The sequence below is a fragment of the Paenibacillus sp. J31P13 genome (assembly GCF_056269295.1).
In genome coordinates, this window is record NZ_JBWDNR010000001.1 from 1 (window position 1) to 115,343 (window position 115,343).

At 45.4% G+C, this 115,343-nt stretch carries 78 protein-coding genes and 3 pseudogenes; 73 read left to right on the forward strand and 8 right to left on the reverse strand.

Annotated features, from left to right (window positions below; all coding sequences use genetic code 11):
• The 19 genes and pseudogenes from AC0YOD_RS00005 to AC0YOD_RS00095 all read left to right on the forward strand — a co-directional run.
• Window positions 1-1,335: S-layer homology domain-containing protein (locus AC0YOD_RS00005; RefSeq protein WP_475797217.1), on the forward strand; the 1,335-nt coding region annotated here is incomplete at its 5' end.
• 183 nt (window positions 1,336-1,518) lie between these two features.
• Window positions 1,519-2,790, forward strand: a pseudogene (locus AC0YOD_RS00010) (Gfo/Idh/MocA family protein).
• Window positions 2,791-3,022: 232 nt separating this feature from the next.
• Entirely contained in the window at window positions 3,023-3,553 is a 531-nt protein-coding gene (sigK, locus tag AC0YOD_RS00015; RefSeq protein WP_475798309.1) for an RNA polymerase sporulation sigma factor SigK, read from the forward strand.
• A gap of 591 nt (window positions 3,554-4,144) precedes the next feature.
• Window positions 4,145-4,936, forward strand: coding sequence for a helix-turn-helix domain-containing protein (locus AC0YOD_RS00020; RefSeq protein WP_475797218.1), 792 nt, complete (start codon window positions 4,145-4,147; stop codon window positions 4,934-4,936).
• Window positions 4,937-5,171: 235 nt separating this feature from the next.
• A complete protein-coding gene (locus AC0YOD_RS00025; RefSeq protein ID WP_475797219.1) occupies window positions 5,172-7,115 on the forward strand; it encodes an alpha-glucuronidase in 1,944 nt (647 codons plus the stop codon).
• A 12-nt stretch (window positions 7,116-7,127) separates the two neighbouring features.
• Complete coding sequence (locus AC0YOD_RS00030; protein ID WP_475797220.1) at window positions 7,128-8,057, forward strand: ABC transporter permease; 930 nt, start codon at window positions 7,128-7,130, stop codon at window positions 8,055-8,057.
• 11 nt (window positions 8,058-8,068) lie between these two features.
• The gene (locus tag AC0YOD_RS00035; RefSeq protein WP_475797221.1) at window positions 8,069-8,938 is read left to right on the forward strand and encodes a carbohydrate ABC transporter permease; all 870 of its coding nucleotides are present in this window, start codon (window positions 8,069-8,071) and stop codon (window positions 8,936-8,938) included.
• Between the two features lie 82 nt (window positions 8,939-9,020).
• A complete protein-coding gene (locus tag AC0YOD_RS00040) occupies window positions 9,021-10,739 on the forward strand; it encodes a type 2 periplasmic-binding domain-containing protein (RefSeq protein WP_475797222.1) in 1,719 nt (572 codons plus the stop codon).
• A gap of 198 nt (window positions 10,740-10,937) precedes the next feature.
• Window positions 10,938-11,900: a poly(ethylene terephthalate) hydrolase family protein gene (locus AC0YOD_RS00045; protein ID WP_475797223.1), complete on the forward strand. Its 963-nt coding sequence runs from the start codon at window positions 10,938-10,940 to the stop codon at window positions 11,898-11,900.
• Window positions 11,888-13,093, forward strand: a complete 1,206-nt coding sequence (locus AC0YOD_RS00050) for a pectin acetylesterase-family hydrolase (RefSeq protein WP_475797224.1) — start codon at window positions 11,888-11,890, stop codon at window positions 13,091-13,093. The genes AC0YOD_RS00045 and AC0YOD_RS00050 overlap by 13 nt, the downstream gene beginning before the upstream one ends.
• A gap of 7 nt (window positions 13,094-13,100) precedes the next feature.
• Complete coding sequence (locus AC0YOD_RS00055; RefSeq protein ID WP_475797225.1) at window positions 13,101-13,733, forward strand: TetR/AcrR family transcriptional regulator; 633 nt, start codon at window positions 13,101-13,103, stop codon at window positions 13,731-13,733.
• The gene (locus tag AC0YOD_RS00060; RefSeq protein ID WP_475797226.1) at window positions 13,718-15,496 is read left to right on the forward strand and encodes a sensor histidine kinase; all 1,779 of its coding nucleotides are present in this window, start codon (window positions 13,718-13,720) and stop codon (window positions 15,494-15,496) included. The genes AC0YOD_RS00055 and AC0YOD_RS00060 overlap by 16 nt, the downstream gene beginning before the upstream one ends.
• Window positions 15,497-15,498: 2 nt before the next feature.
• Window positions 15,499-17,097, forward strand: coding sequence for a response regulator transcription factor (locus AC0YOD_RS00065; protein WP_475798310.1), 1,599 nt, complete (start codon window positions 15,499-15,501; stop codon window positions 17,095-17,097).
• A 96-nt stretch (window positions 17,098-17,193) separates the two neighbouring features.
• The gene (locus tag AC0YOD_RS00070; RefSeq protein WP_475797227.1) at window positions 17,194-18,726 is read left to right on the forward strand and encodes an ABC transporter substrate-binding protein; all 1,533 of its coding nucleotides are present in this window, start codon (window positions 17,194-17,196) and stop codon (window positions 18,724-18,726) included.
• Window positions 18,723-21,410 carry a glycosylhydrolase-like jelly roll fold domain-containing protein gene (locus AC0YOD_RS00075; RefSeq protein ID WP_475797228.1) on the forward strand — a complete coding sequence of 896 codons (2,688 nt, stop codon included), beginning with the start codon at window positions 18,723-18,725 and terminating at the stop codon, window positions 21,408-21,410. Before AC0YOD_RS00070 ends, AC0YOD_RS00075 begins: the two co-directional genes overlap by 4 nt.
• Window position 21,411: 1 nt before the next feature.
• Complete coding sequence (locus AC0YOD_RS00080; protein ID WP_475797229.1) at window positions 21,412-22,344, forward strand: ABC transporter permease; 933 nt, start codon at window positions 21,412-21,414, stop codon at window positions 22,342-22,344.
• 24 nt (window positions 22,345-22,368) lie between these two features.
• On the forward strand, window positions 22,369-23,250 hold the full coding sequence (locus AC0YOD_RS00085; RefSeq protein WP_475797230.1) for a carbohydrate ABC transporter permease: 882 nt from the start codon (window positions 22,369-22,371) through the stop codon (window positions 23,248-23,250).
• Window positions 23,251-23,279: 29 nt separating this feature from the next.
• Entirely contained in the window at window positions 23,280-25,556 is a 2,277-nt protein-coding gene (locus AC0YOD_RS00090; protein WP_475797231.1) for a glycoside hydrolase family 3 C-terminal domain-containing protein, read from the forward strand.
• Between the two features lie 502 nt (window positions 25,557-26,058).
• A pseudogene (locus AC0YOD_RS00095) lies at window positions 26,059-26,244 on the forward strand (sigma factor-like helix-turn-helix DNA-binding protein); the annotation flags it as partial.
• A 259-nt stretch (window positions 26,245-26,503) separates the two neighbouring features.
• On the opposite strand, the gene AC0YOD_RS00100 reads toward AC0YOD_RS00095, so the two are convergent.
• Window positions 26,504-27,109, reverse strand: a complete 606-nt coding sequence (locus tag AC0YOD_RS00100) for a hypothetical protein (RefSeq protein ID WP_475797232.1) — start codon at window positions 27,107-27,109, stop codon at window positions 26,504-26,506.
• Between the two features lie 261 nt (window positions 27,110-27,370).
• Here AC0YOD_RS00100 and AC0YOD_RS00105 point away from each other — a divergent pair, with 261 nt between their 5' ends.
• The gene (locus AC0YOD_RS00105) at window positions 27,371-28,006 is read left to right on the forward strand and encodes a DUF6944 family repetitive protein (protein WP_475797233.1); all 636 of its coding nucleotides are present in this window, start codon (window positions 27,371-27,373) and stop codon (window positions 28,004-28,006) included.
• Window positions 28,007-28,215: 209 nt separating this feature from the next.
• Here the strand turns inward: AC0YOD_RS00105 and AC0YOD_RS00110 are convergent, their stop codons facing one another.
• Complete coding sequence (locus tag AC0YOD_RS00110; protein ID WP_475797234.1) at window positions 28,216-29,610, reverse strand: RNA polymerase sigma factor; 1,395 nt, start codon at window positions 29,608-29,610, stop codon at window positions 28,216-28,218.
• 322 nt (window positions 29,611-29,932) lie between these two features.
• Here AC0YOD_RS00110 and AC0YOD_RS00115 point away from each other — a divergent pair, with 322 nt between their 5' ends.
• From AC0YOD_RS00115 to pflA, 3 genes are all read left to right on the forward strand, one after another.
• Complete coding sequence (locus AC0YOD_RS00115; RefSeq protein ID WP_475797235.1) at window positions 29,933-30,133, forward strand: hypothetical protein; 201 nt, start codon at window positions 29,933-29,935, stop codon at window positions 30,131-30,133.
• A 119-nt stretch (window positions 30,134-30,252) separates the two neighbouring features.
• Window positions 30,253-32,523, forward strand: a complete 2,271-nt coding sequence (gene pflB, locus AC0YOD_RS00120) for a formate C-acetyltransferase (RefSeq protein ID WP_475797236.1) — start codon at window positions 30,253-30,255, stop codon at window positions 32,521-32,523.
• 36 nt (window positions 32,524-32,559) lie between these two features.
• Window positions 32,560-33,297 carry a pyruvate formate-lyase-activating protein gene (pflA, locus tag AC0YOD_RS00125; protein ID WP_475797237.1) on the forward strand — a complete coding sequence of 246 codons (738 nt, stop codon included), beginning with the start codon at window positions 32,560-32,562 and terminating at the stop codon, window positions 33,295-33,297.
• A 244-nt stretch (window positions 33,298-33,541) separates the two neighbouring features.
• Here the strand turns inward: pflA and AC0YOD_RS00130 are convergent, their stop codons facing one another.
• The gene (locus AC0YOD_RS00130) at window positions 33,542-33,874 is read right to left on the reverse strand and encodes a ribosomal protein L7/L12 (RefSeq protein WP_475797238.1); all 333 of its coding nucleotides are present in this window, start codon (window positions 33,872-33,874) and stop codon (window positions 33,542-33,544) included.
• A 494-nt stretch (window positions 33,875-34,368) separates the two neighbouring features.
• Between AC0YOD_RS00130 and AC0YOD_RS00135 the strand changes: the two genes are divergently transcribed.
• From AC0YOD_RS00135 to AC0YOD_RS00175, 9 genes and pseudogenes are all read left to right on the forward strand, one after another.
• Window positions 34,369-34,608: a hypothetical protein gene (locus AC0YOD_RS00135; RefSeq protein ID WP_475797239.1), complete on the forward strand. Its 240-nt coding sequence runs from the start codon at window positions 34,369-34,371 to the stop codon at window positions 34,606-34,608.
• Window positions 34,578-34,856: an ABC transporter permease subunit gene (locus AC0YOD_RS00140; RefSeq protein WP_475797240.1), complete on the forward strand. Its 279-nt coding sequence runs from the start codon at window positions 34,578-34,580 to the stop codon at window positions 34,854-34,856. The genes AC0YOD_RS00135 and AC0YOD_RS00140 overlap by 31 nt, the downstream gene beginning before the upstream one ends.
• 81 nt (window positions 34,857-34,937) lie before the next feature.
• Window positions 34,938-35,108, forward strand: a pseudogene (locus AC0YOD_RS00145) (carboxylesterase family protein); the annotation flags it as partial.
• A gap of 511 nt (window positions 35,109-35,619) precedes the next feature.
• Window positions 35,620-36,732 carry a response regulator transcription factor gene (locus tag AC0YOD_RS00150; RefSeq protein WP_475797241.1) on the forward strand — a complete coding sequence of 371 codons (1,113 nt, stop codon included), beginning with the start codon at window positions 35,620-35,622 and terminating at the stop codon, window positions 36,730-36,732.
• An 18-nt stretch (window positions 36,733-36,750) separates the two neighbouring features.
• Window positions 36,751-38,511, forward strand: coding sequence for a cache domain-containing sensor histidine kinase (locus AC0YOD_RS00155; protein ID WP_475797242.1), 1,761 nt, complete (start codon window positions 36,751-36,753; stop codon window positions 38,509-38,511).
• Between the two features lie 19 nt (window positions 38,512-38,530).
• Entirely contained in the window at window positions 38,531-39,592 is a 1,062-nt protein-coding gene (locus AC0YOD_RS00160; RefSeq protein WP_475797243.1) for a response regulator transcription factor, read from the forward strand.
• A gap of 152 nt (window positions 39,593-39,744) precedes the next feature.
• Window positions 39,745-41,460, forward strand: a complete 1,716-nt coding sequence (locus tag AC0YOD_RS00165; protein ID WP_475797244.1) for an ABC transporter substrate-binding protein — start codon at window positions 39,745-39,747, stop codon at window positions 41,458-41,460.
• Between the two features lie 145 nt (window positions 41,461-41,605).
• Window positions 41,606-42,505 carry an ABC transporter permease gene (locus AC0YOD_RS00170; protein WP_475798311.1) on the forward strand — a complete coding sequence of 300 codons (900 nt, stop codon included), beginning with the start codon at window positions 41,606-41,608 and terminating at the stop codon, window positions 42,503-42,505.
• A gap of 12 nt (window positions 42,506-42,517) precedes the next feature.
• Window positions 42,518-43,444, forward strand: coding sequence for a carbohydrate ABC transporter permease (locus tag AC0YOD_RS00175; RefSeq protein WP_475797245.1), 927 nt, complete (start codon window positions 42,518-42,520; stop codon window positions 43,442-43,444).
• 749 nt (window positions 43,445-44,193) lie between these two features.
• On the opposite strand, the gene AC0YOD_RS00180 is transcribed toward AC0YOD_RS00175, so the two are convergent.
• Together AC0YOD_RS00180 and AC0YOD_RS00185 are read right to left on the reverse strand one after the other, a co-directional pair.
• Window positions 44,194-44,616 (reverse strand): transposase, encoded by a 423-nt coding sequence (locus AC0YOD_RS00180; protein WP_475797246.1) that lies wholly within the window; start codon window positions 44,614-44,616, stop codon window positions 44,194-44,196.
• Between the two features lie 260 nt (window positions 44,617-44,876).
• A complete protein-coding gene (locus tag AC0YOD_RS00185; protein ID WP_475797247.1) occupies window positions 44,877-45,578 on the reverse strand; it encodes an alpha/beta fold hydrolase in 702 nt (233 codons plus the stop codon).
• Window positions 45,579-46,136: 558 nt separating this feature from the next.
• Between AC0YOD_RS00185 and AC0YOD_RS00190 the strand changes: the two genes are divergently transcribed.
• The 23 genes from AC0YOD_RS00190 to AC0YOD_RS00300 all read left to right on the forward strand — a co-directional run bounded on the left by AC0YOD_RS00190 (window position 46,137) and on the right by AC0YOD_RS00300 (window position 84,365).
• Window positions 46,137-52,118, forward strand: coding sequence for a X2-like carbohydrate binding domain-containing protein (locus AC0YOD_RS00190; protein ID WP_475797248.1), 5,982 nt, complete (start codon window positions 46,137-46,139; stop codon window positions 52,116-52,118).
• 221 nt (window positions 52,119-52,339) lie between these two features.
• Complete coding sequence (locus tag AC0YOD_RS00195) at window positions 52,340-55,444, forward strand: sensor histidine kinase (RefSeq protein ID WP_475797249.1); 3,105 nt, start codon at window positions 52,340-52,342, stop codon at window positions 55,442-55,444.
• Between the two features lie 3 nt (window positions 55,445-55,447).
• Window positions 55,448-56,569, forward strand: coding sequence for a response regulator (locus AC0YOD_RS00200; RefSeq protein WP_475797250.1), 1,122 nt, complete (start codon window positions 55,448-55,450; stop codon window positions 56,567-56,569).
• Window positions 56,570-56,757: 188 nt separating this feature from the next.
• Entirely contained in the window at window positions 56,758-57,192 is a 435-nt protein-coding gene (locus AC0YOD_RS00205; protein ID WP_475797251.1) for a MarR family winged helix-turn-helix transcriptional regulator, read from the forward strand.
• Window positions 57,193-57,286: 94 nt separating this feature from the next.
• Window positions 57,287-59,050, forward strand: coding sequence for an ABC transporter ATP-binding protein (locus AC0YOD_RS00210; RefSeq protein WP_475797252.1), 1,764 nt, complete (start codon window positions 57,287-57,289; stop codon window positions 59,048-59,050).
• Window positions 59,051-59,093: 43 nt separating this feature from the next.
• A complete protein-coding gene (locus AC0YOD_RS00215) occupies window positions 59,094-60,830 on the forward strand; it encodes an ABC transporter ATP-binding protein (RefSeq protein ID WP_475798312.1) in 1,737 nt (578 codons plus the stop codon).
• Window positions 60,831-61,271: 441 nt separating this feature from the next.
• Window positions 61,272-61,394, forward strand: coding sequence for a hypothetical protein (locus AC0YOD_RS00220; RefSeq protein WP_475797253.1), 123 nt, complete (start codon window positions 61,272-61,274; stop codon window positions 61,392-61,394).
• On the forward strand, window positions 61,387-62,301 hold the full coding sequence (locus AC0YOD_RS00225; protein ID WP_475797254.1) for a metallophosphoesterase family protein: 915 nt from the start codon (window positions 61,387-61,389) through the stop codon (window positions 62,299-62,301). Before AC0YOD_RS00220 ends, AC0YOD_RS00225 begins: the two co-directional genes overlap by 8 nt.
• A gap of 334 nt (window positions 62,302-62,635) precedes the next feature.
• Complete coding sequence (locus AC0YOD_RS00230) at window positions 62,636-63,340, forward strand: ABC transporter ATP-binding protein (protein ID WP_475797255.1); 705 nt, start codon at window positions 62,636-62,638, stop codon at window positions 63,338-63,340.
• Window positions 63,341-63,342: 2 nt separating this feature from the next.
• The gene (locus tag AC0YOD_RS00235) at window positions 63,343-65,667 is read left to right on the forward strand and encodes an ABC transporter permease (protein ID WP_475797256.1); all 2,325 of its coding nucleotides are present in this window, start codon (window positions 63,343-63,345) and stop codon (window positions 65,665-65,667) included.
• 233 nt (window positions 65,668-65,900) lie between these two features.
• Window positions 65,901-68,216 carry a glycoside hydrolase family 95 protein gene (locus AC0YOD_RS00240; protein ID WP_475797257.1) on the forward strand — a complete coding sequence of 772 codons (2,316 nt, stop codon included), beginning with the start codon at window positions 65,901-65,903 and terminating at the stop codon, window positions 68,214-68,216.
• Between the two features lie 240 nt (window positions 68,217-68,456).
• Window positions 68,457-69,584 carry a glycoside hydrolase family 88 protein gene (locus AC0YOD_RS00245; protein ID WP_475797258.1) on the forward strand — a complete coding sequence of 376 codons (1,128 nt, stop codon included), beginning with the start codon at window positions 68,457-68,459 and terminating at the stop codon, window positions 69,582-69,584.
• A complete protein-coding gene (locus AC0YOD_RS00250) occupies window positions 69,571-71,733 on the forward strand; it encodes an alginate lyase family protein (RefSeq protein ID WP_475797259.1) in 2,163 nt (720 codons plus the stop codon). The genes AC0YOD_RS00245 and AC0YOD_RS00250 overlap by 14 nt, the downstream gene beginning before the upstream one ends.
• An 85-nt stretch (window positions 71,734-71,818) precedes the next feature.
• Window positions 71,819-73,534 (forward strand): sensor histidine kinase, encoded by a 1,716-nt coding sequence (locus AC0YOD_RS00255; RefSeq protein WP_475797260.1) that lies wholly within the window; start codon window positions 71,819-71,821, stop codon window positions 73,532-73,534.
• A 7-nt stretch (window positions 73,535-73,541) separates the two neighbouring features.
• Entirely contained in the window at window positions 73,542-75,137 is a 1,596-nt protein-coding gene (locus AC0YOD_RS00260; RefSeq protein ID WP_475798313.1) for a response regulator transcription factor, read from the forward strand.
• Window positions 75,138-75,358: 221 nt separating this feature from the next.
• Entirely contained in the window at window positions 75,359-76,291 is a 933-nt protein-coding gene (locus AC0YOD_RS00265) for a carbohydrate ABC transporter permease (RefSeq protein WP_475797261.1), read from the forward strand.
• A gap of 69 nt (window positions 76,292-76,360) precedes the next feature.
• Complete coding sequence (locus AC0YOD_RS00270; protein WP_475798314.1) at window positions 76,361-77,149, forward strand: carbohydrate ABC transporter permease; 789 nt, start codon at window positions 76,361-76,363, stop codon at window positions 77,147-77,149.
• Window positions 77,150-77,271: 122 nt separating this feature from the next.
• Window positions 77,272-78,657 carry an ABC transporter substrate-binding protein gene (locus tag AC0YOD_RS00275; RefSeq protein ID WP_475797262.1) on the forward strand — a complete coding sequence of 462 codons (1,386 nt, stop codon included), beginning with the start codon at window positions 77,272-77,274 and terminating at the stop codon, window positions 78,655-78,657.
• Window positions 78,658-78,792: 135 nt separating this feature from the next.
• Window positions 78,793-80,034, forward strand: a complete 1,242-nt coding sequence (locus AC0YOD_RS00280; RefSeq protein WP_475797263.1) for an alpha-L-fucosidase — start codon at window positions 78,793-78,795, stop codon at window positions 80,032-80,034.
• A gap of 44 nt (window positions 80,035-80,078) precedes the next feature.
• Window positions 80,079-81,914, forward strand: a complete 1,836-nt coding sequence (locus AC0YOD_RS00285; protein ID WP_475797264.1) for a beta-galactosidase — start codon at window positions 80,079-80,081, stop codon at window positions 81,912-81,914.
• Between the two features lie 13 nt (window positions 81,915-81,927).
• On the forward strand, window positions 81,928-82,941 hold the full coding sequence (locus tag AC0YOD_RS00290; RefSeq protein ID WP_475797265.1) for a glycoside hydrolase family protein: 1,014 nt from the start codon (window positions 81,928-81,930) through the stop codon (window positions 82,939-82,941).
• Window positions 82,942-83,238: 297 nt separating this feature from the next.
• A complete protein-coding gene (locus AC0YOD_RS00295; protein ID WP_475798315.1) occupies window positions 83,239-83,832 on the forward strand; it encodes a YdeI/OmpD-associated family protein in 594 nt (197 codons plus the stop codon).
• A 263-nt stretch (window positions 83,833-84,095) separates the two neighbouring features.
• A complete protein-coding gene (locus AC0YOD_RS00300; protein WP_475798316.1) occupies window positions 84,096-84,365 on the forward strand; it encodes a M56 family metallopeptidase in 270 nt (89 codons plus the stop codon).
• A 984-nt stretch (window positions 84,366-85,349) separates the two neighbouring features.
• Here AC0YOD_RS00300 and AC0YOD_RS00305 read toward each other — a convergent pair.
• Entirely contained in the window at window positions 85,350-85,922 is a 573-nt protein-coding gene (locus tag AC0YOD_RS00305) for a hypothetical protein (RefSeq protein WP_475797266.1), read from the reverse strand.
• Window positions 85,923-86,233: 311 nt separating this feature from the next.
• Here AC0YOD_RS00305 and AC0YOD_RS00310 point away from each other — a divergent pair, with 311 nt between their 5' ends.
• Window positions 86,234-87,082 carry an MBL fold metallo-hydrolase gene (locus tag AC0YOD_RS00310; RefSeq protein WP_475797267.1) on the forward strand — a complete coding sequence of 283 codons (849 nt, stop codon included), beginning with the start codon at window positions 86,234-86,236 and terminating at the stop codon, window positions 87,080-87,082.
• A gap of 150 nt (window positions 87,083-87,232) precedes the next feature.
• Here the strand turns inward: AC0YOD_RS00310 and AC0YOD_RS00315 are convergent, their stop codons facing one another.
• The gene (locus AC0YOD_RS00315; protein ID WP_475797268.1) at window positions 87,233-87,382 is read right to left on the reverse strand and encodes a hypothetical protein; all 150 of its coding nucleotides are present in this window, start codon (window positions 87,380-87,382) and stop codon (window positions 87,233-87,235) included.
• 356 nt (window positions 87,383-87,738) lie between these two features.
• On the opposite strand from AC0YOD_RS00315, the gene AC0YOD_RS00320 reads away from it, so the two are divergent.
• The 5 genes from AC0YOD_RS00320 (at window position 87,739) to AC0YOD_RS00340 (ending at window position 94,516) form a co-directional block, all read left to right on the forward strand.
• Window positions 87,739-88,446 carry a DNA alkylation repair protein gene (locus AC0YOD_RS00320; protein ID WP_475797269.1) on the forward strand — a complete coding sequence of 236 codons (708 nt, stop codon included), beginning with the start codon at window positions 87,739-87,741 and terminating at the stop codon, window positions 88,444-88,446.
• Window positions 88,447-88,727: 281 nt separating this feature from the next.
• On the forward strand, window positions 88,728-90,695 hold the full coding sequence (locus tag AC0YOD_RS00325; protein WP_475797270.1) for an AraC family transcriptional regulator: 1,968 nt from the start codon (window positions 88,728-88,730) through the stop codon (window positions 90,693-90,695).
• Window positions 90,696-90,699: 4 nt separating this feature from the next.
• Window positions 90,700-91,737 carry a FecCD family ABC transporter permease gene (locus tag AC0YOD_RS00330; RefSeq protein ID WP_475797271.1) on the forward strand — a complete coding sequence of 346 codons (1,038 nt, stop codon included), beginning with the start codon at window positions 90,700-90,702 and terminating at the stop codon, window positions 91,735-91,737.
• The gene (locus AC0YOD_RS00335; RefSeq protein ID WP_475797272.1) at window positions 91,734-92,792 is read left to right on the forward strand and encodes a FecCD family ABC transporter permease; all 1,059 of its coding nucleotides are present in this window, start codon (window positions 91,734-91,736) and stop codon (window positions 92,790-92,792) included. The genes AC0YOD_RS00330 and AC0YOD_RS00335 overlap by 4 nt, the downstream gene beginning before the upstream one ends.
• A 20-nt stretch (window positions 92,793-92,812) precedes the next feature.
• The gene (locus AC0YOD_RS00340; RefSeq protein ID WP_475797273.1) at window positions 92,813-94,516 is read left to right on the forward strand and encodes an ABC transporter ATP-binding protein; all 1,704 of its coding nucleotides are present in this window, start codon (window positions 92,813-92,815) and stop codon (window positions 94,514-94,516) included.
• A gap of 312 nt (window positions 94,517-94,828) precedes the next feature.
• Here AC0YOD_RS00340 and AC0YOD_RS00345 read toward each other — a convergent pair whose 3' ends face one another.
• Window positions 94,829-95,737 (reverse strand): AraC family transcriptional regulator, encoded by a 909-nt coding sequence (locus tag AC0YOD_RS00345; RefSeq protein ID WP_475797274.1) that lies wholly within the window; start codon window positions 95,735-95,737, stop codon window positions 94,829-94,831.
• A gap of 171 nt (window positions 95,738-95,908) precedes the next feature.
• Between AC0YOD_RS00345 and AC0YOD_RS00350 the strand changes: the two genes are divergently transcribed.
• From AC0YOD_RS00350 to AC0YOD_RS00405, 12 genes are all read left to right on the forward strand, one after another.
• Window positions 95,909-97,771 carry an ADP-ribosylglycohydrolase family protein gene (locus AC0YOD_RS00350; protein WP_475797275.1) on the forward strand — a complete coding sequence of 621 codons (1,863 nt, stop codon included), beginning with the start codon at window positions 95,909-95,911 and terminating at the stop codon, window positions 97,769-97,771.
• Between the two features lie 64 nt (window positions 97,772-97,835).
• On the forward strand, window positions 97,836-98,633 hold the full coding sequence (locus tag AC0YOD_RS00355; RefSeq protein ID WP_475797276.1) for an alpha/beta hydrolase: 798 nt from the start codon (window positions 97,836-97,838) through the stop codon (window positions 98,631-98,633).
• Window positions 98,634-98,654: 21 nt separating this feature from the next.
• Complete coding sequence (locus AC0YOD_RS00360) at window positions 98,655-99,626, forward strand: ComEC/Rec2 family competence protein (protein ID WP_475797277.1); 972 nt, start codon at window positions 98,655-98,657, stop codon at window positions 99,624-99,626.
• A gap of 23 nt (window positions 99,627-99,649) precedes the next feature.
• Window positions 99,650-100,444 (forward strand): HAD-IIA family hydrolase, encoded by a 795-nt coding sequence (locus AC0YOD_RS00365; protein WP_475798317.1) that lies wholly within the window; start codon window positions 99,650-99,652, stop codon window positions 100,442-100,444.
• Window positions 100,445-100,552: 108 nt separating this feature from the next.
• The gene (locus AC0YOD_RS00370; protein ID WP_475797278.1) at window positions 100,553-102,169 is read left to right on the forward strand and encodes a helix-turn-helix domain-containing protein; all 1,617 of its coding nucleotides are present in this window, start codon (window positions 100,553-100,555) and stop codon (window positions 102,167-102,169) included.
• Window positions 102,166-103,899, forward strand: coding sequence for a sensor histidine kinase (locus AC0YOD_RS00375; RefSeq protein ID WP_475797279.1), 1,734 nt, complete (start codon window positions 102,166-102,168; stop codon window positions 103,897-103,899). The genes AC0YOD_RS00370 and AC0YOD_RS00375 overlap by 4 nt, the downstream gene beginning before the upstream one ends.
• A 261-nt stretch (window positions 103,900-104,160) precedes the next feature.
• Entirely contained in the window at window positions 104,161-105,069 is a 909-nt protein-coding gene (locus AC0YOD_RS00380; RefSeq protein WP_475797280.1) for an ABC transporter permease, read from the forward strand.
• 23 nt (window positions 105,070-105,092) lie between these two features.
• On the forward strand, window positions 105,093-106,052 hold the full coding sequence (locus tag AC0YOD_RS00385; RefSeq protein WP_475797281.1) for a carbohydrate ABC transporter permease: 960 nt from the start codon (window positions 105,093-105,095) through the stop codon (window positions 106,050-106,052).
• A gap of 31 nt (window positions 106,053-106,083) precedes the next feature.
• On the forward strand, window positions 106,084-107,631 hold the full coding sequence (locus tag AC0YOD_RS00390; RefSeq protein WP_475797282.1) for an ABC transporter substrate-binding protein: 1,548 nt from the start codon (window positions 106,084-106,086) through the stop codon (window positions 107,629-107,631).
• Between the two features lie 99 nt (window positions 107,632-107,730).
• Window positions 107,731-110,775: a glycosyl hydrolase family 28 protein gene (locus AC0YOD_RS00395; RefSeq protein ID WP_475797283.1), complete on the forward strand. Its 3,045-nt coding sequence runs from the start codon at window positions 107,731-107,733 to the stop codon at window positions 110,773-110,775.
• 429 nt (window positions 110,776-111,204) lie between these two features.
• Window positions 111,205-114,027: a beta-galactosidase gene (locus AC0YOD_RS00400; protein ID WP_475797284.1), complete on the forward strand. Its 2,823-nt coding sequence runs from the start codon at window positions 111,205-111,207 to the stop codon at window positions 114,025-114,027.
• 142 nt (window positions 114,028-114,169) lie between these two features.
• A complete protein-coding gene (locus AC0YOD_RS00405) occupies window positions 114,170-115,198 on the forward strand; it encodes a LacI family DNA-binding transcriptional regulator (RefSeq protein WP_475797285.1) in 1,029 nt (342 codons plus the stop codon).
• Window positions 115,199-115,343: the final 145 nt, after the last annotated feature.

Here is a 115,343-nt window from a genome sequence, read left to right on the forward strand (position 1 = left end):
CCAGGCCAATATCCACAAGCAGCGATTGATGCGCTAACAGCAGCGATTGATGAAGCAACAGTAGTGAAGGAAAACACTTCAGCGACGCAAGTGGAAGTGGATGCAGCAGAATTAGCTCTTAAGGAAGCCCTTGCGACATTCGAATCAGCTAAAATTCCAACACAAGGCATCGATACAACTGCACTAGAAGCAGTGATTACAGAAACACAAGCGAAAGTAGAAGTAGCGGAACCAGGCACAGAGCCAGGCCAATATCCACAAGCAGCGATTGATGCGCTAACAGCAGCGATTGATGAAGCAACAGTAGTGAAGGAAAACACTTCAGCGACGCAAGTGGAAGTGGATGCAGCAGAAATAGCTCTTAAGGATGCCCTAGCGACATTCGAATCAGCTAAAGTTCCAACACCTGCAGTGGATACAACTGCGCCAGTATGGCCGGATGCACAATTAACTGCATCTAATGTTGGGAAGAATAGCCTGACACTGAAGTGGAACGTAGCAACAGATGATTTTGGAGTAATCGCAGGTTACAAGCTTTACAAGAATGGCACTGAACTGGCGACATTGGGTGGTAATGTTACTAGTTACCAAGTGTCAGGTCTAGCGGCTGGCACAACGTATTCGTTTAATGTTGAAGCGGTAGATGGATCAGACAACTGGAGCGTGAATGGCCCAACGCTATCTGTCAAGACGGTGGCTGGAGGATCAACACCAGAACCAACACCAGTGCCAACACCAACACCAACACCAACACCAACACCAACACCAACACCAACACCAACACCAACACCAGCGCCAGTCGAATTGAAGGATATTACGACGCATTGGGCGAAAGCTTCGATTGAAAGAGCGGTGGAGTTAGGTTTTGTAACAGGTTACGCGGATGAAACGTTCAAACCTGATCGCATTGTAAATCGTGGTGAGTTCGCAGCAATGCTGGCTCGTGCGCTGAAGCTGGAAGAGGGCAGCAACAACGAGATTACTTTCGCGGATCAACTGGAAATACCAGCATGGGCACAACTGTTCATTCAAAGCACTGCTCAAGTCGGTATCATTAAAGGCTACGAAGATGGTACGTTCCGTGCGAATAACGAGATTTCACGTTCAGAGCTGGCGGTTATGATCGTTCGCGCCCTAGATCTTAAAGTGAATCCAACTGCCAAGCTTAAATTTAAGGATGCTGAGCAAGTGCCAGCGTGGGCAATTCCTTACGTAGCAGCAGCTGCAGAAGCAGGTCTAATTAAAGGCTATACAGATGGCAGCTTCAAGCCTGCTGCATCTGCAACGAGAGCCGAAGCCATTACATTGATTTTAGCTATGCTAAATAATAAATAAATAACTTTCTCTGAAGATTTATCAGTTGTTAAAGAAATAAGAGTATAACATATGAGCGATAACCCTTAGTAAGCAGGCAAGCATTGTCATGCTCGCCTGCACAAAGGGTTATTTGCTTCAATAAGGGTAATTACAAGCCAATGAATTTAACATAATAACGTATACATAAGGAGAGAAACTGAAATGAGAAGAATTACAGCGGCACTAATCGGAGCAGGACAAAGAGGGGCAGGAGCGTATGCTCCATACGCGGTTAAGCCATCCGGAAGAGTTGCAATTTATAGCTGTTGCAGACTTGGATACAACTCGGAGGGGAGACTTCCAGCGAGCTCACAATATTGTTGAAGAGAACTGCTACTCAAGCTGGGAGGAGTTGCTTGCAGGGCCTAAAATAGCCGATGCTGTTCTGATTTGCACACAAGATAAAATGCATTACGAGCCTGTGCTTAAGGCATTGGAGAAGGGCTATCATGTTCTTCTGGAAAAACCAATGTCACCGGATCCTTTGGAATGTATCGTGATGGGCGAGTATGCAGAAAAATATAACCGGGTATTTTCGATTTGTCATGTGCTTCGTTATACGGACTTTTTCACGACGATCAAGCAGCTCATTACAGCTGGAAGACTTGGTAAACTCGTCTCGATTCAGCATACTGAGAATGTGGAGCATCGACATCAAGCCCACAGCTTCGTTAGAGGCAATTGGAGAGATTCGGAGGCTTCCAGTCCGATGATTCTTGCCAAGGCTGCCATGATATGGACATTCTACAGTGGCTCGTAGACTCGGAGTGCACCAAAGTGTCTTCATTCGGTTCCTTGACCCATTTCCGCAAAGAAAACGCGCGAGCGGGTGCGACTCTACGTTGTTTGGACGGCTGTCCTGTAAAGGATGAGTGTCCTTATTATGGGCCTAAAATGTATATCGAGCGAGATGATTGGGTGGGTGCGGTGCAACGATCCGTCGTCAGCAATGACCCAAGCGAAGAAGGCGTGCTTCAGGCATTGAAGGATGGGCCTTACGGAAGATGTGTATATCATTGTGATAATAATGTAGTTGATCATCAGGTTGTAAATATCGAATTCGCCAATAAAGTGACCGTTGCTTTCACAATGAGTGCTTTTACATTTGAAAGTGGAAGATCGCTCAAGATTATGGGTACACACGGTCAGATTAGAGGCGATATGGAGAAAAATGTAATTGAAATTACAAGCTTTATTACTCGGGAGACGGAGACCATTCATCTTGATGCGGATGTAGCAGGACATGGTGGTGGAGATGCAGGTATTATACGAGACTTTGTAAACCTTGTACGAAGTGATGGGAAAGAAAAGGGATTAACCGGAGCGGGTATTTCTGTACAAAGCCATCTGGTTGCTTTTGCAGCAGAGAAGTCTCGTTTAGAAAGTCGCGTTATTAACATGTCTGAATATATTAGTGAATTGAAAAAAGATTAATGTAGGTAGATGATGTGGCGCTCATAATTTGATCAATGATTTATTCTACAATTAAAAGTGAGCATTATTTGCTCGTAACCTAAAATTGTGATCTTTTTCTTTAGTTACCTGGCTTGCTATGAAAACATTCTCCGTCTACCGAGATAGAGTAGCGCAGGACGATTGGCATAAAGAAGTTTATCGAAGTATATCCACTTTCTACTATGTGAGTCACATTTCATTTAGGGACTAAATTACATCGGGTTGTGTCCACATTGTCAAAAAGTTTGATAATACTGGTGAGGATCTGGAGGACTTAATTAGTATTGGTACAATCGGCTTGATTAAAGCAATTGAGAGCTTCCAAACCGGGAAAGGCACGAAGCTTGCGACATTTGCAGCTCGTTGTATTGAGAACGAAATACTTATGCACTTGAGATCATTGAAGAAGACACGTAAGGACGTATCGCTTCATGATCCGATCGGCACGGACAAGGAAGGCAATGAAATTACGTTGATCGATATCCTCGGAACTGAAGCGGATGATATTGTGGACCGGGTGCAGCTAAAGATCGAAAAGAGTAAGATTTATAAGAATCTTGATATATTGGATGACCGCGAGAAGGAAGTTGTCATTGGAAGGTTTGGTTTAGAGCATGGCGGGGATGAGCGGACGCAGCGGGAGATCGCGAAGGAGCTTGGGATTAGTCGGAGTTATGTTTCAAGGATAGAGAAAAGGGCGTTGATGAAGCTTTATCATGAGTTTTATAAGGCGAAGAGGTGAGAGTCACCTGAGCTCTTATAGTACATTTGATCTTATCGTATGTAGCGGTCATTTTGGGGATTAATTGTCAAGGTGTTATATCAATAAATGAAACCAAATGGCAGAGATTCCATTTGGTTTTTTTGTTTGTACACTCCACACATGTGGAGTGCGGAATCATAAACATTTTTTTAGGGTCGAGTTGGGATGTGTTGACGTTTGGTGTTTACATCGGGTTGTGTCCATAACTTCAAAACGTTGTAGTCAAAGTCCTACGTCAACAATTTGCGTCGAAGGATAAGAACGGCTTTGCCTAAAAAGTAAATCCAGATCGACTTCACCCAAGACCTTGAACATACCAAGGTCTATTTTATCCTAACCAAAATGGATGAATAGCAGTGTTGATACTTTTCGAGACAGATAATTCTCAGTTTTCTTACATAGGGTACCATTTTTGATAAAGAACTAAAGATCCGTCACGGATTCAGGTCCCTCATATATTGATAATTTTTCTAATTTAATCCTAACGTCGACATTTTTTATTGACAAGGTTGAACTATAGTAATAGGGTTTAAATTAAAGGTATTATTTGGGAGGTAGATCAATTTGTCAGTGGAAATTAATGACTCCTTAGTTCCTGATATCGGCTACTTAATATATAGAAAGTGCACACCAACATGGGAAATTGCAAAAAATGAAATCTCATTTTTTGACATCACTTATGTCATAGAAGGGAAAGGAATCTATATAATTAATGGAGTACAATACGAGGTGAAGCGCGGTGATCTTCTTTGCATTCCACGTGGAAGTATTCGTATGGCCCAATGCATCGTCGATGACCTTATGAACTTGTACTCCGCTAACTTCAAACTCTATGAAATGAACGGACAACTAGCTGACCTTCCTTTTCCTTTGCTGACGCACATTGGGATTAAAAGCGACCTCATCGGCCTTTTTCGTGAGCTATCCAATGCCTGGGTTCGTAAGGAAACCGGGTATCACATAAAAACCAGAGGTTTGCTGCTTGTCATTATTCACAGATTGTTTGAGCTGATTCTCTTAAAAAAAGACCCCACGAGCATAGACTATCGGGTGAAAAAGGCTATCAATTATATATCTGAAAACTACGCGAGCAATGTTTCTGTAAAAGAGATTGCAAATCTGGTAGGGCTCAATACGGTATACTTTGGGGCACTATTTAAAAATGAAATGGGAATACTGGTCAATCAATACTTGACGCAAACGAGAATTAACCATGCAGAGGACATGCTGCAAAATGGCGAATGTAACGTAAGCGAAGCCGCAGAGCGTTGCGGGTATAACGATCTGTCGCATTTTCGAAAGCAATTTAAAATGATCAAAGGATATTCGCCATCACAATGTCTCAGAAATAAACCAGACTAGCGTATGCTAGTCTTTTTTTTTTCAAAAAAAATCATCTTTAATTAGGCATTGTTAACTATATTCAGACTATTGTTGAAAGGTATCTTCAATGCTAAGTTTTATATTAAGGAACAAAAGCGTTTTGGCTATCTTAATAGGTGCTGCACGATGAATTTAATATGAATAAAATGTTAAATTCACACCCTATATTTTTTAGTTTATGAAAACGCTTTAATTTATTTAATAGAGGTGCTTCATGGATCACACAGGACGTATATATTCCGAATATAATGCTTGGCTGCAGCCAAAATCCAGTCTAGAGCCTAAAGCTTTGCAAATCAGATCAGGCTTCGATTTAGATTTTATCCATCAAGAATGTCATCTAGGCCTAATTCGCTTATGGGGAGAAATTCAAGAATGCGCTGAGTACACGCTGCAATTAATAATTGATGACTTGGAGTATGAGGAGTTTTCACTTACTCCACTGCAAAATGGATTCGAGATCGCAGGCGGCAGTAAGAATGGTCTCTTATATGGTGTTTATCGCTTCCTAAACCGTCTTGCCGCTGGAGAGAACATGGAAAACATTCATGAACGATCCGCACCCAAAGTGGACTATCGCATTATTAATCATTGGGACAACATGGATGGGCACATTGAACGCGGATATGCCGGTAATTCTTTCTTCTTCCTTAATAATAAATTTGACTACGATGAAGAAAGAATTAAAAATTATGCCCGAATGATGGCTTCCATCGGAATTAACGGAATTTGCATTAACAATGTGAACGTGAACAAAGTAAGCGCTGGTCTGATTGCTGAACCGTTGCTTTCTGACATGGCAGAACTAGCTGCTCTGTTTAGACCTTTTGGCATCCGATTATTGGTATCCGTACATTTTGATGCACCGATGATCGTCGGCGGGCTTACAACCTCCGATCCGCTGGATGCGGGAGTAAAGGGATTTTGGAACGTTCAATCCGCGGTTGTATACGATAAAATCCCGGACTTTTTAGGTTATCTGGTGAAAGCGGACTCAGAGTTTAGGGGCGGCCCGGAGGCCTTTGGACGAACTCAGGCAGACGGTGCCAATACGATTGCCGCAGCGGTCGCTCCATTTGGAGGGTTGGTTTTTTGGCGCTGCTTCGTGTATAACTGCCAGCAGGACTGGAGAGATGAGCAAACCGACCGTCCAATGGCGGCTTATAAACACTTTCAGCCACTGGATGGTACATTTGATCAGAACGTCATTCTTCAAATCAAAAATGGCCCTGTAGATTTTCAGACGAGAGAGCCAGTATCGCCTCTTTTCTCAAGTCTTAAGAGCACCAGCGAGGCCATTGAGTTTCAAATTGCTCAGGAGTACACAGGCCAGCAAATCGACCTGTTCGGCCTAGCTGTTCAGTGGGAAGAAATTTTGACAACTGAAGTTGATAAAGGGAAACAGTTGAAAAGTTTGTTTGGTCAAGAAATCGTTGCTATGACAGCGGTTACAAACACTGGCAATAACATGAACTGGACAGGCAACACCCTTGCACAGTGCAATCTGTATGCCTTTGGGAGAATGGCGTGGAATCCGGAGCTTACTGCTCAAGAGCTGATCCGTGAGTGGATTCGGATCACGTTTGAAGCAGATGAACATGGATGCCAAACGATGGAGGATATGCTGCTTAAATCAAGAGGGATATACGAGAGCTATACAGCGCCTCTTGGCATTGGCTTTATGGTAAATCCAAGTACTCACTACGGACCTAATGTTGACGGCTATGAGTTTTCAAATTGGGGGACTTATCACAGAGCAAGCTTTGATGCGATTGGTGTCGATCGAACTTCCAAAGGAACGGGATTTACACTTCAGTATCCAGAGTCACTACAACGGATGTATGACCATATAGAAAGTTGTCCGGAGGAACTATTGCTGTTTTTCCATCGAGTTCGGTACGACTACAAAATGAAAGACGGACGAACATTGCTTCAGTACATATATGACAGTCACTTTGAGGGTGCTCAGCAAGCGGAAGCATTGTTACTATCCTGGGATACTCTGGAGAACCGAATTCCACAGGAAGCCCTTAACTCGGTGAAAGAACGACTTAAACTTCAACTGCTCAATGCTCGTGAGTGGCGAGATCAAGTGAATACGTATTTCTATCGCAAAACGGGAATTGACGATGAAAAGGGAAGAAAAATTTATATGTAAGGCGGTACAGATATGGTAATTACAAATAAAAGAAAATCGATCAGCTATATTAAACGTTACTGGATACTCTATTTGATGCTGCTTCTCCCGATGGCCTTCTTTATTATTTTCCGTTATATACCCATGGGCTACATTCAAATTGCATTCAAAAACTATAGCATTGTAAAAAGTCCCTGGGAGATGGAATGGGCAGCAAATCAAGGGTTCGAATATTTCATTAAGGCCTTTTCCAATCGTGACTTTCTTTATGCACTTAGAAACACCATTGTTCTTAACTTTCTTGACTTACTGTTTGGCTTCCCTGCACCTATTATTCTGGCCATTATCTTAAATGAACTCGCATTCAAACGGTTTAAGAAGTTCACCCAAACAGTAGTATATATGCCACATTTTTTATCATGGGTTATCATTTCTGGTATGGCACTTCAGCTTTTTGCACCGTCTACTGGACTTGTCAACATCATGCTAAACAAGATGGGCTTTGCTTCAATTCCGTTTCTGAATGAATCTGCGTATTGGGTTGTCACCTACATTTTTCTGGGCATATGGCAAAGCTGTGGTTGGAATACCATTATCTATCTGGCAGCCATTGCAGGGATTAACCCAGAACTTTACGAGGCTTCATCGGTGGATGGAGCAAGTCGTTTACGAAAAATTTGGCATATTACGATGCCAGGACTTCGTCCTACGATCATTATATTGCTGATTCTAAGCCTAGGGCACATTTTAGGTAGTGAATTTGACAGACCTTACGCACTCAGCAATAAGCTTGTCTCAGATGTTTCTAACGTTATTTCCATATTCGTATACAACAACGGTATTCGTGGATTGCAATTCTCTCTCTCCACTGCCGTCGGTTTATTTCAATCCGTCGTTTGCGTCATATTTTTGTTTGCAGCAAACGCTCTGGCAAAAAAATCTGGCGACCGTGGCATCTGGTAGGAGGTTATAACATGATTAAATCAAAAAGCACTAGAATCGGAGACTGGATTATCGCTTTATTTTGTTTATTGTGTGTTTTAGCTTGTCTCCTGCCGTTGTTGAATATATTGGCACGATCCTTAAGCTCAGCGGATTCCTTGGTGAGAAATGAAGTTTTACTTTTGCCTGTAGGTCTTAATTTCGATGCTTACTCGACTGTGCTTGGAGATTCCAAATACACTTGGGCGTTGTTGTGGACAGCAATACTAACTGTGATCTGCACACTTTGGTCCATGTTTATGACGATTATGTGTGCATACCCTCTTATATATGACAATCTGAAAGGGAAAAAGATTATCATAGCAATTATTATCTTTACGATGTACTTTAGTGCAGGCACAATCCCGACCTATCTGCTTTTGAAAGAGCTGCATTTGCTCAATAATCCGTTGGTACTGATTTTGCCAAACGGCATTAGTGTATTTTATGTAATCATCATGCGCAGCTTCTTATTTGGGATTCCTGAGAGTCTTAGAGAATCCGCTGAGCTCGATGGAGCAGGACCGCTTAGGGTACTCATCAACGTCTATCTACCACTTTCCACTCCTGTGCTGGCAACGTTGGCTCTTTTCTATGCAGTAGGTCGATGGAACGGGTTCTCGGATGCATTGATGTTTATGTCAGATAGAACCTACTTCCCTATACAATTGCTGCTTTACAACATACTTAATAGTATCAGCAGTGTTGAGGTGGCTACACAGGAAGGCTTTTCAAGCCCAGGCCTGTCTGAAACGATTAAATCAGCAACTGTTATGTTTGCCACTGTACCGATTTTGCTCATATATCCGTGGCTGCAGAGATACTTTATCTCCGGTGTCACAATCGGAGCGGTAAAAGGTTAATCTGTAACGCATGATAGAAATTGGCTATGTCAATTTTTATAAATCATTCCAAAATAGTAAATGAAAATGAGGGGGAACAAACATGCGATTTCGTAAAGCGGCGTCCATTCTGGCGATTAGTACTACTCTTGCTTTGGCACTTTCAGGATGTACCAGCGACAAACCAGCGCCATCAGCTTCACCAGCGCCATCAGCTTCTTCAGCACCTACATCAAATACCGATGGAGACAGCAACGATGCAGGACTAGAAAAGCTAGGTCTCGATTCCAATTTAAAATTCAAGGAGACTCGTAAGATTACAGTAGAGATTTATGACCGTGGTAATGACGGGGGAACCAAACCAGAGGACAACTTTTACACACAATATATCAAAGACGGAATGCTTCGTGACCACAATGTAGAAGTTACTTTTGTTCCTGTTCCGCGTTGGACAGAGGGCGAGGTGATTAACAACCTTTTGGCAGGGAATCAAGCGCCGGATATCAGTCTCACCTACTCTTATCCAACAATCCAAACGTATGCCAATATGGGTGGTATTCTTGACCTAGGCCCCATTGTCGAAGAAAATAAAGACCTTTTGCCAGACATGTGGCAGTATCTAACCGAAGCAAATATCTATTGGGACAAGGATCCTAACACAGGAACCTTGTGGGCATTAGAAACTCGTTTGAATGTCCTTAACCGTATTAATACCTTTGTGCGCGAGGATTGGTTAAAGAAGCTCAATCTCCAAGCGCCAACAACGTTACAAGAATTTGAAAGCATGCTCGTAGCATTTAAAGACAACGCTTCTACACTTTTAGGAAAAGATGCTAACAAGATGATTCCTTTTTCGACGAGCTTTGACATCGGCTGGCGTACAGATCATTTGACTTCATCCTACGTGCCTAATGATATAACAGACAAGGACATCTACATACAGGGCTTTGATGATCGACATTTCCTTTTTCCGAATTACAAAGAAGGCATAAAAACGTTGAACAAGTGGTATAACGAAGGTCTGATTTGGAAAGATTTCTCCCTTTATCCTGCCGGAGATGTAACGGAGGATAATCTTATGAAAATGGGCTATGTGGGTGCATTTATGCACAACTGGGATTATCCATACCGTAACGGTGACGACAGCATTCATGCAAGCCTTCAACGGCTTGTTGGCCCAGATGCAGCTTATATTGCTATTGAACCATTTGTCAACGATGCTGGTGTTTATAAGAAATTTTTATCAGGTCCTGTTGACCGTAAAATATTTTTCCCAGCTACAAACAAAGAACCAATTGCTTCTCTGCTCTATGTGAACTGGATTTCCAAGCTTGAAAATCGCGTATTCTTGCAATTTGGAGAAGAAGGCGTTACTCACGAAAAGCTGCCTGATGGTTCCCTGAAGACAATTGCAACTACAGGCGAAAAAATTATGAACTCTCCAGCAAACATCGACTACACAATTACAAGTAATGGTCTTGACCTTGGCGATCCTGCTAAGACAGTCAAATCAATTGCCAACGGTTATGCTGGTGTTGACGCAAAATATATTGAAATAGCAAATCAAATTACAACTCATGACGGACGTGTAGGCAAAAATGCCAATGTGGGTGAAATCAAGGCAGAAGACGGGCAAGGTCAAGCGCTTAAAGAGAAACGTGATACGCTCTTGAACAAGGCTGTTGTGGCACCTGTTGATAAATTTGACGCTGTATATGACGCAGGCATGAAGGATTACCTCGGTTCAAGCGGTCAAGCGATTATCGACGAGCGAAAAGCTGCATGGGAGAAATATTTCGGAAATGAAACAATGCTGAAATAGCATTCTACGAGCAAAAGATTGATAAAGCCTAGAGGCTTGCGCATGCAAGCCTCTAGGCTTTTACTCTTTTCCACCCTTATTTTCATCCCTAGCCATAACAATACGCAACTTCACAAATCCTGCATTGACAGTGGAGGTGTCCTTCATTATACTTTTATTACACACGGTGTGCAGTTAATTATCTTGGTGTAACATGAAATGAAAACGAGAGGATGGCAAGCACGGATGACGACATCAGAGAAGCTGACTTCCCGCCCATGGGTAAAGTGGATTTTAATTCCTGTCTATCTGCTAATGATGTATCCGCTTAAATTACGAAGGTGGCTTTACCGCTATCAGCCAGAACCTATGGAGCAGCGTTATGGCGAACCAGGGCCGCATCGTAGCAGAAGTATGGTAATTAAGAAAGATGATGGGAATCCGCAATACAAAATCTATTGCCCGGAGGAGATGGACGAAGCTTGTCCTATTATTGTTTGGGGCAATGGCTCGGATGCCCAGCCTGAGAATTATGATGCGCTGCTGCTTCATTTGGCGACGTGGGGCTTTGTTGTAATCGACAGTTATTGCCGTCATACGGGTACTGGCCGGGAAGTTGCAGATACGGTCCGTTATGCCCTGCAGGAGAATGCTAATCCTGCGAGCCCTTTTTATCGCAAGCTGCTGATAGACCGCATTGGTGCAGTGGGTCATTCCCAAGGCGCGACAGGGGTCCTGAATGCAGGCAATTATCTGGATGAGCCGCTTCAGACGGTGGTTACGATTGCGCTGCCTGCTCTGATGTGGTGTGAACCCAAGGATGTTTATGAGATCGAAACGCAATCCGCTGCATTATTTTTCATGGCTGGAACGCATGATTTTATGATCTCACCAAAATCCTCCAATCGGAGTGCCTACGCAGCGGTTCGATCAGGCCAAGCAGCTGTTATGGCGATGACGAGGGCGGCAGATCATCTAGAGAGCATGGGGCAGGGCGGCATGCATAGAGGTTATCTGACCGCATGGCTGCGTTATTGGCTGGCTGATGATTCAGATGCAGCGGCAGCTTTTACTGGAGAGCATCCGGAGCTGTACCGCAATAAAGGCTGGGTCGGTGTCCATTCACAAGGACTGAATGCTGTTGATTATGAGAGAAGAGGGGAATTAGCATGCAAAGGTTGAAGCGAACATTCTTTTTTATTGTTGCAGTTGCAGTCCTTTCCATTGTATTTGTCAACCGTAAGGTTTTCAAAAGACCAAGCCAAAAGAATAGCTTCCGTGATACGCAGCCGGGCAAGTGGAACAAGGTTAAGCTTAGCAAGCAAACAATGGCCACGGATGGTTCAACGTTCTTCTTATATACCCGCAAAGGCAGCAGCCGGAATTTGATGGTCTATTTCTGCGGGGGTGGGGCCTGCTGGGATGCAGAGACGGCGAAGATCCCGTTGTCCCTGCGCTCTTATCTCAAGTACGGGCAATTTGGCTATTACTTCGCCCGAATTCCGTTCTACATCCTTAGTATGCACCGAGGGATCTTCGATCAACGTCCAGAGAACCCGTTCTCCGAGTGGAATGTCGTCTTCATTCCTTATGTCTCTGCTGACTTCCATACCGGCAATGCTGCAGTTACGTACAGCGATGATAAGGGAAAGAAGGTGCGGCATATCCGTCATAATGGCAGGAATAATGTGGAGGAAGCGCTGCAATGGGTGTATGCTAATTTCGACACACCGGATAAGCTTCTAATCACAGGTTCCAGTGCTGGTGGATTTGGTTCAGCCTTCTATGCCAGTGACATTGCGAACCATTATGCAGATGCAGAAATCTATCATCTCTCTGACAGCTCCTTCCTTGCTTCCGAGCAATGGCCGAGTATTGTAAACAAGCAGTGGAATACTGATTTCACACGCCAGTTCGCTTTTCCGATGGAGACAGATATGATTGGGGCGGCGTTCCGCCACAATGCGAAGGCCATGCCTGCTAATGCTGTGCTCATGCATGCTTGTACGATTAATGACAAGGTGCTCACCTCGTTCCAGAACCGTCTTAATGGCAAAGGAGACGATATTGACCCGCAAAGTTTGGAGGCATGGAGCCAGCAGTTTCGAGCGGCTACCCGCCAGCTTGACGAACAACTGCCTAATTTTTATTATTTTCTTACAGAATACGGCTATGATAAGGAGAATCACACGACTCCGCATACGCTGCTGCCGATGCAAGCTTTCTATGAGGCAGAGGAGGAGGGGCAGAAATTAGTGGCATGGCTGGATAGCATTATTCACAAGCAAGAACGCAGCTCTCGAGGCACACGCTTCCTGCATAACGATGCTGCAGCGAGCACCAAAGCTGCCGGAGAGCTTAGCACCACAGGATAGGGGATACATGATGAAGCTTAGAGAGAAACAACTGCAGCTTACCAGAGAAATGATAAAAGAGGCGGCGCTGGCGGCCTTTTGCGAGAAGGGGATTGAGGGCGCGGATTTGGTACTCGTTGCTACCCGCTCAGGCGCGTCCAGACGTACCTTGTACCATCACTTTAAGGATAAGGAGGAGCTGGCGACTGAAGTGTACGTAGATAATCTGAAGCGCATGTTCGGACGGCTGCTGGTGGAGTTCGATTTTATATCCCCGCGTGCTTCTATTGAAGCCATACTCGACAAGTATTTGCGGTTAAGAGAGCACCAGCCAGATCTTCTCTATTATGATTCGCTCTTTAGTGTGTATTATGCCAGTATGGGCAAGAATCCAGCGGAACTGGAGGCATTCAAGGAGCTTATCAGCGAGGAGACACGCTTGTCGATGAGTGCTTTTGCCACTGAGCGCGCAGCCGAAATACCTAATGATGAGAAGCTGGCTTGGATCGAACGGACGCGAATGATTACACATTTGTACTTCATTTATTTACAAAAGTCTGTCTTGATTTGCCGGCAGAACGGTGACGCGACCAAGGCAGCTGAGCTGGAGCAGAATGCGCGTTATAAGGATTTTCTGCTTAGCCTATGGGAAAGGCAATGAATACACAGCGCAAAAGCAAGCTTCGAAATACGATGCGCTTCAAACTTATTGTGGGCGTCGCCGCTATTCTGGTTCCGCTCATTGTACTGCTCAATTTCAACCAATATTACGCCGCTCAGGTAGTGCGTAAGCAGGTCGCTGAGAGCAATCAGAGCTTTATCTCCCTCTATATGAATCAAATTGATGGGCTGCTCGATGAAATCGACAGCTTCTTAATTAGCATGGTGGCTTCTGACCCGAACCTGCTGCTGCTGGACCGGAGGCAGCCAGAAGCAGAGACGGCACTGCTAAAAGTACAACTGTCCAAGCAACTATGGAACGAAATCTCCCCTAATGGAGCAGTGGACGGCTTTTGGATTTATAGCACTCTGGATGCAGGCTTCATAGAAGCATTCAGTCCACGCCCATCCTATATGGAAAGAGTAGCGGTATTAGGTGAGGTTACCCGTAAGCTGAATGCGTCCCCTACACAGTCTGAGATTGGGGGGCGTGACTGGCTTGTACGACAGATCGATGGCAGCTATTATATTCTCCGCTTGCTTCAGGCAGCTCCCAACACTTATGTTGGCGCCTGGGTCAAGGCGGACACACTTCTCATTCCGTTTAGCCTGATCAATTTAGGCGAGAGCGGTTTTTCGCTATTTTCAACAGAAGCTGGAGAGCCTATGATGCATGCTGAAGTGGTTCGCGAAAAACAAATTGATTTAAGCTTTGCCTCTGGTGGATATAGCTTATCAGGCGATCCGGACCGTTATCTGACGGTAGGCGAACGATCCCGGCATGGTGGTTTCCGACTGGTTGCACTTATACCGGAGCAAGATATTTTGAAAGGTTTTTTCAATCTTTGGAGCTGGAATAGGTTTGTCTCTGTGGGTTCTATATTGCTGATTCCCTTGAGTTTGGTGCTGCTTCGCAAGATGATTTTGCTCCCGATCAGAAGACTGCTATCTGCCATGAATCGAATCGGGGAAGGGTATATGCAGGGGATTCTGGAATCTAATGCATCAACCGAGGAATTTCGCGTCGTTAACGATCATTTTAACCAAATGCTTTCCCAGATTAGAGAGTTGAAAATCCATGTTTATGAGGAGCAATTAAGCAAACAGCAGGCGGAGCTTAGGCAGCTGCAGACAACGATTAATCCCCATTTTTATTTGAACTCCCTCAATATGCTGCACAGTTTGGCTGCTGTACGCAATTATGAATTAATCCAGGAGATGTCGCGCTGTCTCTCGGACTATTTTCGTTACATTTTCCGCAGTCATGTCTCACTCGTCTCTCTCGGGGATGAAATGATGCATATGCGCAATTATATACGTATTCAGGAGCTGCGGTTTCCAGATCAGCTGAGCAGTGAAATTGAGGTGCCATCTTATTTGCTGAACCTCGCTATACCCCCGCTCGTGATTCAAACCTTTGTGGAGAATGCCATCAAGCACGCATTTACGCTGGAAGCGCCATTCCGGCTGTCGATTCATGGAAAGCTGGAATCTGATGGTCAGCTGCCTCGCATTCTACTTGTTATTGAGGATACAGGAGAAGGATTTACCCTAGAGTTGCTGCAGCTCTTAAATGAGAAGAGGAACTTGGAGCGGGAGGACGGGAGCAGGCATGGAATCTGGAATGCATGGCGCAGACTGGAGCTATTGTATGGCGGAACAGCCGATCTTACCTTTCTTAATTCTCATTCAGGCGGGGCTAGAGTAGAAGTTCGCTTACCCATGAAGTCATTCCCGAAAGGAGAGGAGGGCACCTCTTGCTGAACGTGCTGATCGTAGATGATGAGATTCATTTTGTGGAAGCGCTTAAAAAAATGGTGGACTGGATGCAGCTTGGTATCTCCAACGTTTATGTCGCTTACAATCCGACTGCGGCGGAGCGGATTTTTGAGGTACAGGAGATTCATGTTCTGCTATGCGATATTGAAATGCCGCAGCGGAGCGGACTAGAGCTGCTGAAGTGGTTGCGGGAGAAGGAAATTCGCACCGTCCCCGTGCTGATGACCTGCCATGCGGATTTTCACTACGCCCAAGAAGCCGTGCGCCTGGGCTGCTCCAATTACTTGTTGAAGCCGCTGACCAAGGAAGAGCTGGAAGCCGCACTGCGCAAGGCGGCAGATGCTGTGAAACGCGAGCAAGAACTGGCGGATGCGCAGAGGATTAAGATCTGGTGGTCGCGGCAGCAGGATATAAATCGTGAGCGCTTCTGGCTGGATGTGCTGAATGAAACCATCCCGGCAGTGAGTGAGATTATTGCAGATGAAGCGGTGGCAAGACAGGTATCACTCCCAGCGGACTCCTTGGTTCTACCAGTGTTGATGATCATACGTGGCTGGCAGCAGGACTTCCTGGTCAGAGATCGGAAGCTGCTGGAATATGGGCTCAAGAACGCAAGCAAAGAACTGCTGGGAAGGCTTACGTCAGGCAGTGTTGTTGTTCCTGCCGGGAATGACGCTTGGTTGCTTATTATGACTGTGGAACAGGAACAGCAAGAGAACGGACTTGCCATTATGTGTAGCCGCTTGGTTGCGTTTTGTCGTGTCCATTTATACTGTGAATTGTATTGCTATGGGGGGCGGCCAGTACAAGGACATGAGCTCCCTGCTCTGCTGAATCAATTACACAATTTAGACAGAAATAATGTGACCGGAATCCATTATGTTGCTCTGAATGAGGCAAAGTGTCTTGCAGCAGCGCCTCCGGCTCTGCCAGATATGAGCGGCTGGGCAGCGATGATGAGGCAAGGCGTGAAGGAGAGGCTGCTGGAAGAAGCGAGAGCTTGCATCCACGGACTGCGGGATCATACGGGAATAAATGGCGATTATTTGCGTGCGCTGAAGGAAAATTTTCTGCAAATGGCCCATACAGTCCTGCAGCAGCAAGGGGTTCAGGCACATCTCATGTTCTGTGATGAGGAGAGCCTGCGTCTGGCGGAAGCAGCTTCCCGTTCGCTTACCGATCTGGAGCGCTGGCTTGCCCATGTCATTATGAAGGCTGTGAATACCACACATCCGTCCTCGATTGGCGATGTGATTGGACGGGCGACACGTTATATTGCATCCAATCTGGATCAAGGTCTGTCCAGAGAAACGACAGCGAACCATGTATACTTGCACCCTGACTATTTGACCCGCTTATTTAAGAAAGAGCTGGGCTGTACGATTCCAGAATATATTTTGCAGGAGAGAATCAAGCTGGCTAGGCAGCTGCTTATTCACTCTGAGCTTCCTGTAAGCGCCGTGGCGCTGGCCACGGGCTATTCGAACTTTTCCCATTTTGCCAAGCTGTTCAAGGCGCAGTCAGGCTTAAGCCCAATCGAGTTTCGCCAGCACGGACGGGATGCCTCGCTTGCAAAGTCGAAATGACGTCAGGTAAAGGTCGAATCTGTAGCAGAGGATGCGGTCCTCTTCCCGCTACAATGGCAAGAGAAAGCCAAATGATCAAACCAGGGGGAAAACACAATGCGCAAGAAGACATGGTTGTTCGCAAGTCTAGTGATCTTATCTCTGCTCATATCCGCATGTGGTACGAACGGAAATTCAGGCGGAACGGCGAAAGATCCGTCTAACAGCCCCGTAACAACAGGTGAGGAAGCACCGCAAAAGGTCGATGAATTGAATGTCGCATTTCTCAGTGTTACCGGTACGCCACAGGATATGAAGGCTGTAGAAGATGAGATTAACAAGATTACAAAGGAAAAAATCAATGTAAAGGTTAATCTAATGCCAATCAATTACGGCGCGTATGCTCAGCAGGTGAACTTAATGCTGACGAGCAATGAGAAGCTGGATCTGATTGTCGTCGGATCACCGTTCGGATTTAGCTCCCAAGTGTCCAGAGGACAACTGCTGCCGCTCGATGAGCTGCTCGAGAAGAATGGGGAAAATATTCGCAAGGCGCTTGACCCGGTCTACTTGAACGCCAGTAAGGTAGATGGAAAGGTTTACGGCGTCACGCCTGTGAGAGACTTGGCAACAGCCAACGGATTTACAATGCGCAAGGATCTTGCAGATAAGCATGGAATCGACGCGAGTGCGATTAAAACGCTGGATGATGTAGAAGCAGCGCTCAAAATCATTAAAGATAATGAACCAGACATTACGCCGTTAATTCCTAGCGGAGCAGGCTTCTCCTTTTTGACCAGCTACAGCTGGCATGATGGTCTTAGCAACGGGATGGGCGTGCTACCAGGTTACGATAATGGTCTGAAGCTTGTTAATAGTATCGAGACTCCGGAATATGCTGCGCTCCTGAAACGGATGAGGAACTGGTATGAGGCGGGTTATACGTTGAAAGATGCAGCAACCAACAAGTCGACCCAGATCGAATTAATGAAGGCTGACAGAGCTTTTGGTTATCTCTCTAAGCTGAAACCGGGATTTGATGCGCAGGAGTCCAGATCCATTGGCAAGGAAATGATTAGCGCAACCTTGTCTGATCCTGTATCCATGACAGATCATGTGCTGAACATTATGTGGGGGATTCCGCGTCAAGCTGAGAATCCGGAGGCATCCATGAAGTTTCTGGATCTGATGTATGGGGATGCTGAGCTTGTTAATCTGCTGGATTGGGGTATTGAAGGTAAGCATTATGTCAAAGTGTCCGATAATGTCATCAAATATCCAGAAGGCGTCACGATGCTGACGAACGGCTACAATCTAAATATGAGCTGGCTGTTTGGCAACCAGTTCCTCTCTTATGTATTTGAGGGTGAAGACCCGGATATTTGGCAGAAGATGAAGGAATTCAATGAGCAGGCGATTAAATCCAAAGCGATGGGCTTTACGATGAATCCCGAGTCCGTCAAAACTGAAATAGCGGCGGTATCCAACGTCATTGCGCAATATTATATTGTTCTGGAAACAGGTTCTGTGGACCCAGATAAGGTTTTGCCGCAATTTAATGAGAGGCTGAAGGCCGCAGGAATCGATAAGGTTATTGCGGATAAGCAGCGCCAGCTTGATGAATGGGCGAAAGCCGAGGGTGTGCAATGAGTCGTAAACTTCATGAATTGCTAAGTGGTGAGGAACGGAATTATATTCTTCCTTTCTTCTGGCAGCGCGGAGAAGAAGAGGCGGTCATTCGTGAGGAGCTGGCTCGAATACGGGAAGCGGGCATCCATGCCGTATGTGTAGAATCTCGTCCCCACCCTGATATGCTTGGTCCACAGTGGTGGAAGGATATGGATACCATTATGGATGAAGCCCGGAAGCATGAGATGCAAATATGGGTCTTCGACGATGATCACTTTCCGACAGGACACGCAGCAGGTAAGGTGAAGGAAGCGCCGCTGGAACACCAGCGGCAGTTCCTCTCAGAGCGTCGAATGGATGCACGCGGTCCCGATCCTGAAGCTTCATTCCTGCTGCGCCCCTGGTCGGTGCTAGATGGAGCAAGACCTGTCGGTGCTGCTGCAGCTAGGCGTGATCCAGTTACGGGCGAGCTGGATGGGGAGTTTATTGCAATAGATCTCGAATCTACTGTGCAAGACGGGGTTCTTTATTGGTCAGTGCCGGAAGGCTACTGGACGGTCTGCTTGTTCGTCGTCACCCGGGAAGGTGGGGATGATCGCCGCAAAGATTATTTGAACCCGATCGTTCCGGAATCGACTCAAATTCTGATCGATACAATCTACGAAGCCTATTACGCACGATACAAGGATGATTTTGGCGTCGCATTCGCAGGTTTCTTCTCGGATGAGCCTGGCTTCTATAACAGCAAAGCATCGTACGATTATGCTACGGGTCTTGGCGATGCCAAGATGGCTCTGCCGTGGCGTTCCGATTTGCTGGAGCTGCTGGAGGTTGAATATGGTCCGAACCTGCGGCAGCATCTGCCTCTGCTCTGGCATGAGGGAGGACCTCAGACGTTTGCTGTGCGCTACGCCTACATGAACGTAGTGAGCAAGCTATACGCAGAGCACTTTAGCAGGCGGATTGGAGACTGGTGCCGAGAACGCGGTGTAGCCTATATCGGCCATCTAATGGAGGACAACAATGTACACGCCAGACTGGGCTGCGGAGCAGGACATTTCTTCCGAGCGCTGGAGGGGCAGGACATGTCTGGTCTGGATGTCGTGCTATGGCAAATTGTACCCGGGTTTGATGAAATGTCCTTCTCTTGGATGGGCGGGAAGACAGACAGCGTCTTTTTCCATTACGGGATGACCAAGCTAGCTGCTTCACTGGGACATATCGACCCTAGGAAGCAAGGAAGAACCTTTTGCGAAATCTTCGGCGCTTATGGCTGGGCGGAAGGGCTGAAGCTGATGAAGTGGCTGACCGATCATATGCTGGTTAGAGGCGTCAATCATTTTGTGCCACATGCTTTTTCTCAGAAGGAGTTTCCTGACTGGGATTGTCCGCCGCACTTCTATGCCAGAGGCTATAATCCGCAGTTCAGGTATTACCGACTGCTTAATGACTATACGAACCGGTTATGCCACTTATTGAATGACGGGGAGCATATTGCGAGTGCTGCCGTGCTGTATCACGCTGAGGCTGAATGGTCCGGGGAATACATGTTGTTTCAGGAGCCGGTGAAGCAGTTGATGCAGAGCCAAATTGACTGCGATGTGCTGCCGATCGATATCCTGCTTTCTTCGGATGTTATCGATGGGGAGCTAGCGGTGCACAAAGAACGCTACCGTTGCCTAATCGTACCTTATGCCGAAGCGCTGCCAATTGAATGGCTGGGCAAGCTTACTGAGCTCGCATCATCTGGTTTGTCTATTATCTTCATTGACGCATTGCCTGTAAGAGCGAGCCAAGCTGTACCATGCGAGGAAGTGCTGAAGAAGCTGGCGGCTTACCCTCAGGTTACTATAGCCCCATTGAAGCTGCTGGCAGAGAGGCTTATCGAACGAGGGATGAATGAACTGGTGGTAAGGGACAAACAGCCTTATCTACGAGCCTACCAATACCGTCATGATCAATTGGAAGTTCTCATGCTTTTCAATGAGAATCCGGATCAGCCGATTGAGACTGGCATTACGCTCCCAGGCACTGGCGTATGGCTTCGTTATGACGCATTCACTAACAAGGTGGATCGCGTAGGAGCAGGAGTGAACTTTCAGCTTGATTTGCGACTGAGCGCTTATGAATCGCTAATCTTGCTTCGTGTACCAGTTGGAGAAGAGGGGACTCTACCAGTTTCAATTGGCCAGTGGCAGCGTGCTCCACTTGGGACAGATCTGAGCCTGCATGCCAGTGCGGATCTTACTTTATCCAGACGTCTGATTGAGCCTGCCCAGTGGAACATTTCCCTGGCTACGGCCAAAGAATATCCGGCGTTTACACCTTGGGGGACCATGAAGGACCTTCGTAATATGAGCTCACGCGACCTGTTGCCGAGATTTTCAGGCACGATGAAGTATGAGTGTGTCGTAACTGGTAAAATAACTGACCCGATATGGCTGGATCTGGGGCAGGTTTATGAGACTGCACAGGTCTGGGTCAATGGACAGGATGTGGGTGTGAAGCTGTGTGCGCCTTATGTATGGAATATCGCTCGCTATTGGAAGCAAGGAGAGAATGAAGTGACTATCGAGGTGACCAATACACTAGCGAAGGATCAGCAGGACTGGTTCTCCAAGTTCGTCCAGCAGGAGCCCTCTGGCTTGCTAGGTCCAGTTAGCATTATTGGTTCATCCGCGATCAGCCAGGGAAGCGGGGAGTAATATGGAACAAACCTATCGGCCCCGCCGGAAGAGCAGTGTGCGCAAGTACTACGTACTGTTGCTCATGATGATACCGGGGCTTGTCTATTTGCTCATCAACAATTATTTGCCGATGTTCGGACTAATGATCGCCTTCAAGGATTACAATTTTGCGAAGGGACTACTCGGCAGTGATTGGGTTGGCCTGAAAAATTTTGAGTATTTATTCAAAACGCAGGATGCGTACATCATTACACGCAACACGATATTGTACAATTTTTGTTTCATTATCTTAAATACTACTTTTGCACTGGGTATTGCAATCGCACTGAATGAAATTCGCAGCCGCTTTATGTCGCGGTTTTACCAGAGTGTATTACTGTTGCCCCATTTGATATCTATGGTTATCGTGAGTTATTTGGCTTATTCCCTGCTCAGCATGGAGACTGGATTTATTAACAAAACCATACTTTCCTTTCTGGGGATAGAGGGTATTTCATGGTATAGCGAATCGCAATATTGGCCATTCATTCTGACGATTATCAGCTTGTGGAAGGGCGCCGGGTTCTTATGCGTCATCTATCTGGCTGCGATCATTGGGATTGATCCGGAATATTATGAGGCAGCAAAACTAGACGGGGCTTCTAAATGGCAGCAAATCCGCTATATTACTCTTCCATTATTATCTCCGATTATCATCATGATGACCTTGCTAGCTATCGGCAAAATTTTCTATTCTGATTTCGGTCTATTCTATCAAGTTCCACTCGGCTCTGGAGCCCTGAATGATACGACACAGGTTATCGATACCTATGTGTACAGGGCGCTTATGAATTTAGGCGATATTGGAATGTCTTCGGCAGCGGGGCTGTATCAGTCCGTAGTCGGCTTTGTGCTGGTACTGTTATCGAATTACGCGGTGCGCAAATTCAACAAGGACAGCGCATTGTTCTAAGGCTTGGGACAGGAGTGTAGAAGCATGAAAACGATCAACAAGGGAATATGGCTTCATCTTCCGATGATGTCCCTAGCGGTGGCCTGCGTGCTGCCGTTCCTGCTACTTGTTATTTCATCGATCTCCGATGAGAGCTCAATTCTGCGGCAGGGCTATACCTTCTTTCCGGATCAATTGGGATTGGGCGCTTATAGCTATCTGTGGAATCACTCGGAGCAGCTCGCCCGTGCTTATGGGGTCACGGTGTTTATTACGGTATTCGGTACGGCAGCGAGTCTGCTGATGACCTCGATGCTTGCTTACCCGATGTCCAGACAGGGAGTACCCTTACGTAACGGAATTGCATTTTTTGTATTTTTCACGCTGCTATTCAACGGCGGACTTACACCAACCTACCTGGTCTATGTCCAATACTTCGATATTAAAAACACTATTATGGCCTTGATCATACCAGGCTTGCTCATGAATGGATTTAATGTGCTCCTAATGAGGACGTTCTTCATGACGACGATCCCCCCGGCTCTAATCGAGGCGGCGCAAATCGATGGATCAGGAGAATTCAAAATATTCTGGAAAATAATTGTGCCGCTATCGATGCCGATCGTTGCTACAGTAGGTTTGATCCAGACGATTATTTACTGGAACGATTGGTTTAATGGGATGATTTACGTGACCGACTCCAGGCTGTTCAGCGTACAGAACATATTGAATAGAATGCTAACCGACATCCAGTTTCTGACGGAAAGCAAGTTCAGTGCTCAACTAGGTGAGGCTGGAGCTAACTTGCCGAGTACGACGGTGAAGATGGCGATTGCTGTGATCGGTGTTCTGCCGATTATGGTGATGTATCCCTTTTTCCAAAAGTATCTTATCAAGGGGATTACGATTGGTGCAGTGAAGGGGTAAGGGTGTGTAAGGTTAAGGAGGATGAATAGATGGAACAAGTGAAAATAAAGGAATGGCTTTCACTCATGACATTGGAGGAGAAGGCGAGCATGTGCTCAGGCAAAGATTACTGGAGAACCACTGAGATTCAGAGACTGGGCATTCCCTCTGTTGTCATGATGAACGGACCTCATGGCTTGCGTAGGCTTGATGAGTACGAGGTGAATTTTGATGTGAGTGATTGTGCGCCGGCGACCTGTTTTCCTTCGGCTTCGGCACTGGCATGCTCCTGGGACCGGGAGCTGCTGGGTGAGATCGGAGTTGCGCTTGGGCAGGAATGCCACGCCGCAGGAGTAGACATTCTGCTCGGCCCTGGCGTAAATCTGAAACGCTCGCCACTATGCGGGAGGAATTTTGAATATTTTTCAGAAGATCCTTATCTGTCCGGAGAACTGGCGGCAGCTTATATTAATGGCGTTCAGAGCCAGCATGTGGGTACATCACTGAAGCATTACGCTTGCAATAATAGGGAAGAGAGACGCATGACGACAGATGCGAATGTAGAGGAGCGCGCCCTACGGGAATTGTACTTAAATTCTTTCGAAATTGCAGTGAAGAACAGCCAGCCGTGGACGGTTATGAGTGCTTACAATCGGGTAAACGGTGTTTATTGTTCAGAGCATCCACACCTATTGAATGAAATTCTAAAGGAGGAGTGGGGCTTCGAAGGTGCAGTCGTATCCGATTGGGGGGCCGTGAATGTACTGGCTGAAGGGGTTCGCGCAGGCCTTGATCTGGAGATGCCTTCTAGTGAAGGGTACGGCGTTGCCAGCATTATTCAGGCGGTGCGCTGTGGAGCATTAAATGAAAAGGTGCTGGACCTTGCGGTCGAACGCGTACTGCAGCTGGTTGTTCGCGCATCGAAGCGCACCGGCCAGCCGGTATCTTGCGATTACGAGGAGAACCACCAGCTAGCCCGCAGGGCTGCTGCCGATAGTATGGTGCTGTTGAAGAATGAGGGAGCACTGCTGCCACTCATACCAGGCGAACAAAAGATTGCCCTGATTGGAGCAATGGCTTGGAATCCAAAAATTCAAGGTGGCGGTAGCTCGAATATGAAGCCGACCAAGGTGGACGACATCATGGAAGCCATCAAGGATAAGGCAGGAGCACTGACGTACGAGCAAGGCTACGATCTAGATAGCGAGCAAATAAGTGAGGAATTAGAACAGAAAGCAGTGGCTGCAGCTAAGGGATCTGAGGTGGCGATCGTCGTGGTGGGTCTTCCAGAACGGTGGGAATCAGAAGCATACGACCGTCAGCATCTAAGACTGCCTGCGAATCAAGAAGCCATCATTCATGCCGTCTCGCAAGTCCAGAGCAGGATTATTGTAGTACTGTGCAATGGTGCACCTATTGAGATGCCGTGGGCGAAACAGGCGAGTGGCATTATTGAGGCTTACCTGGGCGGTCAGGGCTTTGGAGGAGCGTTAGCAGCTGTATTGTATGGAGATGTAAACCCGAGTGGCAAGCTGGCAGAGACATTTGCAGCTGATATCCGCTGTACGCCGGCGTATCCGGACTTTCCCGGAGCAGGAGACCGAATGGAATATCGGGAAGGGCTATTCATTGGCTATCGCTACTTCGATAGCAAACATATCGAGCCGATGTTTCCATTTGGCTTTGGCTTAAGCTATACAACTTTCGAGTATAGTCAATTGTGTACAAACAAAAATGAACTGACGGAGGAGGATACGCTGACCGTACGAATGCGTGTCCGTAATACGGGTAACCGATTGGGTAAGGAAACCGTTCAATTATACGTGAAGGATAAGCAGAGCCGATTGGTACGTCCAGAGAAAGAGCTGAAGGCATTTGCTAAGGTGGAGCTTCAGCCTGGGGAGGAACAGGAGGTTTCCTTTATACTGGACAAACGAGCATTTGCTTACTATGACCCTGAGCTTGGCGATTGGCATGCAGAAAGTGGCGATTTTGATATTCTGGTTGGTCAATCCTCCAGGCATATTCTGCTTCAAATGACGGTAAACCTGCGTTCGCCAGCATCCCTCGTCCAGCGCTATGATCGTCAGTCATCTCTCGCAGATTTGATCGCTAATCCCCGTACGGAGCCGATTATTCGCCAGCTGACACAGGGGATGTCTGAATCCCGAGACAAACATAGCTCTGAAATGATGGCTGTGTTCATTCGGGAGATGCCGCTTCGTTCCTTGGTAGCGTTCAGCAAAGGCGCCTTTACCGACGAAATGCTGGAACAGCTTCTGAAACATGCTAATGCTGCAGCTGGAATATCTGAGCCGGTATCCTAGTAATGGAAGGGGTGTCCCAAAAGCTACCGGGAGTTTCAACTTGACCCAGAGCTGTTCTGGGGCAATAATGCGGTTTCATTGAAGCAGCAAATTCAAGAAGTCGTTAAGATGCTGACGGAAAAAGCAAAACAGCAACCATAGGTTATGAATACGAGCTGACACCGGTCCTTACCCGGGGGCAGCTCGTTTCATTATTAAACATATACCAGCAATATACTTGACCCTGTTTTACACGCGAGCAGGGGGTTTCAACATCCGAACAGTGTGAACCGAAAGGAGGAGTTCTCGGATTCCAGTTGGTGGTGGTTGGTGTACTCTCCATTAATAGAGAAGGACGCTGCAAGATTCTTATAAATAATACTCTTTTCGATCTTTAGCTGAGCGCGGTCCACAATATCGTCCGCCTCAGTGCCAAGGATATCAATTCCAACTTGGCATGGGCAGCTGGAGGATAGCAAGCTGGCTGCATCGTTCAGCTTTTACCATGACATGTTCAGATCAATTAAATATATTGGATGATCGGGAGAAGGAAGTTGTTATTGGACGCTTTGGCTTGGAGCATGGCGGTGATGTGCGGACGCAGCGGGAGATCGCGAAAGAGCTTGGGATTAGTCGGAGTTATGTTTCAAGGATAGAAAAAAGGGCGTTGATGAGGGTTTATCTTGAGTTTTATAAGGAGAAAAGGTAGGTACTTGTTACAAATTTAGTTCAGATAATCATCTATTTGTGCCACGTCTTTTAGACGTGGTTCTTTATTTTTTATGAGGTAAAGGGAAATGGTATGTGTTCGTCACGAGAATTAGTTCGATTCCATCAGAATATGCAATTTCGACGCTTCACACGCTCAGCTTGCGAAGCTGGAGTGTATGAAACCCGAAGACCATGAGGCGTGACAGGCATATAGAAGAGTGTGGCACCAATTGAATGCATCCAAACGTTGAACGGTTTTAATTTTGTTTCAATTGTTTGAGTATGGTTATCCAGATTCTCAAACCTGTTACCCATAGCGTCAAAGCAGAGCCAAAACCGATAAAAGTAGATGTCGCAACCAGAGATACATCGCCAAAAGTGGCATTGGTTGGTATAAACAAAGAAATAATACCTAAAATACTGAGCACAACACCTGTACCATAATAAAAATTTTCTCGAAACAATTGAGCTAATGGGAAAAAATGAATACCAACAATGATTGCCATGATAGGGAAAAAGACTTCAAAATGATTGAATATGTTACAAAGCACACTTGCAATAAAGATCGCAAGACCTTCTAGACCAAAGATCAAACCAAATTTCCGATTTATTTTTTTCCAATGTTCCCTCTCAATCGTTGTAACAGAATTGTTCATGTTACGAGCTTTACCAAAAAGCGAAATGGCTCCGACTAATAAGATGAATGTCACAATACCCGAAAGAATAAGTAACCATGGAGCTCCAAGTTCATGTGAACCAATAATACCAATAGAAGCCCAAAGCGCTCCAAAAAAAGTCATAAACATTACGCCATTTGCAGCCCCAAAGACAGCAGCTTTCGGTAATTTTACTAAATCACTCATATTAAAAGGACTCCTATAATCCAAATTTTATATTACTCTTATAAAACCATCTTTTTCCTTTTTCGTCTAGCCTTTTGAACAAATACTATGTTAAATAACATCTCGGTCTGGAGAGTATTATCCTTTTATAAGGCGAAACGGTAAGACTGACCTGAGCCTTATATTACATCTGACTTATGGTATGTAGTGCGTTATCTAACTTATTTGATTCATTATCATATACTGAATGAAGTCGATTTAATTGTCAGTAGGTGAAAAAGAGTGAGTAGTTCTAAAAGTAAAAATAAACGACATAGCCGCAAGTTAAAAAAGAAGCAAAATAAAGAGAATAGAACTACACATTTACGCATCCCCAATGACTCAAATCTATCAACAGAATTAAATAACTCAAACACTATTGCGATTATAGGCGGTTGGGTTGAGGCAGTAGGTAATATTGTGGCAGCAATTGGTGATACCCCCTTTAAAAACATGCCCGAAACGATTAAAACAGATTTGCGGTTAGTCGGAAATGTTCTACAAGCTGTAGGGAGTGCCTTAACTACTGATAATGAGCCGATATTTATGGATATAGTAGGAGATATTCTACAGTCTTCCGGTAATGTAACGGTTGTAATAGGGATTTTGGATAAAAATGAACAATCGGGTCAACGATTAGAAACAATAGGTAATGTCCTGCAATTATTAGGCGCAGGCGTATCTATAAACATACAAGAAAATCTTACCTTTAGCCAATCATTAGACAATGTTGGAAATATAATTCAAGTAATTGGAAATGCACTTCAGGTCTATGCAAATCCTAATACGGAGGAAGGAATACGTGTGAATGCTATTGGTAGTTGGACTCAAGCGGTAGGTACGGTTATTTCGGCACTTGCTGCGGATTACAATGATTAAGATATCCGACGCATGAGTAGTGCGGAAACCTGAGCATTATTTTAGGGGCACGAATAATTCCATCTTGATTGGATGCCTTTTGTAGAAATCTCGAATGTTATCTGGTTGTATGCCGTGATTGTCGGCGGAGAGTAGCCATAAATGAATCCCCGCCGAATAGAACAAAGGCAGTGAATAGCATTAAGAATGGAGTTACTTTAAGTTCCATCTTATTTTTCTACAATCATCCAAATACCTTCGGCGCAGTAGGGATTCTGTGGAGGATACAGTACACCTGTTTCTATACAATGTTCAATGACTCCATTCAATAGGCCAGCTGTCGTTTGTAGTACAAATTGATGGTACTCATGAATGAGGTGACGCGGTACGTATTTTTTAACGAAACCATACAACGCATCGGCTATGGGTAAGACAAGCTCATCAATTTCTTTGGAAAAGTCATCAACTAATGCATGAAATGCCGTTTCATCTGCTGCATCAACGACCAGAATTTTTGGAAAGAGCTTGGTGTCAGTCTTTTTAAGATATCCTCTTTCAATTGCTTTGGCCGCAATTTCTTTCTCATCCTCCGTTAAGGAATCCACATCTAACCCATAAATAGCGTTTAAGGTCATCATCAGGATCGGATCCTGTGAAATATTATGTCCGCAGCTAAAACGCTTCTGAATACGATCACCATAAATATTAGCAGCGAAAATCTTACGATAGCCGCAGATATTGGAAGCTGTTATGCCATCACAACCATAAAACCCCAAACGGAGTTGTTCATTTTCTTTGGTTGCAAAGCCAAATACATAAAACTCTCTTTGCAGTAGTTTAATATCTGGAAAATATGTATCGGATAATTTTCGGCTAACTTGTTCCTCGAATGACCAAACAAAGCGAGAAATGAGCGACCAAGTGATGAATCTGATATCGATCTGTTTATTGAGAAAAGGGAATTCGAGAATTTTATCTTTCTGGTTATGAAGATAGTTCTCTATCTTTGATACTAATTCAGTCGTGTAGCTACTGTAGACCTCGTTCACTTTAAGATAGTCATCGGCATCTATCATTATAAAATTCGAGATGAACTTGTTGTTGTCAAGCTTTCTAAGCAGACCGTAATACCCGTTCTCTCCGCGACATTGAATGTCTAGTTCTTCCTCAACAAATGGCATTGGTACATGAAGTAGTTCTGAAAGCTCTTTGGAACTACGGGGCGTATCCTTGCATAGATAGACTAGATTTTGCGAGAAGGTTCGTTCTGCTTTAACTCTAGGGTCGTTCCCTCCCGGACTTCCCGTTCCTACTAAAGTAAGTTTTATTGGCTTTAAAATTAATGAAGTGGATTCCAATTTGTTTACCTCATTTCTGATGGTGTTTCGAGCAGTAAATAATCGTTGTTTGACAGTTGTTTCTGGAATTCCAAGAGTTAAGGCAATATCCAATGTTTTCCTCTCATCGAGATAGTACATGATCATGACGTCTCGATATATTTTTGATAAAAAAGAAATCTCCCGCATGATCAGACGAATAGCATCTTTATCGTGTTCATGGTTGATAAATTCGTCAATAGGATCAGTTGGATGTTTCATGTGGTCATCAGAATAAGCTGCAGCCATAAAGGCTGCATTGTTGTATTTCCTCCGCTTTTCACAGAAATCAGCATAAACTCTATGTGCGATTTGATGGTAATAGATTAGGCAAGTTTATAATTCAAAGACTTGTCTCTTTTTGCCCTCTCTGTTTTCCCACTGTGGCAGTACTTCGTTCTAAACCTCCATTTGAACAAATTTTGACGGATGTGGACTATTTCTTCTCATAAATATATTTTTTGCAGATAAATACAGTTCATTGTGATAAATGTCATGGTTAGCAAATAGTGATTTCGATATGATTAAGCCATCAAGGAGATGTAAGAAGATCTCCAAGGAGGAGAAGCTGATGGCTTCCATTATTACCAATTACTTTGTAGGCAATGGCTTATTAAGCGGCATATATGCAGGACTCGCACTCTCTAAAACTAAAGACCACACCCTCTGCATGGACTATATGATCATTCATTTGTGGTTAAGATCGAGGGTCAGCTTAGAAATAATAAAGCTTTCGGTACTGCTGCATAAGCTCAATTGGCTGAAGATGTAGAATCCACCTTTAACGAGCATGGAATCGATTGTCATTTCAACCGAACTATTCATTACGAGAACGACTATTATCGCTTATCTCAGTATCAATCTTAATGAACAAAATGGAGGTGCTAAGTCATGGCTAAGACAGAAAAGGAAATCATGAAACAGACTGGAACACAAGAGGCATGGCGAGGTTTTGCAGCAGGGAACTGGCAGGAAAACGTCGACGTCCAATCTTTTATTGAAAGAAACATTACTTCATATGAAGGTGATGAAAGTTTCTTAGCAAGCCCAACGGAAAATACCGTAGCGCTGTGGGCACAGGTTAGTGAACTGCTCAAGGAGGAGCGGGATAGAGGCGGCGTACATGATATTGATGTCAATACAGTATCCAGCATTACGTCGCATGACCCCGGATATATTGATCAGGAAAAAGAAAAGATAGTTGGATTGCAAACCGATGCGCCATTGAAACGTGCCGTTCAGCCATTTGGTGGAGTAAGAATGGCAGCTGATGCTTGTGAAGCTTACGGTTATAAGCTATCGCCAGAGATTGAGCGCATATTTACCGAACTGCGGAAAACGCATAACCAAGGTGTTTTCGATGCTTATACGACTGATATGCGCGCTGCGCGTAAAGCCGGCATCATCACAGGCTTGCCAGACGCTTATGGTCGTGGTCGGATTATTGGAGACTATCGCAGAGTTGCACTATATGGTGTTGATCGCCTCGTTAAAGCTAAGAAAGAAGAACTTCTCCAATTAGAAGAAGACGATATGATAGGGAATGTCATTTTACTTCGCGAAGAGCTTTCCGAGCAAATACGCAGTCTAGCCGAATTGAAGCAAATGGCTGCTACGTATGGCTACGATATTGCTGTACCTGCTGCTAATGCGCATGAAGCTGTACAATGGCTATACTTTGCCTATCTTGCCGCAGTTAAGGAACAAAACGGAGCGGCGATGAGTCTTGGACGTGTGTCCAGCTTCCTAGACATTTTTATCGAACGTGATCTACAAGAAGGCGCAATAACAGAACACGATGCTCAAGAGCTAGTAGACCATTTTGTTATGAAGCTGAGAATTGTGAAATTTCTACGTACGCCAGATTACAATGAGTTGTTCAGCGGTGACCCAACATGGGTAACTGAAGCTGTCGGCGGCATGGGGCTAAACGGGAGGTCACATGTGACGCGCAACTCTTTCCGTTTCCTTCATACGCTTTACAATCTCGGACCTGCACCTGAACCTAACTTGACGATTCTTTGGTCAACAGCGTTGCCAGATAGCTTCAAAAAGTATTGTGCACGCGTCTCGGTCGAAACTAGTTCGATCCAGTATGAAAACGATGATCTTATGCGTCCGCATTTTGGAGACGATTATGGAATTGCATGTTGTGTATCTGCTATGCGTATCGGGAAACAAATGCAATTTTTCGGTGCACGTGCTAATCTTGCTAAGGCATTACTCTATGCGATAAACGGTGGCGTAGATGAGACACTTGGCGTTCAAATCGGTCCGGCTATTAAACCATTAACGTCGGAAGTGCTGGATTATGAAGACGTGAAGGCAAACTTCGAGATCGTTCAGGATTGGCTAGCAAAGCTGTATATGAATACACTGAACGTCATTCACTACATGCATGATAAGTACTGCTATGAGCGAATTGAAATGGCGCTTCACGACAGAGATATCGTAAGAACGATGGCATGCGGTATAGCAGGATTATCAGTTGTTGCCGATAGCTTAAGCGCCATCCGCTACACGAAAGTTCGCCCTATTCGTAATGAAAAGGGAATTGCGATTGACTTCGAAATCGAAGGTGAATACCCGCAATATGGCAACAATGATGACCGTGTTGACCAAATAGCTATTGGGCTGGTAGAAGGATTTATGGCCCGTCTTCGCACGCATAAGACGTATCGTAATGCGATTCCGACATTGTCAGTGCTTACGATTACTTCAAACGTCGTTTACGGAAAGAAAACGGGAAGTACGCCAGACGGCCGTAAAGCTGGTGAGCCTTTTGCTCCAGGTGCCAATCCTATGCACGGACGTGATCGAAAGGGAGCGCTCGCTTCACTGGCTTCGGTCGCAAAAATTCCTTATGAACACAGCTTGGACGGTATTTCGAATACATTCTCGATCATTCCTAAAGCACTCGGCAAAGAAGACAATGTACGCTACAACAATCTTGCTGCATTGCTGGACGGTTATGCGACAAGCGGCGGTCATCATCTCAATGTCAACGTCTTTAATCGAGAGCAGCTTCTGGACGCGATGGAGCATCCGGAAAATTATCCTCAGCTTACGATACGTGTATCGGGTTATGCCGTAAACTTCATTAAGTTGACAAGAGAGCAACAAATGGATGTCATTAGCCGCACGTTCCATGGGGAAATCTAACAGCTTGAATCTATCATCGAAAGGAGCGTGGCCTGCATGAAAGGTCGCATTCATTCCATGGAAACGTTCGGCACCGTGGACGGCCCCGGTATACGCTTTGTCCTGTTCATGCAGGGATGCGCATTGCAGTGCCGGTTTTGCCATAACCCTGATACATGGGATACCGCAACAGGGCGACAAGTAACTGTCGATGAAATCCTACAGGAGATTGAGCCCTATTTACCTTACTACAGGGGTTCTGGCGGGGGGATCACAGTTACAGGAGGAGAACCAACGCTTCAAGCACCATTCGTCGCTCAACTGTTTAAAGCTTGCAAGGAAAGGTTTGGCTTGCATACAGCATTGGATAGTTCAGGATTTTGCGATACGACTAACGCTTCCGAACTTATCGATTATACAGATCTTGTATTGCTTGATTTGAAGCAAATTAATAAGGAAAAGCATGAGTGGCTTACTACACAGCCTAACGATCGGATACTAACATTCGCTAAATGGTTGTCAGAGTGTAATAAGCCGGCTTGGATCAGACATGTGCTTATTCCGGGTATAACAGACCAACCTGAGGATTTGATGGCATTAGGTGAATTTATGGGACAGCTTGCTAATGTTGAGAAATTCGAATTACTGCCATATCATCGTATGGGCGTATATAAATGGCAGCAGCTTGGACGGGTTTATGAGCTAGAAGGAGTACCAACGCCCAGCGATCAGGAAGTCGAACGTGCAGGGCAAATAATCGAGGACGCTCGAAAACTTGCGTCATATCGTTCATAGTTACCGTATTATCTAAGACGCGCAACAATTGTGCGTCTTTTTTTTGTGTCCGCCCAGCATGGGCGCTATCTCAAGGGTTAAACTCTCCCTAGAGGGATCATCCTTGCAAAAAGTCAATTTAAGAATAACGATCAAGATATATATTGAGTTACTGAAGTAAAAAGTCCCAGAAAGTAATGGGCATTCTATCGGCTAAAATCAATACCAGTTGTGAATAGGGAGAGAAGGCGGTTCAATAGAAACCTCACTCCAAGCTATCTACATAATCCTTGGCTTCTTTGAGGCCTAGCCCGCTGGCTTCCCTGAACTCTTTTATTGCTTGAATCCTTTTGCCAGAAGCAATCAGCATACGTAAATTGTCGTCAAGATCTGATTGGGGGCTGACATGATTCATATCAGGTGAAGTGAAAGTCATATTTTGAGTTGGTTTGGATAATCCAGACATAAGCTGCCGACTGTTAGGCGACTGTAGATCGAATTTTATTTCATTCAGCTGTCTCTGCAAGCTGAACACTTTTAGCAGCAGCAGGAGAGACAGTATGAGTGCGCTGAGCGCAATAATTTCAACGGTTTCCATTTAAAACCTCCCCGTTTCTTATGATAGTTCATTATAGCATATGACTTATTCAGGACATGTAATAGGTAAAATTCGGGTTTGAGAATGAAATACTTATACACTTGAGATCATTGAAGAAGACACGGAAGGACGTATCTTTGCATGATTCAATCGGCACAGACAAAGAAGGAAATGAGATTACGTTGATTGATATCCTGCGTTGATGAAGCTTTATCATGAGTTTTATAAGGCGAAGAGATGGCGAGTAAATATTAGGATATATCAATTATACGTTTGTATATATCATTGTTATAATTCAGCGACTAATTTAAAATTTATTATAAAGTTGAAAATTTCATCGTGGGCTAAACAGTACATTAACGGAGATGTTCGGGATAATTAGGAAATGAAACGACTGATAGGGACGTTCTTTTTAGTTACTTGGACATCGAGATATATTTCTTTCCGCAAAATTGGAAGCGTTTGCAAATAGAATTCTCTACTTACTACCATTCATGGGCCTTCTTGCAACCTTTGCATACTACCCACTGTATGGTTGGGCTTATGCATTCTTTGACTACACACCGCCGACTCCTTTGTTCCAATCGCCGTTTGTTGGTTTAAAGTGGTTTCATTCCTTAGTCGAAAACCAAGTAAAGATAGACCAGTTGCTTCAGGTCATTAAAAATACTTTTGAGATGAGTGGCTTGGGCCTGCTCTTCTCATGGCTTCCAATGATTTTTGCAATAGTATAGGTGAATCTCTTTATGAAGCAGCCCGCGTAGATGGTGCGACAAGAATACATGTTATCCGACATGTTATATTACAAAGTCTGATGTCCACCTATATTGTTTTGTTGATGCTGCAAATTGCGAGCTTCCTGAATAATGGTCTGACGCAATATTTCGTATTTCAAAATGCATTTAATAAAGATAACATACAGGTTCTAGACTACGCTTTTTGCTCTAATTTGTATATTTCCATTTTACTCTATCATTATTAATACAATAAGTGCCAACGATATCAGCGCCAGAGGTGATTTTGTATTATACCCGCAGCAAATACATTTCCAGAACTATTTGATCGTCTGAATGTTTTCGGGTTTTTAGCCCATCCCGAAATTTCGACGGAAGCTCCGGAAGCTCCCGCCAACTTCGGCAACCTCGACCAACAGGCGGCTACAAGATGGGTCAAGTGCAATAGTGAAGCTTTCGGCGGCGACCCAAACAATATCACCATCGGCGGGCAGTCCGCTATTCCCTCGATTCCAACGAAGTGTATTAAGTTTTTTACTACCGTTACAACTTCTATGACCATCGCAAAATTTGAAATAATATAAGTATGCAGCGATTCTGTTGCGAAATATGTAAATACAACTATTACGATACATTGACAAATATACTTACAGAAAAATACAATAAAACTGACGATAAAGGAGAGCGCCTTCATAAACCATTTTTAGTTGTCTCATTAAGTGAAAAGTATGAAACTACCCATATTGTGCAGGACTCGGCTACAGCTGGATTTAAATATTTCGATTGTAAAGGAATTCGAAAGGTTAAAATCAAGGCCTCCCGGACGGCATACAAACGTTATATATTTTACTTTTAATAGCATGGGGAATGCCAGTTTAGCGTCTTTTACATTGGAGTAAAACTCTTCATGGGATAGGTTGGAGCGGAATAGTAAGATATACTATTCCGCTCCAGTATTTAAATAATCATCTATGAAAACGCATTCAATTGAATGATATAATATGAATACCTTTGAGAGGGGAGAGGATCCCGATCTACACCGTTCTGCTTGTAGACGATGAACCGCTTGTACTGGAAGGCTTGGCGTTCATGATCGATTGGGAAAGCCACGGCTTCCATGTCTGCGGCGAAGCGTGCGATGGAGATGAAGCAATGGACCGAATACAGGAACTTAGCCCTGATCTGGTCGTGACGGATATCAGCATGCCTGTAATGGATGGGCTGCAGTTGATCGAGTACTGCACAAAGGTTTTGAACGCGCCTTGCCGCTTCGTCATTCTTAGCGGGCATGATGATTTTACGTCCGCCCGGAAAGCACTGACTTGCGGAGTGCTCGATTACTGGTTGAAGCCGATCGATGTTGAGGAAATTCACGCTTCGCTCGTGAAACTTCACAGTGAATGGTCGCATCGAGACGGTGGAGCTACCGTGGATTCCCAATCTACGGCCCCGCCGTTGGTAGCGGATTGGAACGTTCCGGAGGCCGGCGATCCAATATTTGATGCGGAGGACCGTCTGTTTCTGGCGATTGTAGCTGGAGGCAGGGTGGCGATTAACGAAGCGGCTGAAGAGCTGTGCCGCCAACTAGAGCTTTCGTTCGGAGGCGATGGAGAGGCGGGTAAAGTTTTCTTGTCAAACGTGTTATTGGAATTGATATGGAAAGTGATGGAGGGAGAGGTGGCGAACTCGGCCTCGGAACGCGAATATGGCCTCCCACTTCCGATCCTGCCCAACAGGGCAGACCGTTGGCCGGACGTCTTGGCATCGTTCGCTCACAAAGTGGCGGAGCAGTTTGCACGGCAGCGGTCCATGACCGGTATCGCTTGGGAGGCAGCCCGGTTAATCCGGGAACGCTACCACGAGCCTCTTCAACTGCAAACTATCGCGAGAATACTTCATTTTCAGCCTGCTTATCTAGGATATTTGTTCAAAAAGCAGATAGGCATGTCTTTCCTTGACTACGTTCACCGTACGCGGGTTGAGGCAGGCCGCAAGCTTCTGCGGCGAACAGATTTGAAAATCGCCGACGTGGCTCGGACGGTCGGATACGCCGACCCCGAACAATTCGCCGCGAAATTCAAGCAATGGATGGACATGACCCCCTCTCAATACAAAAACTTCTGATTTTAAGGAGGTCTCTGCATGCATAGGCAGATCGGCTGGCTTAGCTTCGTTAACAACATTCCACTCAAATGGAAGTTCACGCTTATCTACCTGCTTTGCGTTCTGGTGCCTATCCTCACAATCAACGTTCTTTTTTTTCAGCAAATGTCGGAAAACATACAATCCCGGGAGCAAAATAATCTTCAGATGGTGATCGAGCGAGCGGCCAAGAAGGCTACGGACATGATTGAAGGTGGTGTAACGCTAAGCCATTCTGTCGCGACAGATCGTACCTTATACGAGGTGCTGGACAAGGAATACGTCGATATTGTCGATTTCTACGAAAGCTTCAATGAGGTACTGAACGGTAAGATGAGGCCGTTCATGTCCGCCTATACGTACGTAGAGAATATTTCGGTGTTCACGTCAAATCCGACGGTCGTGAGCGGCAGCAATTACTTCATGCTGGACGAAGCTGCGAAGCATAGTCCCTGGTACGAGGCCGCTTCCAAGTCGCCATCGGCCGTCAATGTCTTGATGTACACCAGCGTTGATCCTATGAACGCGAAAGCTAATAAAGAATATTTCAGCATCGTGCGCAAAATGAACGAGTATCCGCTGTACGGGAACTATGCCAAGTATTTGCGAATTGATCTTAAACTCAGCAGCTTCGACGAGATTTTGGAACAGGAGAAGCCATACATGACACTCAGTATGCTGGATCCGCAAGATCAGGTGCTGTTCCCCTCCTCCCAGTACATGAAGTTGACCGGGTCAACGGACAGCGGTGAGAATGATGGGCTGATGTTCCGAAGCCCCTTAGGCAACCCTTCCTATATCCGCAATTGGACGCTTGTCGGTCTAGCAGAAGAGGAGCGCTTCCAGTCGACCGTTCAGAGCTCAAAGCACTTCATCTGGATGTTGGCTGCCATCAGTACGTTGCTGCCAACGTCGCTCATTTTCATCATGCTGCGTTCGTACAATTACCGGATTCGCCGGCTTTCCCGCCACATGGAGAAAGCGAAGAACGAGAAGTTCGACCTGATCGTGTTGCGCGAAGGAAAGGATGAGATCGGCGGTTTGATCCGCAGCTACAACCGGATGGTCGCTCAGATCGAGTCGCTCATCAATGATGTCTACAAGCTCGAAATTCAGCAGAAGGACATGCAGTTGGAGCAGATTCGTGCCGAGATGAAGCTGTTACAAAGCCAGGTAAACCCTCATTTTTTGTTTAATACGTTAAACGCCCTGCTCGTCGTCAGTGCGAAGAACGGCTATACGGAAGTGACCGACATCATCCGCAACTTGTCCCAATTGCTTCGACGGATGCTCAGTTGGTCCGATGCCGCCGTCACCTTGCGGGACGAGCTTCATTTTACGGAAATGTATTTAAAAATAGAAAAGTTCCGGTTTGCGGACCGGTTCGACTACGTATTCAACATCGAAGAGGAAGCTGCAAACTGTCTGGTTCCGAAAATGTGTATTCAACCGCTTGTAGAAAATGCGTGTAAGCACGGGCTGCAGGCGGTCAAAGGGCAGCGCGTTATTCGAATTGAAGCACGGCGCATGAACACTTATTTGTATGTGCAGGTCGAAGATAATGGCAAAGGCATGGATGAGGAACGATTAAACGAAATCCGAAGCATGATGAACGGCAGTCTCGATTCTGACGAGAACGTGGGAATGCGCAACGTATATAAGCGGCTGCGGCTTCATTACGGGGAGCGTGTCGATTTTTACATTGACAGTCGTCCAGACGAAGGCACGCGAGTCAGCTTTCGGATTCCTGCCTTTCCATAAGATGAAGGGAGCAGAAGAGATGTACTCGGTGCTGCTGGTGGATGACGAACCGTGGGCGATTGAAGGCTTGCAAATGTTCGTGGATTGGGAAGGGCACGGCTTCCGCGTCTGCGGGGTATGCGAGAACGGCGCCGAGGCTCTGTCGGCTGCGCGTGAGCTTATGCCGGATGTTATCGTTACGGATATCCGGATGCCGCAGATGGACGGATTGGAGTTGATCGGACAATTGCAAGGGGAGCGGGGAGCCCCGACCGAATTCATTGTACTCAGTGCCTACAGCGAATTTGCGTTCGCCAAACGCGCCATGCAGCTCGGCGTCCATTACTATTTACTGAAGCCGATCATCGAAGAAGAGGCGGCTGAGGTGCTGTCGCAAATTCGCATGCGGCTTGACACCAATAGGGCGCTCCGGAAGGCGGTAGACGGTGAAGAGGCATCGTTACCGGCGCTGGCGGCGCAACAGATGAAAGACGTGCTGCAAGCGATCGAAGATGCTGACGTGGTACGGGCGGCGGAAGAGATCGACAGCTTATTCCGGAAGATGGGCAACCAGTCGTTTGAATGGGCCGAGCTGTTCGCGGGCTCATTGACCGTCCAATATAGCAAGTTGATTCGCGAATCCGGTGGAGATCCGGCCTTGTTGCTGCTACCCCGCCCGAATTCATTCCGCGAGGCTGCCGAGCTGGAGCCTGTGCGGATGCGAATTCTCTCGTATGCAGAGCAGGCGATTAGAGCACTACAATCGCTGCGCGAACACAGGCCCGGCAATACGTTGACCGAGATCGACCGGTACGTCACTGAGAATTATCGCAGCCCGCTATCGATTAGGGACATAGCGGCACGGTTTTATCTGAACCCTGTTTATCTGGGTAGGGCATATCAAGACAAATTCGGCTGTGGCTTGCTGGATAGGATGCACGATTTGCGAATCGCCGAGGCATGCGAGAAGCTTCGCGGTACCAACGAGCCGATCGGCACTATTGCTGAGCAGGTGGGTTATGCGCACTACCATTATTTTTTGCAGCATTTTGAACGGCGCACGGGGAAGATACCGGTGGAATACCGAGCCTCGGGAGGGTGAAGCTTCGAGAAAAAAATGACTTTCGAAACCGATTTTTGAGGGGGATACGCATTTAATATGTGAATTGTAACGGTAATTAAGAAAGCGCTATCATAAAAGCAGCAAGACGATTGCGCACCGTCTTGCGTCACATTCTATAAGGGGGATTTAACATGAGAGTTCGAACTAGAAAAGCGGCCTTTTGGCTGCTCATGTTGATTCTGACGTTTAGTATCGTTACGTCAGGCTGTTCCAATAACGGAAACAATGACGACAGCTCGTCATCAACTCCGCCGCAGAGCACAAGTACTTCCAAGAACGAAGTCAGCTCAACTGAAACGAAAGTGGAGCCGTTCACCATCTCCCTGTTTACGGCTGCTACGGGACCTATCCCGACGGACGACAACAAGATCTATCAAGAAATTAAAGAGAAGCTCGGAATAACATTAAAGGAAGAATATCTGGTCGGTGATATCGAACAGAAGCTCGGCGTTATGATCGCCGGTGGCGATTACCCTGACATGATTACGGCGAATACGAAGCTGACGGCGGCCAAAGCAGTCATTCCGCTGGAAGACTTGATTGAGCAGAACGCGCCGAACTTGAAGAAGCAATTTGGAAAAGTGTGGGAACAATTGAAAGATCCAGCGGATGGTCACATCTACTGGCTGCCGAACTACGGTGTCTATCAAGGCGACTTCAAGCCGACGGAGTACATGGGACCGGCATTCTATATCCAGAAGGCGATTCTTAAAGAATATGGCTATCCGAAAATTAAGACGCTGGACGAATACTTCAAGCTGATAGAAGATTACGCGGCCAAGTACCCTGAGATCGACGGCCAACCGACAATCGGTTTTTCTTCGCTCGCTTTCGACTGGCGCGACTGGGGCCTGCGCAACGCACCACAACATTTAGCCGGCCATCCGAACGACGGCGGCGTCCTCGTCGATCCGAATACAAACATCGCAACACTATTTGCTGCAACGGATACGGCGAAGCCATACTATAATAAGCTGAATGAAATCAATGCCAAAGGTTTGATGGACAAAGAAGCTTTCGCGCAAAACTATGATCAGTATCTGGCGAAGGTGTCCAGCGGCCGCGTGCTCGGCATGTTCGACCAACGCTGGAACTTCGGGCAAGCCCATGATTCACTCATTTCTCAAGGCAAGTTCGATCGCACTTACGTCGGCTTCCCACTCGTCTATGACGTGAACACGAAGGACTACTATCTTGATCGTCCGCCGATCAACTTGGGTAACGGATTCGGCATTACAATCAACGCTGAGAATCCGGTGAAAATTATCAAGTTCATCGACACGATGCTCTCGGAACAGTGGCAGAAGCGCCTCAGCTGGGGCGAAGAAGGCGTCGACTATCTCGTCGGCGACAAAGGACTCTACTACCGCACGCCGGAAATGCGCAAACAACAAGAAGACGTCACTTGGAAGCAGAAGAACAAAGCGGAATCGCTCTGGGGCTATCTTCCTAAATTGGAAGGAAACTATCCAGACGGAAACGCCGACGGTGCGGGCAACCAGCCGGACGAATTCTTCGCAAACTTGAAGGACATCGACAAAGAGCTGTTGACTGCCTACGGTTACAAAACATGGACCGACTTCTTCTCGACTCCGCCGGAGAACCGCGTGTCGTACCCGGCATGGAACATCGACCTCATCGAAGGATCCGCTGCGAAAGTAGCCAACCAGAAGATGAAGGATCTGGACTTCAAGTACTTGCCGAAGGCGATCTTGAGCAAACCGGAAAAGTTCGAAGAAGTATGGTCTGAGTATGTAGGGCAGATGGGCAAAGTGGATACGAACGCTTATCTGGATCGAGTCAACGAACAACTCAAATGGCGCATAGACAATTGGACGAGTAAATAAGACGAAGGAGGGCGGAAGGTTGGAGCTATTGTTCCAGCCTTCCGCTCGTTCGAGACAGGAGGCGGAAGTAATGCCGCAGCATACGGTCCACAAGGTTGAAATTGCAACTCAGTCCGCTCCGCGGACCGAAAAGTTCTGGAGGAAGATGGTCCGCCAGCGACAGTTGATCATCATGTCTTTCCCAATGGTCTTATACGTTCTGCTCTTTGCCTACGGTCCCCTCTGGGGCTGGCTGATGGCGTTCCAGGATTTTAAGCCAATGACGGGAGTCTCTATCTTTAATCAGACCTGGGTCGGATTGGATCAATTCAAGTTTCTGTTTATGGATGAAGGCTTCACTCGAGTACTTCGCAATACGATCGCGATGAGCTTCATCTCGCTCATCCTCGGGTTCGCCACGGCGATCGGCTTGGCGTTGCTGCTGAACGAAATTAAGAAAACAGGCTTCAAGCGGTTAATCCAGACCATCTCGTATCTTCCGCACTTTCTATCTTGGGTTATTGTGTGCGGTCTCGTCTCGATGTCGTTGTCCACTGAAGGTGGCATCGTGAACATCGTGCTTGTGAAGCTCCATATCATCAATGAACCGATTCTCTGGCTGGGTGAAGGCAAGTACTTCTGGGGAATAGTTGGGATGACCAACGTCTGGAAGGAAGTCGGCTGGAACACGATCATTTACTTGGCGGCAATTGCATCTGTCGACCCGTCCTTGTACGAAGCGGCGGAGGTAGACGGCGCTGGGCGCTACCGTAAAATATGGAGCATCACGCTGCCTAGCATCAGGCCGATTATCGTCATCCTGCTGATCATGAACGTCGGTTGGATTTTGAACGGAGGCGGCTTCGACATTCAATATTTTCTAGGCAACGGACAAGTGCTCGACTGGTCGGAGACGATCGACATATTCGTACTGAAATACGGTCTTAAAATCGGGAACTACTCGTTAGGCGTCGCAGCCGGCATATTTAAAACTGTCGTCAGCATCATACTACTCTACAGTGCGAATTTAATTGCCAAGCGTCTCGGTGAAGAGCGACTTATTTAAGGGGGGCTCCGCATGCAAACAGCCATCAAAAACAAAAAATTTAGGACGGAGCCGTTCCTGTTTCATACGTTCAACGTTTTATTTATGTTGTTCGTCGCGGTTGTCACGTTGTATCCGTTCCTTAACACGCTTGCAATCTCGTTCAACGCTGGCATCGATACGACGCGCGGCGGCATCTACGTATGGCCGCGGGAATGGACCTTTAAGAACTATGAAGCGGTATTCGCAACAGGAAAAGTTTACCATGCATTTTGGGTGTCCGTCGCCCGGACTGTGATCGGCACGGTGGTCAGCGTCTTCCTGACCACTATGCTGGCGTATACGATTAGTCGTAAGGAGTATATGTTCCGCAAACCCGTCACGCTGATTTTTATACTTACGATGTATTTCAGCGCCGGGCTCATTCCTTCGTATTTTTTGATCAAGGATCTTCACCTGCTGAATACATTCCTTGTTTATATTCTGTTTCCAGGAGCTGGGGCGGGGCTGATCAGCGCGTTTAACTTGCTTGTCGTCCGCACCTACATTTATACGCTGCCGGAAAGCTTGATCGAATCGTCTAAGATAGACGGCGCGAGTGACTTCCGGGTATTCTTTAGCCTCATATTACCGCTTTGTACGCCGGTGATTGCGACGATAGCGCTGTTCACTGCCGTCGGCCAATGGAACACCTGGTTCGACACTTTTATCTTTGCCTCTTCCAAGCAGAACCTGAGCACGCTTCAATTCGAGCTGATGAGGTTGATGTCTTCAACGGTGAATTCCAATGCTAATCCGAGTTTGTCGTCTACAGCTGCTAGAGATACCGCAACGATGATTACGCCGCTGTCAATCCGAGCCGCCATTACAATGGTTGCATCGGTGCCGATTCTGGTTGTATATCCGTTCCTGCAACGGCATTTCGTCGCGGGATTGCAGTTAGGCAGCGTGAAAGAGTAATGTCGGCGCCTGGTTGATGGTTAGAATACCGGCAGTTATCTCAGGAATGCAAACTAACGTCAATTGGCAATATGCGAGATATTCTCTCGCGTGAAACATTTTTCTCATTTGGGATCTGCGACTTGTTCTCCGACTGCTGGGTGTATATTTCCTCAGGGCACAGCCTCCTTTTCTTTGAAAGGGGGCTGTGCTATTTAGTAACTGGATGTTGAATAGGCATGTTTGGCTCTTGAATCTATAAATAATTGAATCATTCACAAGCCACCTGCTTGTTAATCTGTATGATTATTAGAATATCATTTTTGGAATAAACGCTAAGTGAAAGATTCTGTATAATTTTTAATATAGAACTGTCGATTTTTCCATACTAGGAGAAGTTCTATTTATGTGCAGCGGTATGGGGATTTATCAGGTAGACATCTTTTATTAATGACGGGGCTCACGATAGGAGACTACAATAACGGACTTTATAGCTCGGATGAAGTAAGCTCAGTAGTCGATTGTTATGGAGCTCGGCTATTCTTACTTTTGGAAAGTATAATGATACTCTTGATGATATTGATAAGTCGTTCACGTGATTCATAGCATAGAAATGTATAAGGCGTTAAAGGAACATGACAGCGGGTTGTGTTTTATAAAGTAGCTATGTTCTGCAGGCCATTGAGCTAAAGAGCAGGATTGCTCAACAGTAAAGACGTTATTTTGTTCTACCTTTGATACAGAAATTCAAGCTGAAGCCGAAGAGCGATTCATGCGTTAGCAGAGTACGGTATCGTCAAAAGCTCATCGGAAACGACTTTTGATTCTGCTTGCAGCTTTACCCGAGCGGAATTTGTCACGCTGCTTGTAAAAACGCTATGCTTGTCCTTTGCTTCTTTGTAACACCCACAGCTTTTTAAATCATCATTCTCCGCACGTATCCTTACAAGCTCACCTTCTACGCTCATTGGTTTTGTCCTTGGACGACCAACATTAACGCCAGAGGCCTTACCACGCCTCTCCTCAAGACCCGTTAGCCCCTCCTGTTCGTATTGTATGACCCATCTTCTTACCATTGAACGTTTTATACTAAGATCCCTCGCAATTGACTTGTAAGATAACTTATTCTCCAGGTACATTTGAACCGCTTTTCTCTTAAATTCAACATCGTAAGTCTTTCTTTTTTCGCCCATAAAAAAACCTCCAAGTAAACTGTAGTGCGCTTTCTTCGCACTGTCTACTTAAAGGGGATAATTTCACAAAAGCACGGGTTATCTTTTGAAAAGATTTCTATGGATGAGAGATCCAGTCCTTCCTTTTCCATTCTATCTTCGTGTGCGATTCATCATCTATAAATGCATAGACAAAAAAGCCCAAGCATTGTACGCATGAGCTTTGATCAGCAGGACGTCGCTGGATTACGCAACAATTATGTCGGAAATTTCGCTCCCTATCAGTTCCGACCCGCCTCGTAAAGCTTCTGCGCCAGCATGCCTGGCCTTGTGCGTGTATCCGTAAAGTGGTCCTCGTCGCCGACGATTAGTCGGAATAGTCCGAGCCGCGAGGACATATGCGGATTCCAGCCGAAGCCCTCTCCTTGTGGCAATACGTTGTCTTGGTAGAAATAGACATAACTTTTGTGTGTAGGCAGTGTATAGAACGCTTTAAGATCCAGTTTCTCGAAAAGTGGTTTCGCTGGTTCTGGACTGACACTTGCATAAAACTGTTTGGCTTCCTCGAAGGTTGCCGTATTGACGAATAAATCCCGGAATAGGGGAAACGGAAGCATGATTGTATCGTCTTTCGATCCGGCTCTGAGCTGCTCGAAACCCTGCCTCGTTTGAGGCGGCAACTCGTCGGCAAGTGATTCGCCGTCTTTCAATACGAATGCGTCCCAGAAGACGAGGCGCTTGATGCGGTCCGGTACCTTTTCGGCAACCTTCTGGATGACTGATCCACCGAAACTATGCCCAACGAGAACGATGTCGCGCAGATTCAGCATCGTTATAAAGTCGACGACGGACTTCGTGATCATTGCATGTGTGACATTTTTATTCGGATCTGTGCCATGACCTGCGTATTCCGGCGTATAGACGGCATGCCCTTGACTGCGCAGCACCGCAGCTACGCCGTCCAGAAGTGGGCATCTGCCCAAGAACCATGGACAAGCAGGAATGTAAGCCGCTGCTGCTCAGGCAGATGCATATGATAGCTTTCGTCTTTCGTCCGATCCATTAGCGCCCCGCCACCAGAGCCAGCTGCCTTCGGTATAAGGGGAATAGTAGTACCCGGGGTGAGTGAACCTGTAATCCGAATATGGGAATTGATGTAATCCAGGTCGAAAAGGAAACATATGAAAACATCCTCTCAAAATGACATATATCAGCTTATGCCTAATGCGTTTGAGAAGTACCCGCACACGATCCCTCGGCAATAAAAGCTTCCTCTCAGAAACAATCCATCAAAAATACGAATTGTTAGTTCAATCCGCAGCTTCGAAACCGCGAACAGCTTTTCGCTTATTCTCAGGATAGATACAGGAACATGTTGTTTATTTTTTGTTTATTGCAGCTTGGTATACTTTTGTCGATTAACAGCTAATGAAGTCGAATCGTCAGGACTATTGACTTATTTCAGGAGGAGGCTTAGCGGCAGGCGATAATCAATTGATAGTAAGACAAAATATAATCATGAATTGAAGGAGTAGGTAAACGTGCGTAAAGCAATGAGAAAAGCGATGGCAATTGTAATGGCCAGTGCCTTATTATTCAATTTATTCAGTATGGTAAATCCGGGAATTGCGAAGGTAAGCGGAGCACCTGCGGAAAAGTGGATCAAAAAAAGCTCGATTAGCCTCTCGAGCATTGCTTATGGCAACAACATGTATGTGGCACTTACAAGCGGCAGTAATCCTAAGATCGTCACTTCGACTGACTTGGTTAACTGGGTGGAACAGAAGCAGATCGATAACCAGACTAAGCCGCTCAATACGATTGAATTCCTTAATGGGCAGTTTGTCATTGGAGCTAACTTTTTTAATAACAGCCAGACAGGTTCCACTTTTTTATTTTCGACTGACGGAGTCGATTGGACGGGACAAACGATCGTAAAGCCACCGCAATACTCGATTTCATCTATTTCATATGGAAATGGCATGTATGTTGCTTCCAGCTTTTTTGGAGAAATGGCATCGTCTAGGGACGGTGTAACGTGGAGCACTCCGGTTAAAGCTTTGAGTCAAATTGCCGAGGTGCGCTTTATTAACGGGCATTTTGTAGCGGTTGGCTACTATGAGACATTGCCGGGTATGTTTATGGGGAATGACGCCATCGTAACCTCGAAGGACGGTTTAACATGGAACAGAAAAGTGCTTTCTTCCTCAATGATGGGGGGATTGAATTCGATCGCAAGTAATGATCATACGGGTATAGTATCTAACTTCTCTGGGGTGTATCGTTTTTCCACAAGCGATTTAGATTTGTCTCCTATGCCAGTGGTATCAATAAATAGTTTGATCAACGGCATGTATTTTAAAAAATTGACATATGCAAACATCGATGATGGCCTTTTTGTTGCGGTAGGAATAGATGCAGGGATCCAGACGTCAAACGATACGGTAAATTGGACGAGTGAGTCTATTTCTGGAGCCAGTGGCGATTTCTTCGATGTGATTGAAGCTGGTCGCTCCGTAGTTGCGGTGGGAAGTATGGGTGTATATCAACGCTTGGGGCAAATTCAGGACTCTGTTCTTACACCGAACACAGGAAACTTCGATAAGAAAACATCGGCTCAATCGGATGTAACGACAGCGTTGACGTTAAACGGCAACACATTAAGCAGCATTACGCAAGGTGGTCAAGCACTTACGCTGGATACGGATTACACAGTAATAGGCAACAGCGTAACGATTAAGAAAGAATACTTGGCGGGACTGCCGGTAGGCACGTCAACAATGACGTTCCAATTTAGCGGCGGAGCCGATCAGACAATGGCGATCACGATAAGTGATACGACACCGAACAATAGTGTGATCAGCCCAGTAACGGCGAGCTTCGATAAAAAAGCATCCGCCCAGTCGGATGTAACGACAACGCTGACGTTGAACGGCAACACATTAAGCAGCATTACGCAAGGTGGTCAAGCACTCACGCTGAATACGGACTACACAGTAACAGGCAACAGCGTAACGATTAACAAAGCATACTTGGCGGGACTGCCGGTAGGCACGTCAACATTGACATTCCAATTCAGCGGCGGAGCCGACCAGACACTGGCGATCACCATTAGTGATACGACGCCGAACAATAGTGTGATCAGCCCAGTAACGGCGAGCTTCGATAAAAAAGCATCTGCCCAGTCGGATGTAACGACGACGCTGACGTTAAAAGACAACACACTCAACAGCATTACGCAAGGCGGCCAATCGCTCGATCTGGATATGGACTATACGATATCGGGAAGCACCGTAACGATTAAGAAAGAATACTTAGCCGGACTGCCGGTAGGCACGTCAACACTGACGTTCCAATTTAGCGGCGGAGCCGACCAGACGCTGGCGATCACGATAAGTGATACGACACCGAACAATAGTGTGATCAGCCCAGTAACGGCGAGCTTCGATAAAAAGACTTCGGCCCAGTCGGATGTAACGACAGCGTTGACGTTAAACGGCAACACATTAAGCAGCATTACGCAAGGTGGTCAAGCACTTACGCTGGATACGGATTACACAGTAATAGGCAACAGCGTAACGATTAAGAAAGAATACTTGGCGGGACTGCCGGTAGGCACGTCAACAATGACGTTCCAATTTAGCGGCGGAGCCGATCAGACAATGGCGATCACGATAAGTGATACGACACCGAACAATAGTGTGATCAGCCCAGTAACGGCGAGCTTCGATAAAAAAGCATCCGCCCAGTCGGATGTAACGACAACGCTGACGTTGAACGGCAACACATTAAGCAGCATTACGCAAGGTGGTCAAGCACTAACACTGGATACGGACTACACAGTAACAGGCAACAGCGTAACGATTAACAAAGCATACTTGGCGGGACTGCCGGTAGGCACGTCAACATTGACATTCCAATTCAGCGGCGGAGCCGACCAGACACTGGCGATCACCATTAGTGATACGACGCCGAACAATAGTGTGATCAGCCCAGTAACGGCGAGCTTCGATAAAAAAGCATCTGCCCAGTCGGATGTAACGACAGCGTTGACGTTAAACGGCAACACATTAAGCAGCATTACGCAAGGCGGTCAAGCACTAACACTGGATACGGACTACACAGTAACAGGCAACAGCGTAACGATTAACAAAGCATACTTGGCTGGACTGTCGGTAGGCACATCAACACTGACGTTTCAATTTAGCGGCGGAGCCGACCAGACACTGGTAGTTACGGTTGTTAATACAACGCCGAACAATAGTGTGATCAGCCCAGTAACGGCGAGCTTCGATAAAAAAGCATCTGCCCAGTCGGATGTAACGACAGCGTTGACGTTAAACGGCAACACGCTAAGCGGTATTACGCAAGGTGGCCAAGCGCTCGATCTGGATATGGACTATACGATATCGGGAAGCACCGTAACGATTAAGAAAGAATACTTAGCCGGACTGCCGGTAGGCACGTCAACACTGACGTTTCAATTTAGCGGCGGAGCCGATCAGACACTGGTAGTTACGGTTGTTAATACAACGCCGAACAATAGTGTGATCAGCCCAGTAACGGCGAGCTTCGATAAAAAAGCATCTGCCCAGTCGGATGTAACAACAACACTGACGTTAAACGGAAATACACTAAGCAGTATTAAGCAAGGCGGTCAAGCACTCGTACCGAATACCGATTACACAGTAACGGGCAGCACGGTAACCATTAAGAAAGCATACTTGGCGGGACTGCCATTAGGCACGTCAACACTGACGTTCCAATTTAGCGGCGGAGCCGACCAGACACTGGCGATCACAATTAGTGATACGACGCCGAATAACAGCACGATAAGCCCAGTATCAGCGAGCTTCGATAAGAAGACTTCGGCCCAGTCGGATGTAACGACAACGCTGACGTTAAACGGCAACACGCTAAGTAGCATTACCCAAGGCGGTCAAGCACTCGTACCGAATACCGATTACACAGTAACGGGCAGCACGGTAACCATTAAGAAAGCATACTTGGCGGGACTGCCGGTAGGCACGTCAACACTGACGTTCCAATTCAGCGGCGGAGCCGACCAGACGCTGGCGATCACGGTCAGCGATACAACGCCAAACAATAGCGTGATCAGTCCAGTAGCAGCGAACTTCGATAAGAAAACATCGGCTCAATCGGATGTAACGACGACGCTGACGTTAAACGGCAACACGCTAAGCGGTATTACGCAAGGCGGTCAAGCACTCACGCTGAATACGGACTACACAGTAACAGGCAACAGCGTAACGATCAAGAAAGCATACTTGGCTGGACTGCCATTAGGCACGACAACATTGACATTCCAATTCAGCGGTGGAGCCGACCAGACGCTGGCGATCACCATTAGTGATACGACACCGAACAATAGCGTGATCAGCCCAGTAACGGCGAGCTTCGATAAGAAGACTTCGGCCCAGTCGGATGTAACGACAACGCTGACGTTAAACGGCAACACGCTAAGTAGCATTACCCAAGGCGGTCAAGCACTCGTACCGAATACCGATTACACAGTAACGGGCAGCACGGTAACCATTAAGAAAGCATACTTGGCGGGACTGCCGGTAGGCACGACAACGCTGACGTTCCAATTCAGCGGCGGAGCCGACCAGACGCTGGCGATCACGGTCAGCGATACGACGCCGAACACCAGCACGATAAGCCCAGTAGCAGCGAACTTCGATAAGAAGACTTCGGCCCAGTCGGATGTAACGACAACGCTGACGTTAAACGGCAACACGCTAAGCGGTATTACGCAAGGCGGTCAAGCACTCACGCTGAATACGGACTACACAGTAACAGGCAACAGCGTAACGATCAAGAAAGCATACTTGGCGGGACTGCCATTAGGCACGTCAATACTGACGTTCCAATTTAGCGGCGGAGCCGACCAGACGCTGGCGATCACGGTCAGCGATACGACACCGAACAATAGTGTGATCAGCCCAGTAACGGCGAACTTCGATAAAAAAGCATCTGCCCAGTCGGATGTAACGACAACGCTGACGTTAAACGGCAACACGCTAAGCGGTATTACGCAAGGTGGTCAAGCACTCACGCTGAATACGGACTACACAGTAACAGGCAACAGCGTAACGATCAAGAAAGCATACTTGGCTGGACTGCCGTTAGGCACGACAACATTGACATTCCAATTCAGTGGTGGAGCCAACCAGACGCTGGTAGTCACGATTAGTGATACGACCATTATTAGTCCGCCAATTATTAACGGGCCACAGCCTACTGAGCCTAATAACTCTGCAGATATTTATGTGAATGGACAAGTGGTTAGCGCGGGGATTGTAACGCAAAGCAAAAGAAATAACCAATCGGTTATAACGATTGCGGTCGATCAAGCCAAATTAGCTGATAGGTTGGTAAAGGAAGGGCAAAATCCGGTTATTACGATTCTAATGAATGCCATATCCGACATTGTCGTTGGGGAATTAAAAGGCAATATGGTGAAGGCTATGGAGAACAAGCAAGCTACCCTGGAGCTCAAAACCGACAAAGCAAGCTACTTACTGCCTGCAATTCAAATCGATATCGACGGTATTCAAAGACAGTTGGGCGACTCTATTTCCTTACAGGACATAAGCATTCGTATTGAGATTGACAAGTCTTCACAAGCTATGGCAAGCATCGTAGAAACCGCTGCTAGAAAAGGAGAGTTTACGATTCTCATGCCTCCGGTTGATTTTAAAGTCAGTGCGAGCTACGGGGATCGAGTAGTCGAAGTGACGCAATTTAGCACTTATGTTAAGCGGCAGATTGCACTTTCTGATGAAATCCTGCGCAGTGGTATTACAACAGGCATTGTAGTCGAGCCGGATGGCAGCGTACGTCATGTACCAACCAAGGTCATCGTGGTTGACGGACAGTATTTTGCACAAATGAATAGTTTGACAAACAGCACTTATGCGGTTGTATGGCATCCAATCGAGTTTGCGGATGTTGCGAGTCACTGGGCGAAGGATGCCATTAATGATATGGGCTCCCGAATGATCGTGGATGGCAGAGGAAATGGGAATTTCGATCCTAGTCAAGACATGACCCGCGCCGAATTTGCAACGATTCTTGTTCGCGCTCTTGGTTTGAAGCCGACAGCCGAAAAAGAGCCTTTCTCAGATGTCAACCAAAATGATTGGTATAATCATGCAATAGGTACAGCACATGCGTATCACTTGATTAGCGGGTTTGAAGATGGTACGTTCAGGCCGAATGACAAGTTGACTCGTGAGCAAGCGATGGTGATGATCTCTAAAGCTATGAAACTCACGCAATTGAAAGAAAAGCTTCCAATGGAAGAGATGGACAAACTGCTTCGGTCATTTGGACTGGCAAACATGTCTAACTGGGCGAAGCAGGGCATTGCTGACTGTATCCAAGCTGGAATTGTAGTGGGTAAAAGCAATTCGGATCTTGCGGCGCAAGCTAGCATTACACGTGCTGAAGTAGCCGTCATGATGAAACGTCTGTTGGAAAAATCGGATCTCATTTAATGAAATGAAATACTGCAGGTTCAGCTCGATCACAAAATGTGGTCGAGCTGATTTTGTAAGTAGGGCAGACAAAAATGAAATATTTCTTTACTCCAATATCGGAATCAATATAATTACGATAGTGGCTGTTCATTCCATTTCTCGATGTGACTACGCCATGTATATGCACTGGCTGTATGCGGAAGATCAGTTGTAGCTTGTTAGAGAAAGGGGAGAAAGCGGTGTTAAGAAAAGTTCTGATGATTTGTCTCATCAGTATAATCTCTATTCTGCTCATTCCGCTGTCTATTTACATGGATAATGGGAAGCGTTCATACGATCCGCAAGTCCATAACGGCATCATGGATTTATCCTCATGGGATTACAAACAAGATGGCAGAATCAGATTGGACGGCGAATGGCAATTTTATTGGAACCAATTGCTGACTCCGGCGGACTTCAAAGCTTCTAGCGATGGGCTGCTATCCGAAGATAAAATATATGTGAAAGTGCCTTCCACTTGGAATCGCATAGATGATTTCGGAAGCCCGCTGCCTGCCTATGGATCTGCTACATACCGAGTCGTATTAAAAAATGTGCCTGTCGAAGGCTTATTCGCAATCAAAAAAACGAATATTCGATTTTCAAGTGTCATCTTTGTCAATGGACATCGTTTGTTGGAAGATGGCAAGACGACAATGCAGCCTGCGCAGTACCAGTCGGGGAATGTTCCACAGTTGGGCTTTTTTGCATCCGAGCAAGGAGAAATCGAGATTATCGTACAAGTTTCCAATTACGATTATATTAACGGTGGTATTCCACTCTCGCTATTTTTCGGGGAACAGTCGGCGATGGTGGGGCATGAGAATAAGACTCTGATGGGTGAGTTCGTTATTCTTGCGATACTGGGGACATTGGCTCTTATTTACCTCATTTGCTTCGCTGTAGCGATGATGTTTCATAGGAAGGATTATTTGCTGCTGGCGTTTTCGTTCATCTGTACGTTGTTTTCGATTTATCACGGACTGATTGGAGAAAGGTCTCTTTTACTGCTTTTACCCGATTTGCCGTTTCAGGTTTTATATAAATCGAAGGATATATCCTCTATTGTTTGTTTAATTATACTGGCTATTGTCTTCTATCAAATGCAAAAAAGTCTGATTTCATGGAAGCTTATTCAATTAATAACTGTTGTGCTAGGCAGTTTTGTGGTTCTGATTGTCATACTGCCAATGCACACGTATATGTCCTTTCAAGGATATGTCGTCGGCATATATGAGTTTATGTTGATTTGGATGCTGGTTAAAGTTGCCGCGTTATATGTTAAAAGCAAAGGGAGAGACCGAATCAAATCCTTGTTGTGGTTCGTAGCGATTTTGACTATCAACCTGTATTCATTGGACATTATTTTGCTTGCTTTATCCTGGAAAGAAAGCCTGTGGCTTTGCCAGTTTTATATCGTGTTCTTTAATCTCATCATGATCTGTCTCATTGTGCTCCGTTTTTTTGAGGCTTATCACACGATCAACGAGATGAAAAATCAATTGGTTCAGTTGGACAAAATTAAGGATGACTTCCTGTCTGATACATCCCATGAGTTGAAGACGCCATTGAATGCGATCGTAAGCATTACCGATACATTGATTAAAGGTGCAGAGGGGCCGATGAACGCGGGACAAGCCCGGAATCTTGCCATTGTTATGGGCAGCGGAAGAAGGTTAAGCCTGCTTGTTAATGATTTGCTCGATTACTCCAAACTAAAGCATGGAGATATTGCGTTGTATCGCAGCTCAGTAGATCTTGCTCCAGCCGTCGATTCCGTCATTCGCATGCATTCCTTCCTGCTGGGTGGCAAAGAGATAGCGATAGTGAATAAAGTGGATGTCACGCTGCCGCCGGTATATGCGGATGGCAATCGGCTTCAGCAAATCTTACATAATTTAATTGGGAACGCGATCAAGTTCACTGATCAGGGTTTTGTGGAAGTTAACGCTAGATTGGCCCGGAATCACGTTGAGGTGAGCGTGCGTGATTCGGGAATCGGTGTTGCGGAGCATATGAAGAGTAAAATATTTCAGGCTTTCGAGCAAGTTGCCGATGATATCCCTTCTCCAGATGCAGGGACAGGACTTGGACTCAGTATAACGAAGAAACTGGTCGAACTGCACGGCGGCACGATTGACGTAGATTCTGCTCCAGGGCAGGGCTCTGAGTTTAGGTTTACGCTGCCGCTGGTTATGAAAGGTGACAGAACCGTCAAGATCCGTCTGGCCGATGTACCAGAGACGGATGCGCTGCATGTTCTCACGGAATATCCGTTCTGCGTGACAGGCGACATTGATGAGACGATTCTTGTTGTAGACGATGATTTTGCCAATTTACAGTCTATGACCAATCTTTTGAAACTGGAAGGCTACTCTTTTGTAGTTGTGAATCGAGGAGAAATGGCGCTTGAAGAGATCGCAAGGCGATCGGATTTCTTCCTGGTGCTTCTGGATATCTCAATGCCTGATATGTCGGGATATGAGGTGCTCCGGAAAATTAGGGAAAGGTATTCGATCTTCGAACTCCCCGTCTTGATGCTAACGGCTAAGAATAGAGTCAACGATATGAAAGTATCGATGGAGATGGGAGCCAATGATTTTGTTGGAAAGCCGTTTGAAGCGGAGGAGTTGATGGCACGAGTAAGAAGCTTGACCCGCTTGAAGGCTTCTATGAAAACAGCCAGGGATGCTGAAATGGCTTTCCTGCGCTCTCAGATCAAACCACATTTTCTTTACAACGCCCTCAATTCTATAGCCGAACTATGCGTGGACGAGCCGGAACGCGCTGAGGAATTGACGCTGCATCTCTCGCAATATTTGCGTAGCAGCTTCGACTTTAAGCAATTGGACTCGTTAACGACACTGGATAGTGAACTGAAGCTAGTTGAGGCTTACGTTCATATCGAGCAGGCTCGGTTCGGCGACCGCCTGCAGGTGGACTATGATGTGAACGCGAATCTGATGGTTCTGATTCCTCCGCTTATTCTTCAGCCTCTGGTGGAGAACGCGATTCGTCATGGGTTGATGTCGAATTTGGCGGGGGGGAAAGTCAACATTACGATTACGGAACAGGGTGGAACGGTCAGGTTTCATGTTGAGGACAATGGACGCGGAATGAGCGAGCAGAAGCTTGAGGAGATATTAAGAACGAATGGAGAGCGCAGAGGCGTCGGATTATGGAATATCGACAGGCGTATCAAGTTGATCTATGGACATCAGATTCATATTAGCAGCCGTGAAGGGATCGGGACATCGATTTCTTTCGACATTCCGGTACAGCTGCGCAACCGATTGGAGAGGTGACTAATGCTGCGAGCCATTATCGTGGATGATGAGTTGTTATCAGTAAAACGATTAAATAGAATTTTGTCTGAAAGCGGAACTGTCGATGTATGCAGAACGTTCCTCAATCCACTGGAGGCTTACGATTACGCAAGAGAGAATCCGCTTGATATCGTATTTCTTGATATTTCGATGCCTGAGATTGACGGGATGTCCTTAAGTGCACGCCTTAGATCCCATGATCAAGAGATTCATATCGTATTTGTAACCGGCTACGATGAATATGCCGTTCAGGCCTTCGACATGAACGCGCTCGATTATTTGATGAAGCCCGTTACGACTGAGCGTGTAGCCCGTACGTTGGAGCGCGCCGGAAGCAAGACTGCCGTCAAGGTTTCTGAATCATTGCTTTCTGTCCGAATGTTCAACGGATTGCAACTGCATCGGCAGGACGAGAGCCGGAGTCTGTTGAGACTGAGAAGTCCCAAAACAGAAGAGCTGCTTGTCTATCTGATTTATAAGGGCAAAGTGAGTCGTGAAGAAATTATTGATACGTTATGGAGCGGGCTTGAACAGGAAAAGGCAATTAAAAATCTAAATTCCACCCTGTATTATATTCGAAAGGCAATCAGTGAAAGCCAATTGAAAAATCCCATTAATGCTTATCGCAAGGAAATATGGATCGAAGAGGAGCATATGGAATGCGATCTATACGAGTTTAAGCGGTTAGTTAAGCAAATCAGGCAGGAACAAGGTATTAGCGCACTGAATCTGATCAGACAAGCGGAAGACCTATATACAGGGGCCTTTCTGAAAAGCAAAGGATATGAGTGGGCTATCTCTCAGAGCAGGCAGCTTGAGCGCGAATTCATTGAATTGTTGGAACAGGCGGGAAAACATTATTCGGAGTGTGGTCAACCAAATTATGCTCTGCATTATTTTGAGGCGATTTTAAAGCTCGATCCGCTTCGGGAAGATATTAGCCTAGAAGCGATCCGTATCTATATGGCGAATGGGAGGATGAACGAGGCGGTTCGCCAGTACCGCAGTCTTGAGCAAATGCTCAAGCAGGAACTGGGGACGGTGCCAGATCCTCGAATTGCGGCGGCCATCCGAAATGGCGATCCGCTAGCCCTTTCTCCGTAAATCAATGTCTAATGTGGAAAGAGCGCATCGCTGTCAGCGATGCGCTCTTTCCATATACGTTTAATCAGAAACGGTAGAGATGCTGTTTTTTTTGAATTCAAGTAGTCGAAATTATGTTGGTTGCCTAACAAATAGTGTGTTAAAATGAAGCTAGATATGGAATTAAATACCGAAAAAGGGAGGTCGAAATGAACGCAGACAGATCGGTTGCGCTAGAACTTAGAACGCTAAGAAATATGCTGCAGAGACAGGTTAGCGGGTTTATGAATCAAAAATATGGCGATCAATTGACCGGCATGCATGGATGGGTTCTGAAGTACTTTGTCGATAACCAGGACAAGGAGGTTTTCCAACGCGATTTTGAGAGCCATTTCACGATCCGACGTTCGACCGCGAGTAAGATTTTGCAATTGATGGAGAAAAACAATCTCATAAAGAGACAATCTGTCCCCCATGATGCAAGGTTAAAGAGGATTATTCTTACGCCTCTAGCCATCGAATACCATAAATCGATTATATTAAAATACGCAGAATTGGAGTGTGAATTAAAGAAAGGACTATCGCAAGAGGAGATGGATACTTTTTTTAACGTGCTCGATAAAATCAAAAAGAATCTAGACTAGTCGTCAAAGTTGTTAGGACGGCTTTAAATAATGTAATATTGTTAGCAGGCTTACAGTTTTATGGCTAACAACTTGGAGAAGGAGCGTTCGATAAATGATAAAGATTTTGAAGTATTTTAATCCCAAAAATGTTTGGTTTATCATCATCAGCACAGCATTTATCGTGTTCCAAGTATGGCTCGATCTCAAGCTTCCTGATTATTTGGCAGAAATCACCAAGCTGGTGCAGACGGAAGGCAGCTCCTTAAGCCAGGTATGGGAGCCAGGCGCCTATATGATGCTGTGTGCCATTGGAAGCTTAATTGCATCCTTCATCGTTGTCTATTTGGTTGCGAAGAGCGCCGCATCACTCGCTAAGAGGCTTAGGAGCCTGCTCTTCGACAAGGTTGAATCGTTCTCAATGGCGGAGATGAACCAATTCTCGACGGCAAGCCTCATTACGCGTTCCACGAACGATATTACGCAAGTACAAACGATCGTAGCGATGGGGCTGCAAGTAATGATTAAAGCGCCTATTTTGGCAGGCTGGGCAATTGTGAAAATCTCAAGCAAGAGTTGGCAATGGACGCTATCGTCCGGCATTTCGGTTGCGCTGCTTCTTTTTATGATCGCGATCGTTATTTTGTTCGCCATGCCGAAGTTCAGAATGATTCAAGGATTAACGGACCAACTGAATCGAGTAACGAGGGAAGGGCTTCATGGTCTGCGAGTCATTCGTGCTTATAATGCGGGACCGAGCCAAGAAGCGAAGTTCGATCACGCGAATCGGGAGTTAACCGATGCAAATCTGTTCACAAGCCGATTAATGGCATTAATGATGCCGGTTATGAGTCTGATCATGAGCGGATTAAGCTTGGCGATTTATTGGATCGGCGCCTATCTGATCAATGGTGCGGATACAGTGGCTAGGCTAGGCTTATTCAGCGACATGGTCATCTTCTCTTCCTATGCCATGCAGATTGTCATGGCCTTTATGATGTTATCGATGGTTTTCTTCATGCTGCCGCGGGCGTCGGTTGCTGCCAAGCGTGTCATGGAAGTATTAAATACGGAACCAAGCATCAAGGATGGCAATTCGAAATCGACTAATGCCGCGAAAGCAGGAGAGATTGAATTCCGGAATGTCAGCTTCAAGTATGCGGATTCGGATGAATATGTGCTTAGGGATATCAGCTTCGTTGCGCGCAGGGGAGAGACGGTTGCGTTCATCGGCTCCACGGGCAGCGGTAAGAGTACAATGATGAACTTAATTCCGAGGTTTTACGATGTGATAGATGGAGAGGTGCTTGTTGGGGGCATAAACGTGAAGGAGTATGCACTGAGAGATCTACATAACAAGCTCGGCTACGTTCCTCAGAAAGCCGTATTGTTCAGCGGAACTGTGACGTCCAACGTCGCCTATGGCGACAATGGGCGAGTGGCAGGGTCGGCGGATGATGTGAAGAAAGCGGTAGCGATCGCCAAGGGCCAAGAGTTTGTCGAGAAGCTGGAAGGCGGGTACGAGGGCAGTATCTCGCAAGGCGGCTCGAACTTGTCCGGCGGCCAGAAGCAGCGGTTATCCATCGCTAGGGCTATCTACCGTAAGCCTGACATTTACATTTTCGATGATTCCTTCTCAGCGCTTGATTACAAGACCGACCGCCAACTACGCTCCATGTTGAAGCAAGAAACAGCCGGAGCTACCAACCTGATTGTAGGGCAGCGAATCGGAACGATCAAGGAAGCCGATCTCATACTCGTACTCGACGAAGGCAAGATCGTAGGAAGAGGCACACATCAAGAGCTGCTTCAGACCTGCGAGGTATATCGTCAGATCGCGAACTCTCAGTTATCGAAGGAGGAGCTTGAAATTGGCTAAACAACAGGTCGCTACCAAGCAAAACATCGATTTCAAAGGCACAATGGGCAAGCTCGTCGCGTATTGCAAGCCGTACATTCCTCTTATTGTCATGGCTCTGCTGCTTTCCGTTGTGGGCACGATATTTACAATTGTCGGGCCAAGCAAGTTGAAAGACATGACGGATCATATTACCAAAGGGTTAATGGGCGAAATCGACATGAATGCGATTCGCAACATCGGCATACTGCTTGCCGTTCTTTACGGATTAAGCGTTATTTTCTCGTTCTTCCAAGGTTATATTATGGCTACGGTAACGCAGAGGGTAACGAGAAGCTTGCGTACGCGCATCTCACAGAAGATCAACAAGCTTCCGTTAAAATATTTCGATTCCAACAGCAACGGCGACGTACTGAGCCGCGTCACGAACGATATCGATACGATCGGGCAAACGATGAATCAGAGCGTGGGGATGCTGGTCACTTCCGTTACGATGCTCGTCGGCTCCTTGGTTATGATGTTCTATACGAACGTATGGATGACGTTGACAGCGATCATTTCAACGTTTCTAGGATTTGCTTTCATGACCGTGATGATCAAAAAGTCGCAAACGCATTTCGTTCACCAGCAGGCGAACCTTGGTGCGATGAATGGCCATGTCGAAGAAATATATTCGGGCTATGATGTCGTTAAGGTCTATAATGGAGAACAGAAGGCGAAAGAAACCTTTAATGAAATTAATAATAAATTATATGAAAGCTCATGGAAGTCGCAATTTTTATCTGGCTTGACGATGCCGCTTATGATGTTTGTCGGAAACTTCGGCTATGTGTCGGTCTGTATCGTCGGCGGAGCATTAGCGATGAATGGTCATATTTCTTTTGGTGTTATCGTCGCTTTCATGCTATATGTCCGGCTGTTCACGCAGCCTTTAGGGCAAATTGCACAGGCTGCGACAAGTCTGCAATCGACTGCAGCTGCAGCCGCACGTGTTTTTGAATTTTTGGAAGAGAAGGAGCTCGAGGACGAGAAGCATAAATCGAAGGTGCTTAAGGATGTTAAGGGGCAGGTCGAGTTCCGGAACGTTTCCTTCGGATATGATCCGAATAAGCTCATCATTCACGATTTCTCGGCCCGTGCTTTGCCCGGTCAGAAGATCGCCATCGTTGGGCCGACGGGTGCAGGGAAGACGACAATTGTTAATTTGCTGATGCGATTCTATGAGCTGAACGGTGGGGAAATCGCCATCGATGGCGTTCCGATCCATGAGCTTCCTCGGGAAAATGTTCATGAGCAGTTTTGTATGGTGCTTCAGGATACATGGCTGTTCGAGGGGACGATCAAAGAAAATATCGTCTTCAACAAGCAGGGGGTTACCGATGCCCAAGTGAAGGCCGTTTGCAAAGCCGTAGGCATTGACCATTTTATCCGGACGTTAACGCATGGTTATGACACGATATTGAACGAGCAAGTGAACCTTTCCGCAGGTCAGAAGCAGCTCATCACCATTGCAAGAGCGCTCATTGCTAACGCTCCGCTGCTCATCCTCGATGAGGCGACGAGCTCTGTCGATACGAGAACGGAACTTTTGATTCAGGAAGCGATGGACCGGCTGATGGCGGGAAGAACATCTTTCGTTATTGCACACCGCTTGTCCACGATTAAGAACGCCGACATCATCCTGGTCATGAAGGACGGCGATATTATCGAGAGCGGTAATCACCAAGAGCTGCTTGCGGCGAACGGCTTCTATGCTGATTTGTACAATAGCCAGTTCGAGACTGCGGAAGCTGTCTTATAACACGAACGTATGCTTGAAGATAACATTGAAACAAATAGGAGGCTGGGTCGATTCATTATCGGTCTGGCTTCTTTTTTTGTCTTTAGCAGCAATTAGTCATGCTTTTCAGATTTCAAAAAAATTATCATAAAACCACATTTAATAAAGAAAAAGTAAGGATTGGAGCGATAAAAATAGCAGTTTGACAATGGATAGAGTTTTCATAATGGTGAGAACTCGGTCATTACGATAATGGTTCGAGTTAGGCAGGCTGTTTAAGGCCGAAGGAGGCATCCCCTTTAATGATTATTTGTTGAACGTGCGCATGGAAAAGGCTAAAGAGTTTTTACTTTATTCCGATAAAAAAAGTATATGAAATTGCTCTAGAGGCAGGGTATCAGGAATTGGATTATTTCCTAGTGCGAATAAAAATACTCCATTCATGAAGATGAGGTGCAAAAGATGAGAGCAAATTCTAACATTAAACCAACCTCGAAACAGCTCGAGTATCAATCCTGGGAGTTTGGATTATTTGTGCATGTTGGTCTAAGAACGTTTTATGAAGGGGAGATTGGAAATGGATAAAGCGTTAAGGTTTCGTACCGACGGTACATTCAAAATTGTTCAGTTTTCTGATACCGAGTATATGGACGATGCCGCCGAGCTTAATGAACGAACGGCTAACATGATGCGAACCGTCATTGATGCGGAGCAGCCTGATCTTGTTGTATTTGCCGGCGACGTTATTGGCAGTTTGCGCTGCAGCGATCCAGAGCAGTCATTCCGGAATGTAGTATCGACTATGGAAGAGCTGAACGTTCCGTGGGTTGCTATATTCGGCAATCACGACTCGGAAGCAGGAATCACTCGGGAACAGCTGATGGACATTCAACTGAGCCATAGCTATTGCGCTGCTGAACGGACGGCTGAGCATGTCAGCGGCGTAGGTAATTATGTGTTGAAAATACGTGGAAATGATGAACGCATAGCGGCAGTTTTATATTTTTTGGATAGTGGAAGTTATTCGCCGCTCCCACAGGTTCCTGGGTACGATTGGATTCGCAGAGATCAAATTGACTGGTATGCGGCACAATCGGTGGCATTCAAGGATCAGAATGGAGGTCAACCTATTCCTTCCCTGGCTTTCTTCCATATTCCACTGCCGGAGTATCAAGAGGTATGGGATACGGCTGACTGTCACGGCGAAAAGAGAGAAGGGGTTTCTTGCCCTCGCATCAACAGCGGTTTATTCGCCGCAATGGTAGAGCTGGGCGATGTCATGGGGACCTTTGCAGGGCATGATCACGGTAATGATTATTGGGGCGAGCATCATGGGATTCGCCTTTGTTATGGACGCTCTTCAAGCTATATTGTATGGGATACGGATATTCCAATTGGTGCAAGAGTGATAGAATTACAACAGGGATCAAGAACGTTTGATACTTGGTTGCGTTTAAGTGATGCATCGACTCAGCAGCGCTCTATAGGGTAACAGGAGGAATGTGATTTTTTGTTAGGGATTTAGTTAAAGAGTAATGATTCAAGCGGAGCAGCCCTATAGAGGCTGCTCCTTTTTTTTGCGAGCAAGTTTGTTCATCCTATTCTCTTGGCAATATCATAACGGAGACGAGATCAAACTCCTTCTGGAGACCGATCGCAAAATACATCGACTGAGGGAAGTGAATTCTTTTGTTTGGTATAAGATGGAAAAATAGCGTAAGAAGCTGATCCGAACATGACGACATTTGGGCACTGCCCTCATCAGAGCATCAGTAGTGTAGCGTCAAACCAAGTTCTAAAAAATAGAAAACGAGGAGATGGAAGAAGTGAAAAAGCTAATTGAATTCAAAAACGTAACGAAAGAATACAAGATAGGTGAAGTGACGATTAAGGCCCTTGCTGGTGTTGATTTTTCCATAACAGAGGGAGAATTCGTTGTTGTTTTAGGTGCAAGCGGTGCCGGTAAAAGTACAATTTTGAATATACTGGGCGGTATGGATACGGCAACCTCAGGTCAAGTGCTTGTTGGTGATCATGAAATCACAAGATTGAGCGAAAACAAATTAACAGAATATCGTGGTAAAAAAGTTGGCTTTGTATTTCAATTCTATAATTTAATTCCGAATTTAAACGCTCTAGAGAATGTTGAATTTGCGACGGAAATATGTAAAAACCATCTGGATGCTAAAGATATTTTATATAAGGTTGGATTAAAAGAGCGTATCAAAAACTTCCCTTCCCAACTGTCTGGAGGAGAACAGCAAAGAGTTGCTATCGCGCGAGCTGTTGCCAAAAATCCTTTACTGTTACTTTGTGATGAACCAACAGGAGCTTTGGATTATGTGACAGGAAAGTCCGTCTTAAAGCTTCTTCAAGATTTGAACAGGGATACGAAAAAGTGCGTCGTTGTAGTCACACATAATTCCGCAATTGCTCCGATGGCTGATAAAGTGATAAGGGTTAAAAGCGGAATGATAGAGAGCGTTACCATTAATGATGAAAAACAAAGTGTTGAAGGGATTGAGTGGTGATTATGAAATTAATATTGAAATTATTAAGGGATATTAAACAATCTATAGGACAACTTATAGCCTTGGTTTTGGTTATCGCAGTAGGAGCTTTTTTCTATACAGGGCTGGTAACGTTGAGCGATAATCTTAGCTCCTATACGAAGGTTTACTTTAAAGAGCATCATTTAAGTGATTTGAATGTATATTACACCCAAATTTCCACCCATGATGTGGCTCGTTTAAGCGAAATCAGAGGTATCAATAAAATAGAAGGACGTTATACCTTTGATGCCACGCAAGCTTTTGACGATTATAAAGCTTTATTAAAAATTCATTCGATTCCTGTAAAAAATGAAATAAATACACCTATGATAATAAAGGGGAGTATCCCGTCAAAACAGGATGAGATCGTATTGGATTCCTATTATGCAATAGAACATCAATTTCAAGTCGGTGATAGGATCAGTATAAATATGAATGGAAGAAGTTTTAATTTTACAATTAGCGGCTTGATTGAGAACGTTGAACATGCAAAAAAGAACGAAACGCAAGACCATAAAGCCTACGGAGTAGCGTATATTGCCGAAGTGACAATACCTGAAATCGCAGACGGCTTTTACTATAATGAAATCATAATCGATGCTCAAGAGGGTTACGATATTGATAAATTAGGTCAATCCATTGAATTACAATCCAAACAACTCCCTTATTTGAGTCAAGTAAGTAAAGAACGAACTTTCAATTATTCTCAAATCAATCAAACGATTTATAATAATAAATTGATGAGTAAGGTTATACCTTTATTTCTTTTTTTGATTGAAGCGGTTATCCTATTCCTTACCATGTCGAGGATAATAGATTCTCAAAGAAATCAAGTAGGTATTATGAAGGCTTTGGGTGTAAGAAACAGAAATATCATGCTGCATTACATGGGATACCCTGTGCTGGCAGGTATAATAGGTTCTATCCTAGGTTATGTGATTGCAGCTATAGTATTTATTCCATTTATAACAGCGTCGAATGCAAGATCCTACACTCTGCCTGACATTACATTTTCACTTTCATTATTTTCTATCATTCCTCCCATTATTTTCTCTAGTGCTTTTGGAGTCCTGTCTTGTTACTTAAGTGGTAGAACCCTATTAAAAGAACGTGCAGCCCAGGTTATGCGTCCTAAACCACCTAAGAAGATGAAGAAGCTATTTATAGAAAGGATTCCGGGTATTTGGAGTCATATTTCCTACAGCTACAAACTCATTTTGAGAAATATATTTTTAAATAAACAAAAAGCTTTAGTGAGTTCAGTTGGTGTTGTTGCAAGTACTGTTTTATTGATAACTGCTTTTGGTACCCAGATGGCTTTGATAAAAGTAGCTAACCAAGTTGAAGATGTGTATACCTATGATTTAAGAGTAGATTATACGATGGGAACCTCTTCTGATACGATAAAACTCCCCTCCGGTATTGCAAATAGTCATGAGTTATCCACCATTCCTGTTGCATTAATAAAAGATGATGACAAAGAAAATGCCACTTTAGTTGTTACTGAAAAAGAAAACGATCTTATTCATTTCTTTGACGAAAATGACAAAGGGATAAATATAGAAAGGAATGGTGTGCTCATACCCAAATCTTACGCTGACAAATATCATATTGCAGAAGGCGATACCATCCAAATAAAGTTCACAGCGCCAGAGCTTAACAATAAATTGGTAGAAATGAATGTTTTAAAAATATCTAATCAGTATACGAATCCATCATTTTATAGCACACCAGAATATATAAAGAGCTTTGACATAGATTACAGTCCAACCTCGCTTTTAGTTAAAGCAAATAGCTCTGCAGATCTGATAAGCGTTCGTAACTTCTTTGAAAAAGATCAACATGTAGATACAATTGCAGATAAAAATGATCTAAAGCAAACAGCTCAATATATTTTGAAACAAAACAGTTTTGTATTCATTATGTTTATCATTTGTGCCGTCATACTCTCCTTTGGCGCTATATATACGATATCCTCCATAAATATTTATGAAAGGAATCGTGAGCTTGCAACACTGAAGGTATTAGGCTATCAAAAAAATAAAATAAGGGAACTTATCTTTTTGGAAAACATCATACTAACCGCCTTTGCGGTTATTGTAGCTTTGCCGATAAGCGGTTATATATATACCATTATTATCAAGGCACTATCGAGTCCCCATCAGCAAATCCCAGATAAATTAAATATATCTATCATGTTGATTTCTATTATTCTTGCGTTCTTACTTACCTTTCTCTCTAATTTACTGCTTCGGAGAAAAGTGTCCCAAATCAATATGATTGAATCATTGAAAAGTATAGAATAAAACGAATATGGAGTTATAGATCAGGTTGTGTTCACAACGTCAAAAAATTAGAAATGGAAGCTTTAGATAAAGATTCAGATAGTCAAAATTTTACTTGCCCAAAGTCATTATTCCACCTTTGATTTGTCACCGTTTGCTCTATAGTAGAATTAATACTGCCACATATATCAACAATACAAGGATGATAAGATATTCGTTCCTCGTTCGGAACGGACTAATCAGGAGTGATAGATATGGGGATTAATTATGATAGATTAATGGAGAAACGTCCTGCTAATGCTTGGACTGAGGCATTTCCAATCGGCAATGGACGCTTGGGCGGCATGGTGTTCGGTGGTACTGGGACCGAAAGAATTCAATTAAATGAAGATTCAATCTGGTATGGAGGTCCAATAGGGAATGATAATCCAGCATCCATAGGAAATCTTAAGGAAATTAGACGCTTATTGCTGGAAGGAGAACCGCAGGAAGCAGAAAGATTAGCCTTATTGAATATGACCAATGCTCCGCATTATTTTGGACCTTATCAGCCGCTAGGTGATTTAATGATTAAGATGGAGGGTCATCACAACGCCTCAGACTATCAGCGAGAGTTAGATCTTCAATCCGGCATCAACACTATTGCATATAAGTCTGAATATAAGTCTGAGCCTATTCACTATCGGCGGGAGGTCTTTTCAAGTGCTGAAGATCAAGTTTTGATTATTCGACTGACAGCTTCGCATCAGGCTGCTCTTACGTTGACGGCTCGTTTGAGCCGAAGGCCATTCGAGGGAGAACTTGGCTGTGAGGCATGCGGCATCTTGACAATGAAGGGACAATGCGGGCCTGACGGCATTCATTACGCAGCTGTATTGCAAGCTGTCGTGGATGGAGGCGAGATGCAGACTATTGGGAACTATTTAGATATTCGCCAAGCCCATTCTGTTACTTTAATCATAGCGGCACAGACCTCGTTCCGATGCGCTGACCCATACAAAGAGGCGCTCAAACAGGCGGAGCTCGCTGCTTCATTGCCATATGAAGAGATTAGGAATAGGCATGTACAGAATCATCGTCATTTATTCGTTAGAGTTTTACTGACATTAGGCTCTGATACTAAGGATGAGCTTAAGCTTGCAGAAAAGCCTACCTCTGAGAGGCTATTGCATTATCAGCAGGGTCATGTCGATCTAGGTCTTGAAGCGCTGTTCTATCATTACGGACGCTATTTGCTTATTGCAAGCTCAAGACCTGGCAGCTTACCGGCTAATTTACAGGGAATATGGAATGAAAGCTTCACACCTCCTTGGGAATCAGATTTTCATCTAAATATCAATTTGCAGATGAATTACTGGATAGCGGAGACTGGCAATTTACCGGAATGTCACGAGCCGCTGTTCGATTTGATCGATCGGTTGGTGGTTAACGGTCGAGAAACGGCGCGTAAATTATATGATGCAAGAGGCTTTGTAGCACATTCCGTAACCAACCTATGGGCGGAAACAGGAATTTTCAGTGCGTGGGTTCCAGCAATCTTCTGGCCATCAGGGGGTGCTTGGCTTGCCCTTCATTTATGGGAGCATTACAGATACAACGGTACTCAAACTTTTTTACGTGAACGAGCATATCCGGTGCTAAAGGAAGCATCACTCTTTTTTCTCGATTATCTGATCGAAGATGACAATGGCAGACTTGTAACCGCACCATCCCTTTCTCCAGAAAACAGTTATATATCAGAAAGTGGAATAATCGGGTCGTTATGTGTTGGCCCTTCCATGGACTCTCAGATTTTGTATGCGTTATTTAGCGCTTGTATGGAGTCAGCGGAAATTCTTGATCTTGATCCATTGCTTCAAGTTGAATGGATGGAGGCTCGGAGCAGACTTCCTAAGCCGGAGATTGGTCAGCACGGTCAGATTATGGAATGGGCTATCGATTATGAGGAAGCGGAGCCTGGACATCGCCACATTTCACATCTCTTCGCCCTGCATCCAGGTGAACAAATTATGGCTCATCGAATGCCTGAATTAGGTGAAGCCGCTCAGTGCACCCTCGAGAGGAGATTGGCGCATGGAGGCGGTCATACAGGATGGAGTCAGGCCTGGATAGCGAATTTCTGGGCGAGGCTAGGTAAAGGAGATAAATCCCATAAGAGCTTGCAGGATTTATTGCGTAAAGCCGTTCATCCCAATTTATTTGGTGATCATCCACCCTTTCAGATTGATGCTAACTTTGGAGGAGCAGCTGCTATTCAAGAGATGTTACTGCAATCGCATGGAGGAGAGATTGTTCTGCTGCCAGCACTTCCTTCCGAATGGCCCTCTGGCAGTATTACAGGCCTACGGGCAAGGGGAGGGTTCATTGTTGATGTTGAATGGTTGGATGGACAGCTAAAGGAAGCCAAGATTCGTACCGAGGTCGGTGGGAAGATTGCTATTTATAGCCATGTACGGCTTGAGGTTCGAGATCTGGAAGACAAACTTGTATTGGCTGAATGGACTAATTATACCTATCAATTTGTGATTCCGCCTGGTGCCCTGTACCTTATTAAGCTTCTAAAAGAGTGACACCTATGCATGGCTAGATGGTTAGACTCTATTAGTATTTAGGGTCAATAAGAGGTTTCTAAAGTCTTGAAAGCGACTTTGGAAGCCTTTTTTTATATTCCGATGATTGATTCTTCGAATTTCCTGAAAAAAAGTCAAAATAATGCACATTCCTGCAAAAATTCATACTCATTAATCTAACATTCTTTCGCTATGATTGGGTTTAAATAAGAAAATGATAATTGAAGGGGGTCTAGCATCATGTGGAAAACAGCTATTGAAGATGCTATTGCAAAGACGCTAAAAAATATAGTGAGATTCGAGGATGAATTTCCTCATGTTAGCAGCAATGGAAAATATGAATTGAATGAAAATAATGATTGGACCAATGGCTTCTGGAGCGGGATGCTTTGGTTATGCTATGAATATTCAAAAGACGAACGGTTTCGAGATGCTGCGGAAAAGTCGGTTACAAGCTTTCATAAACGATTGAAAGATCACGTTGTGCTCGATCATCATGACATCGGTTTTTTATACTCTCTGTCCTCCAAAGCACAATGGATTGTGGAAAAGGATGATTCAGCCCGTCAGTTAACGCTGCAAGCAGCTGATTTGCTTATGAATCGGTGGTGTGAACCTGGCGGCTATATTCAAGCATGGGGGCAAAAGGGAGATGTTAAAGAGGGCGGCCGGATCATAATCGATTGTCTGTTAAACCTTCCCTTGTTGTATTGGGCGAGCGAACAGACGGGAAATCCATCCTATTGGGAGGCAGCTCTTGCACAAGCAGAAAAATCAAGGCGGTACCTAGTAAGAGGGGATGACAGCTCCTATCACACGTTCTTCTTTAATCCGGAAACAGGTGAACCAATCGGAGGAGCGACGCATCAAGGTTATACGAATGGATCAACTTGGACAAGAGGGCAAGCTTGGGGTGTATATGGATTCGCGCTCTCTTATCGCTACACGAAGGATCTCAAGTTCCTCGAAACCTCAAAGCGCCTAGCTCGTTATTTCCTTGAACATTTGCCAGATGACCATGTAGCTTACTGGGATTTTAATGCTCCTGTAGGGAAAGATACGTTCAGAGACAGTTCGGCTTCTGCGATTGTGGCTGCGGGTTTATTAGAGCTTATATCCCACATGGAGGAACAAGATCCTGAACGTCTCTATTTCCAAGAAAAACTTGAGAAATCGATGACCTCACTCGTTCAGGGATACGCTACCATCGGAGAAGAAGACGCAGAGGGACTGCTTAAGCATGGATCGTATTATGTGCATGGAGGATTGTCACCAGATGATTATATGATCTGGGGGGATTATTTCTATCTGGAAGCGCTTATGAGGCTTGAGAAGGGTATGGGAGGTTATTGGTATGAACGTAAATAACCAATCTCATTATGAAGAGAGCATATTTAACCTATTAAATCTAGATTATCAGGGGTTAGAAGAGGTAAAGAAAGCCGTCCTTCAGAATCGGCTTGAGGATGCATTTACGGTATTAAAGCAATATTTTATAGACCGTACATCACCAAGGATGTATCTGCATAAGAGAGAAATAGCAGAGATTACCGATTATGTAAGTGTACATGGTTCAGAAGAATTGCAGGAAGTGATGCAAACTGCGGATGAGGTGGTATCCCAAATCTTCCTATTCCGTTTCCAGTGGGATATGGAGCGTACCCGCGTTCCTGTCAGCTTTGATGGTCTAATAGATTGGAATCATATTCCGGACAGTGATGTGGAATGGCCTTACATGCTCAATCGACATCGGTACTGGATTGCGCTTGGACAAGCCTATCAGCTAACCGGAGATGAGAAATATGCCAATACCTTTAGTCTACAATTAGAAGATTGGATAGATCGAAATCCTGTTCCTTTTGCGCAGACTGCGAGTACGTTAACTTGGCGCTCTATCGAAGCGGGATTGCGCTGTAGTAATTGGATCAAGACGCTGCCTTATTTAATAGAAAGTCCGGCTATAACGCCGCGTCTATTCGCAAAGATGCTAGTCTCCCTCTATGAGCATGCTGAGTATTTATCCTCTTCATTCACAGGCTGGAAAAACATTAGCAATTGGGGAGTTCTTGAAACCAGTGGATTATTCCAAGTGTCGGTATTCATGCCGGAATTTAAACGAACACTTTACTGGCAGCAGTTAACCGTTGAGAGGCTGAGAGAAACGTCTCGACTACAAGTGATGAAGGACGGCATTCATTGGGAGCAGTCCCCTACTTATCATCATGAGGTGCTAAACTGCTTCCTAGATATCATGATTCTTGCTCGAAATAATGAAATGACAATGGAGTCTGGTTTTACTAGCTCGGTAAAGAGTTTGGCTGCTGCCTCCCTCTACTGGGCAAAACCGGATCATAGACAGGTGATGCTTGGTGATAGCGATAATAATGATATTCGTTCGATAATGACGGCTGCTGCGATCTTATTCAAGGATCCCATGTTTCGGTTCGCTGGATACGACAGAATTGATTTTGATCAAGCATGGAATTTCGGACTAGAAGGTATTCGTTATTACGAGGAATGCCCTGCTCAAATACCGCCTCTGCTATCTTATGCGTTTGAACATTCAGGGCATTATGTGATGCGATCTGGCTGGGATGAACAAGCATTATATATGTATTTTCGCTGTGGTCCTCTTGGAGGAGGACATGGACATGCCGATATGCTTCATATAGATATTCATGCGTACGGTAAGGAGCTGCTTACGGATCTGGGAAGATATAATTACTCGGATCATACACCGCTGCGGAAGAAGCTAAAGCATTGCAGCTCCCATAATACAACGGTAGTTGATGATACTGAATTCACAGAAATTATCGATACATGGCAATTTGGGAGAATAGCTTCAAGAACAGGCACCGAGTGGATTTCCGAGCCGGATTATGATTATGTTAGCGGGAGTCATAATGGATATATTCATCTGGATGATCCGGTCTACCCCAATAGAAAAATCATCTTTGTGAAACCATATTTTTGGCTTCTGGTTGATTGCTTTATGAGTCAGAATGAACATACCTTTAAGCAGTTTTTCCATTTTGCTCCGGGAGAATTGAGCTTATCACAGGAGACTGGTGTTTGTCGTACGACAAATGAGAATGAAGCAAATCTTTGTATTATTCCTATCCAGGCTGCTGGATTGAAGGCTGAACAGAGTGAGGGGATTATTTCTTATGAATATAATCTGGTGGAGCCTAACCAATATGTGAGCTACGAGAGGACTGGATCAGGTACGACATCTATGATGCAGGTTCTTTACCCTTTACGTGCCGGGGATACGATCCTGCCTATCGTTGAAAAAGTGCCAGTCTACCTTTATACTGGTGAGTTGGCAGATGACAGCAGCGTAGAAGCATGCCGGATCGTGATTCCGCAATCAACAGAGGCATATATCATTGTTGTATGTCATAGGTGTCCTTCCCTTCATATTGACTCTTACATGGTTGACGGCACACAAATTTTCGGTGAAGTGGTGTTAATTTCCATAAAGAATGAGATCAAAGAGATTACAGTTATAAAATAATGCCAATTGATGAAATGCAAATACAGGCGATAAGCTACCCTGCTACAATAGTAATAAAAGCAACTTGAAAGAGGCACGGTAAAATATGTCTAGGTTGAGCTATTATCAAAAAATACAGATATCATTTCTCCTATTTATTATTGTACCTATCATTACCGTATCGGTAATCTCCTTTGTTCTCATTAAAGAGACAATGGTTGAGAAGCTTCAGTTAAGCAATGATAACTTCTTGAATGTCATTATCGAAGAAATTGGAAAAACGATTGATGATGTTACGTTTGCCTCACATTTTATTGTTAATGATACGAGTGTCCGGTCAGATTTGAAAAAGTTCGCGGATACAGATCGATTGAATACGTATGCTGATTACACAAATTTCACGAATATAAGGGGAGTATTTTCACTCATTACATCCAAACCCTTAAATAATAACATTCGCATGTATCTGGTTAATCGAAAAGGCTTTATCATTTCTTCTAATGAGGATGATTTGAATTTAGTTAAGAGAAACCTAGATGATTTATATGAAAAAGTTAATCTCAACAGGCCGGAAACCCTTCAATGGCTCGGTATGGTAAAAGACGAGTCCGATAAGGAAGGGACCTATTATATGGCGAGAGTGATTCATGATAATGATGATAAACGCTATCTATCGGTTCTGATTATTGGTATTTCAGAATCATACTTTGAAAAAGTTCTGAAGCCAGTTGAGTTTGGTAAAGTAGCACTTTTTGATGCAGGGGGAAATCTTATTGCTGGAAGCACGGATCTCCAGTGGCATGATTCAGCAGCGAAAAGGGATACTCTACGTTCTGAAGTCACGTTGGATAAAACGGACTGGACGCTTGTTTATGAAGCGAATAAAGAAACCTTTACGGGGAAAATTTCAAGAACCTTTTATATGGGTATTGGCGGCGTTATTCTCCTCTTTATTATTTTTTCCATATCTTCTATGTTTATTGCAAGGAGACTGCACCGGCCAATTCAAAAGTTACAGCGTGCGGTTCGACAATTTGGTATGGGAAACCTTGATGTAAAGCTTGAGGTGAAAGGTAAAGATGATATCGCCGAGCTTGGTCACTCCTTAAACACGATGATGGATCAACTCAAAGGGCTCATTAATGCTATTGAGCATGAACAGGAACTGAAGAGAGTGATGGAGCTTGAGGCTTTGTTTATGCAGATTAGGCCACACTTTCTAATTAATACCTTGAACTCTATCAAATGCAGCCTCATCTTGCAGAAGGATCTTCAGCACAGCAAAAGCATCGATTCATTAATGAGCTTGTTGAGAGCCTATTTGAAGGTAAATGAACGGACTACATTGAAGGAAGAGTGCGTGCTGCTGGGGCATTACATCGATATTATGAAGATACGAACGGAGATGAGGCTTGAGTTGGAGGTTGAACTTGAACCGGAGCTCGAGCAATTATTGATTCCTAAATTGATGTTGCAGCCATTAATTGAAAATGCTATCGTACATGGTTTGGTAGACAATCCTGCTGCCAAAATTTCGATTCAAGCAAGAAGAGTAGAGAATGGAATTGTTATTGAAATTGAAGATAATGGAAGTGGAATAGAGGAAGAAAATTTAGCGGAATTGAATCATCATCTGCAGTCTGTCGGTTCGGAGCAGACCTCTTCTTATCAAAGGGTCGGCTTAATTAATGTGATCCAAAGATCAAGATTAACATTCGGTCCAACTGCGACACTAGCTCTTTATCAAAATGCACAGGGAGGGGTAACAGCCTTCCTTCATCTTCCTGTAATTGATCGACATGTTTATACTTCGGAGGGGTGAAACGGTGATGTATAAAGTCATGTTAATTGATGATGATGTCCCTATGATTCGACTTTTGCAGCAAATGTTAGATTGGGAGTCACTCCAGCTGCATGTAGTGGGGGCTACCTATTCAAGTGCAAAGGCATTGCATATGTTTGAAGAAACATCGCCTGATATCGTCATCACTGATATTGGATTGCCGCAAAAAAGCGGCATCGAGCTTGCAGCTATTTTCCGTCAGATGAAACCAGATATTAGAGTCATTTTTTTGACTTGTCATGAGGATTTTCATTATGCACAGCAGGCAATAAAGCTGAATGCGGATGATTATCTTCTTAAAGATCAATTAACGGCGGAGCAGCTTGAGCAAAGTTTAGGGAAATCCATACAACTGCTCAAAATGAAAGTAACGAGGATCGACAATGAAGTATCGAACTATAACAGTGAGCTTTTCAAACAAGGCTTGTTTCAAAGAGTAATTGATGGTGTTAATCCCACATCAACTGTGGGGTACGCAGCTCAGCTAGGTATCTCATGGGGATATCCCTGGTTTATGATGGGGGTTGTCCATATCCATTTTTCAACTTACGAATCGCTCTACGTTCAGAACAATATTTCATTGATTTTCTATGCCATCCACAATATCGCAGTGGAGCTGTCTGCTTCTTATGATGGAATAACACCATTTTTGGAAAAAGAGAACTTAGTGATTTTGTATAATTACCGAAATAATCTCGCGAATAATGCCTATCCTAATTTTCAAAAATATATGCAGGAGCTGCAGGCTCTTTGTCTTCAATTTCTGAAATTACAACTTAGTATTGTCACCGTGACCGATAAAATGGAACTGCAATCAATTGGGTCCATCTATCAACAGGTGGTTCAGTATAAAAATGAGTTTTACAAGAGTAATGAGCTTACGGTTACGAATATGAATATCTTCTTACAGAACATGTTTTTATCCTATCCGCTAGGATTTCTAGATTCTTATAAATCAGATATTGAGCGTGCTATTATGAAAGGCGACTTTGATAGTATCCATAATATCGTCGCTCATATAGGAGAGAATGCACTAGAGAATAGAGTGGAGCCAAGTGAGTTGGTTCAGGATTTATCCACACTCATTCGTAGTATTGATTTGATGTTCTCAAGATGGAAGTCGGATGAGGGAATTTATATCTACCTGTCTTCTGCAAGAACCTTACAAGATGTTAAGGGACTGATTGAGAGAAAGCTTATTCACATTGCGACAAACCGGCAGAAGGGAATAGAACCTGTTATCCAAGAACCGAAATTGCAAGTCATTCAACAATATCTAGATAAAAATTTATCCGAAAACATTACCTCCATTGATATGGCACGTTATTTATATCTGAATTCAAGCTACTTTTCACGCTACTTTAAACGGTTGACGGGTGTTAATTTCACGGATTTTGTTCACCAGTATAAAATGAAAATTGCTGCAAAAATGTTGAAAACGTCTAATCAAAGCATTGAATCTTTAGCTATGGGACTTGGCTATTCGGACAGAACCTATTTTTCAAAAGTGTTCAAGAAGTATATAGGCATGACTCCCAGTGAATACAAAGCAAATTATACGATTAACACCTATGTAAGATGAATGGTCTGCAGTCATAATTTTAGTAACCTGTCCTCCGATACTAGCGGGGTACAGGTTATTTATCGTTCCTATGGTTAATAACCCGTAGGCTGTGTTTTCCATGCATTTAAGCGACTTGGAAAGTCAAAATATTGCTCCTACGAAGTCATAATCTATCGTTCATAGGCTGTGGATTTCTATTATCATTAGTATCAACTTAATAAATGTTGAGGTGATACGAAATGGAAGCTGCTAAACCAATCACAAACCCTGAAATTCTACAGAAGCCAAGAAAATTTTGGACTCCGAGGCGGAAAGAAGCTTTGATCGGCTGGTTGTTTCTTGCCCCAGAAATCATAGGTATGTTATTGCTGAATGTATTTGCACTTGGGTTTTCTCTTTATTTGAGCTTTACTTCGTGGGACTTGTTATCAGGTCTCGGGGGAATTAAGTTTAACGGTATCGACAATTATATTAAAATGTTTCATGATCCAACCATTATTAAAGCGTTGAAAAACAATCTGCTTTATACCGTGCTAACGGTACCCGTTCCTATTGCCATATCACTGGTACTAGCTGTTCTCATTCACAACAAAGTGTTTTGGAAGGACTACTTTAAGGTTGTCTTTTTCATTCCCTACATCTCATCCATTATTGCTGTAGCAGCCGTATGGAGTGCCTTATTCCACCCTTCATTGGGGCCGATTAACCAGTTCCTGATGGATCTAGGAATTTCCAATCCACCTAAGTGGCTTGTGGATCCGAAAACCTCTCTTATCGCAATTGCGATTATCACTTCTTGGGCAGGACTTGGCTATACGATTATTATTTATATGGCCGGTCTTACAAGTATCTCGAATGAACTATATGAAGCTGCAGAAATTGACGGAGCGACTTCAATGACCAAGTTCTTCAAAATTACGATTCCTTTGCTTCGTCCGACGACTTTCTTCTTGTTTATTACGATGTTAATTGGATCTTTTAAAGTATTTGATATTATCTCTTATTTGACTGCAGGTGGACCAGATAATTCTTCTACAGTAATTGTGTTCCGGATTTATGAAGAAGGATTCGTGAATTATAACATGGGATACGCTGCTTCTATTTCTTGGCTGTTATTTGCTATTATTGCTGTCATTACGGCGGTTACTTGGAAATTTAAAAATGAAGAATGAGTATAAGGAGGAGGGATCATCTTGCTTATCATTAGAAAAAATATTTCAAAAATAATCACTACCATTTTAATGGGTGCGTTATCTATATTCTTTTTAGTTCCATTTATATGGATGATTTCATCAGCTTTTAAATTTGAAAAGGATGTTATGCGATTTCCCATTGAATGGATTCCTAAAAATATTAATGTGGTGTACAATTTTAAAGCTGTTTGGATGGGAAATGTAAACTTTCTTCATATTTATTTCAACTCGATTAAAATAGCTGTAATTGTAACTTGTCTCACATTGCTCTTTTCCACTATGGCAGCTTTTTCTTTCACAAAACTCCGCTTTAGAGGGAGAGGTCTTGTATTTACGGCTCTGATTTCGTTCATGATTATACCGGATCAGGCCACTTTAATTCCGCGGTTTATGCTGGTTCGCTGGCTAGGCATTTATGATAGCCACTTATCACTGATTTTTATGGGGATGTTTTCTATTTATTTCACATTCCTACTTCGTCAGTTTATGGCGGGCATTAGCGATGAGTATATGGAAGCTGCGAGAATAGATGGTGCAGGCCATTTAAGAATATTCCGCTCCATTATCATTCCGCTGTGCAAACCGGTACTTGCTACTGTTGCTATTATAAAGTTCATATGGTCATGGAATGATTATCAGAACCCGCTTATTTTCTTGCAATCAAAGGATCTATATACGATCCCGCTGGGTATGAGCCTATTCCGGGATGATTATACGACTAATGATGCCATTATGATGATGGCCTCCTTGTCAGCCATTATCCCATTATTAATTATTTTTATTATATTGCAGAAACAAGTTATAAACGGAATTGCACTTGGCGGCGTTAAAGGATGATATTTAAAAAAAAGTCAAAAAAGTAATCTTTTTACCTCAAAATTATACTCTTATGTGGATCATTCAGTCTTTATACTGATGATGAAAGAAGCGAAGTTATCTATTAATAGGGGGCAAAAAAAATGAATCAAAAGGGCAAACGCAAGTTCTTAGTTTCTATCTGTCTTTTGTTAGCTGTTTTTGCGGTTCTAAGCGCATGTGGCGGTAATTCTAATTCACCTAAAAACACAAACGCTACGGAGTCTGAGGGTGCAGCGGACAAGCAGGTAACCATTAAGTATTATAATTTTGATAGTGCAGCTCAAGAGGTTGGTACGAAAGCCATGCTGAAGGAATTTGAGAAAGAGAATCCAGGTATTAAAGTTGAGCATGTCATTCTTGTTCCTGGTAATTCTTTGGAAATGTTAAAAAAACTTGATTTTCTAATTTCATCGGGTGAAGCGGTCGACGTCGTTAACGTCCCGAGCTCGTCAGCGGTTATCGAAAGAGCAACTAGAGGTGCGCTAGCTCCGTTGAATGAATACTATACGGCTAATAATCTCGTTCCTGAGGAAGAATATTTTGTTAATCCAAAAATCGATGACAAGACTTATGGTATGCAGATGTCAACTGGCTACCAGTTTATCCTACTAAATAAGGATGCCTTAGATGAAGCGGGCTTACCAGTGCCGACATATGGTTGGACATGGGATGACTTCCGCGAATATTCCAAGAAGTTGACCAAAGGAGAAGGAGTAGATAAACAGTACGGTTCCTACTTCCATACGTGGGAATTGTATATGAATGCTCCAGCGCAAACGGTGATGAAAGATCCTTTCCGTTATGATGATGGGACGACTATCTTGTCTGATCCAACCTATAAATACTTCTTCCAGCTGCGCAAAGACATGGAGAAGGTTGATAAATCGGCTAAACCTTATGCGGATGTCCTTGCATCCAAGCTTAACTATCGTACTGAATTCTTCAGTGAGAGTGCTGCTATGATTCTTTCTGGAAGCTTCATGATTCCAGACCCAGGAAATACAGAACAATATCCGCATGATTTCAAGACGGCATTTGCTCCAGTTCCGCTTCCTCCTGCGAATGCGCAACCAAAAGATTATGATGGCGGCAAATATTTTGTAGGTGGAGGACATCTCGTAATGGGAGCGACTTCCAAGCATAAAGAAGAGTCATTCAAATTAATGCGGTTCATGACAACGACTGATTCGGAATCAAGAAATGAGTTCTCAGGATGGAAAAAATCAGACCAAAATGCGGTTCTTGATCGTTTGATCGGTAAAAACGCCGATAAATATGATGTGGAATCTCTTAAAAACACATTGTTTGGTTCTGAAATAAAATATTTGGATGCTTCTCAAGTTGTAACTACAAGTACTGCTGATTTAAGCAAAGTTATAGGTGATGGATTTAGTAAATTTATGCTTAGCAGTGATTCCATTGATGATGTACAAGCATGGATGGTAAAAGAAGCGACGAGAATCATAGATGAGAAGGAAACGAAATAAGACGAGTGAAATGAAACAAGAATTGAGGAGCTTTGAGCAGTCTAGACATGGCTGCTGCAAAGCTCCTTTTTCTCGTGACGGATTAGTGGGAGCTTATGCATTAGAAAACGGAGTGTAAGGAAAGGGAGATTTAGCATGACTAATTTATCATCATCATTATCAGTTCCAACAGAGCAGCAACTTCGTTGGCAGGATCTTGAACTAGGAATGTTCTGTCATTTTGGAATGAATACGTTTTGCGATCAGGAATGGGGCGATGGGAATGACTCGCCCTCCCTGTTTAATCCGGTTGAACTTGATGCTCGCCAGTGGGTGCGTACGGCGAAGGATGCAGGATTCCGGTACTTCGTGCTTACGGCAAAGCATCATGACGGCTTCTGTCTTTGGCCGACCTCAACGACAGATTATTCGGTTGCCTCTAGTCCTTGGAGAGATGGCAAAGGAGATATCGTAAGGGATTGTGCAGATGCTTGCCTTGAAGAAGGAATTGGCTTTGGTCTATATTTGTCTCCTTGGGATAGACATGAACCATGTTATTCCAATCCAGAGGCGTATGATCAATTCTACGCTAGTCAGCTGGAGGAATTGCTAACAGGTTATGGTCCACTCGTTGAGATCTGGTTCGATGGAGCGGGCTCAGAAGGAAGAGAGTATGATTGGAAACGAATTATGAACCTGATCAAGCAGCATCAGCCGGATGCCATGGTATTTAATATGGGAGCACCGACGATACGCTGGGTAGGCAATGAAGATGGTCTTGCCCCTTATCCTTGCTGGAACACAGCAGAATCTGCTCGGGTGAGCATGTTTAGTGAAGGGTCTCTGAAATGGTTGCCTGGGACACCTCGCTGGGTACCGGCAGAATGTGATGTGCCTATTCGTAAGGATCGATGGTTCTGGCATCCAGATGAGGAGCATCTGCTGCTTTCCTTGGAGCAATTAATGGATATCTACTATCGGTCGGTTGGCCATGGTGCAACACTGCTTCTGAACGTAACGCCAGATAACCGGGGACTTATGCCGGAGGCAGATGTATATCGCGTTATTGCTTTCGGGAACGAAGTTCGTCGCAGATTTGATCATTCACTAGCCGAGATGTCTGGTGAGGGAGAGGTTATAGAGCTTGAGCTGCCTGAGAATCTTACTATCGACCATATTATCACAATGGAAGACATTGCTTATGGAGAACGAGTGCAGGACTATAGAATTGAGGTTCAATCCGGCAATGAATGGATAGAAATTATCCGTGGGAGCGCGATTGGGCATAAAAAAATAGATCAGTTTAAACCGATTTCCACTGATAGGATACGTTTAAGTGTGCTCGGGTCAGTAGAACGTCCAATTATACGACGATTTGCCGTATTTAATAGTAAATAGGTTCGTTGCTAACTATGGAAACTGCTAAGGATAGGAGAGGGAACATGAGTCAATTGGAGATAAGAGGTGGGCAGTACTACTTGCACGGGAAGCCTTATCGTATCATGTCGGGTGCCATACACTATTTCCGTGTTGTGCCAGAGTATTGGATGGATCGGTTGCAGAAATTGAAGGCATGCGGGTTTAATACGGTGGAAACGTACATTGCCTGGAATGTGCATGAGCCACAGGAAGGCCAATTTCAATTTGAAGGAATGGCTGACATCGTCCAGTTTATTGAGCTTGCGGGACAGCTGGACTTGCATGTCATTGTTCGACCTAGTCCTTTTATTTGTGCGGAGTGGGAATTCGGTGGATTGCCAGCATGGCTTTTGAAAGAAAGTGATATTCAGCTTCGTTGCTCGGATAAGACCTATTTAACGAAGGTAGATCGGTATTACGATGTATTAATTCCTAAGCTTGTTCCCCTGCTCTCTACAAATAGTGGGCCGATTCTGGCGGTTCAGGTGGAAAATGAATATGGAAGCTACGGCAATGATACATCCTATTTGCAATATATTCGTAATGGGTTAGTACAAAGAGGGATAGATGTGCTGCTCTTCACTTCTGACGGACCTACTGACGAGATGCTGCTCGGAGGGACGATTGAGGACGTTCATGCAACGGTCAATTTTGGATCACGTGTTGCTGAATCGTTCAGTAAATTCCGGGAGTATCGTCCGTCGGAGCCGCTTATGTGCATGGAGTTTTGGAATGGCTGGTTCGATCATTGGATGGAGCCTCATCATGTTCGCGATGGCTCGGATGTTGCAGGAGTATTGGACGAGATGCTAGCAAAGGGGGCATCCGTTAATTTCTATATGTTCCATGGCGGAACAAATTTCGGGTTCTACAGCGGCGCTAATCATATTAAGGCTTATGAACCGACGGTAACAAGCTACGACTATGATGCACCGCTTACGGAATGGGGCGATGTGACCCCAAAATATGAGGCTATTCGTGCCGTTATGGAGAAGCATGGATTCAAACCGGGTTGTCCCTTGCCCGAGCCGAAGCCGAAACGGGCTTACGGCAAAGTCCAATTGTCGGAGCGAGGGGAGCTCTTTCCTCAGTTGGATGGCATTTCGAAACCCAAGGAGAATGCATGGATCGAGCCGATGGAGAAGCTTGGACAATCTTATGGGTTTATTCTTTATTCAACATGGCTGCAAGGACCGAGGTTGGGGCAGAAGCTGCATATTCAGGAGGTAAGGGATCGAGCTCAGGTGTTCCTAGACGGCAAGCCGCTGGGGGTCGTTGAGCGCTGGAATCCGAAGCCGATAGATATTGAAGTGCCTCCCGGAGGGGCAAGACTGGACATTCTTGTGGAAAATATGGGACGAATCAATTACGGTCCGCAGCTGCGCGATACGAAGGGCATTACAGAAGGCGTGCGTATCGACAATCAATTCCTGTATAACTGGACCATCTATCTCCTTCCGATGGATGACAGCATGATGAACAAAGTGTCCTATGAGACTATGCAAAAACCAACTTTGGAGAGGGATCGCGGTCCAGCGTTCTATCGCGGATATTTCGAGGCAGAGACGGCCAGCGACACCTTTCTCCGGTTCGATGGCTGGAAGAAAGGCGTTGCGTGGATTAACGGTTTTAACTTGGGACGCTATTGGGAAGCAGGTCCTCAGCGTGCGCTGTACGTGCCGGGGCCGCTGCTTCGCAAAGGCTTAAACGAAATCATATTTTTCGAGCTGGAAGGTATTCCAGAAGTAGAAGGGCCTGTCGTTACGTTATCGGATCAGCCTGATCTCGGCGCTGCGGAAGCGATGGACGAGTCGGTGCTGAACTTTGTTAATGAAGAAGCTCAGGAAGAACGCGAATAGGGAGGGACTTCTCATGTTTTATAAAAAATTGCCTGCGCCGGTAAACGGTGGTTTCCGTATGGACGGATACTGGGTATGGTGCGGGTCGGTAGTAAAAGGTGAGGATGGGAGTTTCCATATGTTTGCTTCGCGTTGGCCCAAAACGCTGCCCATGCACCCGGGCTGGATAGCGGCTTCGGAAATCGTGAGAGCAATATCCGATACACCGGAAGGCCCATATGCTTTCCAAGAGGTTGTGCTTCCTGCAAGAGGGGCGGAATATTGGGATGGCCGCAGCACTCATAATCCGCAGATTGTGAAATACGAAGATCATTATTTATTGTACTATATGGGCTCTACACATCCGCTTCCAGAGCCTATGCTGGGCGATGGATACGGATTGGAAGATCCTAGGTGCATTGTCGGACGCGCTAACAAACGGATTGGTCTTGCGACCTCAAGGAGTGTCTTTGGTCCATGGAAAAGGCTGGACACGCCGATTTTGCCAGCACGTCCCGGGAAATTCGACAGCTTCCTTACATCGAATCCTGCACCTTGCGTTCATGACAACGGCTCTGTACTGCTCATTTACAAAGCTAGAAGGTACGAAGGTAACCAGCATGGAAAAATGACGATTGGCGCTGCATTCGCTGACCGCTACGAGGGACCCTACCATGCGCTGAGCGAGGATCCCATTTTTCCACCTGAGAACTTCCACATAGAAGATCCGTTTATTTGGAAGAACGGGGATCACTATGAATTAATCGCGAAGGATATGGATGGAACGCTATGCGGTGAAAAATATGGGGGAGTGCACGCTCATTCTAAGGACGGTCTGTCTTGGGAAATTTATGAGAAACCGCTTGCCTATTCTCGTACCATCGAAATGGATGATGGCAATATGAGAACGCTCGGCAACTTCGAACGGCCATTTTTACTGTTCCAGGACGGCAGACTGACTCATTTATTTGGAGCCGTTTCGGATGGGGAGCAGGGGTTTGGGGATGCCAAGAATACTTGGAACATGGCGATTCCTCTCAGTAATTGAGCTCTTTCACAACGACAAACTTTATGGGTAGGTAAGAAACAGGATGTCTCCAAAATCTATTTGATTTGGGGGTGTCCTGTTTTTTTGATCCCCTAGTCATAACTCGATGATAATAGCCTTACTCTACCAAACTGTACAATTCATAAAAAAACAGTACAATTGAACCTATGAGACGCTGGTACATGGATCAGGCGCAACAGCGGGCAAGCTAAGCAAGAGTCAAGTGAATTTGAAAATAAGCTGCTTATTTTGAAAACACAATATGATGATGATGATGATGAAGAGGGATGTTCCTTGATGACAAATAGCATAACGAATCCTAAGGTTGATGCATATTTAAGTAGGGCCAAAAAGTGGAAGGAAGAATCTGAGAAGTTGAGAAGTATTCTTCTTGACTGTGAGCTGACCGAGGAATATAAGTGGATGCATCCTTGTTACACGTTTCAGAATAAAAATGTAGTTTTAATACATGGATTTAAAGAATACTGTGCGCTTCTGTTTCACAAAGGTGCCTTGTTAAAAGATGCCCATGGCATCCTTGTTCAACAAACGGAGAATGTACAGGCGGCGCGCCAGATTCGGTTCACCAATATTCAAGAAATAATTGAAATGGAAACCATCTTGAAAGCCTATGTTTATGAAGCTATTGAAGTTGAAAAAGCTGGTTTGGAAGTGGTTTTAAAAAAGAATACAGAATACATTATTCCTGAAGAATTTCAAATTAAATTAGAAGAAATTCCTGACTTGAAAACTGCATTCGAAGCATTGACGCCAGGAAGGCAAAGAGCATATATCCTGCATTTTTCTGAGCCCAAACAATCCAAAACCCGAGAGTCAAGGGTTGAAAAAAATATGCAGAAAATTCTGGGTGGAAAAGGACTAAATGATTAGGGCGTGTATTAACATAAGACATAAATCCCCCTACCAACTGGTAGGGGGATTTATGTATCATGATTAGCGAATCAGATCACTCACGACTTAAAATAACGATCAATTCCATACCTGAAGCCCATGTAACTGTACATGGGCTTATTTATTAATACTGTCCCACCTCAGGGGAATAGGCAAAAATTTCTTGTAAGGGATTCGATCGTCTAGGACGGCCATTCGATGAAAAACAACTTGCGCTTATTCTTACCCACGAATTTATCCACATCAAGCGATTCGACACACTTAAAAAGTGGTTGCTTGCCGTTGGCGTGTGTGTCCATTGGTTCAACCCTTTCGTGTGGGTCATGTACATCTTTGCCAACCGTGACATCGAGCTATCTTGTGATGAAACGGTCATATGGACATTTGGGCAAAGCATGAAGCCTGCTTATGCTATGGCACTTGTGCGTTTGGAAGAAAAGAAAAGTGGATTGTCCCCAATGATAGTAATTTTTCCAAAAATCCAACTGAAGAGAGGATTATATCGATTATGAAAACCAAGAAAACCTCTATCACGACGACGCTGCTCGCTACTGTAATTGCAGCCGGTATCGTTACCGTCTTTGCTACTTCTGCACTGGACAAAACGGAAGCGGCCATAGGGTTCGACAACCCAATAGCCGAACCTATGGCAGAAAGTAAGCCTGCCTTAAACCTAGGCGAATCCAAGATAGCCTCAATGCCGATTGATTTAACTTTTACCAAATTGGATGTTCCAAAGTTGATCGATAACCTTATCGCTTCAAATTATAGGGCAGTATATATTGACAACAAGATGTATCTGCGTGTAAAGAATGATAACTCCATAATGATTAGTAAGGACAAGGGAGCAGTTTGGAAAAAATATAATACAAAAAGTGTCGACGCAACAGACTTTGCTAACTGGCTTTTGATAAATGATCCGAATCCGGGCTATTCAATAAAAGAAATGCAGAGTCGCTTGGCAAACGGGGCAGAAGTACAACATTTAGTGCTTGAAAACGGTAAGGAAATGTATTTTGTAATGGACTGGAACGGCGTACAGATTGAGCTTGTACAGGCTGAAAAAATAGCTTCGATCCTGATTGACGGTCAAAGAATGATGATTACTTCCGAGAGGCATCCCATCTCTATATCAGCTCAGATGTTGAAATCATTTTATGACTTGCTAGTTTCCAACAATATACTATCAAAAACTCAAGCAGAACAAGGTTTTTTGGAAAAAGTAAAGTATCTTAAAGAAAATGATACGATTTTTACGGTAACGAAATAAGAAGAATTACTGTACGGAGAAATAAAAATTGCTTTTCAATCATGAACGAAGCCGGGGACATTCGCCCCGGTTTTTTTACATTGTCAGACGTCCATAACGTTCGCGTTCGGCATTGTATAGTGATGGAATATGCTCTCGTTAAAAAGAAAATATGAATAAACATAATCCAATAAAGCTTATTATAGGTGAGTTGTAGTTTCTCAAATATTTTCCAACTCTCAATGTGTTAGGTGATGTTAAAATTATTGATGTTACTATAAATAAGTTTATTTTCGTTATCATAGATATCTACTGAATAACTGTTGGAATTATCTTTTAGATTTACATACCACAAATATGTATTCTGAAGATTAATGTCATCAAATATTATTTCGTCTAAATGAATGAGTGTCGCATAGTTGGTTTTATTAACTGCTATATTACCAATATTTTTATAAGAAGTTAGACCGAAATAGAATTTGTTGGTATCTTTAGTTGAATTATTAATAGCCATTGATAGTTTTTGGTTTTTATCAATTTCTAACCCAGTCCCAGAAGTATACAAATAATTTTTCCACCCAAAAATCCCCTTTTTTAACGTTGCTCCTACTACTTTATTATCATTATTTATGAAGAAGTAAAATGCTTTATTTCCGTATTCACTTCCTCCAATAATCTGTTTAATTTGCTGAAAGTCCGCTGAATTTTCTTTGCTATGTAATGCCTCGTTTATGGTTTTAAACGATAGTCTATAATCTTGAAACAAAAAAACAATTCCAAGAATCACTACAATGCTTAAATATGATTTAATTCTATTCATTTTTTCCTCCTTATCAAATTACTGTATTTCACCTAGCATCTTATTTACGAACTTCATAAAAACCCTTATGTTCAGTATTCTTGATATAACTGATTTATCCTTCCTGTAAATGTAATAAAGTGAAGTTACTGTAACCATCTATAGATGAGATTGCAGGCAAAGGAACAAAACATCCCGTGAATGCTCCCCGCAATTGATTGTGCTTCAACAAATTTCCATTGGATTTATATATACTTCGAACAAGAGGATATAATAAAATAAGGTCTGGTTAAACTATGCTTTTTAAAATAACAAAAGAGAAGGTACTGTAAATGTTAAAAAAACTTTCAAATAGAGTATACTATATGCCCCACTATTCGGAGACTGATCGTCCCGCACTCGGATTAATTTGCGGAGATGATTTTAGTGTGATCGTAGATTCTGGCAATTCACCTGCTCATGCAAGGGACTTCCTCCATCTCGTTGAACAAATGGATATTGCACCGGTGAAGTTTGTTGTTCTTACACACTGGCATTGGGATCATATTTTTGGTATGAACACGATGGGGTTATTGTCCATTAGCCATGATCAAACAAAAGAAAAGATAGAATATTTGAAAACCCTAACATGGGACGACTCTTCATTAGATTCTCGGGTAGAGTCCGGCGAAGAAATTGAGTTTTGTAGAGATATGATCAAACGCGAAATGCCGACAAGGGATCATTTGAAGTTGAAGTCGCCGAATATTTCTTTTAATAGCAAAATCGAGATGGATTTGGGTGGGGTATCCTGTATCGTTGAGCATGTTGGAGGCGTTCACGCACATGATTCGTCCATAGTATATATTCCTGGTGAAAAGGTAATGTTTCTAGGTGATTGTATCTATCAGGACTTTTATAGCGGAGAATGGAGTTATGATCAAAACGAACTTACCATCTTATTAAATAAAATAAAAAGGTATGATGTGGATTCCTATGTGACAGGGCATCAGGATCCAAAAACATATGCAGAAATGTGGAGCTTCTTGGATGAACTAACTCATATCGGAGAAATCGTGGATAAAGAGACTTCTCTGAATAAAGCTGTTGCCAGATTTAATGAGGTAAAGAAGACAACGCCTAATGAAGAGCAATTGGAGTATATCCAAAACTTTGTAAGTGGAAATCAGAAGAAATTGTGAAGAAATGAGCTTTAGAAAGAAAATTACTCAAGATTTCTTCTATTGTCACCAAACGAAAAGGCATTACCATGCGCATGTTCCTTATTGGGAACACCGTTGGTAATGCCTTTATCTAATCGTTTTACAGCATAGTAAAGGGATTAGGGAAATTTAAATCTCATTATTTAAACGTACCGAAGTAGCTCCGTTAACACCTGGGGAGTACATAGTTTGTTCAAGACGAATAACAATGGTCACCGTAATTTGATCTGATCCGGCAAAAGAAGCTAGCGGCAATTGAATTTCGGTATTCCAATCCATTATTTATGCTTATGAACCAGGTTCAAAAGAAGCGAATGCAGAATCGAAGATCTCTGTATATTGGGCGCAAATGGTTCCTAAATTGATTTTTGCTAAGAGTGATAGTGAGTTTGAAAAAGTGTATAAAGAAACAATCGAGTCTATGAAAAATCTTGGATTGCCAAGCATTGAAGCTGCTTAATTAACATATGTGGAATGCTGTATTTGCTGGTCCGGTGATTGCCTGTCACTTTCCAATCTTAAGTATTGGCGTTAAAATTAAAAATCGAGTAATATCAAGGCTACAGTCAACTATAACAGATTCTATGATAGGTTTAATCAGCGGCGATAAAATATCCATAGGGAAGTGTTAAACGATGAATTTAGAAATGGTTATGCAGGAACTTGAAGCTCTTGGCAAGGAAAGAACCAAGAAAATTTATCAATCGAATGGCGCGCACGAACCGCTTTTTGGTGTTGCTACAGGCCAAATGAAGCCCATTTTCAAAAAAACAAAAATAAATCAACCGTTGGCTGAGCAGCTTTACGCTACAGGGAACTATGACGCCATGTATTTTGCTGGAATTATTGCTGATCCAAAAGCGATGACTGAAGCAGATTTTGAGCGTTGGATCGATGGAGCATATTTTTATATGCTGTCCGATTTTGTGGTTGCGGTAACCTTGGCAGAAACAGATATTGCACAGGAAGTGGCTGATAAGTGGATAGCAAGCGGAGAAGAACTGAAAATGTCTGCGGGCTGGAGTTGTTACTGCTGGCTTTTGGGAAATCGACCAGATGATGAATTTTCCGAAAGCAAAATGGCCAATATGCTTGAAATGGTGAAAAATACAATTCATGAATCTCCCGAACGAACGAAATATGCTATGAATAATTTTATCTACACAGTAGGAGTATCCTATATAGGACTTCATGATACTGCGTTCGAAATCGCAAAGGCAGTAGGTCCGGTTGAGGTTAAGCGGGACAAGAAAAAAAGCAGCTTTTTGATCGCTTCTGAACGCATTCAAAAGGCAGTAGATAAAAGAGATCTTGGTTTCAAACGTAAACATGTAAGATGTTGAGACTTTCTTCGAAGATTGTACGGAGATAGGAAACGCAATAGTAGAGCGCTTCGCTGTACCGATTTGGTCAGAGCTTGAACCTCGCTAAGTCCACCAACAAAACAAATCACCACGTCCTTGGGGCGTGGTGATTTGTTTTGTTGGTGAAATGCCAAGGGAGAGAACCCTTAATTTGACGATCGAAAAGGTAGGTTTGGAAGGGCGCCTTTTATTTTTCTCTTTAATTGAGAATGTTTATCAATTATAATAATTGAAAAGCAATGAATGTAGGAGAGATGGTCATGAATCTGGATGAGTACATAGCCATATGGAATTACAGCGGAGTGAAAATATTCGATATCAGGCATACGGTCATGCATTCGGGTGATTGGCTGCGTAACTATCGCTTGCCTGCAAGCGGTTTTATTTACGGCGTTCGGGGCACGGCGAATCTGCTTATTGACGGCAATGTTCATCAGTCCCGCCGATTTTACCTACTGCACGGAGCGAAAGGGATGAAGCTGGATATCGAAGCGAAGGAAGAATATGAATTTTACATTATATTCTACCGGGCGAAGCTTGCATTCTCGGGATGGATTGATAGAAGGCGATTTACCAATTCCAGAAGCGGGCTCGATCTGCAATATGGGTTTGAGCCTTCAGATCCCCTAGTCATACAGAGTCTCATGTCTGCTATGAATCATAGTATGATGCAATTGGGCAGCCGTGGCAGCTTGCAAATGAAGGGTTTGTTCTATCAATTCGTCCATGAAGCCATTAAGCAGCTGGATGAAGTGAAACCAGACAACGCAGGAGCGGATATCGTAACAAGAGCGATTCGATACATGCATGAGTATTACCAGGAAGGAATATCGCTCCATTCGCTGGCAGGACGCTTGAACTATAGCCCTAGATATTTGTCCATGAAGTTCAAGCAAGAGACGGGAGCAAGCCCAATCGGTTACCTCATACGCATTCGTATTAACCATGCCAAGAAGCTGCTGCGCGAGACGGATGCCACACTGCGGGATATTGCGCATCATGTAGGCTACACGGATGAGTTTTATTTTAACCGCCAGTTCAAGAAGCAGACGGGCTACTCGCCCGGACACTATCAATCGATGGAGCGCGCAAATCGCACATCGGAAGATCGTACAATGATTAGTTCCGATTTATCCATTGGCGTACCCTCTATAAGACGTTATAGTAATGAGTATGATAATCATTATCAACAAATTACTGGAGGGTTTATCGGAATGACAAGAAACAAAAAATCGGCTTTAGTGCTGAGCGTGCTGCTCAGCTTGACATTGGTGCTCGGCGCCTGCTCTGGTGTAGGGGCGAATGCGGGAACGAACGCGAACGTGAATGCTGAGACGAATGCTTCAAATTTGACGGCAACGGCAACGCCGGCAGCTGACAAGACAAGCGAATCCTCAACGCGTACGATTTCCACGATTAAGGGAGATATTGTCGTACCGGCGGAGCCGAAGCGCGTCGTCGTATTGTATTTGCTGGGCGATGCTGTAGCGCTTGGGATCAAGCCGATCGGCATTTCGGAAGTTTATGACGGAGCTGCCTTCACGGAGCAATTGGCTGGTGTGGAAAACTTGGGGCATTGGTACGAAGCGAATCCCGAAGCCGTCATGAAGCTTGATCCGGACTTGATTATTGTCCCATCCGAGGATACGTATAACTCGCTTAAGGACATTGCTCCCACGGTCTTTATTCCTTACGATCAAATGACGACGGAAGAGCGTATGCATAAGCTGGGCGAGGTGTTCGGCAAAGAGAAGGAAGCCCAGGCGTTCATGGACGGCTTCAACAGCAAAGTTGAAGACAGTAAAGAAAAACTGCGCTCTGCCGGTTTGCTGGATAAGACGGTTACGATTATCGAAGGCGACTCGAAACAAATGATGGTTATCGAGAATTCGCAATTCGGGCGCGGCACCCAAGTTATTTATGAGTATTTGGGAATGAAAGCTCCCGAGGTGGTACAGAAGAAGCTTGAAGTATCTTCGGAAGCGACTTCGGAGACGGTGTCGATGGAAGTGCTGCCCCAATACATCGGAGATTTCGTGCTTCGTTCCTCTTATGAAGGGATGGAGGACTTCTCGAGCAATGCAGTCTGGAACAGAATCCCGGCCGTCAAAAACGGGCATATGATTGAGATCGAATTTGGCATGTTCTACTACAGCGATCTGTTCTCGCTCAACGCTCAAATCGATATTATTACGGAGATGTTGCTGACTGCGGCAGCTGGCAAGTAAGAAGATGAATATATTGAAAATAAAGCGTTCTGCTCCGTTTTTTCGGAGCAGAACCTTCTTCGTAATCTTCCTTTTATCTGGAGTGCTGCTGCTTCTGCTGGCAGCCGCGGCTTCGATCTCCTTCGGTGCGGCTAAGATGAACTTGTCGACGGCTTGGTCGGCCATTTTTGCTTTTAATCCTGATATTCTGGAGCATCAAATTATTAAGACGCTGCGATTTCCACGCACAGTAGCCGATATAATCGTCGGAATAAGTCTGTCCGTGGCGGGCGCCATCATGCAGGGAACAACTCGCAATCCGCTTGCTGATTCCGGGTTGATGGGTGTCAATTCAGGCGCTGCCTTCTCGATGGCGCTTGTGCTTGCATTTATGCCGGGCATTGGCTATACGGGATCGCTCCTTATGTGCTTTGCCGGAGCCGGTCTTGGAGCAGGCATGACTTACTTGGCCGCATCCTTGAACAAGCGCGGCATGACGCCTCAGCGTCTCGTGCTGGCAGGCATGTCCATTACGATGCTGTTCGGAGCGATGGGGACATTTCTCTCCATTCAATTCGACCTCGGTCAAGCGCTCTCCTATTGGACCTCGGGGAGCGTGGCTGGCGCTAGCTGGAACGAGTTGGCCCTCGTTGCGCCATGGTTTCTTAGCGGCTTGATTCTTGCGCTTTCTTTGTCGCCGTCCATTGCACTCTTAAGTCTAGGAGACGAGATCGCGACGAGCTTCGGCCAACGTACTACACAGGTCAAGCTGCTGTCCACGCTGGCCGTCCTGATCCTTGCCGGGTTATCGGCTGCTCTTGTTGGTCCGATAGGATTCGTTGGATTGATCGTTCCGCATATGATGCGTTACCTGATCGGCGTAGACTATAGACGGATTATACCGGCATCGGCCGTTTATGGCGGGTTATTCATGCTCGCCGCAGATTTGATCGGCCGGCTTGTGAATCGGCCGAATGAAGTAGCGCTGGGTATAGTCTTTGCTATGCTTGGAGTACCCCTCTTCTTGGTCATAGCGAGCCGTGTTAGGAGGGAGCAAGAATGAGAGAAATCGAAAGCGATATGCAGAAACAAGCAGCCGCAGAAGCTTCGAACGCCTGGCGGAGAGGCCGGAGGCGGATCTTTATCTTGGTTGCGCTGTTCATAGCACTTGTTGCTGGCGCGATCTTGAGCATGAATCTTGGCCGGATGTCAATTGGTCCGTTAGACGTCATCCGCACGCTATTCGGTTACGGCACTGACAAAAACCATCTTGTCGTATTTGACTTTCGGCTTCCGCGCATCGTATTGGCGATGCTTGTCGGTATAGGCATGGCAGCTTCGGGTACGGTGCTGCAGGGCATTCTACGCAACGACCTTGCCGATCCGGGGATGCTTGGCATAAGCGCTGGCGCGGGTTTGGCCGTCATGATCTTTATCTCAACAGTTGGGCTCGGTGGTTTATCTTCAGCCGTATTATTACCGTTGTTAGCTTTTGGTGGAGGACTGCTGTCTGCACTGCTGATTTATATGATTTCCTATCGGAGAGGTAACGCCCCATCCCCAACGAGGCTTATATTGACGGGGGTAGCGATTAATGTGGGGCTCGGTGCTATGACACTGTTCCTGACACTTAAGCTGGACAACGAAAAATTGGTTTTTGCTCAGAAATGGCAAGCCGGATACTTGTGGGGAGACGAATGGGTTTATATCGGCATTCTCGCACCTTGGGTTCTGCTTATATCAGGTTATGTATGGTTCAGATCAAGCATATTGAATACACTAGGCCTTGGTTATACGACAGCGACAGGAGTAGGCGTTCATGTTAGCAAGTCTTTCCTCACCTTGGCGCTTGCTGCTGTCGCGCTTGCTTCCGGCAGCGTTGCACTCGGAGGCTCCATCTTCTTCATCGGTCTAATCAGTCCGCATGTGGCCCGCAAGCTGGTCGGACCCGATCACAAACTGCTGCTGCCGGCTTCCGGTTTGATCGGGGGCATTATTTTACTAGCTGCGGATACGATTGTTCGGACGATCCAGTTCGGAGCCGATCAACCGGCGGGGGTATTCGTGACCATGCTGAGCGTTCCTTATTTTTTGTATTTATTGATGAGATCATCATAACGAAGGGATGGAAAGTACATATGCTACGTCGTTTTTTTGAATACTACCGCCCTTACAAGGGCTTGTTTATATTGGATTTTTCTTGCGCAATAATGGCTGCGCTGCTCGAGCTCGTATTTCCGCTGGCGCTGAACCGGGTCATTGACGATTTGCTGCCAAGCGGCAAATGGGACGCCATCCTCTATGCCTGCCTAGGGCTTCTAGGCGTCTATGTTATCAGTGCTGTCATGCATTATGTTGTTACTTTTTGGGGCCATAAGCTCGGAATTAACATTGAATCGGATATGCGCAAGAAGCTGTTCGACCGGATTCAGAAGCTAAGCTTCGGTTTTTTTGATAACAATAAGACGGGTCATCTCGTATCCCGTATGACGAATGATCTGATGGATATCGGGGAAATTGCCCATCATGGGCCGGAGGATATGTTCATCGCAGTCATGACGCTTACGGGGACGTTCGCGATAATGCTCAGTATCAACTGGCAGCTAGCCGTACTGACATTCATCATCATTCCGCTTATCGTGTACTTATCCCTATACTTCAGCCGCAAAATGTCGCGTGCGTTCGATAAGCTGTTCGCAAATATTGCTGATTACAACGCTCAGGTAGAGAACAACGTAAGTGGAATTCGTGTCGTTCAAGCTTTTTCGAACGAGAACCATGAGATTAAGCGTTTCGCGAAGCAAAACGAGAACTTCCGGCTTAATAAGTTGACTACTTATCGGATTATGGCATGGAATTCTTCGCTTAGCTTTATTTTGATGAAGCTGATCTCTCTGTTCGTAATTGTCGTTGGCGCATGGTATGTATTGGAGGATCGTATGTCTTACGGTCAGTTCATCGCTTTTGTCATGCTGTCGAACATGTTCCTGCAGCCGATTAGGCAAATTAATTCTTTTATTGAATCATTCCCGAAAGGGATTGCCGGCTTTAAGCGGTACTTGGAGCTGCTCGAGACGGAGCCGGACATTGCGGATGCGCCGGATGCCGTAGCGGTGAGCAAAGTAAGTGGCGATATCGCATTCAAAGGCGTCAGCTTCGGCTACGAGGATCGACCGGACGTAATCAAAGGGCTGGATCTGTCCGTCCAAGCTGGCGAGACGATTGCTTTGGTCGGTCCCTCAGGCGCCGGCAAAACAACATTATGCAGTTTGCTGCCAAGGTTCTACGAGGTGACGGGGGGAGCGATTACGATTGACGGCATCGATATTCGCCGGATGACGCTTGAATCGCTGCGCTCTCATATCGGGATCGTACAGCAGGATGTATTCTTGTTCGACGGTACGATTAGGGACAATATCGCTTATGGCAGATTGGACGCTTCCGAAGAGGAATTATGGGAAGCCGCCCGCAGGGCGCAGCTCGGGGAGTTGATCGCCTCCCAGCCGAATGGGATGGATACGATTATCGGAGAGAGGGGCGTAAAGCTGTCAGGTGGACAGAAGCAGCGGTTATCCATTGCTCGGATGTTCCTCAAAAATCCTTCAATTCTTATTTTGGATGAAGCGACCTCCGCGCTCGATACCGAGACGGAAGCGGCGATTCAGCTGGCATTATCGGAATTGTCGAGCGGAAGGACGACGCTCATTATCGCGCATCGACTAGCAACAATTAAGAACGCCGACCGCATCGTAGTCATTGCGGATCAGGGTGTAGCGGAGCAAGGCAAGCATGAAGAGCTGCTTAGCATGGGTGGTGCGTATAGCCGCTTGCACCGCGCATAGCGAATATATCTTTTGATCAATCACATGACGCGAGTCGAAGCCAATGAAAAAGTAGCTGGAGTAACGATCAACTAAAGACGACTCTCATCCCATTAAATGGGATGAGAGTCGTCTTTTTTTCAAATAGCGGATATGAATTCCTATAGAACAATAGTGAGCTTCGTTTTTGCCTAAATAACGGTTCCTTTTTATATGAAAATAGACTAGATGAGGTCAATAGCTCCTCTGGTCTATTTGTCGTGGTTTTGTATCTAATGATTGGCTGAATATAGATTATGTTGATCTGAAGGCAAGTAAGCCTACCATTTGCGTTCATCCTTCAAGTTCATTCCCCGATTGTTCCCTGTATGTCGAGGGGCTTTTGCCGGCTAATTTTTTAAATACGCGGCTGAAGTAAAGCGCATCCTGATAACCAACCTCTTCTCCAATCCCTTGTATGCTTAAGCTTGTATTCATGAGCAGATATTTAGCCTTTTGAATGCGAAGCTCCTGAACATAAGAGGAAATGGTAATGCCGGAATTTTTTTTAAAGACTTGGCAGAGATATTCATATTTACGCCCTGTTTCTCGTTCAATCCAGTTTCTATCAAGTGGCTTAGCGAAGTTCTCATTTAGTATAGCGATCAAGTTCCTATATGTGAAAAAGGACGCGGAGACTGCCCGATAGTGACGATCTTGCTCCAGCAAGTCATCCGCTATCGTTTCAAATAGATTTCCCAGCAACAGGCTTAATCGAAACCGGAAATAACCCGAGGGGTGGGCAAACTGATGAATAATGTTCTCGAACTGCGAGAGTATTAAATGTCGACGGTTCGGGCGGAAGCGTCGCGGTAAAAGAACTTTATCGATATTTTCGTCAAAATTGGTTCGCAAATCGCTTCGAGCATCATGGATAAAGTTAATATCTCTCCTAGTTTTCGTCCATTCCTTGAATTCCTCCAACTTTGGATCGCACTGGAATTGTATCCAGAAGAAACAACTCTCCTCCGAAATTTCTCTCCATCCGCTATGTGCCTCCCATGGCTGCAATAAGAACAACTCGCCGGATTTGAGCTCCAGCCTTTCGTTGCCGACCTGCATGTAAATAGGACCTTCAATAACTATGAGTATCTCATAATAGGGGTTGGAGTGCACCGACCGATAGAAATCGAGATTGCCCTTGTGAATACTCGCCCACTTTACATCGATTCTGGATAAACGCGCCATCGTCAAGTATTCCATGGATTCCTCCGCATTTTTATGAATTTACGGACGTTATTATTGTCCATATAATGGCTGAAATGCTTGTGCTACAATCATAGCACGAAAGTGTTTCCTGGCAAGCTTGCGAGGATAAAAATGAAGTCATAATGCTTGATAGAATGTAAGAGAAACCAAAGGAGGCGGAGTATTTTGAATATTCTAAATGAACGTGATTACTATCGAATCGTATACGGCGGATGGTTGGGGAAAAATATTGGGGGCACCCTTGGTGCACCGGTAGAAGGTGCTAAAGAGCTGCTTGCTTTGACATTTTATCCGGAGCTGCCAAATGGCCCGCTCGAGAATGATGACCTTGATCTTCAACTCGTATGGCTGCATGCTTTGGAGCAGTATGGTCCCGCTTTAACAGCTCGAGAGCTGGGGCAGGAATGGTTGGATCATATCTTTTTTCCTTTCGATGAATATGGCTACGCCTTGACCAACCTGCGGAGAGGGCTGATTCCGCCTGTTGCCGGTTCGTTCAATAATCCGTTCACCAATTGTATGGGTTCTCCTATTCGTTCTGAGATATGGGCGATGGTCGCTCCGGGTTTGCCAGAAAAAGCTGCATCTTATGCGTACCAGGATGCGATCGTCGATCATGCGGGAGGCGAAGGGGTATACGGGGAAATGTTCTTCGCCGCCCTTGAAAGCGCAATTTTCTTCGAGAAGGACCGCGACCGTCTGATTGACATCGGTATGAAGTTCATACCAACTTATAGCCGCACCTATAAAGCACTAAAAGACTTGATTTGTTGGCACCAAGAAGGGAAAAGCTGGACGGAGGCCCGATCGTTAATTCTCGAGCATCACGGCAGCGACAACTTTACAGATGCTCCCCAAAATATCGCCTTTACTATCCTTGGCTGGCTGTACGGCATTGATTTCGAGGATGCGATTCTTAAGGCGGTTAATTGTGGATATGATACCGATTGCACAGCAGCAACGCTTGGTGCAATATTGGGCATGTTGCTGGGTCCGGAAGGGCTTCCAGACAAATGGGTGAAGCCGGTTGGCGACCGTGTCGTAGTCAGTCCTCCGATCAATGGTTTCCCAGCGCCCAAAAGTTTGGATGAATTAACACTTCGTACAATTCGTATGGGCAAACAGGTTCTAGCAGCATCCGACGTTGATATTAGAGTACATCCCGACGAGCCGAGTTTCTGGGACCGACAGGAGTTTTCACTTCAAGGAATAAAGGAGCTTTGGCAAAGATCAGCGACATCCAATCATTACTTGCTGCCGCGGGGAACTTCGCAGAACACTACTCTCGAACTCATCATTGATTATGGGGCTGAAGGGCCTGCGATCGGCGCGCATCAAACGAAAACAATACAAGTCACATTACTTAATCGAGCCTCGTCCGCAATGACAGGTAAGCTTTCACTTGACCTGCCTGAGAGCTGGATGGGACCGGACGCGCTCGAAGTTGCCGTGCAGCCGAACGAGAAGATTGAATGGACCGTAGACATTACTGCTTCTGCTTCAGCAGGGGCTTATCATGAACTTGCCCTTCTCTGGACAAGGATTCACGATCATGCGGTGTGGGCAACGGAGAGAGTGGCGTTTACACTTATTGGCTCCTACCGCTGGATGGTATGGGGACCTAAGAGCAGCGAAGGTACTGAGGCGATGTTCCCGGGGAACCGCCTGGAGTGGGAAAAGGTAATGGACATTGATGTAGATGGGTGTTATAGAGCAGTAACGTCGCTCTTTAATCCATCAGAACGGCAAGTCAGACTCATTGCGGCAGCGAACGCTCCCATTCAACTAAAGCTTAATGGGAAGATCATCATAGACTGCAAGCAAACGCCTGAATTTATGCCTGCCTATCACCGTGCGCCTAATGATCAGTGGATTGAGTTAACGCTTGCGGCTGGAAGTTATGAATTGGATGTGTCAGCATGGAAGAATGGTGTCCCTCTCCAAGTTTATATCTTGCCTGTAGCGACCATGAAAACGACAGATCCTGGCCCTTGCTACTATTATACTGACATGCTGTTCGGAGTGTAGAAATGAGAATGGACGCCCACCAGTATAAATGGAACGATAGAGAGGGAGTAATTGGGGGATCTAAATGAAAATAGAACTATGGCCAGAAGGCGCTCCTTGCGCGCTTGGGAATCATCTGGAAGATCGTCCTGCCATCACTGCGTATCTCGTAGAGAAGAAAGGAAGCAAACAACCGGCAGTTGTTGTTCTTCCCGGAGGAGCCTATCATTCACATGCCCCCCATGAAGGAGAACCTATCGCGAGATGGCTGAATACACTTGGAATCGCTGCTTTTGTCCTAGAATATCGGGTGACTCCCTATAAGCATCCTGTACCTTTGATGGACGCGAAGCGGGCGCTTCGTTTGATAAGGTCCAGGACAGAGACTTGGAATATTGATTCGACCAGACTGGGGGTACTTGGATTTTCTGCGGGAGGGCATTTGGCATCTAGCGTTGGCATTCAATATGATAGTGGCGATATGAATGCTATTGACGCAGTGGACAGATTCAGTAGCCGCCCCGATTTTATGATTCTATGCTACCCAGTCATAACTATGGGCGAGTTCGGGCATGTCGGCTCTCGGCTTCATCTGCTTGGCGAGAGTCCAACGAGTGAATCTATTCAGCTAATGTCCAGTGAAAGGCAAGTCACGAAGAATACACCGCCAACTTTTTTGTGGCATACGTCCGATGATCCAGCAGTCCCTGTCGAAAATGCGCTTCTGTTTGCCGCAGCTCTTAGCCGCTGCAAAGTTCCGTTTGAGTTGCATTCATATCAAACCGGCTGCCATGGTTTGGGATTAGCGGAAAGTCACCCGGAGGCCCAGACTTGGCCTGATCTATGTTCCCGCTGGTTGAAGCGTATAGGTGTCACTATTTAACATCGATAGGAGCGTGACGGAATGAAAGCTATAGCTGAGACCTGCAAGCCAGGGGAATGCCGAATCCAGATGTTTGATCTGAACGGCAAGGAGACTGGAAAGATAGGCATTCCGGATATGAATCCGGCGGATGGATTTCTAATTCGAGTGACTGACGATAGCCGCACATGGCATATTTTGCTCGATACAGGTAAGAAAGGGCAAGGATCGGCGGTTATTATCCCATGGTTGCGTCAGGCCGGCATCACACGCTTGGATGCCATCATTTTGTCTCATTTTCATTATGATCATTTCGGAGGAATGATCGACTTGCTCGGTGATCCCGAGTTGCATGTGGAAGAATTCATTTATGCGCCGATTGATGAAGAGCTTATCGAACGCGGCGATGCTGGAGAGCTGAATAGGTCGCTGTGGCAGGAGTGCCGTCAGGCCATGGAAGCGTCGGAATGCCGACTTACCGCGCTTGATGGACGTCATCGCGGTCATAGATTTACTTTTGGGGAAAAGCTGGGCTTAACGGTGCTGGCGGTTCCTAATCCTTCAGTCGGGGCGGACGAACCAGTGGTAAACCTGAACAATTTGAATTTGATTCTCATGCTGGACTATGGCCGCTTCAAAGCGCTGTTTCCGGGTGACTGCGGGACGGCTCAAACCGCTGCTTTGCTTCAGCCAGGCTGGAGGGAAAGGATAGCGAATATTTGTCTGCTAAAAGCGGCCCATCATGGAGGAGACGAATCGACGACTCCTGAGCTCATCGAACTGTGTAATCCGCGTCTAGTATGGATTTCTTGTAACGAGACTGTTGTCGAGCATCGACCGTCGTTTGTGGAAAATTTGCATCGATTTACGAGAAAGGGCGCGCGCGTCGTTCGCGGAGATTGGGACAATGATGCGGTGCTGGTTACGGATGGAATGATGGTTGTTTGCAGTACGCATGGAGACGGTAATATGACGTCAACCTATTCGTTAATAATAGAAGGAGAAGGCGAATGAACAAGTGGGAGTGGTTCCTGCAGATGGAAGCGGCATTGTTTGATCTTGACGGCTCCCTTTATTACGGAGAGCAGCCTGCGGAGGGAGCCACGGAATTACTTCATCTGCTGAATGCGAAGGGACTCCAGATAGCCTTTGTCACCAACAATTCGACGCATACGGCGGTGGAAGTGGCTGCCAAGCTGCGCCGTATGTCGCTGTCAGCTTTGCCTGATCAGGTCATAACGGCTACTGAAGCGTGCAGCCGATATGTGCTTGAACGAATGGGGCGCTGCGAGGTGAAAATCATCGGCAGCGAGGCATTGGCGGCGAGCTTTCGCAACCAAGGTTTTGAAGTTGTGCCAATGGAATCAGCGTTGCTTCCGCAATGCGTCATTGTGGGGAGAGATATTGCCTTTACATACGCGAAGCTGGAGGAGGCTGTCCGTTGCATTGATCTTGGCGCCAGACTGATCGTGGCTAATTCCGATGTATCGCATCCCGGGATAGGGGGGCGCCTCGTGCCCGAGACAGGGGCGCTGGCGGCAGCTATTATCGCGACGGTCGGGGGAACGCAAGCGGAATATGCGGGCAAGCCGGGCGACCTCATGTTCCGGATGGCCATGGAGCTTTGCGGCTCCACGGCGGCAACGACCGTGATGATCGGGGACAATCCGTCTACCGATATTGTCGGAGCGAGGAACGTCGGTATGAGGGCGGTTTGGATCAGCAATGGGAGAGCTGGAGACAGCTCTCTTTCTGCGTGTAGTAAGGGCGTAGAGGACGACGTTTGCACAGTCGCCAATATTGGGGAATTGCTGCAGCTAGTTGCGCAATGAACGGATTATGCTGCGGTATTGATTTTTGACAACGGTTACTGTAAAATCGTGGCACTTAGACGGAAGTTACGGCTGACGATCTGTCGACTCCTGGGGGATGATATCACCATGTATAGTCTTCTTATTGTAGATGATGAAATTTATGCGGTTAACGGGCTCAAGGACGGGCTCGACTGGTCTATCATGGGTTTTACTGCCGTTTATGAAGCCTACGACAGCACGATGGCTCGTGATCGGATCGGTTCCACGCCGATTGACGTTATGATTTGCGATATCGAGATGCCTGGAAGCAGTGGTTTGGAATTGCTTGAGTGGGTAAATGATCAAGGATATTCGATGGAGACAATCTTTCTGACATGCCATTCCGAGTTTGTTTATGCGCAGAAGGCGTTGCAGCTTGGAAGCCTGAACTATTTGGTCAAGCCGGTCAGTTTTGTGGAATTGGAAAGCATTATTATGAGAGCGCTTCAAAACCGAGTGCAGGAGCAGGAAGCGAGCTATGTTCAGAAAGAGTACCACAAGTATCTGCAATTATGGGAAGCCAGGAAACCGATGATGCTCGAACGATTCTGGCAGGAATTGCTTGATCATCGTAATCAGCCTGCTGATGGCTGGATCGATCGTGAGCTGGCCGGCTACGAAACAGATTTGTCGAAGGAGTCACGTGTTTTTCCAATTCTGGTCAACATCGAACGGTGGCATAAGGAGATTGATACCCGAGACGAAATCATCATGGAATATGCTCTTCGCTGCGCAGCGAAGGAAATTATGCTGAAAGATGGGGAAGGCATTGTATTCGAGGATCGGGAAGGTATGATGGTGATATTAGCCTATGGCGGTGGAAAGCGGGCCTTTCAGGAATGGAAGGCGGTTTGCGATACGTTCGTCAAGGCATGTAAATCTTATTTTTACAGCACGGTAATCTGTTATTTGGGGAAGGAAACGGATATTCGGCATTTGCGGTCCATGTACAGGGCTCTTCTGTATGAGGAGCAAAACAATGTAAGGCGTGACTCCCAGATTGTTTGCCATATCGAGGATCCATATGCTCGGACGGAGACGTCTGTTATGCTGCCCGATTTCTACGAATGGGCCGAATTGTTGGAGACCGAAGACCCCGGTCTTTTGATTGGGCGAATACGCGACTATTTTACACAGATTGAGAAGGAAGCGGGCATCACGGCGGAATCCTTGCATCGCTTTTATGAAGGATTGCTGCAAATGCTGCACTATCTGCTCCATAAGAATCGTGCGGCAGCCACACAGCTTCAGGGCGGCAGGCTGCCGGACAAACATGCAGCAGCCCTGTCGCTCAGTTCAATGCGAGCATGGGCAGAAATGGCGGTAACCGCATATGCAGAGGCGATACAATCTGGATTGGAGGCTGAATCGCCAATCGACAAGGCCAAGCGTTTTATCAACGAACGGCTGAAGGAAGAGATTAGTCGGGAGCAGATTGCAGACTATATATATTTGAACCCCGGTTATTTGTCCCGACTGTTCAAGAAGGAGACGGGTGAATCGCTGTCGGATTACATTTTGCGGAAACGGATGGCTCTGGCAAAGCGCGAATTGACGCACAATGATGAGCCGATTAGCAAGGTCGCACGGTCGCTAGGCTATAACAGTCTGTCGTATTTCGGCAAATCGTTTAAGCGGTTCTACGGCATGAATCCGCAGGATTTCCGTAATGGCGCCGCTGAGCCGGAAAGGCTCGAACCATGAAGCACAGACGATCGCTTGGTTTCAAGCTATCGGTCGTGTTTGCGGCTGCAGCCTTGCCATTATTGCTCTTTCTTATCTATATTAACCGTTATGCAATGGATGTTGTAAGGGCGCAGGTGGCTGAATCACAGCAGAGCTTGCTCAGCATGCACGCGAACGACATGGATTCGAAGCTAACCCAGATCAATCATTATTTGCTCGGCTCGGCATTCCAGCATGCGGGTATTACTTCGCTCATGCTCAATGAGCCCGACAGTGATGAATATACGCTAACGAGAATTCAAGTGCTGAATCAGATGAACAAGGATATAGCCAATTATAAAAACGTGGAGATGCTCTTTGTATATGCAACGCAGAACGAGGATCTGTTGACGACGGAACCCGGGCTTAACGTATCCAAGATGATTAGGGATGAACTTGCGGATGTCATGCGATCGAGCGATAAGAGGACCATTTACCTGCAAAGCTGGCAAGTAATCGAGTTGAGAGGTTCGCTGTGGTTGATGCGGCTTGAGCAGAACGACTTCAATGTCTATACGGGCGCACTGATCAGCGCGTCCACATTGATGGAGCCCATACAAAACGTCATGGCTGAAGGTGAAGGGGCAGGGCAAGTGCTTCTTCTGAATGAAACAGGCGAATTGCTGCACTCCGTTCCGTCCGCTTCGCAAGAAGCAGCCAAAGGACTTCATCTGGCGAAAATATCCGGAAAGCTGTACGATTCGATACTCGTAGAAGGCGAGAAGATGCTTGTCGTAGAAAAAGACTCCATCCAGTCGGATATGCGGCTTGTTGCGCTGCTTCCGGAGTCTCGGCTGCTGCAGCGGCTGGTAACGTTTCAGACGATCATCAATCTGATGCCGTTTGCCGCCGCCATCTTGCTCTTTCTGCTGCTGTTTTTCCTCAGGAGGGTTGTGCTAAAACCGATTGTTCAATTGGTACGGGGCATGAGGAAAATCAAGGACGGCGATCTGGCCTATCGTTTGGAGCATTCCGCGACCATGGAATTTGAATGGATCACAGGGAACTTCAATGAGATGGTTTCAGAAATCAAAGATTTGAAAATTCATGTGTACGAGGAGCAGCTAAGACTGAGCAAGGCGGAGATCAGGCAGCTTCAATTGCAGATTCACCCACATTTTCTGCTGAATTCCCTGAATGTCGTCTTCCATCTTATACAATCCGGTGAAATCAAACTTGCGCAGCGTATGATCCGTTATATAATGGATTATTTCCGGTTTGTCACACGCTCCGCGGTTGCAATTGTCCGCATGGAGGATGAAATTCAACATATTGTAACGTACCTGGAAATTCAGAAAATGAGATTTCCTCAGTTCCTTGATTTCGAGGTTGATGTAGACGACAAACTGAAGGATGCCTCGCTGCCGGCTGTGTTGTTCCAGCCCTTTGTCGAAAACGCGATCATTCATGGGTTTCGTATTCGCCGTCATCGCTTTCTCATCCGAATTTCCGTAGAGTCCGATCCCGAGCAGACCGATGGAGGGCTGATGATCCGTATTATGGACAATGGTACGGGATTTGAGGACGATCAGTTGAAAGCGTTCGCCAATGCTTCTTTTAAGCATGATCAGGAGCATCTGGGCATCGGCAATGTGTATGAAAGACTGCGTATGCACTACGGAGCGCGTGCAAAGCTTCTTTTCGGCAACAGGCCGGAGGGAGGCGCCGATGTTACAATGCGGATACCACTCCAGATCCATGTCGATTAAATAATGTCAAGATGACGCCCCCGATTGGGCTTTACCCGATCGCGGGGTTTTTTTGAAATATAGGAAAGTATAAGTTTCATTCTTATACTCATGCCTATATTTTTACGCGAAACCGAGCGTCCTTATATTAGGACGACGAAGTCGTTTCTTCTTACGCAAGGGCTTACAGGTGTGGGAGTAACAATAGTGCTATCGGAGGTGACATTTGTTCTAGTGGTTTTCACTTATGATGGATTCAGAGAGAAAAGGAGTGAGCCACGAATGCCAAAGACGTTAAGCAAGCACAGGTCCTTATGGATCATGGTGCTGCCGGGTTTGATTTATTTGTTCATCAATAACTATCTTCCGATGTTTGGCAGCATTATTGCATTTAAAGACTTTAATTATACGGACGGTCTTTGGGGAAGTGCTTGGGCGGGATTCGAGAACTTCAGATTTCTGTTCGGGACCAAAGATGCTTACATCATTACGAGAAATACATTGCTGTACAATGCGGTATTTATCGTATTCAACCTGATCTTCGCCTTGGCAGTTGCGCTGCTGCTTAACGAAATCAGAAAGCGAGTAATGCAGAGCTTCTATCAAAGCGTGCTTCTGCTACCCTACCTCATTTCTTTCAGTATCGTCGGCTACCTTGTATATAGTTTTCTAAGCATGGAATACGGATTCATCAATTCGGCTGTACTTTCAAAGCTAGGTCTGGCTCCGATTTCCTGGTACATGGAGTCCAAGTACTGGCCGTACATTCTTGTGCTTGTAAACGCATGGAAATATATCGGCTACTCCAGCATCATTTATTTTGCGGCGATGACAGGAATTAGCCAGGAATATTATGAGGCAGCCAGACTTGATGGGGCAAATCGCTGGAAACAAATGACCCAAATCACGCTGCCGCTCATCAAGCCGGTTATTATCGTGCTGACGCTGCTTAACGTCGGCCGCATTTTCTACGCCGATTTCGGATTATTCTACCAGGTGACGCTGAATACTGGCATATTACTGCCAACGACGAACGTGATCGATACGTATGTGTACAGGGCGCTAATTCAAAGCGGTGATATCGGCATGTCGTCCGCCGCAGGTTTGTTCCAGTCGGCTGTAGGATTTCTGCTCGTTTTTACCGCCAATCTGCTAATACGGAAATTTGATAGAGAGAGCGCGTTGTTTTGACGCGTTCGGAAGGAGGTCATCTCATGAAAGCAAAACGACATGCTCCGTCTGGTGCAACTGCGCCGTCCGCTCCAACTGCGGGAGCGCAGAGGAAAATTCGCGAGCACTCCATGTTGGCTCAGGTTGCGATTCATTTCTTCTTTATTGCAGCTTGCGTGGTTTGTATGATCCCGATTGTTCTTGTTGTCATCGTTTCTTTTACGAACGAACAGGCCATTATGGCAAACGGATATTCATTCTTTCCAGAGTCGTTTAGTCTGGATGCCTACCGCTATTTGCTTGCGGATTACGATCGCTTGCTGCACTCCTACGGAATCAGCGTTTTCGTTACTGTCGTCGGGACGACAATAAGCCTGCTTATTTCTTCTCTGCTCGCATACCCGTTGTCCCGCAGAGACTTTCCACAGCGCAATGCGCTCGCCTTTATCGTGTTTTTCACGATTTTATTTAATGGTGGTCTGGTTCCCTGGTATTTGGTATACACGAATTTGTTTCATATCAAAGATACGATTTTTGCCCTCATTGTGCCAAACTTGCTGATGAACGGCTTCTACATCCTTATTATGCGAACGTTTTTCAGTCAGTCGATTCCGAGTTCGCTTATTGAATCTGCACAGATTGACGGATCGGGGGAGTGGCGGACGTTTTTCCGAATCGTTATGCCGCTGTCACTCCCCGTGCTAGCCACAATTGGATTGTTTACGACGCTTGGCTTCTGGAACGATTGGTTTAACAGCTTGGTGTTCATTTATGACAATAAGTTGGTTTCTGTACAATATTTGATGACAAAGACGCTGCTAAGCATTCAATTCCTGCAAACCAACACGCAAAACTCGAACATTGGCAAGTTGCTATCGGAGATGCCGACAGAAACGGTGCGCATGGCGATGGCGATCATAGGTATCGGTCCCATTGTACTCGCTTATCCGTTTTTTCAAAAATATTTGGTTAAGGGCTTGACTGTCGGGGCTGTAAAAGGCTAAGTTCATGTACAAATCAATTGGAGGGGTTACGATGTGGGTTGTAAGAAAGAAAGTATTTAAGTTGGCAGTCATTGTATGCAGTATCGGTCTTATATTAGCGGGTTGCGGAAACAGCAAGTCTGAGCCGTCCTCAAGTAATGGAGGCGAGAGCCCGTCACCTACCAATTCTGCGTCAAATGGCGGGAAGGGTGAAAGTTCGGGAGAGCTGAAGCCATACAAGATTACACTTGTATACCCGGGAGACGCACCAAAGGATTTGCAGTTGATTGAGGACGCATTGAGCGAATATTTGACGGAAAAAATCAATGCGACGATTAAGCTGAAGCCAATCGATTGGGGCTCATGGATGGAAAAAACGAATCTGATGTTTGCATCCAAGGAGAAATTTGATATCGTTGTGTCCTCATCAACACTCGGTTACTACAGTAATGTTGCCAAGGGAGCGTATCTGCCGATGGATGATTTGATCAACCAGCACGGGCAGGATATAAAGGGAGTACTTGGCGACGAGATTTTATCCGGAATGAAGGTGAATGGTCAAATTTACGGTACGCCGACCAACAAGGAGTTTGCCGTGTCGAACGGTTTTCTTTTTAACAAGGCGCTGGTAGATAAGTATGATATCGATCTGGATCAAATCAAAACGCTGGTGGATCTTGAGCCGGTGTTGCGCCTAATCAAAGATAAGGAGCCAGGCATTACGCCGCTATTTGAAGGCAACAACCGATTTCTCGGAACCTTTGTCACAAACGGACAGTACGACAATTTGGGAGATGGTTACGGTGTGTTAGACCGGAGCAGTAAGGATTTACAGGTCATCGACAAGGTCGCTTCTCCGCAATATATGGAGACCGCCAAATTGGCTCATCGTTGGTATAAAGAGGGGCTGATTAACAAGGATGCGGCGACCGTGAAGGATTGGGGATTAATGCAAGCCGGCAAAGCTTTCGCCGTCGTTCAGGAGCTAAAGCCAGGCAAAGATGCCGAGATGTCTATGGCATGGGGATTCCCGGTCGTGCAGAAGCAACTGGACATGCCATATACGACAACGGGAACGGTAGCGGGGATTATGCTCGCTTTATCCAAAACGTCCGAGGACCCGGAGAGAGCGATGATGTTCCTAAATTTGCTATACAACGACAAAACATTGGTCAACATGCTTGACTTTGGTCTTGAAGACAAACATTTTGTGAAAAAGTCGGATGTGGTAATCGATTATCCAGAAGGCTTGGCTGCGCAAAGCGTTGGATACCGTAATGAGCCTTGGATGTTCGGTAATCAAATGAATACGTATCTCTTCCCAACTGAAGACCCGAACAAGTGGAACGCTCTCCGTGCGTTTAATGAGGAAGCGGAAAAGTCGATCGCTCTTGGCTTCGCATGGGATTCGGAACCGGTCAAAAATGAGGTCGCGGCTTTAATTAATGTAACACAGCAATACCAAGATGCAATTATCTCGGGTTCCGTTGACCCCGAAGTGTACATTCCAAAGTACATTGAAGCGATGAAGGCAGCCGGATTGGACAAGGTAATCGCGGAGAAGCAAAAGCAGTTGGACGAATGGGCTCAGAATAAGTAGGCTGCAAGCTTGGCGAGAGAGCCACTGCTATTGGATAGTTACGGGGGCATGGTAAAACATGCCTCCTTTTGGTCAATCGGACGAGGGGATGGGATAGCGATGATCTGGTTCAAGATTCTGATTTCTTCGCTCTGCTTGGCTGCAGGTCTGACTTATGGCTCGCCTTATGTTCTGGCTGCCGCAGCGAGCAATGAGTTGTCGGTCTGGGAGCCGCCTGCGGGAACGGTCGCCAACGCCACATTTGAGGTTCAGGTTCGTGCTGCGGGGGAGACGGCTTGGAACGATCTGTTCGTTTACAATGTCAAGGTTGGTCATCAGGACGGGTCGCAGGTGCCGTCCTCGATGGTGAGTTTCGACTTTAATGGCACGGTCGACGTGAAGGTGACCTATGCCCGCGGCGCGCTAGCCGCTTATGACCTTCGACCGACTTCGTACGGCATCACAACGATCCAATCAGGTAATACTCTGCTTTTCTCCATGACCCAGAACGAAGGTTCTCCGCGCAAGCTGGCCTTGCGAATCAACGATGACTGGGAAGAAGAAGTGCTGCATCTGGTGACCAATCCGATCGAGAAGAATGTCGTTCAGGATACGGCTTCCAATGTCTATGTCATTGAGCCGGACGATGAAATTCCGTTGCGACTGCCGGCTGGCAAGGACACCTATTATTTCAAGCCCGGCGTGCATCAACTCCCGAGAGGAATGTGGGTCGAGCTGGATCTGGGTGCCGTTTATTCGTTGAACAGGCTTGTCCTGCATCCGGGGAAGGGAGCTGGAGTGTCGTCGACGGTATATCCGCCTTCTTTCGTTCTTGAAGCAAAGGAGCATGAGGCTGATAATTATGAAATCGCTTACGACGGCAGGGGAAATACGGTTGATGGAACAGTTGATCAGACGTTTACAGCGACAAATGCTCGTTATGTCCGGCTTATGCTAACTGGCAATAATGGCTCTGGTCGCGATTTTTTAAGTGCGTTTGTCAATGAGCTGGAATTGTACGCGAGTGGAGACGCCGTGAACCTGGCCTTGGATAACGCGATCGCCGGAGCATTGCCCGGCTATGAACGAATTGCGGATGGCAATCCGAATACGACGTGGAGATCGAGCTCGGAATATGGGAACTGGCATGCAGGAGAATCCTTCTTCCTTGCCGAGGATAACTATAAGGTTTACCTAGAAGCCGGTTCGATTGTGAAAGGTTCGTTTATGGCCGACGGCCTCAGCAATATCTCAATAACCGGGCGAGGCATAGTTGATGCCGCCGAGTTGACGCATTATCCGGCCACGCTGGCGGAAAGCCGCGCAGGGGCGATCTGGATCGTCAGTGGAACGGACAATAAGGTTGAGGGCATCACAGTGATGAATGCTCCGATGTGGACTATTGTAATGAATTTTTCGACCAGGCCGGTCGTTCGAAACGTTAATATTTTCGGTAATATGATCAATGCGGACGGCATTCATTTTAGCGGCAGTAGCTATGGCCTGGTTGAAGGTGTCTTCATCCGGACAAACGATGATAATCTGGTCATGTACCATTACGCTGCTGGCTCGCATAATATTTTCCGCAACAGCGTCTTGTGGGGCGACGACGCGCATATCGTGCTTTTTGGACTCGGAACCGCCGCCAATGCGGATATTACGAACATTACTGTTAGTAATATCGATGTGCTTGCTCAGCAGGGCGTCTACGATTTGAACAAGTTCAACGGCGTTCTCAAGCTGTGGCCAAACGGTGGCAACGAGATCAGCAATATCCGGTTCGAGGATATCCGAATAGAGCAGTTCAGGGACCCTGCTCATTCAATGATTTTCCAGTTTAGGATCGACGAGCGCTTTCCAGGTGAAGGTGATGGGGCGGGCATACAGGATGTCACTCTGGAAAATGTTGATTATTACGGATCCGGAGAAATGCAGTCCTTGATCAAGGGAACAGGAAGCGCGTCTGTCAGTGATATCAGGTTTACCGATTACAAGCGAGCCGGGGCGTTTGTGACCAATGCCTTGTCGGGCAATATGCGCTTCGAGGGCAGTGTGTCTGGTGTCGAATTCTCCCCGTCCGATTCGGTTCTGGACGATCGCTTCGACGAGCAGACGGCCGGGACGGCGCCGATCGGTTGGAGCAGCAGCCCAGGGATCACAGTGAAGAACATCCCTGACGCGGACAACAAAAGCGTGCGAGTGAGCAAGACCGGAAGCGGAGATATTGTCACATCCCGGGCAATTCCTGCCTCCCGTGGTATTGTCACAGTGGAGGCCAGCATGAATATCGCGGACAAAACGAACTGGAAATCGATGATCGTAAGCGATTCAGCCGGAGCGGAACTGCTGCAGGTTGGGTTTGACAGCGGGGGCCACATTTACGCAAACGACGGTTCGAGCTGGTCGCCCTTGATGAGTTACAACGTTAATCAATGGTATTACGTGCGCGTTGTCATTAACACCATATCGAGTCGCTTTGATCTATACGTCGATGGAGTTCGCATTGCACATAACTGGCAACTTGAGACGTCGGGCGATGATATCGGCTTCATCCGATTTGGTTCGGGCGAAACGCCGACCGGAACGTATTACTTTGACAATGTGAAGGTAACGGTTGTACTGCCGCTTCTTACCGAAAAATTCGATGATCAAAACGCGGCCACGGCGCCTCTCGATTGGACCAGCAGCCCCGGTATTACAGTTGAGCATATGCCAAGCTCAACCAACAAGAGCGTTCGGGTGAACAAGACTGGAAGCGGAGCAATCGCCAGCAAGCGCACCTTCATACCTGCGGGCGGAATTGTTACTGTAAGGGCGAAAATAAATATTTCGGATAAGACTAACTGGAAGTCATTGATAGTCAACAATGCAGACGGCGCCGAGCTTCTGCAAGTCGGCTTTAATGTTGGTGGAAATATTTATGCGAATAATGGCACTGCATGGGGACTGCTTATGAGTTATAACGTCAATCAATGGTACGATTTGCTGCTTCTTATCGATACAGCGACGAATCATTATGATCTGTATATCGATAGTATTCTTAAAGCGGACGATTTCGCATTGGAAATAGGAACGACCAATGTAGGAGCCATTCTGTTCGCCTCGGGTGAAATGCCGACCGGTGCCTACTACTTTGACGATGTTATGGTTGTGAACAGCCCGTAATTATCAATTATCATTATGCGGACGGAGTCTTTAGTTTGTATCTATAGATTTGTATCTGACTAAAAATAATAGATAATTTCACCGACGAATAATTGCCTTTTATAAGGCGAACAGCTAGATGGTGATAAAACTTTATTAAAGCGTAATATAGCTTAGACGTCCTTATATAGGGCGTCTATTTTATTATCATTGAGCTAAAAAATAGGGTGAACACAAATGGCGAGGGCGGAAAGAAACGAATGATATGGTAAACGTTGACAACATTTGCAAAGTAGTTCTATAATTTAGTTGCCATTTATGAAACCCATTTCATAAATTACTGCTGAAATAATAAATACGTTAATTGCTGCTTTTTATGCTTAGCGAATTCATGTATTCGATCAGCGATTTGACTAAGACATTGCTTTCAGAGAGGAAGGTAAGAGATTCATGACTTATACGCTTGAGAACTCTGGATTACAAACGATAATAGACAATACACAGCAAGGAACACTGCTTCATTATGATGCGAAGAGCTTTATAATCGGGGGAAAGAGAGTGTTTCTGAACATCGCGTCCATTCATTATTTTCGGATGCCCAGGCAGGAATGGCGAGAAGTGCTTGTCAAGGCGAAGCTTGCAGGGATGAATTGCGTCGATACTTATTTTGCATGGAACGTACATGAACCAGAAGAAGGAAAATGGGACTTTAGCGGCGACAATGATTGTGGCGCTTTCCTTGATTTATGCGCTGAGTTAGGATTGTGGGTAATCGCGCGGCCGGGTCCGTTCATCTGTGCAGAATGGGATTTCGGCGGTTTTCCTTATTGGCTCAAAACAAAAGAAAATATTCAGTTCCGAACGGACAACGAAGGGTATCTTCGTTACGTTTATCTATACTTTGACCAGATTGTTCCGATTATCCATTCTCGTCAAATTACACAAGACGGCACCGTTATTCTGGTACAGGTCGAGAATGAATATGGCTATTTGGCCGGTGACGAGTCTGGCATGTCTTATATGAACGGCCTTCGCGATGCTTTGTTGGAACGAGGAATTGACGTGCCGTTGATTACCTGTGAGGGAGGCGCGGAAGGAACGATAGAAGGGGCTAACTTTTGGTCAGGCGCAGATGGACATTATGAGAAGTTGATGCGAAAGCAGCCAAGCGTTCCGAAGCTTGTGACCGAGTTTTGGACAGGATGGTTCGAGCATTGGGGAGCGCCAGCTGCCACTCAGAAAACGCCCGATTTGTATGAAAAGCGGATGATGGAGGCGATTCGCGCCGGTTTTGACGGCATCAGCCATTATATGTTTTTCGGCGGCACCAACTTTGGGGGATACGGCGGGCGTACGGTAGGAAGCAGCGATATTTATATGGTGACCTCCTACGATTACGACGCTCCTTTGTCAGAATACGGTAGAATTACGGCCAAATATAGAACGGCAAAAAAGGTATCCTTATTCACGCAAGCGCTTGGCGATTTTTTACTGGAATCGGAGCCGATGGACAATTGCGAGGCGCGTTGCGAGGAAGGTATTCGGCTCCAAGGCAGAGAGTGGAACGGGCAGAAGCTTTGGTTTGCCGAAAGTACCAAGCAGGAGAAGGGAATGTTTCCGATTACGCTCGAAAGTGGACGAACGCTACCTGTGTCGATCAAGCCGGGGCAAATCGTTCCGATTCTTGATCGGATTGAAATTTGTTCAGGTCTAAAGCTCACTAGCGGCGGATTCTTGATCGGGAACGACCGAATTGGCGAAGTCCAAACCGTGATATTGGCGGGAGACGACGGCGTGCGTACGCATGTCATATTCGAAGCGGATCAAGCGATTCAATATGATAACCCAGGAAGTATGCCGCATGAGAGCAGCATAGATGGCCGAACACTGCGGATGGACGTGTTCCATTTCCAAACGTCGCAACGCATTTTGTTGAAGGTTGGCGAGCAGCTTGTCGAAGTAATAACGTTAAACGGCTATATGTCGGACCGGGCATGGAGGCTCCAAGGGGACGAAGTCCGCTGGGCAATCGGCTGGGAGGATATGGACTTAGGAGCCGAAGGCAGCGTAAGCGGAGTAAGTAGCGGTTCCGATTGCGAACCGTTCCTTCTAGGGGATTGGGGTCGTAAAGACGGCGGCGAGCAGGATCATCAGTGCAGAACAGTACGCGACTCAGGCAAGGTGACCAAACCGCTGCTCTCTCCAAGCTTGTCGGAGTGGAAAAGGAAAAGCGTAAATCTTCTTTCACATGGATCAGGCGAGCTTGCCGAACGTCCGCAAGGATTTGCGGAGCTTGGCCAAGCATTCGGCTATCTCATTTACAGCAGTGATGTGGAGTGTGATCGGGATCATGACAGCACTCTTGTATTCTCAGCGATTCAAGATTCTGCACGTCTGTTTGTAAACGGACGAGAGCAAGCGATGATTCGCCAGGTCGGTGCGGCGTCTACTGTCGTTCGGCTTTCAAAGGGACACAATAAGATTCAGCTGCTTGTTCAGCATATGGGCAGTCTCAATTTTTCTCCATTCTTGGGTGAAGAAAAGGGTATATTCGGACCGGTATATAGGGATGGCTCGGCTGTCGATCTGCGAAGAGGCTGGTATTGCGGCGAAGAGGTCGTCCATCTGGACGAGGTGCATGCCGCACCTTTTGCTTCTGTGCTTACGCGAACGTTCGAACTGGTGGGAAATGACCATGCCATACTGGTTGGAGCGTTAAGCAGCGGGCTTCGAATTAACGGTAAGGAGATTGCTATGGATGGCTATCAGAATTGGTTTGCCTACCATGCAGTCGACATTTCCGCCTATCTCGTCAATGGCAGCAACCTGATTGAAATGCCGGTTTCACAAACCCCCATGAATCGGCTGGAGCTGCTAACATACAACGGATCACGGGAACTGAAAAATTGGTCTACAGATTTAATAAAAGACGTAATGGAGTTTGAGGCAGGCTCCGGCTCAGGCTTCATAGGAACCGGACCAGCATGGAATCTTAGCAAGTTCGATCTTCCTGCAATTCCAGAGGATATAAATCCTAAGCTAAAGCTCCGAATGACGGGAATGAGCAAAGGCTATTTGCTTCTTAACGGTCAAAACCTGGGGCGCTATTGGCAAATTGGGCCTCAGGAGGATTACAAAGTTCCGATGGCGTGGCTAAAGCAGACCGGCAATGAGCTGATCTTTTTTGATGAAGAAGGCAGACGGCCAGATCGGGTAAGACTCTTCTTTGACGAGCAATCGAATCGAAGCTGGCAACCGCTAAATGAAACGTAATTAGGTTTTATAGATGGGGCAGGAACGATCGTTGAAACGACGAGCCTGTCCCTTTTAACCATGATAAATGTAACACATTACATACCATGTCCGTCTTTGTTATAATGGGGCTAGACGTGAAATCAGGAAGGAAGCGTTAGGCTTGAGACAGGTCACCATATATGATATTGCAAAGGAAGCAAATGTATCGGTTTCGACTGTATCCCGGGTATTAAACGATACCGCTCCGGTAAAGGGATCTACCCGTGCCAAGATTGAAGAACTTATTCAAAAATACAACTTTCAGCCTAATGCGATGGCCAGAAGCCTTCTTACAAATGAAACTGGAATTATTGGCGTAATTGTACCCGATTTAACCAATCCCTTCTTCCCGGAAGTGTTCGCTGGAGCGGAGGAAGAAGCCCAGCAGTCAGGACAAACATTCCTGCTTAGCAATACGATCGGCGATTATGCTAAGGAATCACAATATCTCAGCATTCTGCGGGAGAAACGTGTGGACGGAATTATCTTCTTGGGCGGAAGGATCAATCTAAAGAATTGCGATGAGCATCTAGTACAGGAGCTCGTGCAGTGTGCTAGCGTCATTCCAACCGTACTAGTCAATGGATCCTTGCGGGGCACCGATTTAATTAGGGTAGCAACGGACGAGTCGGCGGGCACCGCTCTTGCGGTCCGGCACTTGATTGAACTGGGGCATACAGAAATCGGATTCATCGGCGGAGAAAGCCATATGACAACGACTTCCATTAAGCTGCGGGCATTCCGTAAGACGATGAAGGATGGAAGGCTTGATGTCCGTGAGGAATGGCTGCTGCCCGACAGCTTCTCCATTGATTCGGGCAAGAGACAAATGCTGAAGCTGCTCGCGATGAAGGAGAAGCCGACTGCGGTATTCTGTGTCAATGATTATACGGCGATCGGAGCGATCAAGGCGGTGACGGAGGCAGGACTGACGATTCCGGACGATATGTCTATCGTCGGATTTGACGATATTCCGTTGGCGCATCATTTTATTCCCGAATTGACTACCGTTTCCCAGCAGGCACACGAGCTAGGCAGGACGGCAGTTAAAGTGCTTAAAGCGATGATGAACAAAGAAAAAGTTAAGAAGCTTACCTCGCTGGAGCCTCAGCTTATTATTCGGCAAAGCTCGGGACCCCGTAAGCGATGAGCTCGTTACAGCACTCATAAAAGTGAAATTCTTCCTAAAAGAGCAGCATCCAGATTTTCTGGTTGCTGCTCTTTTATTATTTATTGTTCGGTAGAAAGGTTGAGTTGCAGCAATATCTGTTGTGCCAACACTGGAAAATATAAAC

What these genes read in the sequence shown, in the direction of transcription:
- AC0YOD_RS00025 (WP_475797219.1), top strand. Translation starts at nt 5,172, where the DNA reads ATGGATCACACAGGACGTATATATTCCGAATATAATGCTTGGCTGCAG.
- AC0YOD_RS00030 (WP_475797220.1), top strand. Translation starts at nt 7,128, where the DNA reads ATGGTAATTACAAATAAAAGAAAATCGATCAGCTATATTAAACGTTAC.
- AC0YOD_RS00035 (WP_475797221.1), top strand. Translation starts at nt 8,069, where the DNA reads ATGATTAAATCAAAAAGCACTAGAATCGGAGACTGGATTATCGCTTTA.
- AC0YOD_RS00040 (WP_475797222.1), top strand. Translation starts at nt 9,021, where the DNA reads ATGCGATTTCGTAAAGCGGCGTCCATTCTGGCGATTAGTACTACTCTT.
- AC0YOD_RS00045 (WP_475797223.1), top strand. Translation starts at nt 10,938, where the DNA reads ATGAAAACGAGAGGATGGCAAGCACGGATGACGACATCAGAGAAGCTG.
- AC0YOD_RS00050 (WP_475797224.1), top strand. Translation starts at nt 11,888, where the DNA reads ATGCAAAGGTTGAAGCGAACATTCTTTTTTATTGTTGCAGTTGCAGTC.
- AC0YOD_RS00055 (WP_475797225.1), top strand. Translation starts at nt 13,101, where the DNA reads ATGATGAAGCTTAGAGAGAAACAACTGCAGCTTACCAGAGAAATGATA.
- AC0YOD_RS00060 (WP_475797226.1), top strand. Translation starts at nt 13,718, where the DNA reads ATGGGAAAGGCAATGAATACACAGCGCAAAAGCAAGCTTCGAAATACG.
- AC0YOD_RS00070 (WP_475797227.1), top strand. Translation starts at nt 17,194, where the DNA reads ATGCGCAAGAAGACATGGTTGTTCGCAAGTCTAGTGATCTTATCTCTG.
- AC0YOD_RS00075 (WP_475797228.1), top strand. Translation starts at nt 18,723, where the DNA reads ATGAGTCGTAAACTTCATGAATTGCTAAGTGGTGAGGAACGGAATTAT.
- AC0YOD_RS00080 (WP_475797229.1), top strand. Translation starts at nt 21,412, where the DNA reads ATGGAACAAACCTATCGGCCCCGCCGGAAGAGCAGTGTGCGCAAGTAC.
- AC0YOD_RS00085 (WP_475797230.1), top strand. Translation starts at nt 22,369, where the DNA reads ATGAAAACGATCAACAAGGGAATATGGCTTCATCTTCCGATGATGTCC.
- AC0YOD_RS00090 (WP_475797231.1), top strand. Translation starts at nt 23,280, where the DNA reads ATGGAACAAGTGAAAATAAAGGAATGGCTTTCACTCATGACATTGGAG.
- AC0YOD_RS00100 (WP_475797232.1), bottom strand. Translation starts at nt 27,109, where the DNA reads ATGAGTGATTTAGTAAAATTACCGAAAGCTGCTGTCTTTGGGGCTGCA.
- AC0YOD_RS00110 (WP_475797234.1), bottom strand. Translation starts at nt 29,610, where the DNA reads ATGGCTGCAGCTTATTCTGATGACCACATGAAACATCCAACTGATCCT.
- AC0YOD_RS00115 (WP_475797235.1), top strand. Translation starts at nt 29,933, where the DNA reads ATGGCTTCCATTATTACCAATTACTTTGTAGGCAATGGCTTATTAAGC.
- pflB (WP_475797236.1), top strand. Translation starts at nt 30,253, where the DNA reads ATGGCTAAGACAGAAAAGGAAATCATGAAACAGACTGGAACACAAGAG.
- pflA (WP_475797237.1), top strand. Translation starts at nt 32,560, where the DNA reads ATGAAAGGTCGCATTCATTCCATGGAAACGTTCGGCACCGTGGACGGC.
- AC0YOD_RS00130 (WP_475797238.1), bottom strand. Translation starts at nt 33,874, where the DNA reads ATGGAAACCGTTGAAATTATTGCGCTCAGCGCACTCATACTGTCTCTC.
- AC0YOD_RS00135 (WP_475797239.1), top strand. Translation starts at nt 34,369, where the DNA reads ATGGGCCTTCTTGCAACCTTTGCATACTACCCACTGTATGGTTGGGCT.
- AC0YOD_RS00140 (WP_475797240.1), top strand. Translation starts at nt 34,578, where the DNA reads ATGGCTTCCAATGATTTTTGCAATAGTATAGGTGAATCTCTTTATGAA.
- AC0YOD_RS00155 (WP_475797242.1), top strand. Translation starts at nt 36,751, where the DNA reads ATGCATAGGCAGATCGGCTGGCTTAGCTTCGTTAACAACATTCCACTC.
- AC0YOD_RS00160 (WP_475797243.1), top strand. Translation starts at nt 38,531, where the DNA reads ATGTACTCGGTGCTGCTGGTGGATGACGAACCGTGGGCGATTGAAGGC.
- AC0YOD_RS00165 (WP_475797244.1), top strand. Translation starts at nt 39,745, where the DNA reads ATGAGAGTTCGAACTAGAAAAGCGGCCTTTTGGCTGCTCATGTTGATT.
- AC0YOD_RS00170 (WP_475798311.1), top strand. Translation starts at nt 41,606, where the DNA reads ATGGTCCGCCAGCGACAGTTGATCATCATGTCTTTCCCAATGGTCTTA.
- AC0YOD_RS00175 (WP_475797245.1), top strand. Translation starts at nt 42,518, where the DNA reads ATGCAAACAGCCATCAAAAACAAAAAATTTAGGACGGAGCCGTTCCTG.
- AC0YOD_RS00180 (WP_475797246.1), bottom strand. Translation starts at nt 44,616, where the DNA reads ATGGGCGAAAAAAGAAAGACTTACGATGTTGAATTTAAGAGAAAAGCG.
- AC0YOD_RS00200 (WP_475797250.1), top strand. Translation starts at nt 55,448, where the DNA reads ATGCTGCGAGCCATTATCGTGGATGATGAGTTGTTATCAGTAAAACGA.
- AC0YOD_RS00205 (WP_475797251.1), top strand. Translation starts at nt 56,758, where the DNA reads ATGAACGCAGACAGATCGGTTGCGCTAGAACTTAGAACGCTAAGAAAT.
- AC0YOD_RS00210 (WP_475797252.1), top strand. Translation starts at nt 57,287, where the DNA reads ATGATAAAGATTTTGAAGTATTTTAATCCCAAAAATGTTTGGTTTATC.
- AC0YOD_RS00215 (WP_475798312.1), top strand. Translation starts at nt 59,094, where the DNA reads ATGGGCAAGCTCGTCGCGTATTGCAAGCCGTACATTCCTCTTATTGTC.
- AC0YOD_RS00220 (WP_475797253.1), top strand. Translation starts at nt 61,272, where the DNA reads ATGAGAGCAAATTCTAACATTAAACCAACCTCGAAACAGCTCGAGTAT.
- AC0YOD_RS00225 (WP_475797254.1), top strand. Translation starts at nt 61,387, where the DNA reads ATGGATAAAGCGTTAAGGTTTCGTACCGACGGTACATTCAAAATTGTT.
- AC0YOD_RS00235 (WP_475797256.1), top strand. Translation starts at nt 63,343, where the DNA reads ATGAAATTAATATTGAAATTATTAAGGGATATTAAACAATCTATAGGA.
- AC0YOD_RS00240 (WP_475797257.1), top strand. Translation starts at nt 65,901, where the DNA reads ATGGGGATTAATTATGATAGATTAATGGAGAAACGTCCTGCTAATGCT.
- AC0YOD_RS00245 (WP_475797258.1), top strand. Translation starts at nt 68,457, where the DNA reads ATGTGGAAAACAGCTATTGAAGATGCTATTGCAAAGACGCTAAAAAAT.
- AC0YOD_RS00250 (WP_475797259.1), top strand. Translation starts at nt 69,571, where the DNA reads ATGAACGTAAATAACCAATCTCATTATGAAGAGAGCATATTTAACCTA.
- AC0YOD_RS00255 (WP_475797260.1), top strand. Translation starts at nt 71,819, where the DNA reads ATGTCTAGGTTGAGCTATTATCAAAAAATACAGATATCATTTCTCCTA.
- AC0YOD_RS00260 (WP_475798313.1), top strand. Translation starts at nt 73,542, where the DNA reads ATGTATAAAGTCATGTTAATTGATGATGATGTCCCTATGATTCGACTT.
- AC0YOD_RS00265 (WP_475797261.1), top strand. Translation starts at nt 75,359, where the DNA reads ATGGAAGCTGCTAAACCAATCACAAACCCTGAAATTCTACAGAAGCCA.
- AC0YOD_RS00270 (WP_475798314.1), top strand. Translation starts at nt 76,361, where the DNA reads ATGGGTGCGTTATCTATATTCTTTTTAGTTCCATTTATATGGATGATT.
- AC0YOD_RS00275 (WP_475797262.1), top strand. Translation starts at nt 77,272, where the DNA reads ATGAATCAAAAGGGCAAACGCAAGTTCTTAGTTTCTATCTGTCTTTTG.
- AC0YOD_RS00280 (WP_475797263.1), top strand. Translation starts at nt 78,793, where the DNA reads ATGACTAATTTATCATCATCATTATCAGTTCCAACAGAGCAGCAACTT.
- AC0YOD_RS00285 (WP_475797264.1), top strand. Translation starts at nt 80,079, where the DNA reads ATGAGTCAATTGGAGATAAGAGGTGGGCAGTACTACTTGCACGGGAAG.
- AC0YOD_RS00290 (WP_475797265.1), top strand. Translation starts at nt 81,928, where the DNA reads ATGTTTTATAAAAAATTGCCTGCGCCGGTAAACGGTGGTTTCCGTATG.
- AC0YOD_RS00295 (WP_475798315.1), top strand. Translation starts at nt 83,239, where the DNA reads ATGACAAATAGCATAACGAATCCTAAGGTTGATGCATATTTAAGTAGG.
- AC0YOD_RS00305 (WP_475797266.1), bottom strand. Translation starts at nt 85,922, where the DNA reads ATGAATAGAATTAAATCATATTTAAGCATTGTAGTGATTCTTGGAATT.
- AC0YOD_RS00310 (WP_475797267.1), top strand. Translation starts at nt 86,234, where the DNA reads ATGTTAAAAAAACTTTCAAATAGAGTATACTATATGCCCCACTATTCG.
- AC0YOD_RS00315 (WP_475797268.1), bottom strand. Translation starts at nt 87,382, where the DNA reads ATGGATTGGAATACCGAAATTCAATTGCCGCTAGCTTCTTTTGCCGGA.
- AC0YOD_RS00320 (WP_475797269.1), top strand. Translation starts at nt 87,739, where the DNA reads ATGAATTTAGAAATGGTTATGCAGGAACTTGAAGCTCTTGGCAAGGAA.
- AC0YOD_RS00325 (WP_475797270.1), top strand. Translation starts at nt 88,728, where the DNA reads ATGAATCTGGATGAGTACATAGCCATATGGAATTACAGCGGAGTGAAA.
- AC0YOD_RS00330 (WP_475797271.1), top strand. Translation starts at nt 90,700, where the DNA reads ATGAATATATTGAAAATAAAGCGTTCTGCTCCGTTTTTTCGGAGCAGA.
- AC0YOD_RS00335 (WP_475797272.1), top strand. Translation starts at nt 91,734, where the DNA reads ATGAGAGAAATCGAAAGCGATATGCAGAAACAAGCAGCCGCAGAAGCT.
- AC0YOD_RS00340 (WP_475797273.1), top strand. Translation starts at nt 92,813, where the DNA reads ATGCTACGTCGTTTTTTTGAATACTACCGCCCTTACAAGGGCTTGTTT.
- AC0YOD_RS00345 (WP_475797274.1), bottom strand. Translation starts at nt 95,737, where the DNA reads ATGGAATACTTGACGATGGCGCGTTTATCCAGAATCGATGTAAAGTGG.
- AC0YOD_RS00355 (WP_475797276.1), top strand. Translation starts at nt 97,836, where the DNA reads ATGAAAATAGAACTATGGCCAGAAGGCGCTCCTTGCGCGCTTGGGAAT.
- AC0YOD_RS00360 (WP_475797277.1), top strand. Translation starts at nt 98,655, where the DNA reads ATGAAAGCTATAGCTGAGACCTGCAAGCCAGGGGAATGCCGAATCCAG.
- AC0YOD_RS00365 (WP_475798317.1), top strand. Translation starts at nt 99,650, where the DNA reads ATGGAAGCGGCATTGTTTGATCTTGACGGCTCCCTTTATTACGGAGAG.
- AC0YOD_RS00370 (WP_475797278.1), top strand. Translation starts at nt 100,553, where the DNA reads ATGTATAGTCTTCTTATTGTAGATGATGAAATTTATGCGGTTAACGGG.
- AC0YOD_RS00375 (WP_475797279.1), top strand. Translation starts at nt 102,166, where the DNA reads ATGAAGCACAGACGATCGCTTGGTTTCAAGCTATCGGTCGTGTTTGCG.
- AC0YOD_RS00380 (WP_475797280.1), top strand. Translation starts at nt 104,161, where the DNA reads ATGCCAAAGACGTTAAGCAAGCACAGGTCCTTATGGATCATGGTGCTG.
- AC0YOD_RS00385 (WP_475797281.1), top strand. Translation starts at nt 105,093, where the DNA reads ATGAAAGCAAAACGACATGCTCCGTCTGGTGCAACTGCGCCGTCCGCT.
- AC0YOD_RS00390 (WP_475797282.1), top strand. Translation starts at nt 106,084, where the DNA reads ATGTGGGTTGTAAGAAAGAAAGTATTTAAGTTGGCAGTCATTGTATGC.
- AC0YOD_RS00395 (WP_475797283.1), top strand. Translation starts at nt 107,731, where the DNA reads ATGATCTGGTTCAAGATTCTGATTTCTTCGCTCTGCTTGGCTGCAGGT.
- AC0YOD_RS00400 (WP_475797284.1), top strand. Translation starts at nt 111,205, where the DNA reads ATGACTTATACGCTTGAGAACTCTGGATTACAAACGATAATAGACAAT.